This window comes from Streptomyces sp. SirexAA-E, from assembly GCF_000177195.2.
Classification (GTDB): Bacteria; Actinomycetota; Actinomycetes; order Streptomycetales; family Streptomycetaceae; genus Streptomyces; species Streptomyces flavovirens.
In genome coordinates this window covers 4,512,779-4,626,120 of sequence record NC_015953.1, presented here as the reverse complement: position 1 = coordinate 4,626,120, position 113,342 = coordinate 4,512,779, and the positions used below count along the sequence as shown (strand labels likewise).

Annotated in this window: 106 protein-coding genes (2 of these 106 running past the window's edge); 49 read left to right on the top strand and 57 right to left on the bottom strand. The window is 72.1% G+C overall.

What is annotated here, in order from left to right:
- Together SACTE_RS20785 and SACTE_RS20780 are read right to left on the bottom strand one after the other, a co-directional pair.
- Positions 1-641: the 5' portion of a DeoR/GlpR family DNA-binding transcription regulator gene (locus SACTE_RS20785; RefSeq protein ID WP_078492649.1), read on the bottom strand. It extends 322 nt beyond the left edge of the window; 641 of the gene's 963 nt are visible here — the first part of the coding sequence; it begins with the start codon at positions 639-641; its stop codon lies off the left edge, out of view.
- 144 nt (positions 642-785) lie between these two features.
- A complete protein-coding gene (locus tag SACTE_RS20780; protein ID WP_014047977.1) occupies positions 786-2,225 on the bottom strand; it encodes an NAD(P)H-quinone dehydrogenase in 1,440 nt (479 codons plus the stop codon).
- A 250-nt stretch (positions 2,226-2,475) separates the two neighbouring features.
- On the opposite strand from SACTE_RS20780, the gene SACTE_RS20775 reads away from it, so the two are divergent.
- The 3 genes from SACTE_RS20775 to SACTE_RS20765 all read left to right on the top strand — a co-directional run bounded on the left by SACTE_RS20775 (position 2,476) and on the right by SACTE_RS20765 (position 5,811).
- Positions 2,476-2,913 (top strand): gamma-glutamylcyclotransferase, encoded by a 438-nt coding sequence (locus SACTE_RS20775; protein WP_026359197.1) that lies wholly within the window; start codon positions 2,476-2,478, stop codon positions 2,911-2,913.
- A 114-nt stretch (positions 2,914-3,027) separates the two neighbouring features.
- The gene (locus tag SACTE_RS20770; protein ID WP_014047975.1) at positions 3,028-3,852 is read left to right on the top strand and encodes a purine-nucleoside phosphorylase; all 825 of its coding nucleotides are present in this window, start codon (positions 3,028-3,030) and stop codon (positions 3,850-3,852) included.
- 318 nt (positions 3,853-4,170) lie between these two features.
- Entirely contained in the window at positions 4,171-5,811 is a 1,641-nt protein-coding gene (locus tag SACTE_RS20765) for a phospho-sugar mutase (RefSeq protein WP_014047974.1), read from the top strand.
- Between the two features lie 118 nt (positions 5,812-5,929).
- Here the strand turns inward: SACTE_RS20765 and SACTE_RS20760 are convergent, their stop codons facing one another.
- Positions 5,930-6,565 (bottom strand): PH domain-containing protein, encoded by a 636-nt coding sequence (locus SACTE_RS20760; protein ID WP_014047973.1) that lies wholly within the window; start codon positions 6,563-6,565, stop codon positions 5,930-5,932.
- A gap of 124 nt (positions 6,566-6,689) precedes the next feature.
- Here SACTE_RS20760 and deoC point away from each other — a divergent pair, with 124 nt between their 5' ends.
- The 3 genes from deoC to SACTE_RS20745 are packed head-to-tail and all read left to right on the top strand — an operon-like array spanning position 6,690 to position 10,013.
- Positions 6,690-7,676, top strand: a complete 987-nt coding sequence (deoC, locus tag SACTE_RS20755) for a deoxyribose-phosphate aldolase (RefSeq protein WP_014047972.1) — start codon at positions 6,690-6,692, stop codon at positions 7,674-7,676.
- Between the two features lie 5 nt (positions 7,677-7,681).
- Positions 7,682-9,118, top strand: a complete 1,437-nt coding sequence (locus tag SACTE_RS20750; RefSeq protein WP_014047971.1) for an aldehyde dehydrogenase family protein — start codon at positions 7,682-7,684, stop codon at positions 9,116-9,118.
- Complete coding sequence (locus SACTE_RS20745; RefSeq protein WP_014047970.1) at positions 9,111-10,013, top strand: aldehyde dehydrogenase family protein; 903 nt, start codon at positions 9,111-9,113, stop codon at positions 10,011-10,013. The genes SACTE_RS20750 and SACTE_RS20745 overlap by 8 nt, the downstream gene beginning before the upstream one ends.
- Positions 10,014-10,098: 85 nt before the next feature.
- On the opposite strand, the gene SACTE_RS20740 is transcribed toward SACTE_RS20745, so the two are convergent.
- The gene (locus tag SACTE_RS20740) at positions 10,099-10,527 is read right to left on the bottom strand and encodes a hypothetical protein (protein WP_014047969.1); all 429 of its coding nucleotides are present in this window, start codon (positions 10,525-10,527) and stop codon (positions 10,099-10,101) included.
- A 64-nt stretch (positions 10,528-10,591) separates the two neighbouring features.
- On the opposite strand from SACTE_RS20740, the gene SACTE_RS20735 reads away from it, so the two are divergent.
- On the top strand, positions 10,592-11,332 hold the full coding sequence (locus tag SACTE_RS20735; protein WP_014047968.1) for a uridine kinase: 741 nt from the start codon (positions 10,592-10,594) through the stop codon (positions 11,330-11,332).
- A 270-nt stretch (positions 11,333-11,602) separates the two neighbouring features.
- On the opposite strand, the gene SACTE_RS20730 is transcribed toward SACTE_RS20735, so the two are convergent.
- On the bottom strand, positions 11,603-12,373 hold the full coding sequence (locus tag SACTE_RS20730; protein WP_014047967.1) for a SigE family RNA polymerase sigma factor: 771 nt from the start codon (positions 12,371-12,373) through the stop codon (positions 11,603-11,605).
- 201 nt (positions 12,374-12,574) lie between these two features.
- Between SACTE_RS20730 and afsQ1 the strand changes: the two genes are divergently transcribed.
- The 4 genes from afsQ1 (at position 12,575) to SACTE_RS20710 (ending at position 16,281) form a co-directional block, all read left to right on the top strand.
- Positions 12,575-13,252: a two-component system response regulator AfsQ1 gene (gene afsQ1 / locus SACTE_RS20725; RefSeq protein ID WP_176724363.1), complete on the top strand. Its 678-nt coding sequence runs from the start codon at positions 12,575-12,577 to the stop codon at positions 13,250-13,252.
- The gene (locus SACTE_RS20720; RefSeq protein WP_014047965.1) at positions 13,249-14,835 is read left to right on the top strand and encodes a HAMP domain-containing sensor histidine kinase; all 1,587 of its coding nucleotides are present in this window, start codon (positions 13,249-13,251) and stop codon (positions 14,833-14,835) included. The genes afsQ1 and SACTE_RS20720 overlap by 4 nt, the downstream gene beginning before the upstream one ends.
- Positions 14,832-15,494 (top strand): hypothetical protein, encoded by a 663-nt coding sequence (locus tag SACTE_RS20715; protein WP_014047964.1) that lies wholly within the window; start codon positions 14,832-14,834, stop codon positions 15,492-15,494. The genes SACTE_RS20720 and SACTE_RS20715 overlap by 4 nt, the downstream gene beginning before the upstream one ends.
- Positions 15,495-15,645: 151 nt before the next feature.
- Positions 15,646-16,281, top strand: a complete 636-nt coding sequence (locus tag SACTE_RS20710; protein ID WP_026359196.1) for an SMI1/KNR4 family protein — start codon at positions 15,646-15,648, stop codon at positions 16,279-16,281.
- A gap of 193 nt (positions 16,282-16,474) precedes the next feature.
- Here the strand turns inward: SACTE_RS20710 and SACTE_RS20705 are convergent, their stop codons facing one another.
- On the bottom strand, positions 16,475-17,596 hold the full coding sequence (locus tag SACTE_RS20705; protein WP_226995238.1) for an MFS transporter: 1,122 nt from the start codon (positions 17,594-17,596) through the stop codon (positions 16,475-16,477).
- Between the two features lie 175 nt (positions 17,597-17,771).
- Between SACTE_RS20705 and SACTE_RS20700 the strand changes: the two genes are divergently transcribed.
- The 3 genes from SACTE_RS20700 (at position 17,772) to SACTE_RS20690 (ending at position 19,565) form a co-directional block, all read left to right on the top strand.
- On the top strand, positions 17,772-18,380 hold the full coding sequence (locus SACTE_RS20700; protein ID WP_014047961.1) for a TetR/AcrR family transcriptional regulator: 609 nt from the start codon (positions 17,772-17,774) through the stop codon (positions 18,378-18,380).
- A 314-nt stretch (positions 18,381-18,694) separates the two neighbouring features.
- Complete coding sequence (locus SACTE_RS20695) at positions 18,695-19,270, top strand: VanZ family protein (RefSeq protein WP_014047960.1); 576 nt, start codon at positions 18,695-18,697, stop codon at positions 19,268-19,270.
- Between the two features lie 91 nt (positions 19,271-19,361).
- Positions 19,362-19,565 (top strand): PspC domain-containing protein, encoded by a 204-nt coding sequence (locus SACTE_RS20690; RefSeq protein ID WP_014047959.1) that lies wholly within the window; start codon positions 19,362-19,364, stop codon positions 19,563-19,565.
- A 111-nt stretch (positions 19,566-19,676) separates the two neighbouring features.
- On the opposite strand, the gene SACTE_RS20685 is transcribed toward SACTE_RS20690, so the two are convergent.
- Together SACTE_RS20685 and SACTE_RS20680 are read right to left on the bottom strand one after the other, a co-directional pair.
- Positions 19,677-20,012, bottom strand: coding sequence for a hypothetical protein (locus SACTE_RS20685; protein ID WP_014047958.1), 336 nt, complete (start codon positions 20,010-20,012; stop codon positions 19,677-19,679).
- Positions 20,013-20,144: 132 nt separating this feature from the next.
- Positions 20,145-21,299, bottom strand: coding sequence for an adenosine deaminase (locus SACTE_RS20680; protein WP_019993574.1), 1,155 nt, complete (start codon positions 21,297-21,299; stop codon positions 20,145-20,147).
- A gap of 102 nt (positions 21,300-21,401) precedes the next feature.
- Here SACTE_RS20680 and SACTE_RS20675 point away from each other — a divergent pair, with 102 nt between their 5' ends.
- Positions 21,402-22,172, top strand: a complete 771-nt coding sequence (locus SACTE_RS20675) for an alpha/beta fold hydrolase (protein WP_078492648.1) — start codon at positions 21,402-21,404, stop codon at positions 22,170-22,172.
- Positions 22,173-22,194: 22 nt separating this feature from the next.
- On the opposite strand, the gene SACTE_RS20670 is transcribed toward SACTE_RS20675, so the two are convergent.
- On the bottom strand, positions 22,195-23,148 hold the full coding sequence (locus SACTE_RS20670; RefSeq protein ID WP_019993573.1) for a LysR family transcriptional regulator: 954 nt from the start codon (positions 23,146-23,148) through the stop codon (positions 22,195-22,197).
- Between the two features lie 62 nt (positions 23,149-23,210).
- Here SACTE_RS20670 and SACTE_RS20665 point away from each other — a divergent pair, with 62 nt between their 5' ends.
- The 3 genes from SACTE_RS20665 to SACTE_RS20655 all read left to right on the top strand — a co-directional run bounded on the left by SACTE_RS20665 (position 23,211) and on the right by SACTE_RS20655 (position 26,436).
- On the top strand, positions 23,211-24,539 hold the full coding sequence (locus SACTE_RS20665; protein ID WP_014047954.1) for an MFS transporter: 1,329 nt from the start codon (positions 23,211-23,213) through the stop codon (positions 24,537-24,539).
- An 87-nt stretch (positions 24,540-24,626) separates the two neighbouring features.
- Positions 24,627-25,343, top strand: coding sequence for a L,D-transpeptidase family protein (locus SACTE_RS20660; protein WP_014047953.1), 717 nt, complete (start codon positions 24,627-24,629; stop codon positions 25,341-25,343).
- Between the two features lie 97 nt (positions 25,344-25,440).
- Entirely contained in the window at positions 25,441-26,436 is a 996-nt protein-coding gene (locus SACTE_RS20655; RefSeq protein ID WP_014047952.1) for a sigma-70 family RNA polymerase sigma factor, read from the top strand.
- Positions 26,437-26,488: 52 nt separating this feature from the next.
- Here SACTE_RS20655 and SACTE_RS20650 read toward each other — a convergent pair whose 3' ends face one another.
- The 10 genes from SACTE_RS20650 to SACTE_RS20610 all read right to left on the bottom strand — a co-directional run bounded on the left by SACTE_RS20650 (position 26,489) and on the right by SACTE_RS20610 (position 36,560).
- Positions 26,489-26,815: an STAS domain-containing protein gene (locus tag SACTE_RS20650; RefSeq protein ID WP_019993572.1), complete on the bottom strand. Its 327-nt coding sequence runs from the start codon at positions 26,813-26,815 to the stop codon at positions 26,489-26,491.
- A gap of 53 nt (positions 26,816-26,868) precedes the next feature.
- On the bottom strand, positions 26,869-27,006 hold the full coding sequence (locus SACTE_RS34645; protein WP_014047950.1) for a hypothetical protein: 138 nt from the start codon (positions 27,004-27,006) through the stop codon (positions 26,869-26,871).
- A 197-nt stretch (positions 27,007-27,203) separates the two neighbouring features.
- A complete protein-coding gene (locus SACTE_RS20645) occupies positions 27,204-28,481 on the bottom strand; it encodes a thymidine phosphorylase (protein WP_014047949.1) in 1,278 nt (425 codons plus the stop codon).
- Between the two features lie 146 nt (positions 28,482-28,627).
- A complete protein-coding gene (locus tag SACTE_RS20640) occupies positions 28,628-29,029 on the bottom strand; it encodes a cytidine deaminase (RefSeq protein ID WP_014047948.1) in 402 nt (133 codons plus the stop codon).
- The gene (locus SACTE_RS20635) at positions 29,026-30,291 is read right to left on the bottom strand and encodes an ABC transporter permease (protein WP_014047947.1); all 1,266 of its coding nucleotides are present in this window, start codon (positions 30,289-30,291) and stop codon (positions 29,026-29,028) included. Before SACTE_RS20635 ends, SACTE_RS20640 begins: the two co-directional genes overlap by 4 nt.
- Entirely contained in the window at positions 30,288-31,406 is a 1,119-nt protein-coding gene (locus SACTE_RS20630) for an ABC transporter permease (RefSeq protein ID WP_014047946.1), read from the bottom strand. Before SACTE_RS20630 ends, SACTE_RS20635 begins: the two co-directional genes overlap by 4 nt.
- Positions 31,403-32,989 carry an ABC transporter ATP-binding protein gene (locus SACTE_RS20625; RefSeq protein WP_050986415.1) on the bottom strand — a complete coding sequence of 529 codons (1,587 nt, stop codon included), beginning with the start codon at positions 32,987-32,989 and terminating at the stop codon, positions 31,403-31,405. Before SACTE_RS20625 ends, SACTE_RS20630 begins: the two co-directional genes overlap by 4 nt.
- 310 nt (positions 32,990-33,299) lie before the next feature.
- Positions 33,300-34,358, bottom strand: a complete 1,059-nt coding sequence (locus tag SACTE_RS20620; protein ID WP_014047944.1) for a BMP family ABC transporter substrate-binding protein — start codon at positions 34,356-34,358, stop codon at positions 33,300-33,302.
- 141 nt (positions 34,359-34,499) lie between these two features.
- Positions 34,500-35,711 carry an amidohydrolase gene (locus SACTE_RS20615; protein WP_019993569.1) on the bottom strand — a complete coding sequence of 404 codons (1,212 nt, stop codon included), beginning with the start codon at positions 35,709-35,711 and terminating at the stop codon, positions 34,500-34,502.
- A gap of 246 nt (positions 35,712-35,957) precedes the next feature.
- A complete protein-coding gene (locus SACTE_RS20610; RefSeq protein WP_014047942.1) occupies positions 35,958-36,560 on the bottom strand; it encodes a TetR family transcriptional regulator in 603 nt (200 codons plus the stop codon).
- 113 nt (positions 36,561-36,673) lie between these two features.
- Here SACTE_RS20610 and SACTE_RS20605 point away from each other — a divergent pair, with 113 nt between their 5' ends.
- Entirely contained in the window at positions 36,674-37,474 is an 801-nt protein-coding gene (locus SACTE_RS20605) for an SDR family NAD(P)-dependent oxidoreductase (protein WP_014047941.1), read from the top strand.
- A gap of 206 nt (positions 37,475-37,680) precedes the next feature.
- Here the strand turns inward: SACTE_RS20605 and SACTE_RS20600 are convergent, their stop codons facing one another.
- Positions 37,681-38,592 carry a hypothetical protein gene (locus SACTE_RS20600; protein ID WP_014047940.1) on the bottom strand — a complete coding sequence of 304 codons (912 nt, stop codon included), beginning with the start codon at positions 38,590-38,592 and terminating at the stop codon, positions 37,681-37,683.
- Positions 38,593-38,731: 139 nt separating this feature from the next.
- Here SACTE_RS20600 and SACTE_RS20595 point away from each other — a divergent pair, with 139 nt between their 5' ends.
- Positions 38,732-40,432 (top strand): serine/threonine-protein kinase, encoded by a 1,701-nt coding sequence (locus SACTE_RS20595; RefSeq protein WP_014047939.1) that lies wholly within the window; start codon positions 38,732-38,734, stop codon positions 40,430-40,432.
- 299 nt (positions 40,433-40,731) lie between these two features.
- Here the strand turns inward: SACTE_RS20595 and SACTE_RS20590 are convergent, their stop codons facing one another.
- The 5 genes from SACTE_RS20590 to SACTE_RS20570 all read right to left on the bottom strand — a co-directional run bounded on the left by SACTE_RS20590 (position 40,732) and on the right by SACTE_RS20570 (position 45,862).
- Positions 40,732-41,106 (bottom strand): VOC family protein, encoded by a 375-nt coding sequence (locus SACTE_RS20590; RefSeq protein WP_026359194.1) that lies wholly within the window; start codon positions 41,104-41,106, stop codon positions 40,732-40,734.
- 84 nt (positions 41,107-41,190) lie between these two features.
- A complete protein-coding gene (locus SACTE_RS20585; protein ID WP_014047937.1) occupies positions 41,191-42,234 on the bottom strand; it encodes a hypothetical protein in 1,044 nt (347 codons plus the stop codon).
- Positions 42,235-42,245: 11 nt separating this feature from the next.
- Positions 42,246-43,181: an N-acetylneuraminate synthase family protein gene (locus SACTE_RS20580; RefSeq protein ID WP_014047936.1), complete on the bottom strand. Its 936-nt coding sequence runs from the start codon at positions 43,179-43,181 to the stop codon at positions 42,246-42,248.
- A 12-nt stretch (positions 43,182-43,193) separates the two neighbouring features.
- Complete coding sequence (locus tag SACTE_RS20575) at positions 43,194-44,450, bottom strand: acylneuraminate cytidylyltransferase (RefSeq protein ID WP_014047935.1); 1,257 nt, start codon at positions 44,448-44,450, stop codon at positions 43,194-43,196.
- 20 nt (positions 44,451-44,470) lie between these two features.
- On the bottom strand, positions 44,471-45,862 hold the full coding sequence (locus tag SACTE_RS20570; protein ID WP_014047934.1) for a DUF6716 putative glycosyltransferase: 1,392 nt from the start codon (positions 45,860-45,862) through the stop codon (positions 44,471-44,473).
- Positions 45,863-46,070: 208 nt separating this feature from the next.
- Between SACTE_RS20570 and SACTE_RS20565 the strand changes: the two genes are divergently transcribed.
- Together SACTE_RS20565 and SACTE_RS20560 are read left to right on the top strand one after the other, a co-directional pair.
- Positions 46,071-47,054: a glycosyltransferase family 2 protein gene (locus SACTE_RS20565; protein WP_014047933.1), complete on the top strand. Its 984-nt coding sequence runs from the start codon at positions 46,071-46,073 to the stop codon at positions 47,052-47,054.
- A complete protein-coding gene (locus SACTE_RS20560; protein ID WP_014047932.1) occupies positions 47,051-48,388 on the top strand; it encodes a polysialyltransferase family glycosyltransferase in 1,338 nt (445 codons plus the stop codon). The genes SACTE_RS20565 and SACTE_RS20560 overlap by 4 nt, the downstream gene beginning before the upstream one ends.
- A 23-nt stretch (positions 48,389-48,411) precedes the next feature.
- Here SACTE_RS20560 and SACTE_RS20555 read toward each other — a convergent pair whose 3' ends face one another.
- The 6 genes from SACTE_RS20555 to SACTE_RS20530 all read right to left on the bottom strand — a co-directional run bounded on the left by SACTE_RS20555 (position 48,412) and on the right by SACTE_RS20530 (position 56,406).
- The gene (locus SACTE_RS20555) at positions 48,412-49,497 is read right to left on the bottom strand and encodes an acyltransferase (protein WP_026359193.1); all 1,086 of its coding nucleotides are present in this window, start codon (positions 49,495-49,497) and stop codon (positions 48,412-48,414) included.
- A 12-nt stretch (positions 49,498-49,509) separates the two neighbouring features.
- The gene (locus SACTE_RS20550; RefSeq protein WP_014047930.1) at positions 49,510-51,939 is read right to left on the bottom strand and encodes a polysaccharide pyruvyl transferase family protein; all 2,430 of its coding nucleotides are present in this window, start codon (positions 51,937-51,939) and stop codon (positions 49,510-49,512) included.
- Positions 51,936-53,240: a hypothetical protein gene (locus SACTE_RS20545; protein ID WP_014047929.1), complete on the bottom strand. Its 1,305-nt coding sequence runs from the start codon at positions 53,238-53,240 to the stop codon at positions 51,936-51,938. Before SACTE_RS20545 ends, SACTE_RS20550 begins: the two co-directional genes overlap by 4 nt.
- Positions 53,241-53,299: 59 nt before the next feature.
- On the bottom strand, positions 53,300-54,646 hold the full coding sequence (locus tag SACTE_RS20540) for a polysialyltransferase family glycosyltransferase (RefSeq protein WP_014047928.1): 1,347 nt from the start codon (positions 54,644-54,646) through the stop codon (positions 53,300-53,302).
- A gap of 3 nt (positions 54,647-54,649) precedes the next feature.
- Positions 54,650-55,615: a glycosyltransferase family 2 protein gene (locus tag SACTE_RS20535; protein WP_026359192.1), complete on the bottom strand. Its 966-nt coding sequence runs from the start codon at positions 55,613-55,615 to the stop codon at positions 54,650-54,652.
- 146 nt (positions 55,616-55,761) lie between these two features.
- Positions 55,762-56,406, bottom strand: a complete 645-nt coding sequence (locus tag SACTE_RS20530; RefSeq protein WP_014047926.1) for a TetR/AcrR family transcriptional regulator C-terminal domain-containing protein — start codon at positions 56,404-56,406, stop codon at positions 55,762-55,764.
- Between the two features lie 38 nt (positions 56,407-56,444).
- Between SACTE_RS20530 and SACTE_RS20525 the strand changes: the two genes are divergently transcribed.
- Together SACTE_RS20525 and SACTE_RS20520 are read left to right on the top strand one after the other, a co-directional pair.
- Positions 56,445-57,869 (top strand): FAD-dependent monooxygenase, encoded by a 1,425-nt coding sequence (locus tag SACTE_RS20525; protein WP_014047925.1) that lies wholly within the window; start codon positions 56,445-56,447, stop codon positions 57,867-57,869.
- An 18-nt stretch (positions 57,870-57,887) separates the two neighbouring features.
- A complete protein-coding gene (locus SACTE_RS20520) occupies positions 57,888-58,346 on the top strand; it encodes a MarR family winged helix-turn-helix transcriptional regulator (RefSeq protein ID WP_014047924.1) in 459 nt (152 codons plus the stop codon).
- Between the two features lie 22 nt (positions 58,347-58,368).
- On the opposite strand, the gene leuE is transcribed toward SACTE_RS20520, so the two are convergent.
- Both leuE and SACTE_RS20510 read right to left on the bottom strand, forming a co-directional pair.
- A complete protein-coding gene (gene leuE / locus SACTE_RS20515; protein ID WP_014047923.1) occupies positions 58,369-59,046 on the bottom strand; it encodes a leucine efflux protein LeuE in 678 nt (225 codons plus the stop codon).
- A gap of 189 nt (positions 59,047-59,235) precedes the next feature.
- Positions 59,236-60,816, bottom strand: a complete 1,581-nt coding sequence (locus tag SACTE_RS20510) for a methylmalonyl-CoA mutase family protein (RefSeq protein WP_014047922.1) — start codon at positions 60,814-60,816, stop codon at positions 59,236-59,238.
- A gap of 297 nt (positions 60,817-61,113) precedes the next feature.
- Between SACTE_RS20510 and SACTE_RS20505 the strand changes: the two genes are divergently transcribed.
- Positions 61,114-62,049 carry a L,D-transpeptidase family protein gene (locus SACTE_RS20505; RefSeq protein ID WP_014047921.1) on the top strand — a complete coding sequence of 312 codons (936 nt, stop codon included), beginning with the start codon at positions 61,114-61,116 and terminating at the stop codon, positions 62,047-62,049.
- A gap of 227 nt (positions 62,050-62,276) precedes the next feature.
- Here SACTE_RS20505 and SACTE_RS20500 read toward each other — a convergent pair whose 3' ends face one another.
- The 4 genes from SACTE_RS20500 to SACTE_RS20485 form a co-directional block, all read right to left on the bottom strand.
- Positions 62,277-63,356, bottom strand: coding sequence for a hypothetical protein (locus SACTE_RS20500; RefSeq protein ID WP_014047920.1), 1,080 nt, complete (start codon positions 63,354-63,356; stop codon positions 62,277-62,279).
- Positions 63,356-64,075 carry an RNA polymerase sigma factor gene (locus SACTE_RS20495; RefSeq protein WP_014047919.1) on the bottom strand — a complete coding sequence of 240 codons (720 nt, stop codon included), beginning with the start codon at positions 64,073-64,075 and terminating at the stop codon, positions 63,356-63,358. The genes SACTE_RS20500 and SACTE_RS20495 overlap by 1 nt, the downstream gene beginning before the upstream one ends.
- A gap of 385 nt (positions 64,076-64,460) precedes the next feature.
- Positions 64,461-65,645, bottom strand: coding sequence for a carboxylesterase family protein (locus SACTE_RS20490; protein ID WP_014047918.1), 1,185 nt, complete (start codon positions 65,643-65,645; stop codon positions 64,461-64,463).
- Between the two features lie 171 nt (positions 65,646-65,816).
- Entirely contained in the window at positions 65,817-67,160 is a 1,344-nt protein-coding gene (locus tag SACTE_RS20485) for an MFS transporter (protein ID WP_014047917.1), read from the bottom strand.
- Between the two features lie 333 nt (positions 67,161-67,493).
- Here SACTE_RS20485 and SACTE_RS20480 point away from each other — a divergent pair, with 333 nt between their 5' ends.
- The 8 genes from SACTE_RS20480 to SACTE_RS20445 are packed head-to-tail and all read left to right on the top strand — an operon-like array spanning position 67,494 to position 74,569.
- Complete coding sequence (locus SACTE_RS20480) at positions 67,494-68,969, top strand: 2-hydroxymuconic semialdehyde dehydrogenase (protein ID WP_014047916.1); 1,476 nt, start codon at positions 67,494-67,496, stop codon at positions 68,967-68,969.
- On the top strand, positions 68,966-69,829 hold the full coding sequence (locus SACTE_RS20475; RefSeq protein ID WP_014047915.1) for a fumarylacetoacetate hydrolase family protein: 864 nt from the start codon (positions 68,966-68,968) through the stop codon (positions 69,827-69,829). Before SACTE_RS20480 ends, SACTE_RS20475 begins: the two co-directional genes overlap by 4 nt.
- Complete coding sequence (locus SACTE_RS20470) at positions 69,826-70,782, top strand: acetaldehyde dehydrogenase (acetylating) (RefSeq protein ID WP_014047914.1); 957 nt, start codon at positions 69,826-69,828, stop codon at positions 70,780-70,782. The genes SACTE_RS20475 and SACTE_RS20470 overlap by 4 nt, the downstream gene beginning before the upstream one ends.
- A complete protein-coding gene (gene dmpG / locus SACTE_RS20465) occupies positions 70,779-71,810 on the top strand; it encodes a 4-hydroxy-2-oxovalerate aldolase (protein ID WP_014047913.1) in 1,032 nt (343 codons plus the stop codon). The genes SACTE_RS20470 and dmpG overlap by 4 nt, the downstream gene beginning before the upstream one ends.
- Positions 71,807-72,574: a 4-oxalocrotonate decarboxylase gene (locus SACTE_RS20460; RefSeq protein ID WP_014047912.1), complete on the top strand. Its 768-nt coding sequence runs from the start codon at positions 71,807-71,809 to the stop codon at positions 72,572-72,574. Before dmpG ends, SACTE_RS20460 begins: the two co-directional genes overlap by 4 nt.
- The gene (locus tag SACTE_RS20455; protein WP_014047911.1) at positions 72,571-73,035 is read left to right on the top strand and encodes a RidA family protein; all 465 of its coding nucleotides are present in this window, start codon (positions 72,571-72,573) and stop codon (positions 73,033-73,035) included. Before SACTE_RS20460 ends, SACTE_RS20455 begins: the two co-directional genes overlap by 4 nt.
- Positions 73,032-73,553: a 3-hydroxyanthranilate 3,4-dioxygenase gene (locus SACTE_RS20450; protein ID WP_014047910.1), complete on the top strand. Its 522-nt coding sequence runs from the start codon at positions 73,032-73,034 to the stop codon at positions 73,551-73,553. Before SACTE_RS20455 ends, SACTE_RS20450 begins: the two co-directional genes overlap by 4 nt.
- 2 nt (positions 73,554-73,555) lie before the next feature.
- The gene (locus SACTE_RS20445; RefSeq protein ID WP_026359189.1) at positions 73,556-74,569 is read left to right on the top strand and encodes an amidohydrolase family protein; all 1,014 of its coding nucleotides are present in this window, start codon (positions 73,556-73,558) and stop codon (positions 74,567-74,569) included.
- Here SACTE_RS20445 and SACTE_RS20440 read toward each other — a convergent pair.
- The 4 genes from SACTE_RS20440 to SACTE_RS20425 form a co-directional block, all read right to left on the bottom strand.
- On the bottom strand, positions 74,563-75,576 hold the full coding sequence (locus tag SACTE_RS20440) for a LysR substrate-binding domain-containing protein (protein WP_014047908.1): 1,014 nt from the start codon (positions 75,574-75,576) through the stop codon (positions 74,563-74,565). The genes SACTE_RS20445 and SACTE_RS20440 overlap by 7 nt on opposite strands.
- A 238-nt stretch (positions 75,577-75,814) precedes the next feature.
- Positions 75,815-76,384, bottom strand: coding sequence for a hypothetical protein (locus SACTE_RS20435; RefSeq protein ID WP_014047907.1), 570 nt, complete (start codon positions 76,382-76,384; stop codon positions 75,815-75,817).
- 196 nt (positions 76,385-76,580) lie between these two features.
- Positions 76,581-77,297 (bottom strand): DUF4328 domain-containing protein, encoded by a 717-nt coding sequence (locus tag SACTE_RS20430; RefSeq protein WP_019993564.1) that lies wholly within the window; start codon positions 77,295-77,297, stop codon positions 76,581-76,583.
- A 217-nt stretch (positions 77,298-77,514) separates the two neighbouring features.
- Positions 77,515-79,128, bottom strand: coding sequence for a family 20 glycosylhydrolase (locus SACTE_RS20425; RefSeq protein WP_014047905.1), 1,614 nt, complete (start codon positions 79,126-79,128; stop codon positions 77,515-77,517).
- A gap of 594 nt (positions 79,129-79,722) precedes the next feature.
- Between SACTE_RS20425 and SACTE_RS20420 the strand changes: the two genes are divergently transcribed.
- From SACTE_RS20420 to SACTE_RS20385, 8 genes are all read left to right on the top strand, one after another.
- Complete coding sequence (locus tag SACTE_RS20420) at positions 79,723-80,229, top strand: 2-oxo-4-hydroxy-4-carboxy-5-ureidoimidazoline decarboxylase (protein ID WP_019993562.1); 507 nt, start codon at positions 79,723-79,725, stop codon at positions 80,227-80,229.
- 191 nt (positions 80,230-80,420) lie between these two features.
- Positions 80,421-80,801, top strand: coding sequence for a succinate dehydrogenase, cytochrome b556 subunit (gene sdhC, locus SACTE_RS20415; protein ID WP_014047903.1), 381 nt, complete (start codon positions 80,421-80,423; stop codon positions 80,799-80,801).
- A 5-nt stretch (positions 80,802-80,806) separates the two neighbouring features.
- Positions 80,807-81,289, top strand: coding sequence for a succinate dehydrogenase hydrophobic membrane anchor subunit (locus SACTE_RS20410; RefSeq protein ID WP_014047902.1), 483 nt, complete (start codon positions 80,807-80,809; stop codon positions 81,287-81,289).
- A 29-nt stretch (positions 81,290-81,318) separates the two neighbouring features.
- On the top strand, positions 81,319-83,073 hold the full coding sequence (gene sdhA, locus SACTE_RS20405; RefSeq protein WP_014047901.1) for a succinate dehydrogenase flavoprotein subunit: 1,755 nt from the start codon (positions 81,319-81,321) through the stop codon (positions 83,071-83,073).
- The gene (locus tag SACTE_RS20400) at positions 83,073-83,840 is read left to right on the top strand and encodes a succinate dehydrogenase iron-sulfur subunit (RefSeq protein ID WP_014047900.1); all 768 of its coding nucleotides are present in this window, start codon (positions 83,073-83,075) and stop codon (positions 83,838-83,840) included. The genes sdhA and SACTE_RS20400 overlap by 1 nt, the downstream gene beginning before the upstream one ends.
- A 194-nt stretch (positions 83,841-84,034) precedes the next feature.
- On the top strand, positions 84,035-84,634 hold the full coding sequence (locus SACTE_RS20395; RefSeq protein ID WP_014047899.1) for a hypothetical protein: 600 nt from the start codon (positions 84,035-84,037) through the stop codon (positions 84,632-84,634).
- Between the two features lie 13 nt (positions 84,635-84,647).
- Positions 84,648-85,475, top strand: coding sequence for a hypothetical protein (locus SACTE_RS20390; protein ID WP_014047898.1), 828 nt, complete (start codon positions 84,648-84,650; stop codon positions 85,473-85,475).
- A gap of 10 nt (positions 85,476-85,485) precedes the next feature.
- Positions 85,486-86,199 carry a TetR family transcriptional regulator gene (locus tag SACTE_RS20385; protein ID WP_014047897.1) on the top strand — a complete coding sequence of 238 codons (714 nt, stop codon included), beginning with the start codon at positions 85,486-85,488 and terminating at the stop codon, positions 86,197-86,199.
- Here the strand turns inward: SACTE_RS20385 and SACTE_RS20380 are convergent.
- From SACTE_RS20380 to SACTE_RS35140, 3 genes are all read right to left on the bottom strand, one after another.
- Positions 86,186-87,739: an ABC transporter substrate-binding protein gene (locus SACTE_RS20380; RefSeq protein WP_014047896.1), complete on the bottom strand. Its 1,554-nt coding sequence runs from the start codon at positions 87,737-87,739 to the stop codon at positions 86,186-86,188. The genes SACTE_RS20385 and SACTE_RS20380 overlap by 14 nt on opposite strands.
- 256 nt (positions 87,740-87,995) lie before the next feature.
- Positions 87,996-89,408: a metallophosphoesterase gene (locus SACTE_RS20375; protein ID WP_014047895.1), complete on the bottom strand. Its 1,413-nt coding sequence runs from the start codon at positions 89,406-89,408 to the stop codon at positions 87,996-87,998.
- 47 nt (positions 89,409-89,455) lie between these two features.
- Positions 89,456-89,701, bottom strand: coding sequence for a hypothetical protein (locus SACTE_RS35140; RefSeq protein ID WP_014047894.1), 246 nt, complete (start codon positions 89,699-89,701; stop codon positions 89,456-89,458).
- A gap of 121 nt (positions 89,702-89,822) precedes the next feature.
- Between SACTE_RS35140 and SACTE_RS20365 the strand changes: the two genes are divergently transcribed.
- Positions 89,823-91,085 (top strand): D-alanyl-D-alanine carboxypeptidase, encoded by a 1,263-nt coding sequence (locus SACTE_RS20365; protein WP_037759280.1) that lies wholly within the window; start codon positions 89,823-89,825, stop codon positions 91,083-91,085.
- Here the strand turns inward: SACTE_RS20365 and SACTE_RS20360 are convergent.
- Positions 91,033-91,953 carry a YihY/virulence factor BrkB family protein gene (locus SACTE_RS20360; protein ID WP_014047892.1) on the bottom strand — a complete coding sequence of 307 codons (921 nt, stop codon included), beginning with the start codon at positions 91,951-91,953 and terminating at the stop codon, positions 91,033-91,035. The two genes, SACTE_RS20365 and SACTE_RS20360, sit on opposite strands and share 53 nt — an antisense overlap.
- Before the next feature lie 128 nt (positions 91,954-92,081).
- On the opposite strand from SACTE_RS20360, the gene SACTE_RS20355 reads away from it, so the two are divergent.
- A complete protein-coding gene (locus tag SACTE_RS20355) occupies positions 92,082-93,431 on the top strand; it encodes an FAD-binding oxidoreductase (protein ID WP_014047891.1) in 1,350 nt (449 codons plus the stop codon).
- Positions 93,432-93,471: 40 nt separating this feature from the next.
- Positions 93,472-94,230, top strand: a complete 759-nt coding sequence (locus SACTE_RS20350) for a decaprenylphospho-beta-D-erythro-pentofuranosid-2-ulose 2-reductase (protein WP_014047890.1) — start codon at positions 93,472-93,474, stop codon at positions 94,228-94,230.
- A gap of 16 nt (positions 94,231-94,246) precedes the next feature.
- On the opposite strand, the gene SACTE_RS20345 is transcribed toward SACTE_RS20350, so the two are convergent.
- A complete protein-coding gene (locus SACTE_RS20345; RefSeq protein WP_014047889.1) occupies positions 94,247-94,837 on the bottom strand; it encodes a 2'-5' RNA ligase family protein in 591 nt (196 codons plus the stop codon).
- Positions 94,838-94,961: 124 nt separating this feature from the next.
- Positions 94,962-95,975 (bottom strand): tryptophan--tRNA ligase, encoded by a 1,014-nt coding sequence (gene trpS, locus SACTE_RS20340; protein WP_014047888.1) that lies wholly within the window; start codon positions 95,973-95,975, stop codon positions 94,962-94,964.
- Between the two features lie 207 nt (positions 95,976-96,182).
- On the opposite strand from trpS, the gene rocD reads away from it, so the two are divergent.
- Positions 96,183-97,388, top strand: coding sequence for an ornithine--oxo-acid transaminase (gene rocD / locus SACTE_RS20335; RefSeq protein ID WP_014047887.1), 1,206 nt, complete (start codon positions 96,183-96,185; stop codon positions 97,386-97,388).
- Positions 97,389-97,437: 49 nt separating this feature from the next.
- Here rocD and SACTE_RS20330 read toward each other — a convergent pair whose 3' ends face one another.
- The 3 genes from SACTE_RS20330 to SACTE_RS20320 all read right to left on the bottom strand — a co-directional run bounded on the left by SACTE_RS20330 (position 97,438) and on the right by SACTE_RS20320 (position 100,431).
- Entirely contained in the window at positions 97,438-98,625 is a 1,188-nt protein-coding gene (locus tag SACTE_RS20330) for a glutathionylspermidine synthase family protein (protein WP_014047886.1), read from the bottom strand.
- A 5-nt stretch (positions 98,626-98,630) separates the two neighbouring features.
- Positions 98,631-98,906 carry a hypothetical protein gene (locus SACTE_RS20325; RefSeq protein ID WP_014047885.1) on the bottom strand — a complete coding sequence of 92 codons (276 nt, stop codon included), beginning with the start codon at positions 98,904-98,906 and terminating at the stop codon, positions 98,631-98,633.
- Between the two features lie 121 nt (positions 98,907-99,027).
- Complete coding sequence (locus SACTE_RS20320; RefSeq protein ID WP_014047884.1) at positions 99,028-100,431, bottom strand: PLP-dependent aminotransferase family protein; 1,404 nt, start codon at positions 100,429-100,431, stop codon at positions 99,028-99,030.
- 47 nt (positions 100,432-100,478) lie between these two features.
- On the opposite strand from SACTE_RS20320, the gene SACTE_RS20315 reads away from it, so the two are divergent.
- Positions 100,479-100,994 (top strand): carboxymuconolactone decarboxylase family protein, encoded by a 516-nt coding sequence (locus tag SACTE_RS20315; RefSeq protein WP_014047883.1) that lies wholly within the window; start codon positions 100,479-100,481, stop codon positions 100,992-100,994.
- Positions 100,995-101,106: 112 nt separating this feature from the next.
- Here SACTE_RS20315 and SACTE_RS20310 read toward each other — a convergent pair whose 3' ends face one another.
- From SACTE_RS20310 to SACTE_RS20300, 3 genes are all read right to left on the bottom strand, one after another.
- Positions 101,107-102,096: a malate dehydrogenase gene (locus SACTE_RS20310; protein WP_014047882.1), complete on the bottom strand. Its 990-nt coding sequence runs from the start codon at positions 102,094-102,096 to the stop codon at positions 101,107-101,109.
- Between the two features lie 603 nt (positions 102,097-102,699).
- The gene (locus SACTE_RS20305; protein WP_014047881.1) at positions 102,700-103,389 is read right to left on the bottom strand and encodes a DUF3017 domain-containing protein; all 690 of its coding nucleotides are present in this window, start codon (positions 103,387-103,389) and stop codon (positions 102,700-102,702) included.
- A 21-nt stretch (positions 103,390-103,410) separates the two neighbouring features.
- Complete coding sequence (locus SACTE_RS20300; protein WP_019993558.1) at positions 103,411-104,283, bottom strand: bifunctional methylenetetrahydrofolate dehydrogenase/methenyltetrahydrofolate cyclohydrolase; 873 nt, start codon at positions 104,281-104,283, stop codon at positions 103,411-103,413.
- 237 nt (positions 104,284-104,520) lie between these two features.
- On the opposite strand from SACTE_RS20300, the gene SACTE_RS20295 reads away from it, so the two are divergent.
- Positions 104,521-105,123: a hypothetical protein gene (locus SACTE_RS20295; protein WP_014047879.1), complete on the top strand. Its 603-nt coding sequence runs from the start codon at positions 104,521-104,523 to the stop codon at positions 105,121-105,123.
- Between the two features lie 65 nt (positions 105,124-105,188).
- On the opposite strand, the gene SACTE_RS20290 is transcribed toward SACTE_RS20295, so the two are convergent.
- From SACTE_RS20290 to purN, 3 genes are all read right to left on the bottom strand, one after another.
- Positions 105,189-106,679: a DUF2079 domain-containing protein gene (locus SACTE_RS20290; RefSeq protein ID WP_037759304.1), complete on the bottom strand. Its 1,491-nt coding sequence runs from the start codon at positions 106,677-106,679 to the stop codon at positions 105,189-105,191.
- Between the two features lie 179 nt (positions 106,680-106,858).
- Positions 106,859-108,412, bottom strand: a complete 1,554-nt coding sequence (gene purH / locus SACTE_RS20285; protein WP_014047877.1) for a bifunctional phosphoribosylaminoimidazolecarboxamide formyltransferase/IMP cyclohydrolase — start codon at positions 108,410-108,412, stop codon at positions 106,859-106,861.
- Positions 108,399-109,055 (bottom strand): phosphoribosylglycinamide formyltransferase, encoded by a 657-nt coding sequence (gene purN, locus SACTE_RS20280; protein ID WP_014047876.1) that lies wholly within the window; start codon positions 109,053-109,055, stop codon positions 108,399-108,401. The genes purH and purN overlap by 14 nt, the downstream gene beginning before the upstream one ends.
- Before the next feature lie 248 nt (positions 109,056-109,303).
- Between purN and SACTE_RS20275 the strand changes: the two genes are divergently transcribed.
- Complete coding sequence (locus SACTE_RS20275) at positions 109,304-110,197, top strand: hypothetical protein (RefSeq protein WP_014047875.1); 894 nt, start codon at positions 109,304-109,306, stop codon at positions 110,195-110,197.
- Between the two features lie 63 nt (positions 110,198-110,260).
- Here SACTE_RS20275 and SACTE_RS20270 read toward each other — a convergent pair whose 3' ends face one another.
- The gene (locus SACTE_RS20270; protein WP_014047874.1) at positions 110,261-112,066 is read right to left on the bottom strand and encodes a DUF6350 family protein; all 1,806 of its coding nucleotides are present in this window, start codon (positions 112,064-112,066) and stop codon (positions 110,261-110,263) included.
- Between the two features lie 108 nt (positions 112,067-112,174).
- On the opposite strand from SACTE_RS20270, the gene SACTE_RS20265 reads away from it, so the two are divergent.
- Positions 112,175-113,342, top strand: the 5' portion of a protein-coding gene (locus SACTE_RS20265) for a helix-turn-helix domain-containing protein (RefSeq protein ID WP_014047873.1). 227 nt of this gene lie beyond the right edge of the window; 1,168 of the gene's 1,395 nt are visible here — the first part of the coding sequence; it begins with the start codon at positions 112,175-112,177; its stop codon lies beyond the right edge, outside the window.

Below are 113,342 nucleotides of genomic sequence, written 5' to 3'. Positions count from 1 at the left end.
GAGCCGAGCTTGGTGTGGTCCGCCAGGACCACCACCTCCGCCGCGGCCTGCACCAGTGCCCGGTCCACACTCGCCGAGAGCATGTTGGACGTGGACAGTCCGCGTTCGGCGGTCAGCCCGCTCCCGGAGAGGAACGCCCTGGAGACCCGCAGCCCCTGGAGGGACTGCTCGGCCCCACTGCCCACGAGCGCGTAGTTGCTCCCGCGCAGGGTGCCGCCGGTCATCACCACTTCCACCCGGTTGGCATGGGCCAACGCCTGGGCGACCAGCAGCGAGTTGGTGACCACGGTCAGGCCGGGGACACGCGCGAGCCGGCGGGCCAGCTCCTGCGTGGTCGTACCGGCGCCGACCACGATGGCCTCGCCCTCACCGACCAGTCCGGCGGCCAGGTCGGCGATGGCCGTCTTCTCCGCGGTGGAGAGATGGGATTTCTGCGGAAAGCCGGACTCCCGCGTAAAACCGCCCGGCAAGACCGCACCGCCGTGCCGGCGGTCGAGGAGTCCTTCTGCCTCCAGTGCCCGCACGTCCCGCCGTACGGTCACTTCGGAGGTCTGGACGACGCGGGCGAGCTCACGGAGCGATACCGCCCCGTTGGCACGCACCATTTCGAGGATCAACTGACGACGTTCTGCAGCGAACACGGAACTGACAGTAACCTGGCCGTAGGTAGCTTTTCAGCAGTTTGCGCCGAATAACAGAAGTTGTACACAGACGGGGCCCCCTAGTGATATAGGGGGCCCCGCTGTGTTTCAGGCATCGTCCAGGAGCGGCCGGACGGCCTTGGCCTACGCCTCGCCGACACCCTTACGGGTGTGCAACTGCCGGGCCACTTCCGCGATCGACCCCGACAGGGACGGGTACACGGTGAAGGCGTTCGCGATCTGCTCCACCGTCAGGTTGTTGTCGACCGCGATCGAGATCGGGTGGATCAGCTCACTGGCCCGTGGCGCGACCACGCATCCGCCGACGACGATCTCGGTGCCCGGACGGCAGAGGATCTTGACGAAGCCGTCCCGGATGCCCTGCATCTTGGCGCGCGGGTTGCGCAGCAGCGGCAGCTTCACGACGCGGGCGTCGATCTTGCCGGAATCGACGTCGGCCTGGCTGTAGCCGACCGTGGCGATCTCCGGGTCGGTGAAGACGTTGGCGGAGACCGTCTTGAGGTTGAGCGGGGTCACCGCGTCGCCGAGGAAGTGGTACATCGCGATACGGCCCTGCATCGCCGCGACCGAGGCCAGGGCGAAGACCCCGGTGACGTCGCCGGCCGCGTAGACGCCGGGGGCGCTGGTGCGCGAGACCCGGTCGGTGCGGATGTGCCCGGAGTCCTTGAGCTGGACCCCGGCCTCCTCCAGCCCCATGCCCGCCGTGTTGGGGATCGCGCCGACCGCCATCAGGCAGTGCGTGCCGGAGATGACCCGGCCGTCGGCCAGCGTGACCTCGACGCGGTCGCCGACGCGCTTCGCGGCCTGGGCACGGGAGCGGGCCATGACGTTCATGCCGCGGCGCCGGAAGACGTCCTCCAGGACGGCCGCGGCGTCCGGGTCCTCGCCGGGCAGTACCCGGTCCCGGGAGGAGACGAGGGTCACCCGGGAGCCGAGCGCCTGGTAGGCGCCGGCGAACTCAGCGCCGGTCACACCGGAGCCGACCACGATGAGCTCCTCGGGGAGCTCGTCGAGGTCGTAGACCTGCGTCCAGTTCAGGATGCGCTCGCCGTCCGGCTGGGCGTCCGGGATCTCCCGGGGGTGGCCGCCGGTCGCGATCAGGACGGCGTCGGCGGTGAGCCGCTCCTCCGTCCCGTCGGCGGCGGTCACCACGACCTGGCGCGAGCCGTCGGCGGCCTGGAGCCCTTCGAGCCGGCCGCGGCCCCGCATGACCCGGGCCCCGGCGCGCGTCACGGAGGCGGTGATGTCGTGGGACTGGGCGAGCGCCAGGCGCTTGACCCTGCGGTTCACCTTGCCGAGGTCGACCCCGACCACGCGCGCCGCCTGCTCGACGTGCGGCGTGTCGTCGGCGACGATGATGCCCAGCTCCTCGTAGGAGGAGTCGAAGGTGGTCATCACCTCGGCCGTCGCGATCAGGGTCTTCGAGGGCACGCAGTCGGTGAGTACCGAAGCTCCGCCGAGGCCGTCGCAGTCGACGACGGTCACCTCCGCGCCGAGCTGGGCGCCCACCAGTGCCGCCTCGTAGCCGCCGGGGCCGCCGCCGATGATCACGATCCGGGTCACAAGAAGTCCGCCTCGCGTGGTGTCATCCCACGGCCGTCTGCCGCCCCGGCCGGGGGTCCGGGGGATCGCCCCGGGGAATGCAGTACGTAGTTCATTGTCCCGCACCCGCCGATCCGCCTCGCCCCGGGGCCCTCCATCCGGGAACGCGCCCGGTCCCGCCCCCTCGTTCCGCCCCGGCACGGCCCTCGGGCCCGTGACGCCGACCGGCGGAACCGGCATGTTTCCCGTCACCTCCCGTACCCTCGACCCCATGTCGCTCTACGCCGCGTACGCCGGCAACCTCGACGCGCGGCTGATGACGCGCCGCGCCCCGCATTCACCGCTGCGCGGCACCGGCTGGCTGAACGGCTGGCGGCTGACGTTCGGCGGCGAGCAGATGGGCTGGGAGGGCGCCCTGGCCACGGTCGTGGAGGCGCCCCGCTCCCAGGTCTTCGTCGCGCTGTACGACCTGGCACCGATGGACGAGGACTCCATGGACCGCTGGGAAGGCGTCGGCCTCGACATCTACCGCCGTATGCGGGTGCGCGTGCACACCCTGGACGGCGAGGAGCCGGCCTGGATGTACGTGCTGAACGGCTACGAGGGCGGCCTGCCCTCCGCCCGCTACCTGGGCGAGGTGGCGGACGCCGCCGAGTCGGCGGGCGCCCCGCACGACTATGTGATGAGCCTGCGCAAGCGCCCCTGCTGACCCGCCCGGAAGCCACCCGGCACACGGCTTCTGTACGAAAGCACGAACAGGTCCGGCCAGGCTCTGGACCCGCACATCTACGCGCGTAGGGAATCAGCGGTTACCCTCATCCGCGTGAACGCATCTGTTATTCCGGACCACATCCAGGGCGACCCGCACGCGGCCGCCGCCGACGCCGCCGCCCGCCTGCGCGAGCTGACCGGCGCCGAGACCCATGACGTCGCCCTCGTGATGGGCTCCGGCTGGGCCCCCGCCGGCGATGCGCTCGGCACGCCGGAGGCCGAGTTCCCGGTGACCGCGCTCCCCGGGTTCCCCGCTCCCGCGGTGGAGGGGCACGGCGGGAAGATCCGCTCCTACCTGATCGGTGGGAAGCGCGCGCTCGTCTTCCTCGGCCGCACGCACTACTACGAGGGCCGGGGCGTCGCCGCCGTCGCCCACGGTGTCCGTACGGCGGTCGCCGCGGGCTGCCGGACCGTCGTCCTGACGAACGGCTGCGGCGGTCTCCGCGAGGGCATGCGCCCCGGGCAGCCGGTGCTGATCAACGACCACATCAACCTCACGGCGGCGTCCCCGATCGTCGGCGCCAACTTCGTCGATCTGACCGACCTGTACTCGCCGCGGCTGCGGGCCCTGTGCCAGGAGATCGACCCGACGCTCGAAGAGGGCGTCTACGTGCAGTTCCCCGGGCCGCACTACGAGACCCCGGCCGAGATCAACATGGTCCGCGTCCTGGGCGGCGACCTGGTCGGCATGTCCACCGTGCTGGAGGCCATCGCGGCCCGTGAGGCGGGCGCCGAGGTGCTGGGGATCTCCCTGGTCACCAACCTGGCCGCCGGCCTGAGCGGCGAACCCCTCAACCACGAGGAGGTCCTGCGGGCCGGCCTGGAGTCGGCGACCCGGATGGGCGCGCTGCTGGCCCAGGTCCTGGACCGGATCTGACCTGCGGCGGGCGCCCGCCCCTCCTGGCGCCCGGCCCCACCGGGCCCCGACCGGACCTGACCCGTCCGGCCGCCTCCAGCCTTTCCGGCCCCCTCCTGCCCCTCCGGTGTTCGAGGAGCGGGGCCCGGGGTGGAGCCCCGAAGATCAGCTCGTCCGGCGCTTGAAAACGCCGGAGGGCCCGGGGGCCCGGGAGCCGAGCCTCCGGTTTCGGGAAGGGACGGGAAGGGGACAAGCCCGCGCAGCGCCCACCCCTGCCCCGCCCCACCACCGCACCACATCCCCGCACCCACCCACCCGCACCCCCGAGAGGCGGACCCCGTGCAGCAGGACCTCATCGCCCGGGCCAGGACCTGGCTGGCCGAGGACCCGGACCCGGAGACCCGCGAGGAGCTCGAGGCCCTCCTCGACGCCGAGGACCACGACGCCCTCGCCGAACGTTTCGCCGGCACCCTCCAGTTCGGCACGGCCGGGCTGCGGGGCGAGATCGGCGCGGGCCCGATGCGGATGAACCGTTCCGTCGTCATCCGGGCCGCCGCCGGCCTCGCCGCGTACCTGAAGGCGAACGGCGACGGGGGCGGTCTGGTCGTCATCGGCTACGACGCCCGGTACAAGTCCGCCGACTTCGCCCGCGACACCGCGGCCGTGATGACCGGTGCCGGTCTGCGCGCCGCCGTGCTCCCCCGCCCGCTGCCCACCCCGGTCCTCGCGTACGCCATACGGCACCTGGGGGCCGTGGCGGGCGTCGAGGTCACCGCCAGCCACAATCCGCCGCGCGACAACGGCTACAAGGTCTACCTGGGCGACGGCTCGCAGATCGTGCCCCCGGCCGACGCGGAGATCGCCGCCGCCATCGACGCGGTCGGCCCGCTCGACGGCGTACCGCGCCCGGAGAACGGCTGGGAGGTCCTCGGCGACGAGGTCCTGGACGCCTACCTCGCCCGTACCGACGCCGTCCTCGCCGCCGGGTCGCCCCGCACCGCGCGGACCGTCTACACGGCGATGCACGGCGTCGGCACCTCCGTCCTCACGGCCGCCTTCGCCCGGGCCGGTTTCCCCGAGCCGGTGCTCGTCGCCGAGCAGGCCGACCCGGACCCGGCGTTCCCGACCGTGGCGTTCCCCAACCCGGAGGAGCCGGGCGCGATGGACCTCGCCTTCGCGACCGCGCGCCGGGCGGAACCGGACCTGATCATCGCCAACGACCCGGACGCCGACCGCTGTGCCGTCGCCGTCCCCGACCCGTCGGCCGAGGGCGGCTGGCGGATGCTGCGCGGTGACGAGGTCGGCGCGCTGCTCGCCGCCCACCTGGTGGACCGGGGCGTCTCCGGGGTGCTGGCCGAGTCGATCGTGTCCTCGTCCCTCCTCGGCCGGATCGCCGAGAAGGCGGGCCTGGGTTACGAGGAGACGCTGACGGGCTTCAAGTGGATCGCCCGGGTGGACGGTCTGCGGTACGGCTACGAGGAGGCGCTGGGCTACTGCGTCGACCCGGAGGGCGTACGCGACAAGGACGGCATCACCGCGGCCCTGCTGGTCGCCGAGCTGGCCTCCGTGCTGAAGGAGCGGGGCCGCACCCTGCTCGACCTGCTGGACGACCTCGCCCTGGACCACGGGCTGCACGCGACCGACCAGCTGTCGGTGCGCGTCGAGGACCTGACGGTCATCGCGGACGCCATGCGCCGGCTGCGGGAGAACCCCCCGGCCGCCCTGGCGGGCCTGCCCGTCACCTCGGCCGAGGACCTGGCCCGCGGCACGGACCGGCTGCCGCCCACCGACGGCCTGCGCTACCAGCTGACCGGGGCACGGGTGATCGTCCGCCCGAGCGGCACCGAGCCGAAGCTCAAGTGCTATCTGGAGGTCGTGGTCCCGGTCTCCGGCAGGGACGGGCTCCCGGCGGCCAGGGCACGGGCCGCGGAACTCCTGACCGGCATCAAGCGCGACCTCGCGGCAGCCGCGGGCATCTGACGGGCCCGCTTCACGCCCACCACCTCCGCGGTGGGCGTGAGGCACCCTTCCTCCGCCGCGGACAGCCCCGGCCGCCCGCCTCGGGGCCGGTCCGTACTCCCCGTACGGGCCCGGCCGTTCAGCCGATCGCCAGCAGCACCACGAGCAGCACCACGCCGACACCGACCGGCGCGAGCACCTCGTACGACCAGCGCACCGAGGCACTGGTCGCGCGCTGCCCGGGGTCCGCCCCGCGCTCCTTCAGTTCGCGCAGCTCGTTCACCGTCCGGTCGGCGGCCGCCACGCGGGCCTGCGTGTCGCGGATGTCGGCGTGCACGGAGGTCCGGCCGAACGGGTCGTCCAGCGATGCCCTGCTCGCCTTCCTGGCGGCCTTCTTGCGCTCGCGCAGCGACACCGGGACCGCCCACAGCTGGTACTTCGTGCCGTCCTGGGCGAACAGCTCGCTGGTGTACGAGGCGCGGACGTCGGCGACGTCGGTCCAGGGCAGCTCGATGGTCCGGAACGGGTTGCGGACGCGGATGCGCTCCTCGTTGGCGTACACCGCGGGTCGCAGCGTGAAGGCGACGATCAGCGGGATCACGGTCAGCAGTGCGGCCAGTGCCATCCAGGGGACCCATCCCTCGCCGCGGACCGCCGCGTCCACGCCGACCCAGCCGACCAGCAGGATCAGCAGCGCGCCGGTGACCAGCCCGCCTCCGGAGCGGTAGGTCCGGTCGGCGTAGGAGGGCTCGGCGGGGGGCGTGGGGCTCGTCATGGTCCGATTCTGCCTGACGGGCCCGGACGGGTGGCCCGGTGCCCGCCCCGGGGCGTGCGGGGGCGCGGAGAAGGAGGGGGACTGTACATGTCGCTACGCGCGTAGATATGCTCCTCTGGTGACCATGCCCACGACTGCACCGCCCCCCAAGCCGTCAGCCGCGTCCGAGCGGGGAGGCAGCCCCTTCGCCGACGCGACCGCGTCCGACAGCGCGCTGCGCCGCTTCCTGCACGGGCTGCCCGGTGTCGACACCGTCGGTCTCGAAGCGCGCGCCGCCTCCCTCGGTACCCGGTCGGTCAAGACGACCGCCAAGGCGTACGCCATCGATCTGGCCATCTCGATGATCGACCTGACGACGCTGGAAGGCGCGGACACCCCCGGCAAGGTCCGGGCGCTGGCCGCCAAGGCCGTCAACCCCGATCCGCTCGACCGTACGACCCCGCGCACCGCCGCGGTCTGCGTCTACCCCGACATGGCACGGACCGCCGTCGCCGCGCTGTCCGGGTCCGGAGTGAAGGTGGCGTCCGTGGCGACGGCCTTCCCCGCCGGGCGGGCCGCGCTGGACGTCAAGCTCGCGGACGTCCGCGACGCGGTGGCGGCCGGTGCCGACGAGATCGACATGGTGATCGACCGGGGCGCCTTCCTGTCCGGCCGCTACCTGAAGGTGTACGAGGAGATCGTCGCCGTGAAGGCGGAGTGCGGCTCGGCGCGCCTGAAGGTGATCTTCGAGACGGGCGAGCTGTCCACGTACGACAACATCCGGCGGGCCTCCTGGCTCGGGATGCTGGCGGGCGCGGACTTCGTCAAGACCTCGACCGGCAAGGTCGCGACGAACGCCACCCCGGCGAACACCCTGCTGATGCTGGAGGCCGTGCGCGACTTCCGCGAGCAGACCGGCGTCCAGGTCGGGGTGAAGCCCGCGGGCGGCATCCGCACCACCAAGGACGCGATCAAGTTCCTCGTCCTGGTGAACGAGACCGCCGGTGAGGACTGGCTGGACAACCACTGGTTCCGCTTCGGCGCCTCCAGCCTGCTGAACGACCTGCTGATGCAGCGCCAGAAGCTCAGCACCGGCCGTTACTCCGGCCCCGATTACGTGACGGTGGACTGATAGCCATGGCATCCGCATTCGACTACGCACCGGCTCCGGAGTCCCGCTCCGTCGTCGACATCGCACCCTCCTACGGGCTGTTCATCGACGGCGAGTTCACCGAGGCCGCCGACGGCAGGGTCTTCAAGACCGTCAGCCCGTCCACCGAGGAGGTGCTCTCCGAGGTCGCCCGCGCGGGCGCCGAGGACGTGGACCGCGCCGTGAAGGCCGCCCGCAAGGCGTTCGAGAAGTGGTCGGCGCTGCCCGGCTCGGAGCGCGCCAAGTACCTCTTCCGGATCGCCCGGATCATCCAGGAGCGCTCCCGCGAGCTGGCCGTCCTGGAGACCCTGGACAACGGCAAGCCGATCAGGGAGACCCGTGACGCGGACCTCCCGCTGGTCGCCGCGCACTTCTTCTACTACGCGGGCTGGGCCGACAAGCTCGACCACGCCGGCTACGGGGCGAACCCGCGCCCGCTGGGCGTGGCCGGACAGATCATCCCGTGGAACTTCCCGCTGCTGATGCTCGCGTGGAAGATCGCCCCGGCGCTCGCCACCGGCAACACCGTGGTCCTCAAGCCCGCCGAGACGACACCGCTGTCCGCGCTGTTCTTCGCGGACATCTGCCGCCAGGCGGGACTGCCCAGGGGTGTCGTCAACATCCTGCCCGGGTACGGCGACGCGGGCTCCGCGCTCGTCGAGCACCCGGACGTGAACAAGGTCGCCTTCACCGGGTCGACCGCCGTCGGCAAGGCCATCGCCCGGCAGATCGCGGGCACGGACAAGCGCGCGACGCTCGAACTGGGCGGCAAGGGCGCCAACATCGTCTTCGACGACGCGCCGATCGACCAGGCCGTCGAGGGCATCGTGACCGGCATCTTCTTCAACCAGGGCCAGGTCTGCTGCGCGGGCTCCCGGCTCCTCGTCCAGGAGTCGGTGCACGACGAGGTGCTGCACGCCCTCAAGCGCCGGCTGTCCACGCTGCGCCTCGGCGACCCGCTGGACAAGAACACCGACATCGGCGCGATCAACTCCGCCGAACAGCTCGCCCGGATCAGCGCGCTGGTGGAGACCGGCGAGGCGGAGGGCGCCGAACGCTGGTCGGCCCCCTGCGAGCTCCCGTCCACGGGCTACTGGTTCGCCCCGACGCTCTTCACCGGAGTCACCCAGGCGCACACGGTCGCCCGGGACGAGATCTTCGGCCCGGTGCTGTCGGTGCTCACCTTCCGTACGCCGGACGAGGCCGTCGCCAAGGCCAACAACAGCCAGTACGGCCTGTCGGCCGGCATCTGGACGGAGAAGGGCTCCCGCATCCTCGCGGTGGCGAACAGGCTCCGCGCCGGTGTGGTGTGGGCCAACACGTTCAACAAGTTCGACCCGACCTCGCCGTTCGGCGGATACAAGGAGTCGGGCTACGGCCGCGAGGGCGGCCGTCACGGTCTGGAGGCCTACCTCGATGTCTGACGGGCGACTCAGCGTCTTCAAGACCTACAAGCTGTACGTCGGGGGCAAGTTCCCCCGCTCCGAGAGCGGCCGGGTGTACGAGGTGACGGACTCCAAGGGCAAGTGGCTGGCCAACGTCCCGCAGTCCTCCCGCAAGGACGCCAGGGACGCCGTGGTGGCCGCGCGGAAGGCGTTCGGCGGCTGGTCCGGCGCGACCGCGTACAACCGCGGCCAGATCCTCTACCGCGTCGCGGAGATGCTGGAGGGCCGCCGGGAGCAGTTCGTCCGGGAGGTGGCGGAGGCCGAGGGGCTGTCGAAGTCCAAGGCGGCGTCCGTCGTCGACGCGGCGATCGACCGCTGGGTCTGGTACGCGGGCTGGACCGACAAGATCGGCCAGGTCGTGGGCGGGGCCAACCCGGTCGCGGGGCCGTATCTCAACCTCTCCACGCCCGAACCCACCGGTGTGGTCACGGTGCTGGCCCCGCAGGAGTCGTCCCTCCTGGGCCTGGTCTCCGTCGTCGCACCGGTGATCGCCGCCGGCAACACGGCGGTCGTCGTCGCCTCGGCCGACCGGCCGCTGCCCGCGCTCTCGCTGGGCGAGGTGCTGGCCACGTCGGACCTGCCGGGTGGTGTGGTGAACATCCTGTCGGGCCGTACGGCGGAGCTGGCGGCGCCGCTCGCCTCGCACCAGGACGTCAACGGCATCGACCTCACGGGAGCCGCGGACGACGCGGACCTGGCGAAGGAGTTGGAGGCGGCCGCCGCGGACAACCTGAAGCGCGTCCGCCGTCCACAGCCTGTGGACGGCACCGACTGGTCGGCCGACCCCGGTACGCACCGGCTGACGGCCTTCCTGGAGACCAAGACGGTCTGGCACCCGACGGGCGCCCTGGGGGCCTCCGGCTCCTCGTACTGACCGGCGCACGCGCCCGTGGGGCCCGCCTCCGCTTCACGGGGGCGGGCCCCGCGGGGCTCTGGGCGGGCCGGTCCGGACCGCCGGGTCAGCCGGTGATCAGGCCGGTGACCTTGCCCACCAGGGGCAGGTCGGCGAGCGCGCCACCGCTGGTCAGCGGGTCGGTGACGATCGCCGTGGTCACCGGCTTGAAGTCGGCGATCTGGGCGCCCACCGCGTTGTCCAGCGGGTCCGCGCCCGTCCCGGCGAGCGGGTCCAGCTGCAGGTCGGTGACGGGCGCGACCGCGCCCGCCAGCCCGTAGCCGAGCGCGCTGTTCAGCGCGGGCCCCGCCGCGTCGCCGACCGCTCCCAGCGTGCCGTCCGCGGTGTCCGACCCGGTGGCCGGGACGGCGGGCAGGGGTGCCGCCTGGGCCGCCGCCGCGCCTCCCGCGCCGAGGGCCGCGCCCAGCGCGGTGAGGGTCAGACCGGCGCGCAGCAGAGCGCGACGCCGGGGCTTGGACAGTGCATGACGTGCCATGTTTTTCCCACCTGATCGAGCCTGATCGAGTAATCGCTTGCGTGCGCAGAGTAGTTGGCGTGTGATGCTCGATACCAACAGCACCTCCCGGGGATCCCCTGCGCGGGTCGATGCCTCACACTTCTGTCCTGTGAGTTCCCAACCGATCCCCACTCGCGTCGTGCTGCTCGCCGGTCCCTCCGGATCCGGCAAGTCGTCCCTCGCCGCCCGCACCGGGCTTCCGGTGCTTCGCCTGGACGACTTCTACAAGGAGGGCAACGACCCGACCCTGCCGGTGGTCACCGGTAGCACCGACATCGACTGGGACTCGGTGCTGTCGTGGGACGCCGACGCGGCGGTCGCCGCCGTCGCGGAGCTGTGCCGGACCGGCCGTACGCACGTGCCGGTGTACGACATCGCGACGAGCTCGCGGAGCGGTGTGGAGGCGCTCGACATCGCCCGTACGCCGCTGTTCGTGGCCGAGGGCATCTTCGCGGCGGACATCGTGGACCGCTGCCAGGAGCTCGGCCTGCTCGCCGACGCGCTGTGCCTGCGGGGCCGCCCTTCGACGACGTTCCGGCGGCGGCTGGTACGGGACCTGCGGGAGGGCCGCAAGTCGGTGCCGTTCCTGCTCCGGCGCGGCTGGCGGCTGATGCGGGCCGAGCGGCGCATCGTCGCCCGGCAGACGGCTCTGGGCGCGTATCCCTGCGGCAAGGCCGAGGCTCTGGGCCGGCTGGCCGCCGCGGCGGCGGGCCGCTGCCGCCGCGCCCCGGTGGAGGGACGGCTCACGGAACAGGGCGCCGCTCCGGGTCTCGCGGGCGACTGAGGGCGCGGGGCCCGCGGGGCCGACCGGGGACCCTGCGGGCCGACCGAGGGGCTTACGGGACCGGGCGAGGGGCCACAGACCGGCCCCGGGCCCCGTGAACGGCTTGCGGGCCGTACCGGCGTCCCGCGCGGCCGCCGGAGCGGCCACGGAGCCGGACACGGCGAAGCGGGGCCCGACGAGACCCCCCGGCCCGTCCGACCCCGCCTGTACCGCCCCCGTACCGCCGCCTCCCCCGAAGCGGCGGCCTGTCTCCCCCGTCCCCCGTACCCCTCAGGCCACCAGCTCGCCGAAGGACTCCTCCTCGTCACGGCCGAAGCTGAGGACCTCGTCCTCGCGGAGCCGGCGGAGCGACCGCCAGATGCTCGACTTCACCGTGCCGACACTGATGCCGAGTATCGACGCGATCTCCGGGTCCGTGCGGCCCTCGTAGTAGCGCAGGACCAGCATGGTGCGCTGGAGTTCCGGCAGCCGTGCGAGCGCCTGCCACAGCACCGCCCGCAGTTCCGTGCCGCGCATCGCGTCCGTGTCGCCGACCGTCTCCGGCAGCTCCTCGGTCGGGTATTCGTTCAGCTTGCGCCTGCGCCAGGCGCTGATGTGCAGGTTCGTCATGGTGCGGCGGAGGTATCCGCCGACCGCCGCCTTGTCACTGATCCGGTCCCACGCCCGGTACGTCGAGAAGAGGGCGCTCTGCAGCAGGTCCTCGGCCTCGAACCGGTCGCCGGTCAGGTGGTAGGCGGTCGCGTACAGGGAGGCGCGCCGCTCCTGGACGTAGGCCGTGAACGCCGCTTCGGCGTCCTCGGCCCCCGCCAGGGGCTTCCGCTCCCCCGAGCCCTCCCCGTACGCGTGTCCCCCGTTTCCCCCCGCGTGGCCCCCGTTTCCCCCCGTGGGCGCGTCAACCATCGTCAGATGCGACGAGTGCTGACGCCCGGCACCGCGGAAGCACCCCCGCCCTCCCCCGGTGCCGGACTTCTCGGTGCTCCGACCGGTGTCGTGGAGGCGCGTGACAACTGCGCTTGAGGTGGTGCTGTGCAGTGCGTTCATCTCGCGCCCCCCATCGGTGGAGTTCGTCTGTCCTTGTGCCAACGAGCTTGCCGGGGCGATTTCATGGCCCTGTCCTGCGACTGTCACAGGCCTGTCACAAGCCAGGTCAGGGCTCCGCGCGGGTGTCGGCACGCCTCGGGGAAGGGCTCAAGTGGGGAGCGCTGTCGAACTGTGACACCCCCATGGGCCACAATGACCTCCGTGCCTTTCCTGTTGCTGATCGAGGACGACGACGCCATCCGCACGGCCCTCGAACTCTCGCTGTCTCGCCAGGGTCACCGTGTGGCCACCGCGGCGACGGGAGAGGACGGCCTGGAGCTGCTTCGCGAGCAGCGGCCCGACCTGGTCGTGCTGGACGTGATGCTGCCCGGGATCGACGGTTTCGAGGTCTGCCGCCGCATCCGGCGCACCGACCAGTTGCCGATCATCCTGCTGACGGCCCGCAGCGACGACATCGACGTCGTGGTGGGTCTGGAGTCGGGGGCGGACGACTACGTGGTGAAGCCCGTGCAGGGCCGGGTGCTCGACGCCCGGATCCGCGCGGTGCTGCGCCGTGGTGAGCGGGAGTCCACCGACTCGGCGACCTTCGGCAGTGTGGTCATCGACCGTTCGGCGATGACCGTCACCAAGAACGGCGAGGACCTGCAGCTCACGCCGACCGAGCTGCGCCTCCTGCTGGAGCTGAGCCGCAGGCCCGGTCAGGCGCTGTCGCGGCAGCAGTTGCTGCGGCTGGTGTGGGAGCACGACTACCTCGGTGACTCACGGCTCGTGGACGCGTGTGTCCAGCGGCTGCGGGCGAAGGTGGAGGACGTGCCGTCCTCGCCGACCCTGATCCGTACCGTGCGCGGTGTCGGCTACCGGCTGGACACGCCTCAGTGAGCGGTGCCGCGAAGCGTTCCTTCCTCGCGGGTCTTCGCTGGACCAGCCTGCGGCTGCGGCTGCTGATCGTGTTCGCCCTGGTGGCCCTGGTGGCCGCGGTGTCCGCGTCGGGCATCGCCTACTGGCTCAACCGCGAGGCCGTCCTGACCCGTACGCAGGACGCGGCGCTCGGTGACTTCCGCCGGCAGATGCAGAACCGGGCGGCCTCGCTGCCGACGCGGCTGACGGCGGCCGAACTGCGCGACGCGGCCGAGCAGATGGCGAGCAGCAGCCCCGGGTACCACGTGCTGCTGGTCGGATCCCACGACGGCAAGCCGATCGTGGGCTCCTCGAACCTCGACGCGTTCACCAAGCGGGACGTGCCCGAGTCGCTGCAGAAGCAGGTGAACAGGAAGCAGCCGCTCAAGAACGGCGACTCCTTCGAGTACCACCTGTTCTGGCAGCGTACGACCATCGGCAACACGCCCTATCTGGTGGCCGGTACGAAGATCATCGGCGGGGGCCCGACCGGGTACATGCTCAAGTCCCTCGACCAGGAGCGCCAGGACCTCAACTCGCTGGCCTGGTCCCTGGGCGTGGCGACCGCGCTGGCGCTGATCGGTTCGGCGTTGCTCGCGCAGGCCGCCGCGACGACCGTGCTGCGGCCGGTGCAGCGGCTGGGGGACGCCGCGCGGAAGCTCGGCGAAGGCAAGCTCGACACCCGTCTCGTGGTCTCCGGCACGGACGAACTGGCCGATCTCTCCCGCACGTTCAACAGGGCGGCGAGCTCGCTGGAGAAGACGGTCGCGGACATGAGCGCCCGGGAGGAGTCGAGCCGCCGGTTCGTCGCCGACATGTCGCACGAGCTGCGTACCCCGCTGACGGCGATCACCGCGGTCGCGGAGGTGCTGGAGGACGAGGCGGACAGCCTGGACCCGATGATCGCGCCCGCCGTGCACCTGGTGGTCAGTGAGACCCGGCGGCTGAACGACCTGGTCGAGAACCTCATGGAGGTCACCCGCTTCGACGCGGGCACGGCCCGGCTGGTCCTGGACACGGTGGACGTGGCCGACCAGGTCACCGCCTGCATCGACGCACGGGCGTGGCTGGACGCGGTCGATCTGGACGCCGAGCGGGGCCTGATGGCACGGCTGGATCCGCGCCGACTGGACGTCATCCTGGCGAACCTCATCGGCAACGCGCTGAAGCACGGCGGTTCGCCGGTCCGGGTGGCGGTGCGGGCGGACGACGACGAGCTGACCATCGAGGTACGCGACCACGGTCCGGGCGTGCCCGAAGAGGTCCTGCCGCACGTGTTCGACCGTTTCTACAAGGCGAGCGCCTCCCGACCGCGCTCGGAGGGCAGCGGGCTGGGGCTGTCGATCGCCATGGAGAACGCCCACATCCACGGGGGCGACATCACGGCCTTCAACTCGCCGGACGGCGACGGCGCGGTGTTCCTCCTGCGGCTGCCGCGCGACGCCGGCCGGCTGGCGGGCGACCCCGCGGACGAGGACCAGGACACGGACACGGACCGGCCCCGGGACATCGGCCGTCCCGGGGAGCGGGGCCGGGGTGCGAACGGGAAGGACGGCGCGACGTGATGCGCAGCGAGCGTTCGTACGGCGCGGGCCGGGGTGCCCGGCCGGGCGGCGGTCCGGCCGCCGGGGCGCGGGCCGGCCGGGCCGCCGCCGCGCTCGGTGCCGCCGTGGCCTGTGTGGCGCTGGCCGCCGGGTGCGGGATCCGGAGCACGTCGGTGCCGGTGGACGCCGGGGCGGCGCCGTCCCGGGTGCCGTGCCGGACGTCCGGGACGGACACCGGCAACCGGCCGCCGGACAGCCTGACGGTCCAGGTCTATCTCGTGTGCGCCTCACAGCTGGCGCCGGTGGAACGCACGGTCGAGGTCGACGGGTCGGGGTCGGACCGGCTGCGGGTCGCACGGACGCTGCTGGCCCAGTTGCGGCAGAAGCCGTCCGACGAGGAGCAGCGGGCGGGCTTCTCCACGCTGGTACCGGCGGACCTGCGGGTCGGCGGTGCCCGCGCGGGCGATCCGCAGGGCACCCTGCGTCTCAGCGAGCAGCCCGAGGACCTGCCGGCGGAGGCGCTGGCGCAGCTGGTGTGCTCGTACGCGGAGAGCGACGCGGGGGGATCCGGGGGCTCGGCGCTGCTCGGCGGGCCCGGCGCCTACGAGCCGCGGGACTATCTGTGCACGTCGGAGACGAAGAGCCGGCCGACGGAGGCCCCGACGCCGAAGGCCTCCTAAGGGCTTGCCGATCGTTGACACGGTGTCTTGATCTGCACGCTCTTGGGTTCTGCCGTCGAATCCCACGCCCGCATCGGAGGCAGCGACCACGGGCCGGCCCTCGCGGGCGGTACGGTCGGCGACCATCGCATTGTCAGAGCCGCCTGGCACCATGATCGGCGTGACTGAAGCAACTGAGCCTGAAGCGGATGAAGTTACCGGTGTTCTTAACACGCCGGAGGAATGGCGTGTCTTTCTGGAGCGATACGGCGAGCTGTACGTGAAGGTCCGTGCCGACGAAGAAGAGTTGGTCGACCTGCTGGACGACGATCAGCTGGAGGTTCTGGATCGAGGGGGACGGGTTGAGCAGTGGCTGGGTGCAGCTCCCGCCGCAGAGGAAGCCCTGGTTCGATCCGAGGAGCGGCTCGGGGTGCGGTTCCCACCCAGCCTGCGGGGATTCTTCCTGGCGAGCGACGGGTGGACGCGTCTGGACGACTACGTGGACGGCGTCCACCCGTGCGGCCGCGTCGTGTGGATGCGGGACAGTGCCGCCGGCGGACGCGTGATCGACATCTATGCCTCGATACCCGACAACGAGGAAATAGTCGAGTTGTTCCGCCGTTCCGTCGAGATCGCCCGGGGAGAGGACTTCTGGCTGCTCGATCCGACCGACGTCGGACCGGACGGCGAGTGGGCCGCCTACGCGTTCGCACCGAAGTACGGCGACCCGACGAAGTACCCCAGCTTCTCCGCCCTGTTTCAATCCGGGTACGCGGACATGGAGGAGGACGAGGAGGACATGGACTGAGTCGGCTCGCCGACCTTCACGCCCACGTCAGGACCGATCCGTCCCAGGTCAGGTGAGGCTCTGTTCGGTCAGCGTGGAGAAGGTCCGCCGCCTGCAGCCGAGCAGCGCCCCCGACTCACCGATCCGCCGCTGGACCGCGTACCCGTCCAAGGCGGCATGCCGAGCCACGGGGTGTGGTCCGGTCAGTTCTCGATCAACGCCCTGCGGGGAACGCCGCGCGCCGGCCGAAGCCGACCATGACGAGTGCCACGAGTGTGAGAGCGATCATCCCGGCTGGAAGAACCGGTGCGCCCACGCCGTCGACGATCACAGCACCCACGGCACCACCCGCGAAGATCGCCATGTTGAAGGATGTCGTCAGCATCGCGTTCGCCGCATCGGCGTTCTCGCCCGCGGCCTCCCCCATGGCCGTCTGCAACTGCGTCGCCGAGCCGCCGAACGCGAGGCCCCACAGGATGATCGCGAGGAGCACGAGCACAGTGGACTGCTGCGCGGCGGCAAGAAGCGCCGCGGCGACCACGAACAGGGTCACGCTCGCCAGGGTGAGCCTGCGAAGTGCGCGGTCGATGAACACGCCGGTGATCCAGATGCCTCCGAGCGCGGCGACACCGAAGACGAGAAGCGTGACGTCGGGCCTGAGCGCGAGACGCATCTGCTGCAGATAGGAAGCGATGTAGGTGTAGAGCAGGTTGTGCGCGAGCATCCAGACGCATACGACGGCGAGGACGGTCGCCACGCCGGGAATGCCCAGTACCCGGCGGAGCGGAGCGCGTGTCCGTGTCGACTGCCCCGGGGCGTCGGGCACGAGGGACTTCGCGAAGATCATGACGATGACGCTGAGAAGCGACATCACGGCGAAGGACCAGCGCCACCCGACCGTCGAGCCCAGCCAGGCGCCAAGCGGTGTTCCGACGCCGAGGGCGACCGGGGTTCCGGTCATGGCGACGGCGAGGGCACGCCCGGCGTGCTCAGGTGCGGCGATACGCCGGGCGTATCCGGCGAGCATGCCCCACAGCAGACCGGAGAAGGCTCCCCCGACGAACCGGGCGACGAGAGCGACGGTGAACGACGGCGACACCGCGGTGACGGCGTTCGCCACCAGGAACCCGAGCAGGCCCGCGAGGAGGAGCGGCTTGCGCCGCACCCCGCGCGTCAGCGTGATCGCGGGTATCGCCGAGAGGACCGTTCCGATCGCGTAGGCGCTCACGAGCTGTCCGGCGCCGCCTTCGGAGACGTGGAGTCCGACGGCGAGCTGCGGAAGCAGTCCCGCCGGCAGCGTCTCAGTCATGATCACGATGAATCCGGTACACGCCATCACCACCAGCGCCGCGACGGGGAGTGACTCGTGCGCTCGCTCGGGAACCGGCGCGGGACACGTTGTGGTCATCGAGGCGGACCTCCACTAGTTATGGATCGATCGATCCGATATTGACAGGGGGCACCGCGCGCGTCAAACTGGATCAATCGGTCCGTTATGGAGGAGGTTCGTCGTGCCCCCCGCCGGTCGCCCCCGCGCCTTCGACATGGAGGCGGTCCTGGAGGCCGCGATGCTGCTGTTCTGGGAACAGGGCTACGAAGCGACATCGCTGGCCCAGCTCCGCGAGGCCACAGGGCTGTCCTCCGCGAGCCTGTACGGCGCCTTCGACTCGAAGGAGGGATTGTTCGAGAAGGCCGTCGAGCACTACATCGCCGGGCCGGGCAGCGTCACCGACGTCGTGGCCGACGAGGTGGCGAGCCCCCGGGAGGCCATCTCCCTGCTCCTCCACGGCTCGATCAGCATGCAGACCGATACGTCCCACCCTCGCGGATGCCTCGTCGCCCTCTCGGGGACGGTGCGGGCGCCGGGGGCGGGCGAGGCCGGAGCGCGAAAGGTCGTGGCAGCACGTCGCGCTTCGGACCGAGCACGCATCAGGGCGTGCGTCGTGCGCGGTATCGACTCAGGGGAACTCGCCGAGGACACCGACGTGGACGGCGTCACGTCGATGATCCACGGCTTCTTGCTCGGCATCTCGACACAGGTGTGTGACGGCACACCGGCAGGGCACCTTCACACCGCGGCCGACGCCGTGCTCGCGAACTGGGACGCGCAGGGAGGCTGACGCCCACGCGCACCGTACGTCGGCGTCGACCCACGCACAGCTCCTGGAACCGCACGACCGCGGTGAAACGAGTCGCGCCCAGCCGACGGCCCACCTGGCCGCCCCGGCCTGCCGACCACCGTACTGTCGGCAGCCCGTCGATCACCCGAACGACGATGCGAGCCGAGCCAGCGGTCGATGGGGAGGGCGCCCATGGGTCCCCGCGGGGACGGCGAGTACCGGGCCCGGGCAGCGGGGGGGGGCAGGGGCGTGCCGGTCGTCACAGTCCCTTGGCGCGTCCGGGCGGAACCGATCCTGCCGGTCGTGGCGTCTTGGTGCTCGTGCGTCACAGTTCGGACGGCCGGTCCGTCATCCGCTTCCGCGCGGCGGGGGTAGTCCTCCTCCTCGCGCATCTGCTGTTCGTCTGCTGGCTGACCTTGCGCCCGCTGGACGTCCCCTGGGTGACCGCCGCGAACCTGCGGCCCTTCGACGGGATCAGAGCGGACCTGTCCCTCGGTCCGGCCGAGGCGGCGCGCCGGATCGGTGAGGGGCTGGGCGTGCTGGCCCCGCTGGGCGTGCTGCTGCCGATGGCCGGCGGGCGGCTGCTGGTCTCCCCGTGGGCCTCGCTGGCCCGGACGGTCGCGGCCGGGGCCCTGATCTCGTCGGCCATCGAGCTGGGGCAGACGGGGGTGCCAGGACAGGTCGTGGACGTCGACTCGATCCTGCTGAACACGGCCGGGGTGGCGCTCGCCCATCTGCTGGTCGTCCCGGTGTGCCGGGTGCGGCTGCGCCGGGGGAACCGGGCGGGGGCCGGGGATCTCTCGCGGTTCCGGCACGAGTCCCGGGCGCTGCGGAGTGAAGCCCCTCAGGGGGCGACCCCGACGATTTCCAGGGTCGGTATCGCCCCGTAGAGCGATGCTTTGTCCTCCTTCACGCGGGCACCATGGAGATATCGGGAGCACGACGGAGCTGCTCCCGCCACGGTTCACGAAGGAGTTCACCATGGCCGCACTTGTCCGCCCGACCGAAGGCCGCATGATCGGTGGAGTGTGCGCGGGGCTGGCACGCCGCTTCGGCACCTCCGCCGGGACGATGCGCGTGATCTTCCTGGTCTCCTGCCTGCTGCCCGGCCCGCAGTTCCTGCTCTACCTGGCGCTGTGGGTGCTGCTGCCGTCGGAGAAGCGTTCCTCCGCGACGGCCTGGTGACGGCGGGGTCCAGGGGGGAACGGCACGTACGGGGAGAACGGCAGGAGGGCGCGCACCCTGACCGGGTGCGCGCCCTCTGTGCGTGCCGGGGCACGCGAGGCGTGTGAGACCTCAGCGGCCGAGCGGCAGGCCGCTGGTCAGACCGCCGGTGGGCAGGGCGCCGGTCAGGCCGCCGGCGGGCAGGCCGCCGAGCAGGTTGGTGCCCTTCGTCTTCAGGGCGCCGCCACCCTTCTGGTTGCCGCCCTTCTGCTGGTCGAGCAGGCCGCCCGCGGCCTTCTGCACGGTCGGCACCGCGTCGGTCACGGAGTCGAGCGCGACGTTGGCGGGCAGCACGTCGGCCACGGAGTCGACGGGCAGAGCGACGGCGGAGGCGCTTCCCGCACCGGCGGCGGCGAAAGCGGCACCGATTGCGGCGACACCGAGGGTCCTGACAGCAGACTGCTTCATGACATTCATCCTTGGGGAAGGGGATGTGAGCGGCTCTGCAACGTAGTCAGCCCCGCACCCCTCCCGCAAACATCCCCGGACACGGAAAACGGCCGGAATTCCGCGGTCCCGGCCGCTTCCCCGCGCACTCGCTCAGGCGGAGGAACCCGAAGAACCGCTGGTGGTGGACGTCTGACGGAAGAGCCACTCCGACTTCAGCTCGGCGTAACCGGGCTTCACGACGTCGTTGATCATGGCCAGACGTTCATCGAAAGGAATGAACGCTGATTTCATCGCATTGACTGTGAACCACTGCATGTCGTCGAGCGTGTATCCGAATGTCTCGGTCAGCTTCTCGAATTCGCGGCTCATGCTGGTGCCGCTCATCAGCCGGTTGTCCGTGTTCACGGTGGCGCGGAAATGCAGCTTCCGCAGCAGCCCGATGGGGTGCTCCGCGTACGAGGCGGCGGCGCCCGTCTGGAGGTTGGAGGACGGGCAGAGCTCCAGCGGGATGCGCTTGTCCCGGACGTAGGAGGCGAGGCGGCCGAGCTTCACGCCGCCGTCGTCGGCGACCTCGATGTCGTCGATGATGCGGACGCCGTGGCCGAGCCGGTCGGCGCCGCACCACTGGAGGGCCTGCCAGATGGACGGCAGGCCGAAGGCCTCGCCCGCGTGGATGGTGAAGTGGTTGTTCTCCCGCTTGAGGTACTCGAACGCGTCGAGGTGGCGGGTGGGAGGGTAGCCCGCCTCGGCACCGGCGATGTCGAAGCCGACGACACCCAGATCGCGGTAGCGGTTGGCGAGTTCGGCGATCTCCAGGGCGCGGGCGGCGTGCCGCATCGCCGTGAGGAGGGCGCCGACCCTGATCCGGTGCCCGTTGGCGCGGGCCCGGCGCTCGCCCTCACGGAAACCGTCGTTGACCGCCTCGACGACCTCTTCGAGGGTCAGCCCGTCGGTGAGGTGCTGCTCGGGGGCGTACCGCACCTCGGCGTAGACGACACCGTCCTCGGCGAGGTCCTCGGCGCACTCGGCCGCCACCCGGAACAGCGCGTCGCGGGTCTGCATGACGGCGCAGGTGTGGGCGAAGGTCTCCAGGTACCGCTCCAGCGAACCGGAGTCCGCCGCCTCACGGAACCAGACGCCGAGCTTGTCCGCCTCCGTCTCGGGCAGGGCCTCGTACCCCTGGGCCGCGGCCAGCTCGACGATGGTTCCGGGGCGCAGGCCCCCGTCGAGGTGGTCGTGCAGCAACACCTTGGGGGCGCGGCGGATCTGGTCGGGACCGGGGACGTTCGGGGTCTGGCTCATCATCTGGGCACTGTAGCGCCTACGCGCGTAGATCGCTGCCCCCGATGCGTAACAGTGACTGCGAAGTCGGATGGAATACACCTGGCCTTCTGACACTGTTCTGTCATGGCACAGCGCGCACTTCCCCAGCCCTGCGCGAGGCTGGGACGGGCCGTCCACACGGCCGGGACACTATCCGAGGTCAGCGGCGTGGTCCTGCTGCTCCCGGACGGCGAGACCGACTCGCGTCGCCGTCCCTCCCCCTTGTCGTACGCCGCCCAGCTGCCGTTCGCCCGGACCCTGGCCCGGGCCGGCGTGGAGGACGGGCTCGCCGTGCACGTGGTCCGCTACCGCTGCCGCGGCTGGAACCCCGGGGCCGACCCGGTGGCCGACGCCGACTGGGCCGCCGACGAGGTCCAGCGGCGGTACGGCGACGTGCCGGTCTGCCTCGTGGGCCACGGGATGGGCGGCCGGGCGGCCCTGCGGGCGGCCGGGCACACGGCCGTCACATCGGTGCTGGCGATGGCGCCCTGGCTGCCCGAGGCCACCGCGCCGGAGCCCCGCCCCGAACCGGAGCCGGTCAAGCATCTGGCGGGGCGCCGGGTGCTGATCGTGCACGGCACGAACGACGCGCGCACGAATCCGGAGCTCTCCTACCGGCTGGCCGAACGCGCCAAGAAGACCAACCGCGACACCTGCCGGTTCGAGGTGCACTCCGACGGGCACGCGCTGCGCCAGCACCGCTCCGAAGTGGTCGCGCTGGCGGTGGACTTCGTGCGGGGCTCGCTCTTCGCCCGCTCGTACGCCCGCCCGGTCGTGGACGCGTTCGCCGCACCACCGCCGCTCGGGCTGCGGATGCCGCTGGCGGCCGGTTTCGGGCAGTCGCTGCGGCACTGACGGGCCCCCGGAGGTACGCCGCTCAGTCCGGCAGCAGGTGCCCCCGCCGCGACAGCAGGAAGCGCTTGAAGGCCGCCACCGGCGGGGTGTCGGGGTGGCCGTCCAGCCAGGCGACCCCGATCTCGCGGACGGCGCGCGGTGCGGTGACGGTCAGCTCGACCACACCCGGCCTCGCCACCGCGGGCGGCGGCAGCAGCGCCACCCCGAGCCCGGCGGCGACCAGGCCGCGCAGGGTCTCGGCCTCCTCGCCCTCGAAGGCGACGCGCGGGGTGAACCCGGCCTCCGTGCAGAGGTCGTCGGTGATCCGCCGCAGGCCGTACCCCGGCTCCAGGGTGACGAACGCCTCCTCGGCGGCCTCCGCGAGGCGCACGCGCCGGCGGCCGGCCAGCCGGTGGTCGTCGGGCACCACGAGGCGCAGCCGCTGCTCGTCGAGCCGGCGGGCCACCAGGTCCGGCGCGTCGGGCACGGGCGAGGTGAGGCAGAGGTCGAGGCCGCCGGCCCGCAGCCGCTCGATCATCGCCTCGCCGTAGTTCTGGACGAGCTGGAAGCGGACCCGGGGGTGGTCGGCCCGGAAGGCGCGGATGAGGGAGGGCACGGTCTCGGAGCCCATCGTGTGCAGGAAGCCGAAGGCGACCTTGCCCGCCGTGGGGTCGGCGTCGGCCCGGACCGAGTCGGCGGCCTTCTCCACCTCGGCCAGGGCGCGTTCGACCGAGCCGAGGAAGGTGCGTCCGGCGGGGGTGAGCGAGACCGTGCGGCCCCGGCGGGCGAACAGGGCGACGCCCAGGTCCTGTTCGAGCCTGACCATGGCGCGCGACAGCGTCGACTGCGGGACGCCGAGCTCGTGGGCGGCACGGGTGACGTGCTCGTGCCGGGCCACCGCCTCGAAGTACGCGAGGCGGGGAGCGAGGACGGCACGGATGTCTTCTTCGTAACTACTCGGTGACAGCCGGGCCTGTGAGCTGGATTGATGCGCCATGGGAACGATTATGGCGACTTCATGCATTGGACGCATCAAAACTCCCGGCCTACGTTCACTGTATGCCTCCTGCCAGTACCGGGGCGTCCACCATCACGCTGGGCGCCTCTGCTTCGTCATCCGCCGCCGTCACCCCGGGCGCGCCCGCGACCCCCGCACCGGCCACCGCCGACCGCCTCGAGCCGGGCCGCCCCGGCTACCGCCGGATGAGCTTCGCGCTCTTCGCGTCCGGTGTCGCGACCTTCGCCCTCCTCTACTCCACCCAGGCCCTGCTGCCCGCCGTCTCCGCCTCCTTCGGCGCGACGGCCGGACAGGCGAGCTGGACGGTCTCCGCGGCGACCGGGGCACTGGCCCTGTGTGTCCTGCCGCTGAGCGCGCTCTCCGAGCGCTTCGGGCGACGGCAGATGATGACGGCGTCCCTGACGGTCGCCGTACTGGTCGGGCTCCTCGTGCCGTTCGCCCCGTCCCTCGGCTGGCTGATCGCGCTGCGCGCCGTCCAGGGCGCGGCCCTGGCCGGACTGCCGGCCTCGGCGATGGCGTATCTCGCCGAGGAGGTGCGGCCCAAGGCCCTGGTGGCCGCGATCGGTCTCTTCGTGGCGGGCAACAGCATCGGCGGCATGAGCGGCCGCATCCTCACCGGCTGGGTCGCCCAGCTGTGGGGCTGGCGCATGGCGCTCGGCGCGGTCGGGCTGCTGGCCGTCGGCTGCGCGGTCGTCTTCCACCTGATGATCCCGAGGGCACGGCACTTCACGCCCGGTTCACTCAACCCGAAGGCCCTGGCGAAGACCGTCGGCACGCATCTCGCCGACCCGCTGCTGCGCCGGCTCTACGCGATCGGCGCCCTGTTCATGACGGTGTTCGGCGCCGTCTACACCGTGATCGGCTACCGGCTGGTCGAGGCGCCGTTCGACCTGCCGCAGGGCATCGTCGGTTCGATCTTCCTGGTCTACCTGGTGGGTACGGTCTCCTCCGCCGCGGCCGGCCGGCTCGTCGCGCGGCTGGGCCGCCGGGGCGCGCTGTACCTCGCCGTCTCCACGACGGCCGCCGGTCTGCTGCTCTCGCTGGCCGACCGACTGGTGGCGGTCCTGCTCGGCCTGGTGCTGATCACGGCCGGTTTCTTCGCCGGGCACGCGGTCGCCTCGTCCTCGGTGAGCCGTACGGCGACGACGGGCCGTGCCCAGGCGTCGGCGCTCTACCAGTCGGCGTACTACCTGGGTTCCAGCGCGGGCGGCACGCTCGGTGCCGTCGCCTTCCACGCCGGGGGCTGGGGCGGCACGGTCGTCCTGGGCCTCCTCGCGGTGCTCGGCGTCGTGACGATCACCCTCTTCGGCACCCGGGCCGCCCGCACCGAGCGCCGGAGCGCCCCGCTGTCGGCCGCCGCGCACAACTGAGGGCCTTCCCCGCACAACCGCCGCTCCCCCGCGCGCGTCCAACAAGCGGAGTCACCACCGCAGCGAGCGCGAAGGGGAGCCACGCGTATGCGCATCTCGGGGAAGACACACGGCGTACGGGCACCGCGCGGGGCCGTGCTGTCCGTCGCCGGCCTGCTGGCCGCACCGGCCCTGGTCCTGGGCACCGGGACGTCCGCGCAGGCGGCGTCCTGCACGGCGTCGAAGGGGCCGTACCAGAAGCAGGTCGAGAAGTACCTGAAGCGGCCGGTGGACGGTAGGCAGTCCACCGCCGACTGCAAGGCGATCCGGACCTTCCAGGCGTCCAAAGGGATCACCCCGGCCGCCGGGTACGCCGGCCCGGTCACCTGGCGCACCATGAAGACGATCACCGCCCAGAAGGCGGCCGGGAAGAACCCGAACAAGGCGAAGAAGTGCCCCACGAACAAGGGGCGCATCGCGTGCGTGGACCTCACCCGGCAGCTGAGCTGGATCCAGGACGGCGCGAAGCTGAGGTTCGGGCCCGTGCCGGTGCGCACCGGCCGCGACGGCGCCGAGACCCGGACCGGGGCCAAGAAGATCTACTGGCGCAACATCGACCACTGGTCGACGCTCTACGACGTCCGCATGCCGTACGCCCAGTTCTTCGACGGCGGCCAGGCGTTCCACTCTGTCACCAAGTCCATGTACGACAACCCCGGTTCGGCGGGATGCGTGAACATGCGTCCGGCGGACGCGAAGTCATACTGGAATCTGCTGAAGAACGGCGACGACGTCTTCGTCTACGGACGCAAGCCCGGTACCTGACCTGCGGTTTGCTCGCTTCCCACCCCGGTTGTCAGTGGTCTGGGGTAGCTTCCCCAGTGCCGGGTGAGCGGCGTCACAGCGCAAGCAGGGGTGAGCGATGAGTGATCGGACGGCAACGGCCTCGGCCGGCATCGACAGTCGTCTGGAGGGACACCGGGTCGAGCTGACGGGTTACTGCTACCGGATGCTCGGCTCGGCCTTCGAGGCGGAGGACGCGGTCCAGGACACGCTGGTGCGCGCCTGGCGCAACTTCGACAAGTTCGAGGGCCGTTCCTCGCTGCGCTCCTGGCTCTACCGGATCGCGACCAACGTCTGCCTGGACATGCTCAAAGCGGGCAACAAGCGGGCCAGGCCGGTGGATCTCACCGGCCCGACCCCGCTGGCCCAGGCGGCGCTCAACCCGCTCCCGGAGAACACCTGGCTGGAGCCGATGCCGGACGGCCGCATCCTGCCGTCCCTCGACGATCCGGCGGAGGCCGCCGTCGCCCGGGAGTCGGTGCGCCTGGCGTTCGTCGCGGCGCTCCAGCACCTGCCGCCCAAGCAGCGCGCGGTGCTGATCCTGCGGGAGGTGCTGGCGTGGAGGGCGAGCGAGGTCGCCGAGCTGCTCGACACCTCGGTCGCCTCGGTCAACAGCGCCCTGCAGAGGGCCAGGGCGACCCTCGCGGACACGGACCGCTCGGCGCCGGACACGGCGAACCCGCTGGACGAGGAGCAGCGCAAGCTCCTGGACCGCTATGTGGCGGCCTTCGAGGGGTACGACATGGCGGCGCTGACCGCGCTTCTCCACGAGGACGCCGTGATGACCATGCCGCCGTTCGACCTCTGGCTCCGGGGGCACGACGACATCACGGGGTTCATGCTCAGCATCGGCGCGAGTTGTGCGGGTTCGAAGCTGGTGGCGACCGAGGCCAACGGCACCCCGGCCTTCGCGCACTACAAGCCGAATCCGGACGGCCCGGGTTTCGTGCCGTGGGCGGTGCAGGTCATCGATGTGTCGGGCGGGGTCATCACCGGCATGCACTGCTTCCTGGACACCCCGCGCTGGTTCCCGCTGTTCGGCCTCCCGGACCATCTGGACGGGGACGCGGCTTGAGGCCACCCAAGGGCTGTCCCGTACACGCAAGGCCCGGAGACCGGTGCCGGGGCTACGGACCGGCACCGGGCCACTCCTCGACCGCCGCCGTCTCCGCTCCCACCACGCGTGACAGCCCCACCAGGCCGAGCAGGGTGTGGAGTTCGTCGGACACGTTGCGCACCCGCAGCCGGCGCCCGGCCCGGCGCGCGACGAGCCCCAGCCGGGCCAGTGCCTCGACCAAGACCAGGTCCGCGCACACCACGGCCCCGACGTCACAGTCCACCGCGGCCGTACCGGGGGCGCTCAGCAGCGCCTCCAGCTCGGCGCAGAGCCCCGGCACGTCGGCCCGGGTGACCCGGCCGGTGACGACGAAGGCGAGGGGGGTGTCGGCATCCACATGGAAAAAGACCGCCACCGCCCCGGAAACTCATCGGGCCGGGGCGGCCTGGCTCACCCGGCCGGGAGAACCCCCGTGTCCGGATCCAGGCCGAACGGCTTCGGCGGCGTCAGCGTCCCGCCGTACTCGACCGCTTCCAGGACCCGGTAGGTGCCGTCGTTCGCGGTGACGATCGCCTCGATGATCTCCACCTTGCAGCCCTCGGGCGCGTCCGTCTCCTCTCAGATCCGGACGAGGGCGTCCCAGTCCTGGCCGCAGCCCGACACGGGATCGACGGTGAGTGCGCTCGTGGCCGTCTCCTCTTGTCGCTGCGTCACCGATAACAGCATGCCGAACGGGACCGGTGCAGGTCCACCGGTCCCGTTCACCCGAGAGAAGAAACCGCAAGTCAGGCGATACGTTCCCGCACCACTGGCGTGGCGGTGAAGGGCGTGCCGGCGGGGGCGATGTCGTACGAGCCGGGCAGGGTCTCCAGGGCGTACGCGAACTTCTCGGGGGTGTCCGTGTGCAGGGTCAGCAGCGGCTGGCCCTCGGTCACGGTGTCGCCCGGCTTCGCGTGCAGCTCGACGCCCGCGCCCGCCTGCACCGGGTCCTCCTTGCGGGCCCGGCCGGCGCCGAGGCGCCAGGCGGCGACGCCGATGTCGTAGGCGTCCAGGCGGGTCAGCACCCCGGAGGAGGGGGCGGTGATCACGTGCTGCTCGCGGGCCACGGGGAGCGCGGCGTCCGGGTCGCCGCCCTGGGCGGAGATCATGCGGCGCCACACGTCCATGGCGGAGCCGTCGGCGAGGGCCTTCTCCGGGTCGGCGTCCTTGAGCCCGGCGGCGTCCAGCATCTCGCGGGCGAGCGCCAGGGTCAGGTCGATCACGTCCTGCGGGCCGCCGCCGGCGAGGACCTCGACGGACTCGCGTACCTCCAGGGCGTTGCCCGCGGTCAGGCCGAGCGGGGTCGACATGTCGGTGAGCAGCGCGACCGTCCGGACACCGCTGTCGGTGCCGAGCGCGACCATGGTGGAGGCCAGTTCGCGGGCGTCCTCGATGGTCTTCATGAAGGCGCCGGAGCCGACCTTGACGTCCAGGACGAGCGCCCCGGTGCCCTCGGCGATCTTCTTGGACATGATCGAGCTGGCGATGAGCGGGATCGCCTCGACGGTCCCGGTGACGTCGCGGAGCGCGTAGAGCTTCTTGTCGGCGGGGGCGAGCCCGTCGCCGGCCGCGCAGATGACGGCGCCGGTGGTGTCCAGGACGTCCAGCATCTCGGCGTTGGACAGGAGCGCGCGCCAGCCGGGGATCGACTCCAGCTTGTCCAGGGTGCCGCCGGTGTGGCCGAGGCCCCGGCCGCTGAGCTGCGGGACGGCGGCACCGCAGGCGGCGACCAGCGGGGCGAGCGGCAGCGTGATCTTGTCGCCGACGCCGCCGGTGGAGTGCTTGTCGGTCGTGGGACGGGACAGCGCGCCGAAGCTCATCCGCTCGCCGGAGGCGATCATCGCGGCGGTCCAGCGGGCGATCTCGGTGCGGTTCATGCCGTTCAGCAGGATCGCCATGGCCAGCGCGGACATCTGCTCGTCGGCGACCTCGCCGCGGGTGTAGGCGTCGATCACCCAGTCGATCTGCTCGGGGCTGAGTTCGCCTCGGTCCCGCTTGGTGCGGATGACGGAGATGGCGTCCATGTCCTGGGAGTCCTTCCGGCCGGGTGCGTACGCGAGAGTCGTCTCTGACTCTACGCGCATAGAGATAGGGGGATCACCGGGTGGCCCGACCGGGCCGGCCCGGTCGCCCGGGGCCGCCGGATGATCCGACGGCCCCGGGCGGGGGGTCAGCGCAGGTGCTGCGGCCCGAAGGCCTGCGGCAGCATCTCGTCGAGCGTGCGGAAACCGTCCGGGGTCTCCAGGACGAGCTCCGGCCCGCCGAACTCGTACAGCAGCTGGCGGCAGCGGCCGCACGGCACGAGGGGCGCTCCCTCGCCGTCCACGCAGACGAAGTGGGTCAGCCGGCCGCCGCCCGTGGCGGCCAGCTGGGAGACCAGTCCGCACTCGGCGCACAGGCCCACGCCGTAACTGGCGTTCTCCACGTTGCAGCCGACGAGGGTGCGGCCGTCGTCGGCCAGGGCGGCGACACCGACCTTGTAGCCGGAGTACGGGGCGTACGCCCGGGACATGGCGTCCCGGGCGGCCGTCCGCAGGGCCTCCCAGTCGACCGGCGCCTCGGCCCCGGTCACTTGCCCTCGCCCTTGCGGTACGGCACACCGTCCGCCTTGGGCATCCGGAGCCGTTGCGCCGACAGGGCCAGGACCAGCAGCGTCGTGACGTACGGGGCCGCGTCCACGAACTGGCTCGGGACCTGGTCGGTGAGCGCGTACCAGGTGAACAGCAGCGCCGAGACGGCCGCCGAGATCACCGCGGCGACGTACTTCTTCCGGTACAGCTGCCAGAAGACGACGATCACCAGCAGGATCGCCAGGAGCAGCAGCATCGCGTGGACGTTGTCGGCACCGCCGCGCAGCTTGAGGCTGTCGGTGAAGCCGAAGAGGCCCGCGCCCAGGGCCATGCCGCCGGGCATCCAGTTGCCGAAGATCATCGCGGCGAGGCCGATGTATCCGCGGCCGCCGGTCTGGCCCTCCTGGTAGATCCCGGTCGCCACGATCGCGAGGAAGGCACCGCCGAGTCCGGCCAGACCGCCCGAGACGGTCACGGCGATGTACTTGTACTTGTAGACGTTCACGCCGAGGGTCTCGGCGGCCACCGGGCTCTCGCCGCAGGAGCGCAGCCGCAGACCGAACGCGGTACGCCACAGCACCCACCAGGTCACGGGGATGAGCAGCAGGGCGACGACGGTCAGCAGGGACAGCCCGGTGAAGACGCCGCCGATGATGCCGGCCAGGTCGGAGACGAAGAACCAGTGCCGTTGTTGCAGGTCCTGCATCCAGTCCGACAACCCTGGAATGGTGATCTTGTCGATCGGGTCGATGCGCGGGGACTGCTTGGAGGAGCCGCCCTCCGCGTCGGCGAAGGTGAAGTTGGAGAGGTAGCGGGTGACGCCGACGGCGAGGATGTTGATGGCCACACCGGAGACGATGTGGTTCACGCCGAAGGTGACGGTGATGACCGCGTGCAGCAGACCGCCGAGCGCGCCACCGAGGATGCCGAACAGCACGCCCACCCACGGGCCCCACTGGAAACCGGCCCAGGCACCGAACCAGGTACCGAGGACCATCATGCCCTCGAGCCCGATGTTGACGACGCCGGCCCGCTCGGCCCACAGTCCGCCGAGTCCGGCCAGGCCGATCGGTACGGCCAGCTCCAGGGCGCCGTGCACCTGGCCCACCGAGGTCACGTCGTTGGCGCCGCTGATGAGCCGGACCAGCGACACCAGGGCCAGTGCGCCGGCGATGATCAGCAGGACGACGGGCAGGGAGAGCTTTCGGCGGCCACCGCCCTTCGGCGGGGCGACGCGAGCGGCGGAGACTTTGCTGGTGCTCACAGGGCCGCCTCCTTCTCGGTGGTGAGGGCGTGACCGGCGGCGAGTTCCTCGCCGACCTTCTGCTGCTGGCGGCGGGTCGCGTAGCGCCGGACCAGTTCGTAGCTGACGACCACGGAGATCACGATGAGGCCCTGCATGATCGTGGCGATCTCCTTCTCGTACCCGAACTGGTCGAGTGCGGAGGAGGCCTTGTCGAGGAAGGCGATCAGCAGGGCGCTGAGGGCGATGCCGAGCGGGTTGTTCCGGCCCAGCAGGGCGATCGTGATGCCGGTGAAGCCGATGCCGGTGGGGAAGTCGAGGCTGTAGGTGTGCGTGTCACCCAGCAGCGTCGGGAGGCCGGCCAGGCCGGCGACCGCGCCGGAGATCAGCATCGAGGTGAGGACCATCTTCTTGGCCGACACACCGGACGCCTGTGCGGCGCTCTCGCTGGCGCCCGTGGCGCGCAGGTCGAAGCCGAACCGGGTGCGGTTCAGCACGAACCAGTAGACGAGGCCGCAGGCCGCGGCGACGAAGGTGAAGCCGTAGATCTCGCCGGCCTCGACGCCCATGGACAGCCCCGGGAACCAGCCCGACTCGGGGATCTTGCCCGTGGTCAGGTTGTTGGAACCGGCGGCCTGGTCACCGAAGTTCTTCGGCAGGATCAGCCAGGCGATCAGCGCGGTCGCGATGGAGTTGAGCATGATCGTCGCGACGACCTCGCTCACCCCGCGGGTGGTCTTGAGGAAGCCCGCGATCCCGGCCCAGAAGGCTCCGACCAGCATCGCGACGACGACGATGAGCAGGATCTGCAGCGGTCCGGGGAGATCCACACTGGCGCCGACCAGGGCGGCCATCATCGCGGCGAGGCGGTACTGGCCGTCGACCCCGATGTTGAAGAGGTTCATCCGGAAGCCGACCGCGACCGCGAGGGCGGCGAGGTAGTACGTCCCGGCCTGGTTGATGATCAGCACCTGGACGTCGGAGTACGACGCCTGCTCGAACATCAGCCGGTACGGCTCGACCGGGTTGGTCCCGGAGGCGAGCAGTACCAGGGTCGTGAGCACGAACGCGACGACCAGGGCGAGCACCGGGCCGGCGAAGCCCAGGATCAGCCGGTCCTTGTCGAATTTCTTCATCGGGCCTCGTCCTCCGGTGCTGCTTCGAGGTGACCGGCGGCGGCGCCGGTCATGGCCGAGCCCAGTTCCTCGGGGGTGATGGTGGCGGGGTCTGCGTCGGCGACGAGCTTGCCCCGGTACATGACGCGCAGGGTGTCGGAGAGCCCGATGAGCTCGTCCAGGTCCGCGGAGATGAGCAGGACGGCGAGGCCCTCGCGGCGGGCCTCGCGGATCTGGTCCCAGATCTGGGCCTGCGCGCCGACGTCCACACCGCGGGTGGGGTGGGCGGCGATCAGGAGCTTGGGGTTGTGGCTCATCTCGCGGCCGACGATCAGCTTCTGCTGGTTGCCGCCGGACAGCGAGGCCGCGGTGACCTCGATGCCGGGGGTGCGCACGTCGTACTCGCGCACGATCCGCTCGGTGTCGGCGCGGGCCGCCTTCGGGTCCAGCAGGAAGCCGCGGCTGTTGGGCTTCTCCGTGACGTGGCCGAGGATGCGGTTCTCCCACAGCGGGGCGTCCAGCAGGACGCCGTGGCGGTGGCGGTCCTCGGGGATGTACCCGATGCCGTCCTCGCGCCGCTTGCGGGTGGGGGCGTGCGAGATGTCGTCGCCGTCCAGCGTGATGACGCCGTCGTCCGGGTCCCGCATCCCGACGAGCGTCTCGATCAGCTCGGTCTGGCCGTTGCCCTCGACGCCCGCGATACCGAGGACCTCGCCCTTGTGGATGGTGAAGCCGACATCGGAGAGCACGTCGCGCACGACACCGTCCGGGTCGGTGGCACCGAGGGAGAGCCCCTCGACGCGCAGCATCGGCACGTCCGTCACCGTGGACTCACGGGTCTCGGGCGAGGGCAGCTCGCTGCCGACCATCAGCTCGGCGAGCTGTTTGGTGGTGGTGTGCGCGGGGTCGGCGGTGCCCACCGTCGTACCGCGGCGGATCACCGTGATCTCGTCGGCGACGGACAGCACCTCGCCGAGCTTGTGCGAGATGAAGATGACGGTGAGGCCCTCGGCCTTGAGCTCCCGGAGGTTCGCGAAGAGCGCGTCGACCTCCTGGGGGACCAGGACGGCGGTCGGCTCGTCCAGGATCAGGATGCGGGCGCCGCGGTAGAGGACCTTGAGGATCTCCACGCGCTGGCGGTCGGCGACCCCGAGGTCCTCGACGAGCGCGTCGGGGCGCACCCCGAGGCCGTAAGCGTCGGAGATCTCCTTGATCTTCTTGCGCGCCGCGGAGCCGATGCCGTGCAGCTTCTCGCCGCCGAGGACGACGTTCTCCAGGACGGTGAAGTTGTCGGCGAGCATGAAGTGCTGGTGCACCATGCCGATGCCGCGCGCGATGGCGTCTCCCGGGTTGCCGAACGAGACCTGCTCGCCGTCCACCGCGATGGTGCCCTCGTCCGGCTTCTGCATGCCGTAGAGGATCTTCATCAGGGTGGACTTGCCGGCACCGTTCTCGCCGACCAGGGCGTGGACCGTGCCCTTGCGGACGGTGATCCCGATGTCGTGATTGGCGACGACTCCGGGGAAACGCTTGGTGATGCCGTGCAGTTCTACGGCGGGGGGACTGCTGGACGCGTTGATGACGCACTCTCCTTGGCCGGACAGGAGCGGGAGCACAGGGGCAGAGGGGCGGGGTGAAGTTATCGCGCCCGAGGGCTGTCTACACGCGTAGCGCTGCCGAATCGTGAAGCTCAGGGCCACGACCGCGGTCCGGACACGGTCCGGGCCGGTACGAGCAGGGCACCGCTTGGGGCACAACTTCTTCGGTACTGCTTGGTACTGCTCGACCGCCCGTGACGTTCCGGTACCTCTCGGTACCGCTTCGGTACGTCTTCGACGAGCACCCCACGGGCCCGGAGCGGCGACGGGTGCGCACTCCGGGCCCACGGGAAACCAGCCGATCGGACCTGAGTCGTTACGGGGTGGTCTTGACGGTGATCGTGCCGTCGACGATGCCCTTCTTCGCCTTGTCCACGGCGGCGATGACCTCGGTCATCTTGGTGAAGGCCGGGTTGGACACGGACAGGCCGACGCCGTCCTTGTCGAGGCCGTAACGGACCTCGCCGGACTGCGGCTTGCCGTCCTTGATGGACTTGATCAGGTTGAGGACGGAGTCCTCGACGTCCTTGGTGACCGAGGTGAGGATCGACTCCTTGTAGGCCTTGAGGCCTTCCTGCTTGTACTGGTCGGAGTCGACGCCGATGTTCCACTTGCCGGCCTTGGAGACGGCCTCTATGGCACCGGTACCGGCCAGACCGGCGGCCGAGTAGACGACGTCGGCGCCCTTGTCGAGCTGGCCCTGGGCGGCGGCCTTGCCGAGGTCGGGCTTGGCGAAGCCGGTGAAGTCCGGCGGCTGGGTCAGGTACTGCGGGAGTACGTTGACCGAGGCGTCGGTGTCCTTGACACCCTGCTCGAACCCGGCCTGGAACTTCTTGATCAGCGGGGTCTCGACACCGCCGATGAAGCCGACCTTCTTGGTCTTGGTGACCTTGGCGGCGGCGACGCCGGCGAGGTAGGAGCCCTGCTCCTCGTTGAAGACGATGTTGGCGATGTTGTCGCCGGTCACCGAGGAGTCGTCGATGATGCCGAAGGTGGTCTTCGGGAACTTCGCCGCGACCTTCTCGATGGCGGGTGCGTAGGCGAAGCCGACGCCGATCACCGGGTTGTTGCCGGCGCGGGCCAGCGAGGTGAGGCGCTGCACCTTGTCGGCGTCCGACTCGCCCTCCGAAGGCTCGGCCTCGGTGCCTTTGACGCCGAGGTCCTTCTCGGCCCGGTGCAGGCCCGCGTAGGCGGCGTCGTTGAACGACTGGTCCCCGCGTCCGCCGATGTCGTAGGCGATGGCCGTCTTGCCGCCCTTGGAGTCGGACGAGGTGTCCGACGAGGACGAGGACGACGATTCGCCACACGCGGTGACACTGAGCGCGAGTGCCGCGGACATGACGCCCACGGTGGCAATCCTGGTGATCCGGCGCAAGGGAAGGCTCCTTCAAACCTGACCGAAGCGCCTCTTCCGGCGCTGGTTTCGCCGCGATCGTAACGCGCGTAGATGTCAGATAAACACCTGTACGGAAGCCGTTATCGGATCGTCGCGAACAGAAGGTGTCGTGGCGGGTTCCTATCGGTTGCCGTCGAGCAGCGCGGAGGCGGTGAACAGTTCCACACCCACCGTGATGGCCTCCTCGTCGACGTCGAAGTTGCCCCGGTGCAGGTCCAGGCCGCGGGTGTCTCCCGGCGTCCGGACGCCGAGCCGGGCCATGGCCCCGGGGACCTTCTCCAGGTACCAGGAGAAGTCCTCGCCGCCGAGGCTCTGCTCGGTGTCCTCGATCGCATACGATCCGCGCCGGATCGTCATCGCGGCGTCCAGGAGGCCGATCGTCTCCGCCTCGTTCACCACGGGCGGGACGCCCCGGACGTAGTTGATCTCCGTCTTGGCCCGGTACATTCCGGCCACCTCGTCGATGGCCGCGTGGACCATGTCGGGCGCCTGCCGCCAGCTCTCCAGATCCAGGCAGCGCACCGTGCCGGAGAGCTCGGCGTGCTGCGGGATGACGTTGGGAGCGTGCCCGGTCTGCAGCCGCCCCCAGGTGACGGCGAGTCCGGCCCGCGCGTCGACGCGGCGGGCGAGGAGCGCGGGCACGTCGGTGGCCACCCGGGCCGCGGCGGTGACCAGGTCGGTGGTGAGGTGGGGCCGGGCGGTGTGCCCGCCGGGTCCGTCCAGGGAGATCTCCACCCGGTCGCAGGCGGAGGTGATCGGACCGATCCTGAGCCCGATCTTCCCGACGTCCACCTTGGGATCGCAGTGCACCCCGATGATCCGGCCGACGCCGTCCAGCACCCCGGCCGCGACCGCGTCGGCGGCTCCGCCGGGCAGCACCTCCTCGGCGGGCTGGAAGAGCAGCCGCACCGGGTACGGCAGCAGCCCCTGCCGGTCCAGCTCGCTGAGGACCAGCCCGGCCCCCAGGACGCAGGTGGTGTGGACGTCGTGCCCGCAGGCGTGCGCACGGTCGGGCACGGTGGACCGGTAGGAGACGCCGGCCTTGGTGTCCGGGATCGGCAGGGCGTCGATGTCCGCCCGCAACGCCAGCATCGGCGTCACCCCGTCCCACTCCCCCACGTCACAGATCAGCCCCGTGCCCCCGGGCAGCACCTTCGGCACCAGACCGGCCTTCTCCAGCCGCGACTTGATGGCCGCGGTGGTACGGAACTCCTGGTTACCCAGCTCGGGGTGCATGTGCATGTCGCGCCGGAACGCGATGAGCTCGGCACGCAGGTCGTCGGGGAGTGTGCCGGGCATGGCGGCCTCGGCGTGGGGTGCGCGGGACTTCAACTGGTTCACCCAGTGAAGGGTAGGCCCCTTGGCCCCCCAACTGGCCACAGATCAACAAAAGTTCAGCCGCACAGGCGAACAAAAGATGGTGTCCAGGCGTGTGACGGCCGATCCGGGTGGGTACACTCACGCGTTTTCGCGCCGCCCGCTCGGCGCCGGGGGTCACCGCGGTTCCGAGCCTGTCGGCGACGCGGGAAGCATGCGCACCGGGGCCTGGCCGCCCGACCGCGGGCCACTCGACGGGCTTCAGGCGGCGGCCCCCTCGCCCTCCGAGATCAGCTGCTGGATCGCGTCCCCGTACCGGGCCACGACGGCCTGCGGGTCGGCGGCGAGCAGCACCGGGTCCTGGACCACGTGCATGCTGGTGAGCAGCCCGCCGAGCTGGGCGGCCACCAGATGGGCCCGCACCTCGGCGTCACCGCCGGTCAACCGCCGTACGAGCGGCCGGGCGAACACCTCGTCGATCGTCGACCGGAGGTTGCGCCGCACCTCGTCGCGGTCCGAGGCGCGGAACAGCGCGGCCAGGGCCGTCACCGCCAGGGCTCCCGTCCTCGTCGACGGCAGGCAGACGACGTGCTCCACGATCGCCCGGCCCATGCCGTCCAGCGGACCCTCCATGACCCGGACGGCCGGCAGGTCGACCGTCATGGTCTCCAGGAACAGCTGCTCCTTGGATCCGAAATGACGGATGACCAGGGCGGCGTCCACGCCCGCGCGGGCGGCCACGGCGCGGATGCCGACGGCGTCGAAGCCGGACTCCCCGAACAGCTCGCGGGCGGCGTCGAAGATCGTGCTCCGGGTCACCGCCGCCGGCTGCCGGGGCCTGGCGGCCCGGGGTCGCGTACTCATGGCGAACAGCGCTCCTCCGTCGTCCGATCCGTTAAGTCATCATAGATGACTTACGCTTGTCATCAATGTTGACCATCCTCGCGGCCATCGCGGGGCGATCGGAGGAAGAGCTGATGAACCGCTTGAAGGACAAGGTGGCGATCATCACGGGCGCGGGCAGCGGCATCGGCCGGTCCGCGGCGGAGCTCATGGGCGCGCAGGGTGCCCGCGTGGTGGTCGCGGACCACGACGCGTCCTCGGCCGAGGACACCGCCCGCGCCGTCGAGGAGGCGGGCGGCCAGGCGCTCCCGTACACGGTCGACGTCATGGACGACACGTCCGTGGGCGACATGGTCGAGGCGGCGGTCCGGGCCTTCGGCCGGCTGGACGTCCTCTGCAACCACGTCGGCGGCACGAACCCGCGCAAGGACCTGGACCTGCTGCGCCTGGACATGGACGAGTTCGGCCGGGCCGTGGACCTGAACGTGCGCTCCACCCTGACGGGCTCCCGGCACGCCGTCCCGCACATGATCCGGGCGGGCGGCGGCTCGATCATCAACACGGCGTCGGTGGCCGGCCTGGTCGGAGACGTCCTCCAGATCTCCTACGGGGCGGTCAAGGCGGCGGTCGTCAACATCACCAAGTCCATCGCCGTCCAGTACGGCCCCCGGGGCATCCGCTGCAACGCGGTGGCCCCGGGGACGATCATGACCCCGGCCCTGCTGAACAACCTCCCGGCCGAGGTGATCGAGGCTCTGAAGGGGTACAACTCGCTGCCCTACCTGGGCGCTCCGGAGGACATCGGCCACACCATGGTCTTCCTCGCCTCCGACGAGTCCCGTTACCTCACGGGGCAGCTGCTGGTGGTGGACGGGGGGATGACGAGCCAGTCGCCCGCCGTTCCGGGCCGGCGGGCGATGCTTCCGTCGGAGTAGTCAGGCCCTGACAGCAGGCGGAGCATCCCGCATTCGGCGCACTCGACCGTCGGGCGGCGCCGGGGCGCTCCCGGCACTTCGGCAGGCGCCCAGGGCAGCAGAGGGCAGGCGCCCGGGGGCCGCTTCGGGCCCGGGACCCGGGGCCGGGGAACTTCCCGGCCGGCCCGGGGCCTCGGCCCGGCTGCCGTTCCGCTCGCGCCAGAGGGTCAGGAAGCGTCCCGCTCGGACATCAGAGCCCGCAAGGGCGGGGACAGTTCACGCACGGGCTCCCCGGCGTCCTGGGCCGCCCGCACCTCGGCGAGGTAGGCCAGGGCCGCGGCCCGGAGGCGGGACGACCGCGCACCGCGGCGGGCTCCGGCCACCCATACGGCGACAGCGGCGGGGACGGCCAGGACGAGAGCGGCGTAGCCGAGCGGCTGGTCGGAGACGTGGGCCCAGAGGGCGCCCCCGGCCCCGGCCGCGAGTAGCAGCGCGCCGCCTTCGAGGTGCCCGCCCCCGGTGCCGTCCGCCTGCTCGCGCTCCCAGGCGACGACCTCGGCCGGTTTGCGGGGTACGGCCTGAGCGGTACCGGCAGCGGGCGCGGAGGCGCTCTCCGCTCGGACCCGGGCGGGGAGGTCGGGCAGCGGCGTCCGCTCAGGCCCTTCCGGGCCGGTTCTGCCCACCAGCCAGTCCGGTACGTACACCAGCGCCAGGCCGTGCGCCCGCGCCAGGGCGAGGACCTCCCGGTAGGCCGCGAAGACCGGGTCGCGCCGGGCCCGTGCCCCCAGGACGACTCCCCGGGCGATCACGACGCCCGCCAGGACGGCGACCGCGCCCGCGGCGAGGAGGAGTGCCTTCCGGTGCTCCGTGAGCCCGGGGGAGATCTGGTCGGCCACCGCGAGACCGGCGGCCACGATCAACAGCAGGACGCCGAGGCAGCTCCCGCCCGGCGCACCCCCCGAAAGCACCGCGCGCCCGCGACCGAGCAGCGCGCGGACCTGGAGGTCATCGGTGAAGTCGACGCCGACACGTTCACCGACATCCCGCACGGCTCGGTGAAGAGCCGGATCCCCACACAGGTCGGCCCCCCTGACCGGCAGCGGATCCTCCGGGGCGTCGGCATCGTGGCTCGCTGTCATGGCCACAGCGTATCTAGGCGGTACGGGGGGGGCGGAGCTCGTGATGTGCCGGCCACGAGCATCGTGCGGCGAGCCGCGCTCAGGCTCCACTTAGGCTGCTGCCATTGGCCAACGCATCACTGTGGGGGGTACAGGGCTGATGAGCCATGCGACGGAAGACTTCCAGCCGCTCCAGGCCGACGATCCGCCCGTGGTCGCGGGCTATCGGCTCGCGGCGCGACTGGGCGCCGGGGGGATGGGCCGGGTTTATCTGTCGCACACGCCGGGCGGCCGTCCCGTGGCGGTCAAAGTCGTGCGGCCCGAACTCGCCGACGATCCGGGCTTCCGGCGAAGATTCGGCCGGGAGATCAAGGCGGCCCGGCGGGTGCGGGGCGCGTACACCGCCGAGTTGGTCGACGCCGACGCGGACGGCGTACCACCGTGGCTGGCCACGCTGTACGTGCCGGGGCCCTCACTGACGGAGGCGGTGGCCCGGCGCGGGCCGTTGCCCGTGCCCGCGGTGCTGTGGCTGATGGCAGGGGTGGCCGAGGCGTTGCAGGCGATCCACGCCGAGGGCATTGTGCACCGGGACCTGAAGCCGTCGAACGTGCTCCTAGCCGCCGACGGCCCACGGGTGATCGACTTCGGTATCGCACTCGCCGCCGACGGGACCTCGTACACGGCCACGGGGGGTTCCATCGGCACGCCTTCCTTCATGTCCCCGGAGCAGGCGTCCGGCAGCGAGATCACGGCGGCGACCGACGTCTTCGCGCTCGGCCAGACGGCGGCGTTCGCGGCGCTCGGCAAGCCGCTCTACGGCGATGGTTCGGCCGTCAACATGCTGTACCGGATCGTCCACTCCGAACCCGACCTGTCGCTACTGCCCGAGACGCTGCGTCCGCTGTTCGCCCGGTGCCTGGCCACCGATCCCGCCGAGCGGATCACACCCGTGGAGGTCGTGGAGTGGTGCCGCCGACAGCTGGGGGCGGAGGCGGGTGCGGGGCCCGCCGTGTGGAGGGACATCACCGGACCGGAGGCCGAGCTGCCGGAGCCGGTACCGGTACCCGCGCCGACACTGGCCTACCAGCAGTCACAGGTGCCCACCTCCGCCTATCCGCAGCCGCAGCCGCAGCCCGGCCGGCCTCGGCAGCCGTTCGGATGGCCGCAGCCGACGCCGGAGCAGCGCAGGGCCCGCAAGCGGCGCACCGCCCTGATCGCGGCCGCCGGTGTGACGGGGGGCGCGCTGCTCGTGGTGGCACTCGCCTGGTCCGTCATGGAAGCGAAGAACCGGCTCGACGACCGGGTCACGGCCGGATCGAGGCACACCGCACCGCCCTCGGCGTCCGGACCTGGGTTCCCCTCGGGCTCTTCGTCGGATGCCTCGGACTCGTCGGACACGTCGGCAGCCGACGCCACCGGCGATCACACGTCCGGGGACGACACCTCGTCGGCGAACTCCTCCGGGGAGCCTCAGCCTGAGCCGTTCCCACTGGTGTCGCTGGACGCGAAGAGTTCACTGAGCCTCGAAAGACTGGACCCGGTGCTTCCGAACCGAAAGGGCGACATCCGCTTCGGTTGCGCGTCGGTCGGCTGTGAACTGGACAGCGAAGACACCGTGTTCATCCAGATGGCCGGAGCACACGGCACCACCCTGGACGATTGCCGCTTCATGCTCAAGAGCGCCAAGAAGCTTGGATACAACAGCCTGCCGCTGGCCGCGGCAGCGGCCGGCACCGAGATCTGCATGCAGGACACCGAAGGCGACATCGGTCTGTACGTGATCCAGACGAAGTCGACCGCCATACCGGAACTCGCCTTCCTGCAAGGAGACCTGACCATCTGGCGGGATGCGGCCCGGTAGGGCTCCCGGCTCGCCCGCGATGTGTGCCTCGGTGGACACCTGGTCGAGCCGGCCCATCCGCGATGCGCTTTCGTGTCTTGCGGCGCACCGGTGCTCAGGGGACGGGGGGCGGCTCCTCCAGCCCGGTCGGTTGCACGGTGTACGGACCGCCGCGCTCGGCCTTCACACCGGTCACCGCGAGCTGGGGACCCGATGACAGGTGTACTCCTCCTCCCCCTGCGGGCGCAGGAGTCGTGGATGCCCACCCGACCCGACCGGGCTCATCGCTGCGAGCGTCCGCTTGCCCCTCGGTGCCCCCGTCAGTCTCGGACGAGACAGAACGGGTGCCCTGCCGGGTCGGCGAAGACGCGCCAACTCCGTTTCCCGTCGCCCTCGTCGAGCAGTGTGGCGCCCTGGGCGAGAACGTCTTCCTGGGCTCGTTCCAGGTCGTCGACCCCCAGGTCGAGATGGAACTGCTGGGGCCGGGCGGGGTCCGGCCACCGTGGTGGCCGGTGGTCTTCCACCCGCTGGAAGGCGAGCACGAGTCCGTCGGTGTGGAGCGTCGCCCAGCCGTCACCGACCGACCACCGCGGATCCGGCTGGTTCACCACGCCGCCGAGAAGCGCCTGGTAGAACCGGGACAGCTCGGCGACATCGGCACAGTCCAACACCACACACTGCAGTTCGGCGATCACGAAGGGCAGCGTCTCACGACGCCCGGTCACGGTCTACAGCCGGAGTACCGGGGCAAGGCGTCCCCGGGCGGGGACCCCAGGCCCTCACCCCTCCGTCACGGCCGTCACCCGCCAGGGCGCCAGCCGCTGCACGTCCCGGGCGGTCTCCGTGACGCCGCGCAGGAATCCCTGGGCGCGCGGGGAGGCCGTGTCGCGGAGCCACTCCGGGGCTATGTCGCACACCGCGACCTTCACGCCCGTGCCCGCCAGGGCCAGCGGAAGGGTATGGACCACGGTGGACGGGAAGCTCAGGACCGTGTGGCCGATCGGCCCCCGGCGGGCGATGAGTTCCAGCGGGAGGTCGGGGCGCACGATCTCCAGGCCGGTGGCGGCCTCCAGCGCGTGGAGCTTGTCCGCGGACTCGCGCCGGTGTGCGAAGTAGCGGGTCGCCCCGTGCGTGCGGGCCAGGGTGGCCACCGCCTCCTGGTACGGGACCGGGTCGACCACGCCCGTCTCCACCAGCGACGTGCCGACCAGGTCGGCGCCCTTGGTGAGGGAGGGCGGGCCGAAGCGGGCACGGGTCCAGGCGAAGGTGTTGGCCGTGACCACGACGCCCTCGGGCGCCCCGACCGGCATCGCCGTGAACACCTCGACCGTACGGGTCGCCGACGGCACGAAGCTGCGGCGGGCCGCGGTGGTGACCGGGGCGAGCAGCAGCTCGCGCGGGCCCCGGCCGCCGCGCCGGTGCCAGCGCACCAGGCGTTCGCCCCGGACCAGCTGGGCGACGAACTCCATGGTGGCCGTGCCGTCGTCCACCACCGTGACCCGGCGGGTGCGGACCAGGGAGAGCAGCAGTTGCACGTACCGGGAGAAGGGGTCCCCGATGACGACGCGGTCGGCCTTGCGGATCAGTCCGGTCAGCGCGCGCAGGGCCTTGAGAGGCGCGCCGGTCTCCCCGCGCGCCTCCTGCCAGCGGACCGCGGTGCCCTCGTCGCGGGCCAGCTCCGCCATCCTGCGCAGCTGTCCGCGCGACATCGGGTCGACCGGGGGGAGGACGACGACGACCGTGCTGTCGTGTTCTCCCCGGCTGTGGGTCCACTCCAGGACGTTCAGGAGCTGGACCGGGCTCTCGACGAAGGCGAGGTTCACCGGTCGGCCCGTCAGACCGCGACCGGCTCGGCGGCCGGCGCGTTCTCGGTCTCGGCGACGACGCCCGCGACCCGGCGGAGCTTCTTCATCGGGCCGAGCTCCGACTCGTAGACCTTCTTGACGCCGTCACCGAGGGAGGCCTCGATGGTGCGGATGTCGCGGACGAGGCGCGTCAGGCCCTGCGGCTCGACGGAGGCGGCCTGGTCGGAGCCCCACATGGCGCGGTCCAGGGTGATGTGGCGCTCCACGAAGGTGGCGCCGAGGGCGACGGCGGCCAGCGTGGTCTGGAGGCCGGTCTCGTGGCCGCTGTAGCCGATCGGGACGTTCGGGTACTCCTGCTGGAGGGTGTTGATGACGCGCAGGTTGAGCTCCTCGGCCTTGGCCGGGTACGTCGACGTGGCGTGGCACAGCAGGATGTTGTCGCTGCCCAGCACCTCGACCGCGTGCCGGATCTGACGGGGCGTCGACATGCCGGTGGAGAGGATGACCGTACGGCCGGTGGCGCGCAGCGCGCGCAGCAGCTCGTCGTCGGTCAGCGAGGCGGAGGCGACCTTGTGGGCGGGGACGTCGAACTTCTCCAGGAAGGCGACGGCCTCGGTGTCCCACGGGGAGGCGAACCAGTCGATGCCGCGCTCGGCGCAGTGCTCGGAGATCGCGGTGTACTCGGCCTCGCCGAACTCCACGCGGTGGCGGTAGTCGATGTACGTCATCCGGCCCCAGGGGGTGTCGCGCTCGATGTCCCACTGGTCGCGCGGGGTGCAGATCTCCGGGGTGCGCTTCTGGAACTTGACGGCGTCGCAGCCGGCTTCGGCGGCCACGTCGATCAGCGCGAGGGCGTTGTCGAGGTCGCCGTTGTGGTTGATGCCGATCTCACCCGTGACGTAGACGGGGTGGCCGGGACCGGCGGTGCGGGTGCCGAAGGTGCGCAGGCGGGAGGTGTTGCTCATGGTGGTGCTTCCTTACTGGGTGGGGGTGGTGGTGGCAGGGGTCGGTTCGGAGTCGGTGAGGGTGGGGCCCAGCAGCCAGGCCGCGATCTCGCGGATGGCGCCGGAGCCGCCGGGTGTGGTGGTGACGGCGCGGGCCGCGGCACGTACCGAGTCGTGGGCGCCGGCGACGGCGACGGGCCAGCCCGCCAGGCCGAAGCAGGGCAGGTCGTTGACGTCGTTGCCGACGTAGAGCACCCGGCCGGGGTCGACGGACTGCTCCTCGCACCACTGCTTGAGCGCCAGGTCCTTGCGGTCGATGCCGTGCAGAACGGGGACGCGGAGCTTGTGGGCGCGGGCGGCGACGACCGGGTTCTGTTCGGTGGAGAGGATCAGCAGCGGCAGGCCGGCCTTGCGCAGGGCGGCGATGCCGAGGCCGTCCCCGCGGTGCACGGCGACGGTCTCGCGGCCGTCGGAGTCGATGAGGACGCGGTCGTCGGTCTGCGTGCCGTCGAAGTCGAGCACGACGGCGTCGACGTCCGCGCGGGTCGGCAGCGGGGAGGGGTCCAGGAGCGGGGCCAGGGCGCGGGCGCGGGCCAGGTCGTGCGGGTCGTCGATCTCCAGCGCCCGTGCCGGGTCGGTCGCCACGAGCGCGGTGTGGCCGAAGAAGCGGTGGCGGTGGGTGCGGAAGCCGGTGACGTCCATGGCGTACGCGGCGCCGGTCTCCAGGAAGTCCTGCGGGCGGTCCTGGCGCCGGGGGCGTACGGCCTTGTCGTGGTTGACGCCGTAGGTGTCGTCCTCGACCGCGCTGCCGTCGCGCCACACGAAGCCGTGGAAGGGGGCGACGGTGACGGCGCTGTCGGCGCCCTCGCGGGCGACGGCCCGGGCGACGCCGTCGACGTCCTCGCGACTGACGAAGGGGCTGGTGCACTGGACGAGGAGGACCACACCGGCGGTGCGGCCGTGCGCCATCGCCTCGTAGGCGTCCAGGGCGTGCAGGACCGCCGCCTCACTGGTCGCGGTGTCACCCGCGATGGCGGCGGGGCGGGCCACGCAGTGCAGCCGTGCCGACTCCCCCAGGGCACCGGCCGCGGCGCGGGCCGCGTCCGCGATCGCCGGGTCGTCGGTGGTGACGACGACGTCGGTGACCTCGGCGGAGGAGAGGCAGGCGCGGACCGCGCGGGCCACCAGGGGGACGCCGCCGACCTGGGCGAGGTTCTTGGCGGGTACGCCCTTGGATCCGCCGCGTGCGGGGATCACGGCGAGCACGGTGGGGGTCGGTGGCGGGGTCATGGTTGCTCCTGAGGTGGTGGTCACAGCTCCCCCATCCGGCGGATCACCGGGGCGACGCGCTGGACGCCGTGCCGGTAGGCGCCGCGTGCGGCGTTGCGGACGGTCTCGCGGACCGCTCCCCTGACCCGGCCGGGCTCCTTGGGCGCCACGGCGCCGGGCAGCGGGTGGCCGTCGGGGGCCAGGTGGTGGCGGGCGAGGATGCCGGGCAGGTATCCGGGGGCCGAGGCGGGCGTGTAGTACGGCGCGACGGCGGGGAGGGCGCCGGCCGCGAGCAGTGCGCCGACCCGGGCGCGTGCGGTGTCGTAGGCGGTGGCGTACGCGCCGTCGGCGGCGACGCCCTGGCCGGACAGCCACTCCTCGTCGGGGTGCGGGCGGTGCCCGTCGTCGAGCCGGTCCCAGGAGGTGATCAGGCCCGATCCGACGAAGTGGTGGTTGCCGAGGGCTTCGCGTACGCCGAGGTCGGAGAGGACCGCCGTCGGGATGCGGCGGTGCAGGGACTCCAGGGCGGCCGTCGAGGAGACCGTGACCAGCAGGTCGGTGCGGTCCAAGACCTCGCCCATGTGCCCGTACACGAGGCGGAAGTTGGGCGGCAGGCCGCCCGGGAGGCGCTCGGCGAGGCGCTGGTAGGGCAGTTCCTCGATGTGGGTGGTGTGCTCGCCCGGCTTGGAGCGCAGCTTGAGCAGCACCTCGCGGTCCGGGTGGAGCCGGGCGTGCTCGACGAGCCTGCGCAGCAGGTAGGTGCGGTCGGCGCGGGATGCCGGCACGGACGGCTGGGCGGCGAAGACGACCGTGTCGCGGCCTTCCTCGGGGCGGTACGGCTCGCCGCCGAGGAACGGCAGGGCGGCCTCGGTGACGGCCGACGCGTCGGCGCCGACACCCTCGTACACCGCGCGGAAACGTTCCGCGTCGTGGCGGGAGTTGGCGAGGACGACGTCCGCGCCGTGCCGCAGGAGCAGCCCGTCGGCGAGCTTCTCGTAGACGACGCCGACGTAACCGGTGACGAGGACGGGCCTGCGGGGCAGGCGGAGCGCGGCCAGGCCGTGCAGCATCGCCTGGACGGCGCCGCCGACGAGGGCGAGGACGACGACGTCGTACCCCTCGTCCCGTACGGCGTGCAGGAACTCGACGGCGGTCACCTCGCGCACCCGGCCGGCGTCCACACCGACCTCGCCGACCTCGGCGAGCTGCCGGGGGGTGGGGGTGGCCCGGCCCCGCAGCAGCAGTCCGCTGACCTCGACCGGGCGGGCGCCGTCCTCGCCGGACCCGGCGCCCGGGGCGGTCAGGCGGCGCGCGGTGAGCGCGCCCCACTTCCACCGGGTGTCGGAGTCGGCGAGGACGGCGACCCGCAGGGCGCTCGGGGGCGAGGCGGGGACGGGGGCCTGATCGGCCGCATTGCTGGTACGTGGGGGCACGTCCTAGAAGTTAGGAAGCCATTTCGATGCGCGGCCCAACGCGACGGCAACAAATGGTTAACAGCCAGCCGACGGACGGGGAATCGGTCGGCGTGCCGCCGTGAAAGGCCCGCCGTGCGCACCGATTCACCCGCCCGCTCCCCACCGTTCACCTGCCGTACCCGTTCAGGAAAAGGAAAGGGCCGGGCGCGCGCCTAGCGTGAGGTGCGTGGTCAAGCTCTCCGTCATCGTGCCGTTCTACAACGTGCGGGCCTATGCGTCCGACACCCTGAGAAGCCTGCGGGCCAATGCCCGGGAGGATTTCGAATTCATCCTCGTCGACGACTGTTCGACCGACGGGACGGCCCGACTGCTGCGCCGGGCCGAGGACGAGCTCCCCGGGGCGGTGCTGCGCCGGCACGAGACCAACGGCGGTCTGGCGACCGCGCGCAACACGGGTCTGGACGCCGCACGCGGCCGGTACATCGCCTTCCTGGACGGCGACGACTGGGTCGCCCCCGGGCACTACGCCCGGCTGCTGGCCCTGACCGAGGCGCTGGGCTGCGACTTCGTCCGCACGGACCATGTCCGGGCGAACGGCAGGGCGCGGACGGTCCGGCGGGTTCCGCACGGTCCGCGCGGGGTCGTGGGCGACCCCCGGGACGCCATCCTGCCGGCCACGCGCACCACCTCGGTGGACTACGCGTTCGCCTGGGCGGGGCTGTACCACCGCCGCCTCCTGGACCGGGGGCTGCTGCACTTCACCGACGGGCTGCGCACCGCCGAGGACCGGCCGTGGATCTGGCGGCTGCACCGTGAGGCGGAGTCCTTCGCCGTGCTGGGGCTGCTGAGCCACTTCTACCGGCGGGGGGTGGCCACCTCGCTCACCCAGATCGGCGATGTGCGCCGGCTCGACTTCCTCCGGGCGTACGACCAGGTCGTCACGGACACGGCCGCGGACCGCGACGCGGACCTGCTGCTGCCCAAGGCCGTACGCACCTACTGCGCCGTCATCGCCCATCACCTGGGCGCCGTCGACGCGTTCGAACCGGCCGTGGCACGCGAGCTGCGGTCCCGCGGCGCGGCGGCCCTGGGACGCCTGCCCCAGCGGCTGCTGGACGAGGCCCTCGACTCCATGGACGTACAGCGGGCGAGCCGGGTGCGCGGGCTGCGCCGCCGAGCCGTCCTCACGAAGAGGACGGCCGCCGCGTGACCACCCGGATCCTTCTCGCGTCCTCCCTCGCCGGGACGGTGACGCTCGCCGCCGCACTCGACGCCGGCTGCCTGCCCCGCGCGGACCGTACCGTCCTGCTGCTCTGCGACGGCGCCCCCGCCCCGGAGGCCGTGCCGGGCACGGCGGAGAGCTCCGGCTTCGAGCGGCTGCGGACCCGCTTCGACGAGGTGTTCTCGTGGAACGACGCCGTCGCCCCCTTCCATCCCTCCGGGTGGCAGCCCCGTGCCGACGACGTCCCGCTCTGGGAGCGCCACTTCCGGCGGGCCTGGGGCCTCGGGGACGACGGCGTGGAGCTGGTGCTGGAGTCCCCGCACGCGGGCCCGTCCCAGGCGCTCGCCCAGGTCTTCACCGGCGTCCCGGTCGATGTGTACGCCGACGGGCCGGGCTGCTACGGGCCGACCAACGGCAAGGTGCCCCCGCTGACCGGCACCCGGGTTCGCCGGCTGTTCCATCCGGACCTGGTGCCCGGTCTGCGGCCGCTGCTGCTGGCCGAGTACGGGGTGGAGCCGCGGGCCGTGCCGGACGAGGCGATCGGCGCTGTGGTCGCGGAGCTGGCCGGTGCGCCCCTCGATCTGCCGGACGTCGAGGCGCCCGCGCTGCTGCTCGGGCAGGCCCTCGCCGCGTCCGGACTCCTCTCCCCGGCAGAGGAACGGGAGCTGCGCCTGGAGATGGTGCGCGGTGCGGCGGCACTGGGCCACACCCGGCTGGTGTTCGCGCCGCACCCCTGGGACCCGGCGGGGAACGGTGCGGCACTGACCGCCGAGGCGGCCCGGCTGGGCGTCGGCCTCACGGTGCTGGACGCCTCGGTGCCCGTCGCGGCCGAGGTCCTCTTCCGGCGGCTGCGGCCCGCCCTGGTCGTCGGCTGCTCCTCGGCGGCGCTGCTGAGCGCAGCCGCGTTCCACCGCCTGCCCGTGGCGACGGCCGGGACCGGGACGCTCCTGGAGCGCCTCACCCCGTACGAGCACGAGGAGCGGATACCGGTCACGCTCGTCGACGCCCTGCTGCCCCGGCTGGACGACGCCTCGGCGGTCGCCGGCCGGACGGGGCGCGCGGCGACGGAGCTGAGCGGGCTGGTGTCGGCCGTCGGTTTCGCGATGCGGCCGAAGACCGGCCGGGACCTGCGGCCTGCGGCCGAGCGCTATCTCGCCGCGCACCTGGACGGCCACACCTGGCGTTACTTCAAGCGCCGCCGTCTGGCCTCGCTCGCCCTTCCCGGGGTGGTGCCCGCCAGGCTCGCCTTTCTCCGCCGCAACACGGCCGTACGCCGGGTGGCCCGCCGCGCGCGTGCGCTCAGGGACCGCGCCCGCCGTTGATACCGCGCCGCGAGGGCCCGCCGTCAGCCGAGGAACCGCCCCGCCCCGGCCCGGCGCCAGAGCAGGGCGGCGCCGAAGGACAGCAGCGTCGTGGCCGTCGCCACCCCGACGACGAGGGCGGCGGCGGCCGCGCGGCCCAGGTCGGCCGAGACGAGGGCGTCCGTGAGGACGCCGAGGACCAGCACGTGCACCAGGTACGCCCCGAACGACGCGTCGGCCAGCCGCGTCAGGGCGGGGCGCAGGCGCTCCGGGACCCGCAGCCCGTGCAGGGCGGCCAGGACGCCGAAGCTGAACAGCGCCACGAGCACGTGGGCGTAGGGGATCGCGTAGTGCACCTCGTGCTGGTGGACGACCACCGCCGCCAGGCCCGCCGCGGCGAGCAGCACCCACGGCGGACGCCTCCGCCCGAACGTACCGGCCGGCGCGGCGAGGAGCAGCGCCCCGAGCACCGCGTAGATCAGCTGGTACGGACCGAAGGTCCAGCCGAAGCGCGGGAGTTCACGGCCGGTGACGTCGGCCAGGTCGCCGAGGAGCGACGGGGCCGCCGCCAGGACCAGCAGGACCGCGCCCACGCCCCAGGGGCGTCTGCCCGCCCTGACCAGCACGACGAAGGCCAGGAGCATGATCACGGGGACGTAGGCGTAGAGGTACCAGAGGTGGTAGGCGGGCCGGACCGAGGCGAACACGGCGTCGAGGGCCAGCTCGCCGGCCGGGCCGTCGTCGGTGCCGCGCAGGCGGCCCCACACCAGGTAGGCCGCCGTCCACACCGCGAGCGGCACGACGATCCGCACGACGCGCTGCCGCAGCCGGGCGCCGTCCTTGGGCGGGGCGCCGACCAGGACCACCCAGCCCGCGATGGCGAAGAAGAGCGGGACGGCGAAGCGGCCCGCCGAGTCGGCCACCAGACCGGCCCAGTAGACAGCCGGGCCGTCCGCCGGGGTGCGGTTCGCCGTGTTCACGAACGCCGAGCCCGTGTGGCAGAGGATCACGCCGACGGAGCAGAGCAGCCGGATCAGGTCGATGTCGTACCGGTGTTCCCGCCGGGGCGGGGCCGGGGCGAGGGGCTCGGCGGACGCGGCGGCGGGGGCGGGCGAGGCGGAGGAAGGCATGGTCATCGCAGGCTACGAACGCTCCGACGGCCGGTGAACTCCCTGCGGATGAACACTCGGTTCACCGGGGCGCCCGGACGGTGAAGATCCCGTGCCGCCGGTCCGGGGGCCGGGGATCCGGGTCCCGGGAAGCGGCAGGCCGAAGACCGGGCGCAGCTCGGCGAGGTTGGCCCGGGTGACCTCCCACAGCAGGTCCTGCCGTCCGCGCACGTCGGCCACCGCCGCCGCGTGGTCGTCCAGCACCGCCGCGGCCCGCTCGGTGAGCCGTGCGCCGAGCGCCCGGTCGTGGACGGACACCCCCCAGTCGGGGCGGTCCAGATCGGCGAGGAAGTAGGCGAGTTTGGGGTGCGAGACCAGGCTGATGACCGGGGTGCCGCAGCCGAAGGGAATCATCCCGGCGTGCCCCCGCATCCCGATCACCAGCCGGGTGCGCCGGTAGAGGTCGCGGATCTCGTCGTTGGTCCGGAGGTGGAGCGGTTCCACCGGCAGCGAGGTGCCGTGCTCGCGGCGCAGGTCGTGGACGAAGCGTTCGTCCGCCGGCATGTGGGCGGCGTACCGGACCTCGGCCCGTTCGCCCAGGACGCGCAGGGCGGTGTCCATCTCCGCGAGGAAGTGGCCGTAGTCGTGTCCGAAGCGCAGATTGGCCCGGTCGTAGGCGCAGTTGACCAGCACGGTGTCCTCGCGTGTCACCGGGTCCGTCCAGTCCGCGTCGAGGTGGCGGGCGACAGTGGTGGGGCAGGGCTGGTAGCGGACCCGGTCGCGCAGGGCGGCGGGCAGGAGCTCCCTGACCCGGGCGACGGACCCCTGGTTGCGCAGCCCGAAGAAGGCGGACCGTTCGACCAGCACGCGCAGGCTCCGCGCGAATCTCTCCCGGCGGTAGCGCTGCCCGTCGAAGACGTTGTAGCCGACGGCGAACACCGCCAGCGGGACGGTGATCCCGCGCAGCAGCTCGTCCGGGATGTTCCACTGCCAGCCGCTGTTGCCGTTGGGGGCGGTGTCCGGCAGGAACAGCCCGCCGCCGCCGACGACCACGCCCCGTCGGGCGTTCAGCTCGGCCAGGCCGTCCTCGTCCACCAGCCGGTGCACCGAGCGCGTGTGCCAGAGGTCCGGTCCGGTGCCGGTGGCGAAGCACATCCGTACGGCCTCGGGGAGCACCTTGTCGCCCGCGTTCTCCTGGCCGTCGGCGAACAGCGCGACGTGGGCGAGCTGGTCGCCCGGCTCGGGCCCGGTGGTCTGCCGGGCCGCCGCCGCCACGGGCCTGGTACGCACGTACCAGGCGTGGCAGTTGGTGTCGGACGGGTCCGCGTCCAGGCCGTCGCGCGCGTACCGGTGCGCGTCCTCGGTACGGCCGAGCAGCCAGGCCAGCCGGGCGAGTTGGCCGTAGGCGCGGGCGGCGAAGTCCGGCGACACGGTGGCCAGCAGCAGGTGCGCCTCGGCCTCCTCGTAGCGGGACAGGGCCATCAGGCAGATGCCCAGCGTCTCGTGGCAGCGGGGCAGATCGGGCCGGTCCGCGACGGCGGCGGTCAGCAGGGTGACGGCCTCCTCGTGGCGGCCCTGGGTGCGGTGGACCTCGGCCACCTGACGCACCAGGTCCACCGAGGCGCGGTGGGCGTCGAGCAGCGGGAGGGCGCAGTGCAGGAGCAGTTCCGGGTGCTTGGCGCCGGGCAGGGCGCAGTACGCGGTACGGAACTCCTCGTCGTCCAGCGCGTAACGGTCCCGGGCCTCGTACGCCGGGGCGTGGCCGGCCCTGCCGGTTTCCGCGCCGGTGTCCGTGAAGTGCAGGACGACGGTGGAGGCGGGCACCGGGGTGTCGTCGTACAGCCGGGAGACGAGGAAGTCGTACCGGGAGTCGAGCGGGACGAGCAGGTCCGGCCCCAGGTGCCGGGCCCATCCGTCACCGGCGGTGCCCGGGGCGCCGAGGGGGGTGTCCCGGACATCCTGGCGCTGGATCACCAGCAGCCCGTCGTCGCGCACAAAGCGCCGGCCGTCGGGGCCGGGCTGCGGCACGGCCGCCACCCCGGTGCGCAGCCGGAGCAGCGGTCCCAGCGGGCCGAGTACGACCATGCCGGGATCGAGCACGATCACCGTGTCGTAGTCCTTCGCCGACAGCGCCCACCGGGCCCCGAGGGGGCCCGTGGCTTCGCGCGGGAGCAGCCGGGGATGCAGCCGCCGGGCCGCGTCGAACGCGGTGTCGGGCAGCCCGGGGTGCAGGACGAGGAAGTCCTCGCAGACCTCGGGGTTGGTCAGGGCGAGGCTGCGCAGCAGGACCGGCAGACCGGGCAGCGTACCGGCGTCGACCCGGGTGGCGAAGGCGATCCGCCGCCGGCCGGTGACCGCGCGCCGGTCGTCGCTGTTCGCGGTGCCGCCCGGGCCGGCGGGGTGCGGGGCGGGGGTGCCGACCGGTCCGACGGGGTCCGGGGCGGGGCTGTCGGCGGCGTTCAACGCAGTTCGGTCCTCAGCTCGGTGGCGTCCTCGTGGGCCGTGTGGGCCGTGACCCAGGCCTGTTCCCGGGGCGGCAGCCGGCCCGGCGGCGTGAAGCCGATGAGGTCCAGGCGGTCGGCGGCGTCCAGGAAGTGCAGCAGCCGCAGCACGGTGAAGGCGGTGGTGGTGCGGCCGCCCCAGCCGTCCTCACCGAGCAGCGCGGGGTCGGTCAGCGGACGGCGCAGCGAGGCGTCGCCGATGTGGTCCTGGGCGCCCGGCACGAGCCGCGTACGCAGGGCGCGGCGCCAGTCGGCGAGCGGGTCGCCGAAGACCAGGCGGACGCCCGCGCGCCGCCCCCAGGCGGGCCCGGTCCACGGTGGGTCCCCGCGCAGCGTGACGGCGTGCAGATCGGTGCGCGGGCCCGTGCCGCCGTGCGGGCCGTCGCAGCGCACCACCAGGTCGTAGCCGTCGATGCGCCGGGCGAGCGCGCTGCCGGGCGCCCTTTCCTCCTCGGCGATCCGCGGCGCGCCGGCCACCACGCAGACCGAGCGGCCCTGGATCAGCCGGCGCAGGCCCGGCGCCCCGACCGGCCCGGCGCCGGCCGGCAGCGGGTCGGCCATCCGGTCCCGGTCCAGCAGCCGGCGGAAGGCGGCGTACGAGGCGGTCAGCCTCCGCACCTCGGGGTCGGCCAGTCCCACGCCGCCCGCGGCGGTCCGGCGCCGTACGACGTCGGCGAAGCCGGCCCGCGCCCGGTCGGCCGGTGCGTCGTGCAGGGCCCGCAGCCGGGCGGCGTCCTCGGCTTCGGGCACGAGTGCGGCGGCGCCGTCCAGCAGGGCGCCCAGTTCCCGCAGGGTCTCGATCCGGCGGGTGATCTCGCGTGCCGCCGCCTCGTCCTGCTGGAGCGTCAGGTGGCGCTCGTACATGCGCACGGCCTCGTCCCTGCGGCCGAGCGCGTCCAGTGCCTGCCCGCGCAGCCGCCACGCGCCCTTGGACCGCTCGCGCATCCCGGTCGCCTCCACGGCGAGGGCGAGTGCGAAGCGGGCCCGGTCCTCCCCGCCGGCTTCCAGGGCGTCCCGGCCGGCCCGCAGCACCGCGTCGAACAGCCCCTCCGCACCGGGAGCGCACGCCGTGGTCAGCGTGCCGAGGGAGGCGACCAGGCGGGTGGTCCCGGTGTCCTCGATCGGACCGGCCGCGGCGAGGGCCGCCAGGTGGTCGCCGCACAGCCGCAGCAGGGCGGGCGCGGCCGGCGCCTGTCCCGTGCCGCCCGCCGAAGTGGCTCTGGTCCGTACAGCCTTGAGCAGGCCCGTGAAGGTCTGGCCCATGGTCGATTCCGCCGTTCCGTGATCGGGGACCGTCCGGGGCCCGCGCCCCGGGTCCGGGGTCAGAGTCCGAGGCTGCTGCGCGTACGCCGCACGGTGCGGCGCAGGCGTACGGCCGCTCCGCGTGGTCCGGCGCCGGGAAGCAGGAGCTTCTGGAGGCGGCGGCGCTTGAAGTAGTGCTGGGTGGAGGCGTCCAGGTGGGCGCGCAGCCATGCCTCGGCCTGCGGGCGCAGCCCCGGGTTGAGCCCGGACTGCATGCAGTAGCCGACCGTCCCCACCAGCGGCGCGAGGGTGCCGGGCGCGGTGCCGGGCAGCGCCGGGACGGGCCCGTCGCCCTGCTGGTCCAGGTCGGGCACGAGGTGGTCGACGATGGTGAGCGGGACGCGGTTGCTGTTCTCGTACGGGGTGATGCGGTCCAGCACGAGGCGGGTCCCGACCCGGGCGACGGGGATGCCGTAGTACACGGCGGCGGTGAACATCGCGGTCGAGAAGCAGCCGACGACCAGGGTGGGCGCACACCGCTCGTACAGCGTCTCGGCGAGCAGCGGGCTGTCCAGCGTGGTCAGCCGGACCCCGGCCTCGGCGGCGGCGTCGTCCAGTGCCCGGGAGTAGCGCGCCGGTGCGGTGGGGTGCGGCTTGAAGAGGAGGGAGGTGTGGCCGGCCCGCGCGGCGCCGCGCAGCATGCGCACGTGCAGGTCCTCCTCCTCCTCGGCGGTGAGGATGTCCAGCGCCGCGAGGTACTGCCCGAGCAGGACGGCCGTGGGGGCCTCTTCCTCGGCCTCGGCGAGCCGGGGGTCGCCGTCGGCGGCCCGGGCGATCTCGCCGAGGACCTTGCGGAAGGCGTCGTCCGGGACGAGTTCGGGTGCGACCCCGGCCTCGGCGAGGAGCAGCGGCTTCAGCCCCGGCACGAGGTCCAGGTGCAGCACCCGCTGGATGCGGCAGGCGATCGAGGCGGGGACCTTGTTGCGGGTGGGGCCGTAGCTCATCAGGCCGTCGGCGTAGACGTGCAGGGCGCTCTCCGAGAAGATCGCGGCCAGTGCGCGGGCCGGGTTGACCTGGATGGACTCCACGGCCAGGTCGACCGGGGAGTCGGGGCCGATGCCCCAGGCCAGCCGGAAGGCGCGCTGCCACAGCACGGTCTCCTCGGCGCGCGGGCCCCAGCCGCTGGGGTGGTGCGGGCTGATCGCCTCGTTCCAGTCGACGACCGCGTCGAAGCGGGCGGCGATTCCGCCGTATCCGCGCATCTCCTCCATGCGGAGGGCGGTCTCGGGCACTTCGGCGTTGTTGGAGACGAGCAGGATGCGGTGGCTGTCCCGGCCGGGCCCGAAGTGGCCCGCGTCCAGCGCGGCGGCGACGGTGGCCGCCCCGTACAGGGTGGAGACCTGGAAGATCTGGGTGCGCAGCGTCATGGGTCAGGCGGCCTTCTGCTTGTCGTGCAGGCGCCGGAGCAGGGTGCCGCGCTTGCTGTCCATCATGGTCAGGGTCTTCTCCAGCACCGGTTGCGGCATGCGGTGCAGAGCGGTGGCCGACTCGTGGCGCAGCCGCTTGGCGGTGGCCGGTTCGTAGACGTCGGCCTTCTCGTTGTGGAACGCGATCATCGCGCAGTACGTACGGACCGCCTTGGGCAGCAGGAGTTCCGCGTCCCGGTCCTGTCCGATCTCCTCCAGCAGCGTGTCGTAGGCGGGGAAGAAGTCCAGCTGCCGCGCGTCCTTGATCTGGGTGAGGGAGGTGGCCACCCCACGCCGGTAGAAGACCCCGTGCAGGTTGAGGGCCGCGTAGGTGCGGGCGTGCAGGTGCATCCGCCAGACGAACAGCCGGTCCTCGGCGGTGCGCAGGTCGGTGGCGAAGCGCAGCGCGCCGTCCTCGAAGAGGCGCCGGTGGTAGATCCCCGCCCAGACGAACGGGTAGTCGACCATGGTCTCCCGCTCGGGGACCGCTATCCCCGCGCGGGGATCGAGCACCGTGTTCCGCAGCGGCGCGGGGGCCTGGCGCACCACGCGGCTGGTGCCGGTGGACTGGACGTGGTCGGTGCGGGCGAAGTCGCAGTCCAGTTCCCGCGCGGCGTGCAGCAGCCGGGCCAGATGGCCGGGGGCGTACCAGTCGTCGCCGTCGAGGAAGGTGACGTAGTCGCCGCGGGCCGCGTCGATCCCGCTGTTGCGGGCGGCGGCGATGCCCACGTTGGTGGTGTGCCGGATGACCTCGGCCTGCGGGAGCCGGTCGGCCCAGTGGTCGACGACGGACGGCGTCTCGTCCGTGGAGCAGTCGTCGACCAGCAGGAACTCCACGTCGGGGCCCGCGTTGCGGGCCAGGCTGCCGAGCGCGGTGCCGGCGAAGGCCGCGACATTGTGGAACGGTACGACGACGGACAGTTGGGGCACGCGGGACTCACCTTCGCTCTCGGTCCGCACACGCTAGTGAGTCCCCCCGGGGCGCGGGTGTCCTTGGGCCCGCCGCCCGGTGAACTCTGGGCGTCCACCGGGTGACCGGGCCCGGGGCCCCCGCCGTCCCCGTCACGGGTGCGGGCTCACGCCACCCCGTACCGCGCCTCGATGCCCGCGACGAGGATCCACAGGCCGTCCTCGAAGCGCTCGTCGTATCCGCTGAAGATCTCCGGCCCGGCCGCCGCGACCAGCGGATAGCGCTCCATGCGCGCGGCCCGCTCGGCGATGTCGTACCCCTCGCGCCGCTCGTCCGGCATCGGCCGGACGCCCTGCTCCTCGGTGACGAAGCCCATCGTGTACGCGTTCGCCGTGGTGCCCGCGCGCACGGCCTGCCGCAGGTCGAACCCCGCGTCGATCATCGTGCGCAGATGGGCTTCCAGGCCGGGGGCGTGATCGGTCCCGGTGAAGCGCGCCCCGCTGTAGACCTTCGCCCCGTCGCGGTAGCGCAGCAGCGTGCGGCGCAGCACGCACTGGTAGGAGACGAGCTGGTCCTGCCAGCGGGCGGGGACGGGGGCGGGCGGCTCCTCGTCGAGCATCCGGCGGTACATCACCGTCGCCATCTCGTCGAGCAGTTCCTGCTTGTCCTTGAAGTGCCAGTACAGGGCGGGCGCCTTGACGTCCAGCTCCCTGGCGATGGCGCGCAGGGTCAGCCCGTCGAGGCCCACCTCGTTCAGCAGCCGGAGGGCGGTGTCGGCGACGCGCGCCCGGTCGATCTTCGTCGTTCCCACCTTGACAATTTAACAGCGTTAAGCACACACTCGCCGCCATGGAACTTAACAACGTTAAGGAAACCGGGGTGCTGATCGTCGGCGCGGGCCCCAGCGGCCTGGCGCTCGCCTGCGACCTGGCCCGCCGCGGGGTCCCCGCACAGGTCGTCGAACAGGCACCCGCGCTCTTCCCGGGCTCACGCGGCAAGGGCATCCAGCCGCGCACCCGGGAGGTCCTGGACGACCTGGGGGTGGGCGACGCGGTGCGGGCGTACGGCGGCCCCGCGCCCATCGGCATGACCTGGGAGGACGGCGAGCGCAAAGGCACCTACGACATGTTCCGGCGGGCCGCGCCGACGGAGGCCGAGCCGTACGGCGAACCCTGGCTGATGCCCCAGTGGCGGACCCAGGAGATCCTCTTCGCCCGGCTGCGCGAGCTGGGCGGCGACGTCCTCTTCTCGGCCGCCCTGACGGACCTGGCCCAGGACACCGACGGGGTCACCGCGCAGCTGACGACCGGACCGGTCAGGGCGTCGTACCTGGTCGCGGCCGACGGCGGGCGCTCCACGGTCCGCCGCGCGCTCGGCATCCCGATGGAAGGGGAGACCGTCGACCCCGCCCCCGTGCTGGTCGCCGACGTCCGGATCACCGAGTCCGCACTGGACCGGCTGAACTGGCACTTCTTCATGGGCGACGCCGGCTTCACCACGCTGTGCCCGCTGCCCGGCACGGCGGACTTCCAGCTGGTCGCCCAGTTCAAGGACGGCGCGCCCGACACCACACCCGAGGGCGTACGGGAGCTGGTCGGCGCCCGCACCCATCTGGCCGCCCAGGACGTCACCGAGGTGCGCTGGTCCTCCGACTTCCGGCCGCGCGCCGCACTGGCCGACCGCTTCCGCGCGGGCCGGGTCCTGCTCACGGGCGACGCCGCGCACGTCCACTCCCCGGCCGGCGGCCAGGGCCTCAACACCAGCGTCCAGGACGCGTACAACCTGGGCTGGAAGCTCGGCCAGGTACTGCTGCACGAAGCGCCCGGCACCCTGCTGGACAGCTACGAGCAGGAACGGCGCCCCGTGGCCGCCGCCATGCTCGGCCTGTCGACCCGGATCCACCGGGGCGAACAGGAACGCGGCGCCGCCACCCAGCAGTTGGGCCTCGGCTACCGCGAAGGCCCTCTGTCGCACGGCCGGGCGGGCCTGCTGCACGCCGGCGACCGGGCCCCCGACGGCCCGGCGGGCGACGGCCTCCGCCTCTTCGACGTCTTCCGGGGCCCCCACTTCACCCTGCTCGCCGTCGGACCGCGGACCGCCCTCCCCTACGCGGACCACGCCATGCTGCGCACCCACCGGGCGGACGGCTGCGCGGCCTACGGCACCGGCCTGTTCCTCGTCCGGCCGGACGGCTACATCGGCTGGGCGGGCCCCGACGCCCACGGCCTCGACGCGTACGCCGCCACTATGGGCCTTGACCTCAAGTCCACTTGAGCTCCTACGGTCCGGGGCATGGACTACTCACATGACGACGCCGGACTCGCCCGCCAGCCCATCGGCTACTGGAGCTGGGCCGCCCACGTGGCGACCGTGGGCCACATCCGCGCCGCCCTCGCCGAACACGGACTGACCCAGCCGCCCTGGTGGGTGCTCAACCAACTGGTCGAGGCGGGCGATGCGGGCCGCCCGCGCGCCGAGGTGGTCGCGACGCTCCGCGGCTACCTGGACGTCGGGGACACGCTGGAACCGGAGATCGACACCCTGATCGCCCAGGGGCACGTCACCCAGGACCCCGCCGGCCGCCTGCGGCTGACCGCCGAGGGCCACACCCTGCGCACCGAGGCGTACGAGCGGGTGGGCCGGGCGACCGCGGAGATCCACACGGGCATCCGCGACGAGGAGTTCGTCGCCGCCCTCAAGGTCCTCCAGCGGATGATCCACAACGTGGGCGGCAAGGCCTGGCACCACTGAGAGCCGGGCCCTGCCGTCCCGCTCAGACGCTGCTGAACGTCAGCTTCGCCGCGAACCCGAGGAACAGCACGCCCGCCGCCGACGTGGCCCCCGCCGACAGCCGCTTGCGGCGGCGGAAGGCGGTGGCCAGGCGGGTGCCGCCGAAGATGAGCGTCGAGAGGTACAGGAAGCTGCCGATCTGCAGCAGCGTGCCCAGCAGCAGGAAGGAGAGCGCCGGATAGGCGTATCCGGGGTCGACGAACTGCACGAAGAAGGAGATCAGGAAGAGGATGGCCTTCGGGTTGAACAGGCTGACCACCAGGGCCCGACGGTAGGGGCGCTCCCGCTCCCCCGGTGCCGCCCCCGGTACGGCCCCCGCCCCGTCGCCCTCCGTCAGCTCGGCCACCCGCCGGTGGCGCTCACGCCACATCGTCACGGCGGCCCGCAGCATCCCGACGGCCAGCCAGGTCAGGTAGCCCGCACCGGCGTACTTGACCACGGCGAACAGCAACGGCGTGGTCTGGAGCAGCGAGGCGGCCCCCAGCGCGGACAGTGTCATCAGCACCGTGTCCCCGGTCCACACCCCGGCCGCGGCCACATAACCGGTACGCACTCCGCGCCGGGCGGCGACGGACAGCACGTACAGCGAGTTGGGCCCCGGCAGCAGAATGATGAGCACCAGGCCGGCGAGATAGGTCGGAAGATCGGTGACACCCAGCATGGGGGGAGTGTGGCACGCGGGCGACGCCCGCCGTCCGGGAGGTCCAGGATGTGGCGGATCAGTCCTCGTCGCCGTCCGGCAGCCGGTCCACGACCTCCACGCGATGCCCGGACGGAGAACCGCTGTTCACGAGCCTGCCCGAGGGCGCGGGTGATCGGCGGGGGATCACCCGCGCGGGTGGCCGGTGGCTCAGAACGCGTCCGTCGGGACGTACGTCCCCCAGACCTCCCGCAGCGCGTTGCAGACCTCGCCCACCGTGGCCCGGGCCCTGAGCGCGTCCTTCATCGGATAGAGCACGTTGTCCGTGCCCTCGGCCGCCTTCCGCAGCTGGTCCAGCGCCGCGTCCACCGCGCCCTGGTCGCGTTCGGCGCGCAGCTTCGCCAGCCGGGCCGCCTGCTGGGCCTCGATCGCCGGGTCGACGCGCAGGGGCTCGTACGGCTCCTCCTCGTCGAGGCGGAAGCGGTTGACACCGACGACGACGCGCTCGCCGCTGTCCGTCTCCTGCGCGATGCGGTAGGCGCTGCGCTCGATCTCGCTCTTCTGGAAGCCGCGCTCGATCGCGTTGACCGCGCCGCCCATCTCCTCGACCTTGAGCATCAGTTCCAGGGTCGCGGCCTCGACGTCGTCGGTCATCTTCTCGACCACGTACGAACCCGCGAAGGGGTCCACCGTCGCCGTCACGTCCGTCTCGTACGCCAGGACCTGCTGGGTGCGCAGGGCCAGGCGGGCCGACTTGTCGGTGGGCAGCGCGATGGCCTCGTCGAAGGAGTTGGTGTGCAGCGACTGGGTGCCGCCGAGGACCGCGCCCAGGCCCTGGACCGCGACCCGGACCAGGTTGACCTCGGGCTGCTGGGCGGTGAGCTGGACGCCCGCGGTCTGGGTGTGGAAGCGCAGCATCAGCGACTTGGGGTTCTTCGCGCCGAACTCCTCGCGCATCACCTTCGCCCAGATCCGGCGCGCGGCACGGAACTTGGCGACCTCCTCCAGGATCGTCGTACGGGCGACGAAGAAGAAGGAGAGCCGGGGCGCGAAGTCGTCCACGTCCATGCCGGCGGCGACGGCGGTACGGACGTACTCGATGCCGTCGGCGAGGGTGAAGGCGATCTCCTGCGCGGGCGAGGCCCCGGCCTCCGCCATGTGGTAGCCGGAGATCGAGATCGTGTTCCACTTCGGGATCTCGGCCTTGCAGTACTTGAAGATGTCGGCGATCAGCCGCAGCGAGGGCTTCGGCGGGAAGATGTAGGTGCCGCGGGCGATGTACTCCTTGAGCACGTCGTTCTGGATGGTGCCGGTCAGCCGGTCCGCCGGAACGCCCTGCTCCTCGCCGACGAGTTGGTAGAGCAGCAGGAGAAGGGAGGCGGGCGCGTTGATGGTCATCGAGGTGGAGACCTTGTCCAGCGGGATCCCGCCGAACAGGACGCGCATGTCGTCGATCGAGTCGATCGCGACCCCGACCTTGCCGACCTCGCCACTGGCGATCGGCGCGTCCGAGTCGTGCCCCATCTGGGTCGGCAGGTCGAACGCGACCGAGAGCCCCGCCGTACCGTTGGCGATCAGCTGCTTGTAGCGGGCGTTGGACTCGGTGGCGGTGCCGAAACCGGCGTACTGCCGCATCGTCCACGGCCGGCCCGTGTACATCGTGGGGTAGACACCGCGCGTGAAGGGGTACGCACCCGGCTCGCCCAGCTTCTCCTCGGCCTGCCAGCCGTCGAGCGCGTCCGGCCCGTACACCGGCTCGATGGGCAGTCCCGACTCGGACTCACGCGTCATGTGCTGTGCCTCCCGTTTCACCTACTAGGCGGTAACAACTCTGTTCTGGGACTCTAAGGGCTGTCCCGTGATGCCTGACGCCGCGCGCCCGCCAGGTAACACGGGACAGCGCTTAGCGACGGACTCTAGCGGCGGGCGCCCCACCGGGGAGGGCCGTCCGCTGGGACCTTGCTCACAGCATGAACCACCGCGACGGCCCGGCCGGACTCATCACATCGGGGATTCGGCAACCACGCGGGGTGGGAATCCCGTCTCATGGGAGAGCACGGTGGGACAGCCGAACCAGGGGGCCTGGGCATGGGACCGATTCGTACGAGCAGCCGCGGCGGCCGGACGCGTGCGGCGGCGGCCGCGGCCGTCGGCGTGCTCGCGCTCGCGGCACTGACCGCGGGCTGCCGGGTGGAGCCCGCGGGGGCGGCGGGCACCCCGGCCCCGGTGGAGCCGCCCGCCGCGTCGGCGCGCCCCGCCGACGACGCGAAGCCGGGCGGCGAGCCCACGAGCGCGGCACCGTCGCGGTCCGCCTCCCCGTCGGCGCCCGCCTCCCCTTCCACGCCGCCCGCGACGCCCACGAAGGCGCCGGAGGCTCCCGCCGCACCGGAGCCCGAGGCGCTGATGAAGACCGGCGACAGCAGCGACCGGGTGCGCGAACTCCAGGCCCGGCTGCGCCAGATCGGCCACTTCGACCGCAGCCCCACCGGGTACTACGGGACCACCACGGAGGCGTCCGTACGCTCCTTCCAGGGCAAGCGCGGCCTGCCCCGTACGGGCAGGACCGACACCGTGACCTGGCAGCGGCTGCTGGACATGACCCGCGAGCCGACGGCCGACGAGCTGCGGCCGCCGACCGAGCGCGCGGTGGCGAAGCCGGACCCGCGCTGCATGACGGGCCGGGTGCTGTGCATCAGCAAGAACAGCCGCACCCTGGCGTGGATGATCGACGGCAAGGTCGTCTCGTCGATGGACGTCCGCTTCGGATCGGAGTACACACCCACCCGTGAGGGCGTCTTCGAGGTGTACTGGAAGTCCCGCCACCACGTCTCGACGCTCTACGACTCGCCCATGCCGTACGCCATGTTCTTCAGCGGCGGCCAAGCGGTGCACTACTCCTCGGACTTCGCGGCCCGCGGCTACACCGGCGCCTCGCGCGGCTGCGTCAACGTCCGGGACGAGGCGAAGATCGCGTCGCTCTACGCCCAGGTGAAGGACGGCGACAAGGTCGTCGTCTACCGGTAGGTGCTCCGGATCCACCGGCAGGTGATCCGGGGCGGCCGCCGTTCCGACCGAGGAAAGGGGCGCGGACGGGACCGGGGGAACGTGTCCCGCCCGCGCCGGGTGCGCTGAGCCGAAGGTACGGGGGGAACCCCGGCTCGTCGCGCGGCCGATGACCAGTCGGCACTCTGTACTGCGCCGGGGCACCGAAAAACGTTACCTCCACCACCCCTGGCGGGCGTCTCCCCAGGTCAGCGCGTTTCTACCGCGGGTGCCGAAGGCGTGGGCGCGAGGGAGGACGGCTCCTGGTCCGGTGCGGGGCCCACGGGGTGGAAGACGACCGAGGGGAGCGGCCCGTGGTCGCCGTCCCTCGTGCCCCCGTCGCCGTCCCCGGTGTCCGTACCGCCCTTGCCCCCGCCGTCGTGGTCCAGGAGCCGGTCGCAGAAGCGCTCCATGTTCCGTTCACCGCGGGCCAGTTCGACGAGCCGGCGCCGGTCCTCGCCGCTCAGGGAGTCCTCGCGGTACTTCCGGCAGACCCGGAGCGACTTCTCGTACGCCTCGGCGGCGGAGTCGCCGGGGGTGCCGGAGGAGGGATCCGTGGTCCCGGCGGAGCCGTCGGCCTCGCCCCGCCCGTCCGAGCCGTCCGTGCCGTCCGAAGGGCCGCGCCCGGGCGCCGTGTCGCTCCGGCCGTGGTCGCCGCCACCGCCACCGCCCGCCGGGTCGCCGCCGGTCTCCTCGCCCCCGCTTTCGTGGTCCGCCTCGTCCGGGTCCTGCGGGGTGGCGGTCGGGGTGTCCGCGCCGGACGGGTCCGACGGCCGGAGCGACGGATCGGCGTCGGGCAGATCGGCACCCAGCTCCCTCGGCGAGGCGGGCGTCGAGACGGACGAGGCGGGGACGGGGGCGACATGGCCGCCGAAGGGCGCGGACAGCATGCCCGTACCTCCCGCGACCGCCACCCCGCCGAGCGCGCACCCGGCGAGCGAGACGGCCAGGCCGTAGCGCACCGGGCGGGTCCAGCGCAGACGCCGGGAGGGAGCCGTGCGCGCCGGGCCGATCCGCACGGTGTGCAGGGTGTCCTTCCGTCCGGCGGGCCCGGTGGCACGCGCGGCGCCGTCCCGCTTCCTGGCCGACGCCTCCCGGAACGCTGCCAGCACGGCTTCCTCACCGGGGAGTTCGCCGGTGGACGGGCCGGGGGTGCGCACCGCGCGCAGCGCGGCGTCCAGCCGCCGGGCCCCCGTCCGGTCGTGAGCGCCGTCGGGTTCGGCCCGGTCGCCGCGGAGCAGAGCCTCCGCCGCGTCCGCGTCAAGCCACTCGTCCTGCTCGTCGGCCATCACATGTCCTTCTGCGTCCACGCACGCGAATGCGTCACACCGGCGGACGCCGCCGCGCCGCCTCGCGCGAGGCGCTGCGCGGGTACGGCACCGAGGCCCGCGCCTCCCGCCACGATCCCTTCGTCCGGACCGTTGTCCGTGCCGTTGTCCGGGCCGTTGTCCGTGCCGTTGTCCGGGCCCACCAGCTCCGCCAGCCGCTTCAGCCCACGGTGCGCGGCCGTGCGGACCGCGCCGGGGCGCTTGCCCAGGGTGCGGGCCGCGCTCTTCGCGTCGAGCCCCACGACCACCCGCAGCACGACGGCCTCCGCCTGGTCCTGCGGAAGCTGGGCTATGAGGTCCAGGGTGCGGCCGGTGGCCAGCGCCTCCAGCGCCTCGCCCGCCGTGTCGGACTCGGCCGGCCGGCCCGTCAGCTCGCTCTCGTCCCCGCCGATCGCGGGGCGCCTGCCGCGCATCCGTATGTGGTCGAGCGAGCGGTTGCGTGCGATGCGGGCGGCCCAGCCGCGGAACCGGTCGGCGTCCCCGCTGAACCGGCCCAGGTCACGCGCGATCTGGAGCCACGACTCGGAGGCCACGTCCTCGGCGTCCGGTTCGCCCACCAGCGTCCGTATGTACCCCAACAGCCGTGGGTGCACAGCGCGGTACACAGTACGGAAGGCGTCCTCGTCCCCGTCCTGTGCCGCGAGCACCGCGGCGGTCAGCTCCGCGTCGTCCCCCAGCACTCCCTCAACCCGCCCTGCTGATCCGTAACGCAGCTGGTCATCACTGCCACGCCACTCTGCGTGACTCAGCACGCTACGTGCTCGGACGGTGCCCCGTCCATGACTTGTACAACATGCAACTGTCTCCTGACACAGAGCGGTGTGACAGAAAACGCACCGACGGCGCTGAGTTGAGTACGGGGTCGCGGCGCGACCTCGTGGAAGACGGCCGGGGCCTCTCCTGTGGGGGGTGGCGGCCCCGGTCGTCGTCCCCGTCCACCGCTCGACGGGACATACGCACCCGCGAGGCCGGCGGACGCCTGTCCCGGTCCTCCCCGGTCCTCCCCGGTCCGGACGGTGAGCGGAGCCGCGCCCGCGTCGGCCGGGTGAACCACTGGGCAGCGGGTCAGTGTCCCTGGCGCAGGTGGAGTGGGGCGGCCGTGGGGCCGGGCGTGCCCGTGCGGGCGAAGCCGGACCAGGCGGTGCGCAGGGTGCGGCCGAGCGTATCGACGTCCTGCCACGCGGCGTCCCCGAGCATCGGCGAACCGCGCCACGCGTTCCGGGTGCCCAGGAGCAGCGGCAGTTCGACGCAGTGGGTGGCGCCGAAGGCCGATCCGGCGGGGCGCCAGTCGAGACGGTAGGTGTGCACCCGCGCCCCGGCCCGCGTCAGCTGTGTGCCGAGCTCGCCGAGCGGTTCCTCGTACGTCCGGCGGGTCAGCTCCTCGGCGTCGTCGCCCTCACCGGGGAACGCGGTCATGTCGTCGGCGTTCCAGCCGTACATGACGTCCAGGCCACGGACGTCTCCGTCGAACGGGCCGGGTTCGCCGACCGGGTTGAACGGTGGTTCCAAGGTGCTGCCGGTCCGTTCCTGGTGGGCCACCGCCGTCTTCCGCTGCGCCTCCAGGATCGCGGGCAGCCCGGCGGTGTGCGGGTCCTCCGCGAGGAAACCGGCGAACGCCCGGCCGAGGGCGAGGGCTTCCGGACGAGGGCGGGCCGTGATCGCGAGCGGGGCGCTCTGGAGGATGGCGCGGTGGAAGAGGCCCCGGGCCTCGGGCACCTCCATCAGCATCCGGATGGACAGACCGCCGGCGGACTGCCCGAAGACCGTGACGTTGCCGGGGTCGCCCCCGTACTCAGCGATGTGCGTGCCCACCCAGCGGAGCGCTTCGAGCTGGTCGTACAGGCCGAGGTTGCCTTCACTGACTCCGTCGAGGCAGAGGTATCCGAGCGCTCCGAGGCGGTAGTTGACGGCGACAACCACCACGTCGCCCTGGGCGGCGAGCGCTCCGCCGTCGTACCAGTCCCTGATGCCGGCGCCACTGCTGAACCCGCCGCCGTGGAACCACACCATGACCGGCCGGGCCCCGGCGTCCCGGGCCGGTGTGACGACCGACAGGTTCAGGCAGTCCTCGCCCTGGGGGCGGCTGTCGAGGGGCGGGCCCATCACCGCGTCGAGCCGCGAGGGAAGCTGCGGGCAGATCTCGCCGCTCGACGGGCGCGTGTCCTGGGCCGCCACCGGGCGGGGGCGCGCGAAGCGCTCCGCGGTGGCGTAGCGGATCGGGCCGGTCCGGACCATCGCCGAGCCGTTCATGCGTTACCTCCGTAATCGGCCGGTCCGCCCCTCGTGGAAGGAGCGGGCCGGCGCGCCGCGCGGGGTCCCGGGGCGAACCGTACGCGTGGGACGTACGGGGACGGCGGCCGGGCGCCGGGGCCCCCGCCGTCGTGCGAGCGGTGTTCCGGCGTGTCGTCCGGCCGCACCGGGTCAGACCGGGGAGACGGCCTCGGCGGGGGGCTCGGCCAGGTCGGCAGGCCCGTCGGGCACCACGCGGAACAGTGCGATCGCCCCGCCGAGGCTGATGGCGCACATCACGACGAGGTACCACGTCACACCGGCCGAGGAACCGCCGTCGCCCAGCAGCACGGTGGAGATCATCGGGGCGAGGCCGCCACCGAGGATGGCGCCGGTCTGGAGGATCAGCGAGGAGCCCGAATACCGCACGTGGGCAGGGAAGGTGTCGGCGATGATCCCACCCTGGACACAGTGCGTCACCGGAATGATCAGGCCCATTCCGGCGAGTGCCACGACGGCGAGGACGTTGTTGCCGGTGTCGTACAGCGGGAAGAAGACGGCGCACCACACCAGGATCGCGGCGGAACCGCCGATGAACATCACCCGGCGGCCGTGCCGGTCGGCGAATTTCGTCCACACCGGAATGGTCACGAACCACAGCACGGCGGACGCGGTCACGCCGATGATGAGGAACTGCCGGTCGTAGCCGAGGTTCTTGGTGCCGTAGGACAGGGCGAACACCATGAACACATAGGCGACGGCGGAATTCGCGACGACCGCGAGCAGCGTCAGGCCGAGGCGCTGGAATCCGACCTTGAACGATTCCGCGAGCGGGAACGTGACCACCTCGTCCTGTTCGAGAACCCGGTTGAAGGAGGGGGACTCGGTGACGCGGAGCCGGATCACCAGGCCCACCGCGACGAGGACGAAGCTCAGCAGGAAGGGTATGCGCCAGCCCCATGAGGTGAACGTGTGGTCGCCCATGAGCACGTTGGTGACGAGGAAGATGATGTTGGCCAGCACCAGCCCCGCGGGGGTCCCCATCTGCGGGAACCCGGCGTAGAGGTTCCTCTTGCCCTCCGGGGCGTGCTCCATCGACATCAGCGTCGCGCCCGCGCCCTCACCGCCGAGGCCGATGCCCTGGACGATGCGCAGGAGAACCAGCAGGACCGGCGCCCAGAAACCGATCGAGTCGTAGTTCGGAATGGCGCCGATGAGGGTGGACCCGATTCCCATCATGACGAGGGAGACCACCAGCGTCGCTTTTCGCCCGATGCGGTCCCCGAAATGACCGAAGACCAGACCTCCGAGCGGCCGGGCGACGAAACCGACGGCAAGTGTGCTGAACGCCGCCAGCGTTCCCGCCGTCGGGCTCAGCGAAGGAAAGAACTGTTTGTCGAAGATGAGGGCGGCGGCTGTGCCGTAGAGGAAGAAGTCGTACCACTCCAGTGTGGTGCCGGCCAGCGTCGCGACTGCCGTTCTTCCCGGAGCGGGTGCGGCACCGCCCGCTTTTTCTTCTTGAGACGGATTACTCATGGGGATGACCTATCGCTTGGGCGGCTCGCGGTCTTTCGTCCGGCGAAGCCACTACGGCGGCTGGCGTACATCACGCGTCAACGGTGGATACTCACCCCGTGAGACATGACGCACAAATACCCAATCGCGAATCTGCCATGCCCTGACGGGTATACCGTGCCACCCTTCGGCGGCGGCCGGTCCGGTCCCACGCGCCGTCCGGCCGCATGACGGCGGCCCGCCCGCCGCCGCCGGGCACCCGCCCGCCGAGCAGCGCGCGGCATAGCAATCCTGGTATGCCACCTCACGAGAAGTTCATTTGTTCGACATAGCCGCACCTCTCAGAGTGGGGGCATGACGGCAGACAATGGGCGGTGGATCCGCAATTTCGTCGACGGAAAGTTCGTCGAGCCCGACGAGCACCGCGGCTTCGGCAAGGTGGACCCGGCCACCGGGGCGGTTCACGCTCGCGTCCACGAGGCCGACAGGCCCCTCGTGGACCGCGCCGTGGCGGCGGCCCGGCGGGCTCTGGACGACGGCTGGGCGAGTACGGCGGTACGCGAGAGGGCCGCACTGCTGCGCCGCGCCGCGGACCGTATCGAGGAACGTTTCGAGGAGTTCGTCGCCGCGGAGATCGCCGACACCGGAAAGCCGGTCACGCAGGCGCGGGAACTCGATGTGGCACGGGCCGTCTCCAACTTCCGCACCTTCGCGGACGTGGTCGCCGCCGCGGGGCAGGAGTCGTTCCTCACCGACCTCGCGGGCGGCAGGCAGGCCCTCAACTACGCGGTCCGCAAGCCGCTCGGCGTCGTCGCGGTCATCGTGCCGTGGAATCTGCCGCTCCTCCTGCTGACCTGGAAGATCGCACCCGCCCTCGCCTGCGGCAACGCCGTGGTCGTGAAGCCCAGCGAGGAGACGCCCGGTACAGCCACCCTGCTGGCGGAGGTCCTCGCCGAAGTCGGCCTGCCGGCAGGCGTGTACAACGTCCTCCACGGATTCGGCGCCGACTCCGCCGGCGAGTACGTGACGTCCCACCCCGGGATCGACGGCGTGACCTTCACCGGATCCTCGGCGACCGGCTCGCACGTCATGAAGACGGTCGCGCCCCGGGTCCGCCCGGTGTCGTTCGAACTCGGCGGCAAGAACGCCGCCATCGTCTTCGACGACGTCGACATCGACGAGGCGCTGACCGGACTCACCAGGTCGGTGTTCTCCAACACCGGCCAGGTCTGCCTGTGCACCGAGCGGGTCTACGTGCAGCGGTCCGTGTTCGACGAGATCGCGGGCGGACTCGTGGAGCGGGCCCGGGGCCTGCGGCTGGGGCGTCCGCTGGACGAGGCGACCACCACGGGTCCGCTGATATCCCAGACCCACCGGGACAAGGTCCTCCGCTACTTCGAACTGGCCGAACAGGCCGGCGCCGAGGTGCTCACCGGCGGCGGGGTCCCCCGGCTGGGCGAGGACCTGGACGGCGGTTCGTGGATCGAACCGACGCTGTGGACCGGGCTGACCAACGCCGACCGGGTCGTACGCGAGGAGATCTTCGGGCCGGTGGCCGCGCTCGTCCCCTTCGACACCGAGGCCGAGGCGATCGCCCTGGCCAACGACACCGACTACGGCCTCGCGGCGTCGGTGTGGACCAACGACCTGCGCCGCGGTCACCGTGTGGCGCAGTCGATGGACGTGGGCATGGCCTGGGTCAACACCTGGTTCCTGCGCGACCTCCGCTCGCCCTTCGGCGGCGCCGGGCTCTCCGGTATCGGGCGCGAGGGCGGCGAATCCTCCCTGCACTTCTACACCGAGCCGACGAATGTGTGCGTACAGCTGTGACTCCACTCCCGGACACCGACGAGAACACCGACACCGACGAGAACACCGGCACCGACGAGAACACCGGCCCCGACGGGCGGATCGACGCCGCCGCCGCACTGCTCACCGCCGCGGCGGCGACCCGCACCCCGTGCGCACCGGTCCGGCGGTACCTGGGCGAGGGGGACATCGACGCCGCCTACGAGGTCCAGCGCCGCGTCGCCGCTGCCAGGGCCGCGTCCGGAGCCCGCCGGGTGGGCGCCAAGATCGGGCTCACCGCCCCCGTCGTGCAGCAGCAGTTCGCAGTGTTCCAGCCGGACTTCGGCGTGCTCTTCGACGACATGATGTACGCCCACGGCGAGCCGCTGCCGCTCGGCCGGTTCATCCAGCCCCGGGCGGAGGGCGAGATCGCCTTCGTGCTCGGCCGCGACCTCGACCGGCCGGGCGCCGGTGTCGCGGACGTCCTGCGGGCCACCGAGTTCGTGCTCCCCGCCGTCGAGATCGTCGACTCGCGGATCACGGACTGGGACCTGGCCATCACCGACACCGTCGCGGACAACGCCTCCAGCGGCGCGGTCGTCCTCGGGACCACCCCGCACACGCTCGACGCCCGGGACCTCTCCCGGGTCGGTATGACACTCCACCGGGACGGCGAGCCGGTCTCCTTCGGCGCGGGCCACGCCTGCCTCGGTTCGCCGGTCGTCGCCGTGGCCTGGCTGGCGCGCGAGATGGTCCGGCGCGAACAGCCGCTGCGGGCCGGTGACGTCGTGATGTCCGGTGCGCTCGGGCCGATGGTCCCGGTCGGCGGACCTGGGCGGTTCCGGCTGGAGCTGGACGGGCTCGGCGAGGTCGACGCAGTCATCGAGGAGGGAACCAAGTGAGCACACCGGCCACGGACGCGGTTCCGGTCGCCGTCATCGGGTCCGGCAACATCGGGACCGACCTCATGATCAAGGTCATGCGGCTGTCGAAGACGCTCCGCATGGGCGCCATGGTGGGCATCGACCCGGCCTCCGACGGGCTCGCCCGTGCCGGGCGGCTGGGGGTGGCCACCACCCACCAGGGCGTCGAGGGTCTCGTCGGGATGCCCGGGTTCGCGGACATCAAGGTGATCTTCGACGCCACCTCCGCCAAGGCGCACGGGCGCAACGCGGAGATCGCCCGTCAGCACGGGAAGCTGATGGTCGACCTGACGCCGGCGGCCCTCGGTCCGTTCGTGGTGCCGTCGGTCAATCTGGACGACCACCTGGACGCGCCGGACGTCAACATGGTGACCTGCGGAGGCCAGGCGACCATCCCCGTCGTCGCCGCGGTCTCCCGGATCGCCCCGGTCGCGTACGGCGAGATCGTCGCGTCCATCTCCTCCAGGTCGGCCGGGCCGGGGACCCGGGCCAACATCGACGAGTTCACCGAGACGACCGGCGAGGCCATCCGCGTCGTCGGCGGCGCCTCGGTGGGCAAGGCGATCATCGTGCTCAACCCGGCCGAACCGCCCATCGTCATGCGCGACACCGTGTACTGCCTCGTCGAGGGGGCGGTGGACGCCGGTACGCGGGAACGGATCGTCGCCTCCGTACGGCAGATGGCCGAAACCGTCCAGGAGTACGTGCCGGGCTACCGGCTCAAGCAGGACGTGCAGTTCGACGCGGTCGAGGACGCCGTGGTCCCGGCTCTCGGCCGGCGGGTCACCGGGGTCAGGGTCTCGGTGTTCCTGGAGGTGCTGGGCGCGGGCCACTACCTGCCCGACTACGCCGGGAACCTCGACATCATGACCTCCGCCGCGGTCCGGACCGCCGAGAAGATCACCGCACTCCGAGGACGGGTGGACGCATGAAGCTGTACGTACAGGACGTGACCCTGCGGGACGGCATGCACGCCATGGGGCACATGTACACCGTCGGCCAGGTGCGTGACATCGTCTCCGCTCTGGACAGGGCGGGCGTCGCGGCCATCGAGGTCGCGCACGGCGACGGTCTCGGCGGGTCGAGTGCCAACTACGGCTTCGGCGCCCACTCCGACGAGGAGTGGATCGAGGCCGCCGCCGACGTGGTCGAGCACGCGAAGCTGACGACGCTGCTGCTGCCCGGCATCGGCACCGTCGAGCACCTGCGACGGGCGTACGACCTGGGCGTGCGCAGCGTCCGGGTCGCCACCCACTGCACCGAGGCGGACGTCGGCGCCCAGCACATCGGCTGGGCCCGTGAGCACGGCATGGACGTGTCGGGCTTCCTGATGATGAGCCACCTCAACTCCCCCGAGGGCCTGGCCCGGCAGGCGGCCCTCATGGAGTCCTACGGCGCCCACTGCGTGTACGTGACCGACTCCGGCGGACGCCTGACCATGCGGGACGTCGCAGAACGGATCGACGCCTACCGCCGGGTGCTGGACGAGGGCACCGAGATCGGCATCCACGCCCACGAGAACCTCTCGCTGTCGGTGGCCAACAGCGTGACGGCCGTCGAGCACGGCGCGTACCGCGTCGACGTGGCTCTGGCGGGTCAGGGCGCCGGGGCGGGCAACTGCCCGGCCGAACCGTTCGTCGCCGTCGCGGACCTGATGGGCTGGGAGCACGGCTGCGACCTGTTCGCGCTCCAGGACGCCGCCGACGACATCGTCCGGCCGATGCGTCAGCGACCGGTACAGGTGGACCGCGAGACGCTGACCCTCGGGTACGCCGGTGTCTACTCCAGCTTCCTGCTGCACGCCGAACGGGCCTCGCTGCGCTACGGGGTCGACACCAGGGACATTCTGCTGGAGGCCGGACGACGTCAGATGGTCGGCGGTCAGGAGGACATGATCGTGGACATCGCACTGGACCTGGCCGCGCGGCGCGGGGCCCTCACCGACGGAGGCGCCGCATGATTCCGGCACGCACCATCGACACCCTGGCCGAGCGCCTCGACACCGCGCAGACGTCCCGGACCGAGACCCCGAGCCTCGCCGACACCCACGCGTTCGGCATCGACGACGCGTACGCGATCCAGGCCGCGCTGCTGGCCCGGCGCGCGGCACGCGGCGAGCGGCTGACCGGCGTCAAGCTGGGCTTCACCAGCAAGGCGAAGATGGCGCAGATGGGGGTCTCCGACGTGATCGTCGGACGGCTCACCGACGCCATGCGGGTCCCGGACGGCGGTGACCTGGACCTGTCCCGTTTCATCCACCCGAAGGTGGAGCCCGAGGTCGCCTACCGGCTCTGCCGCGACGTGGACCTGGACGACCCGGCGACGGACATCGAGTCCTGTGTCGACGCGGTCGCCCCGGCCCTGGAGATCATCGACTCGCGGTACGAGGACTTCCGCTTCACCTACGGCGACGTCGTCGCCGACAACACGTCGGCCGCCGCCTACGTGATCGGTCCCTGGCGCCCGGTCGAGAGCGTGTCCAACCGGGCGGTGCGGCTGCTCGTCGGCACGACGGTGGTGACCGGTTCGACCGCCGCCGTCCTCGGCGACCCGGTGCGCGCGCTGCACGCCCTGCTGGACATGTGCCGGCGCCGGAGCATCCCGTTGCGGGCCGGACAGGCGGTGCTCGCCGGTGCGGCGACCGCGGCCGTGCCGCTGACGACGGGCGTCACCAGCTGCGACGTCGCGGGCATCGGCGCCGTTTCGGTGCGGGGGGTCCGATGAGCGGGGCACGCGTCATGGAGGGGCGGGCCACCCCGCGCGGGCGCTTCCCGCACGTGAAGGTCGTCGGCGACCTGGTCTTCGTCTCTGGGACCAGTTCGCGCCGGCCCGACAACACCTTCGTGGGTGTCGAGGTCGACGCGATGGGCACGACGGACCTGGACATCCGGGCGCAGACGCGGGCGGTGATCGAGAACATCCGCGGCATGCTCGCCGAGCTGGGCGCGGACCTCTCCGACATCGCCCAGGTCACCGCGTACCTCGTGTCCATGAACGACTTCGGCGGATACAACGAGGTCTACGGCGAGTTCTTCGACGAGCGGGGCCCCACGCGGACGACCGTGGCGGTCCACCAACTGCCGCACCCCCACCTGCTGATCGAGATCCAGGCCATCGCCCATCTGCCGCGGAACAGGCGCGGCGACCAGTCCCACACATCGCACAGCACGGAGGTGGTCTCATGACCGACATCCCGCAGGTCATCGATTTCCAGGGGTGGATCACCGAGCACGAGCACCTGCTCAAGCCGCCGGTGAACAACCGGACCATGTCCCTGGGCAAGGACTTCATCGTCCAGATCGTCGGCGGCCCGAACCAGCGGACGGACTACCACCTCGACCCGTACGAGGAGTGGTTCTACCAGGTCAGGGGCGACATGCACGTCAACGTCATGACCGAGGACGGGCCGCGGACCGTGCACATCAAGGAGGGGCAGGCGTGGTTGCTCCCCGGCAACCTCCCGCACTCCCCGCAGCGGCCCGACCCCGAGTCGATCGGGCTGGTCATCGAGCGGGTCCGTGAGGAGGGCACCCTGGAGCGGTTCCAGTGGTACTGCCTCGACTGCTCGCGGCTGATCCACGAGACGGAGCTCCAGGTGCGGGACATCGTCGAGGATCTGCCGCCGGTCTTCAGCGAGTTCTACGCGGACGAGAAGGCCCGGGTCTGCCCCAGGTGCGGTGCGCTGCACCCCGGGAAGGGCTGACCGTGGACGGAATGATCGACATCCACACCCATTACGTCCCCCGGGGCTGGCCGGACCTGACATCCGAGATCGGGCCGGAGGCGCCGTGGCTGCGGATCGAGTCCGAGGCCGACGCGATGATCATGATGGGTACGAAGGAGTTCCGCCGGATCCGGGCGGACTGCTGGGACGCGGAGACCCGCCTGCGCGACATGGACGCGGACGGCGTCCGCACCCAGGTGGTCTCCCCGACACCGGCCTTCTTCAGCTACGGGACCGGGGGGCGGGAGGCGGCGAAGGTCGCCCGCGTCTTCAACGACCTGGCTCTCGAGATCGTCGCCCCGGCACCGGACCGGCTCATCCCGTTCTGCCAGGTGCCGCTGCAGGATCCGGATGCCGCCTGCCGCGAGCTGGAACGCAGCGTCGCCAACGGTCACCGGGGGGTCGAGATAGGCAACCACGTGGGTGACCTCGACCTCGACAGCGAGGGCGTCGTCACCTTCCTCCAGCACTGCGCGTCTCTGGACGTACCGGTGTTCGTGCACCCGTGGGACATGGCCAGCTCCCCACGGCTCGACCGGTGGATGGCCCAGTGGCTGACCGCGATGCCCGCGGAGACACATCTGTCGATCCTCGCCCTGATCCTGGGAGGGGTGTTCGACCGTGTCGACGACAGCCTGAAGATCTGCTTCGCCCACGGCGGCGGCTCGTTCGCGTTCTGGCTCGGCCGGATGGAGAACGCGTGGCACGGACGCAACGACGTCATCGGCACGTCGGAGTTCCCCCCTTCGCACTACCTCGGCCGCTTCCACGTCGACTCGGTCGTCTTCGACGACCGCGCGCTGCGACTGCTGGTCGACACGCTCGGCGCGGACCGGGTGATGGTGGGCAGCGACTACCCGTACCCGCTGGGAGAGCGCCCGGTCGGTGAGGTCGTCCGCAGGAGCGGTTTCCTCGACGACGCGAGCCGACGGCTGATCACCCGGGGCAACGCCGAACGCTTCCTCGGCCTCCGGGGCCAGGCCGTCGGCTACTGATCCGCGCGGTACCCGGGGGTGTGTCCGGGGACGTCTTCCGACGTCTCCCCGGGCGCACCCCCGTCGTGCTCTCCGCGGGCGCCCCGGGGCGCCATGTCCCCGGCGATGTCCTCCAGGCTCTTGATCAGAGCCTGGGCGGAAGGGCTCAGCGTACGGGCGGCCGACATCGTCAGTCCGACGCTGTGCCCGATCGGGTCCAGCGGTACGCGCAGCCCCACGAGCCGGGTGTCGTCCCGGATGATCAGGCTGGGCAGCACGGCGACGACGTCCGTCTCCAGCAGAAGCTGTCGGACCGTCAGGAACGAGGTGGTCTCGACCCGGTTCGGCGGCAGGGCGAGGCCGTGGCGGCTGAAGAACTCCTCGATCTCCCGGCGCAGCACGGTCGCCGCGCCCGGCAGGATCCACGGCAGGTCCACCAGCTCCGCCAGCTCGACGTGCTGCTGCCCGACGAGGGGGTGCCCGGCCCGGACGACCAGTTCGACCGACTCGTCGTAGAGCTTGCGGCGCACCATCCGCTCGTCGGACGGAGCGGTCAGCCGGCCCACGACGAAATCGACGCGCCCTGCCTCCAGCTCCAGCAGCAGCGCCTCCGGCGACGCCTCCCGCACGACCACCGTCAGATACGGGCGCTTCCTCTTGATCCCCGCGATGGCCCGTGGCAGGAGCACGTTCGATCCGGCCAGGTGTGTGCCGACGACCACTGTCCCCCGGTCGGCGTCGGCGAGCTCCGTCACATGGCGACCGGCCTGTGTCAGTTGGGCGAGCACGGCCCGCGCGTGCTGGGTGAACGCCTCGCCGAAGATCGTGGCGGTGACGCCCCGGGGCCTGCGCTCGAACAGCGGAACCCCGAGGATGTCCTCCAGCTCGTGCAGGCTCCGGGTGGCCGCGGGCTGTGTCACGTGCAGCTCCGCCGCGGCGCCGACCACGGTCCCCTGGCGCGAGAGGGCGTCGACGAGGATCAGGTGCCGGAACTTCAGCCGACCGTCGAGCAGGCGGGGGATCTCCACCCCATGACTCTATCCGGGGCGGGCAAAGGCCCGAAGCGTGCGGTGGCCACCCGAAGTGGGCCTCCCTGTCGGTGCGGCTCTCGTCGGCGCGGGTCTCCCTGTCGCCGTGGGTCCCTCTGTCGGCGCGGGTCGAGCCGGGGCGCGTCCGGGCTCGTACTCCGGCCGGACGGTGGACAGCCGCACGCCCGTCCGGCCTTCACGCGTGCAACCGCACCGGTCACCACCGACCGGTGGGAGCTTACAAAGATCCACTTCGGCCGCGGGCGCGGCGGGACATCACCGCGCGCAGCACCCGCTGCCCCTCGGTCGACACGTCGAGCGCCCGGCGCAGGCCCGCTCCGCCGCCGGCCGTGCCCGTGGTCTCCGCGAGAAGCTCCAGGATCGCCGTCTGGCGCAGGAGTTCGCCCAGGAGGAGCGGGCCCGCGCCCGCCGTCTCCCCCGAGCGGCAGCGGGCGGGCAGTTCGCCCGCGTCCGGCGTCGGCGGGTCGAACGCGCGGTGGACCTCCAGCGCGAGCAGCGAGCAGGCGTCGGCCCAGGCGCGCAGGGGACCTTCGGTGAACTCCCGGGGCGCCGTCCCGATCAGCGCCCGGACCCGCTCCGCTCCCGGGACAGCGCTTCCCAGGGCCTCTTCCGCCGCCTTGAGCCGGGTGCCCCAGTCGTGTCCGGTTCCGCAGCTCGCCCAGAGCGGGCGCAGCGGCTCCGGGGCGGTTCCGTCGCCGGACGGTGGCAGGCACCGTTCAAGGCAGGCGAGCCCGCTCGCCGCCAGGCTCCGCTCGTCGGCGCGGGTGATCAGCTCCAGCAGGCTCATCGACGTCTCCCCCTCGGTCCTCGGGTGGCTCGATCCACTTACCGCGTACTGCGCCGAATGGCTCAAAAGCGTCACTGTGCCGAGAAGAACGCGCTTACCGGCCCCGGTCATCGGCCTGTCGGCACGGCGAACGCCCCCGCACCCACGGAGGGCACGGGGGCGTCACGGCCGAAAACCGCCGGTGCGGGGTGGCCGGTCAGGCCGGTACGGTCCCGGGCTCCGGGCGCGGGTCCACGTAGAGGCACGCGCGCTCCCGCTGCATCGCGGTCAGCCTCCGCACGAAGAGCAGGGCGAGGACCGCCGCCAGGACGTCGAGCGCGTCCGAGACGATCAGGAGCCTGAGCCCGTCCATGACGTCGTCGAACACCACCGCCTTGTCGTAGCGGCGCTCGGCGTAACGGGCGAAGAGCAGCGTGCAGATCCAGGCGCCCCACCAGAGGTTCAGGAGCGCCTGCGAGCCCGAGCGGCCGCCCTGCCCGGTACCCGGCACGGCGCTGGCCGACCAGATCCCGCCGGCGATCCGGCGCGGCAGCCAGAGGTTGCCGACCGGCACGAACCAGGCGCCGATCGCCCAGCCGCGCCGCATGGGCTGCGTGCCCGCGTCGAACACCTCGGCATTGCCCCGCACCCGTCGGAACCAGAGCAGGAAGAGCACCGCCGTGGCCAGATACGCGAGGAACTGGAGGCCCACGGCGAGCGCGGACAGGCTCTCGGCCCGCCTCAGCCGTTCCAGAGCGACGAAGGTGAAACCGTCGGCACCGGCGTACGTACGCCAGAGATGCACCTCGGCGGCCATGGCGAGGGCGTCGGTCGCGATGACCGCGCCGAACAGGGCGACCACGGCCTTCGACAGCCCCTCGGGCGAGCGCAGCAGGCGCGGCCCCTCCGCCGCCGGGGCCGGGCCGCCCGGCATCAGCCCGTGCGGCGGAGGGGGGTACAGCGCCGTGCAGCGGACGCACCGGCCCGTCGCGGATGCCGCCGGTCTCTGACGGCAGGTCGTGCACAGCATGGAAGGCCCCCCGGGGATCGTTCGTCGCACGCAGGAGCCGCGCGCCCCTCCCCGGGACGCGCGGCAAGCGGAACCTAGCCTGCGGTGGCGGCGGTGTCCATGGAGTTGTGGCCGGACGGGATCAGCTCTTCCCGGCGACCTCGTCGGCGAGCTTCTGGAACTGCGCCCAGCTCAGCGACGGTTTGCGCGGGTCCCACAGCTTCTGGGAAAGGGCGTTGAGCGGCATCCGGATGCCCTCGGCCACCTGCGCCTGGGTCTGCGCGTCGGGGAAGTCGCCCCATACCGCGAACCGGCCGCCCAGGATCTGCTTCGAGTAGCGCTCGGGCACCGGCTCGGTGCCGCGCAGCACCAGCGGGGTCCACTGCTCGTAGATCCGCTTGCCCGTCGGGTAGACGAAGTCGTTGGGCTCGCCGAGCACGTAGTAGAGGAACTCGTCGTTGAGGTTGACCACCTTGCGGCCCTCGGCGAGGTAGTCCTGGGGCGGCCGTGCGCCGATCTCCTTGCCGGTCCAGTACTCGACCTCGACGCCCTTCTCCGCGGTGACCGTGCCGCCGCTGAAGAAGCCGTCGTTCCACGCCTTGGGGATCTTCTCCGCCTTCCGCACGACGGCCGCCCGGTCGTTCAGCCAGCCCTCGGTCAGGTCCTGGACGGTGGCGCCGTCGCCGTACTTCTCGCGGGCGGCCGTGGCGAGCTGCGGGTAGGAGGACGCCGGGTCGCTGACGGTGAGCGCCTGGTACTCGTCGGCGCCGACGTGGAACCACTGGCCGGGGAACAGCTCGGCGTACTCACGCAGCAGGTCGTCGACGATCTCGGCCGCCTCGGGCTTGGAGATGTCGATGGCTCCCTGGCGGGCCGTGCCCTGGGTGTTGCGCAGTTGCAGGTCGGGGTGGGCCTTGAGGACCGCTCCCAGGTGTCCGGGTGAATCGATCTCGGCGACGACGGTGATGTGGAGGCTCTGGGCGAGCTTCAGTATCCGGCGGACCTCGGCCTTGGTCAGGTGCTCCTCGGAGACCACCTCCGGGTGCGACTCGGACTCGATGCGGAAGGCCTGGTCGTCGGAGAAGTGCAGGCCGAGCTGGTTGAGCTTGAGGTCGGCCATCTCGCGGAGCCGGTCCTCGATCCAGTCGGCGCTGTAGTGCTTGCGCGCGATGTCGAGGTTGAGTCCGCGCTGCGGCCGGTCGGGGGTGTCGCGGACCACGCCCTCGGGGACGGAGCTGTCGGCGGCGAGCGACTGCAGGAGCGTGCGGGTGCCGTAGAAGACGCCGGCCTCGCCGGGCCCGCTGATGGTGACCCGGTCGTCGGCCGTCTTCAGCGTGTACGACTCCGCGTCGCCCTTGCCGGCGGTGCCGAGCGCCAGCTCCACGTCACCGGCCCGGGCCGCGGTCTCCCCGCGGTAGCGGATCTTCAGCTCCTTGGCGAGCAGCTGCGCCTCGTCGGCCAGCTCGTGGTCGGCGGCGACGACCGTGCTGTTCTTCCCGGGTTTCCAGCCGGGCCCGCGGGCGGGGGTGTGCGCGCGGACCGCGGGTACGGTCCGCGGCGTCTCGGAGAGCGGGTAGCTGCGCGTGGGGGACGGCGAGGGCGTGGTGGGCGAGGAGGCGGCGCCGTTCTGCGGTCCGGAGCCGGAGCTGTCGGGCCAGAGGACGACGGTGAGGGTGACGGCGGCTGCTGCCGTGACGGCCGCGCCGGCCACCAGGGCTCCGCGCGAGCGTGGCGTGGCTCGGTGCGAGGGCGACATCGGTCAGATTCCTCCGGATCGTGGGGGAAGTCGAGAGGGAAGCGCGGGGACCGTCCCCGGGGGGACGAACCATGGCAGGAAGATCGTGGGGGACGGACCCGGGAAAAGGTGAATCCTGGGGCGGAGCGCGGAACCAGGACGGTGACCGGCCGGAACCTAGAAGGGCGGAAAGCGGTCTTTCTCCCCGAAAGCGCGTCCATCAGGCGTTCCGAAACTCTCCCGTCCGGGTGAATTTCGTGCAGGCTTCGGGTGCTCGTTGCCCGGCCTCGCTACCGTTGCGACACATTCATCTCAGCCTTCACTCTCTCCCCCCGCGCAACCTCGTCGTTCTCCGGCCCCTCTCCAGGGTCACAGATGTCTTTCGTCCGAGGAGTTTTGCTGTCCAGGTCCAGCGAGTCCCCCGCAGGCCTGCCGGAGCGAGGGCGCCGGGCGGGGCGGACCGCCGTCCCGCTGCAGAGTCAGGGCCCCCTCCCGGGCCATGACACTCTCCGGAGCCACGACTCCGTCCAGAGCCACGGCCCCGCCCAGGCCCCGCAGGGGGCCGGGCCGCCGGTGCGGGCCCCCGCCCGCCTGCCGGTTCCTCCCCCAGTCTCGGTGAGCACCCGCACGGGTGCCCACTCGAACGGACTCGCCCGCTTCAACGACTGGCCACGCGAGCTCGCCGAAGCGGCCCTGCTGGAGTGCTGCGGCAGCCGCCGCTGGGCCCATCGGATGGCCGCCCACCGCCCCTATCCGGACCTCGCCTCGCTGCTGGCGGCCTCCGACGAGGCGGGGTACGACCTGACCCCCACCGACCTCGCCGAGGCGCTCGCCGCCGAGTCCGCTCCCTGCCTGCACCACGCGGCGCCCCGTGCGGCCCACCTGGCACTCCGGGCGGCGCACGCCGCCTACGAGCACAGTTTCGGACACGTGTTCGTCATCTGCATGGACGGCGTACCGCCCTCCCAGCACGTGGACCAGGTGCTCGCCGCCATCCGCGCCCGGCTGGCGAACGACTCCGACGAGGAGCGTTCACTCACCGCCGAGGAGATGCGGCGACTCGCCCGAGGACGCATCGTCGAGCTCGTCACGGAGGCGGGGCGACCGGACCCCCTGCCGTGACCTGCGGGGACGCGGTATCCGGTAGTCCGTCCGTGGCTGTTTGATTGCCACTTTGATCACACCAGAGGCCCCGCCGCCATGGAACCGACAAACCGTCGCTACGATGGCCGGGGCCGGTGGACCGTACCCGGCCGGGTCAGACCGACAGTCAAGCCGGCCGACCCCAATCCCCGCTCCCGGAGGGTTCTTCCGTGCCGGCTGGAACGCTGTACCGCGGCCGGGAAGGCATGTGGTCCTGGGTGGCTCATCGAGTCACCGGTGTCCTCATTTTCTTCTTCCTGTTCGTACACGTCCTGGACACCGCTCTCGTGCGTGTCTCCCCCGAGGCGTACGACGAGGTCGTGGCCACCTACAAGACCCCGCTCGTAGCCCTGCTCGAGTACGGCCTGGTGGCCGCCATCCTCTTCCACGCGCTGAACGGTCTGCGGATCGTCGCCGTGGACTTCTGGGCCAAGGGCCCGCGCCACCAGAAGACGATGCTCTGGACCGTCCTGGGCATCTGGATCGTGCTGATGGTCGGGGCCCTGTACCCCGTCCTCGGACACGCCGTACGCGAAGTCTTCGGGAGCTGAGGCCCATGTCCGCCGAGACCTCTTCCTCGTCCGCCATCGGGGACGTCGAGGGCGTGAGCCTCTTCGACGTCGACCACCCGGCGCCGGTGATCGAGCCCCCGCGCAAGCGCACGGACAAGACCCCCAAGGGTTCCCGTACCAACTTCGAGATGTACGCCTGGCTCTTCATGCGCCTGTCGGGCATCGTGCTGGTCGTCCTCGTCATCGGGCACCTGCTGATCCAGCTGGTGCTGGACGGCGGCGTCTCCAAGATCGGCTTCGCCTTCGTGGCCGGCCGCTGGGCCTCGCCGTTCTGGCAGGTCTGGGACCTGGCGATGTTGTGGCTCGCCATGCTGCACGGCGCCAACGGCCTCCGTACGGTCATCAACGACTACGCAGAACGGGACAACACCCGCTTCTGGCTGAAGATGCTCCTGTACACCGCCACGGTGTTCACCGTCCTGCTGGGCACGCTGGTGATCTTCACCTTCGACCCGAACATCCGCTAGGCGCCGGGACAGAGGGACCAGAGGAAACCATGCAGATCCACAAGTACGACACCGTCATCGTCGGCGCCGGCGGCGCCGGTATGCGCGCGGCCATCGAGTCGACCAAGCGCAGCCGCACCGCCGTGCTGACGAAGCTCTACCCCACCCGCTCCCACACGGGCGCCGCGCAGGGCGGCATGGCCGCCGCGCTGGCCAACGTGGAGGAGGACAACTGGGAGTGGCACACCTTCGACACGATCAAGGGCGGCGACTACCTGGTCGACCAGGACGCCGCCGAGATCCTCGCGAAGGAGGCCATCGACGCCGTCCTCGACCTGGAGAAGATGGGCCTGCCGTTCGGCCGTACGCCCGAGGGCAAGATCGACCAGCGCCGCTTCGGCGGCCACTCCCGCAACCACGGTGAGGCCCCGGTCCGTCGCGCCTGCTACTCGGGCGACCGCACCGGCCACATGATCCTCCAGACGCTGTACCAGAACTGCGTCAAGGAGGGCGTGGAGTTCTTCAACGAGTTCTACGTCCTGGACCAGCTGGTCGTCGAGGTGGACGGCGTCAAGAAGTCCGCCGGCGTCGTCGCCTACGAGCTGGCCACCGGCGAGATCCACGTCTTCCAGGCGAAGTCGGTCATCTACGCCTCGGGCGGCACCGGCAAGTTCTTCAAGGTGACGTCGAACGCGCACACCCTGACCGGTGACGGCCAGGCCGCCTGCTACCGCCGGGGCCTGCCGCTGGAGGACATGGAGTTCTTCCAGTTCCACCCGACGGGCATCTGGCGCATGGGCATCCTGCTGACGGAGGGCGCCCGTGGTGAGGGCGGCATCCTCCGCAACAAGGACGGCGAGCGCTTCATGGAGAAGTACGCGCCGGTCATGAAGGACCTCGCCTCCCGTGACGTCGTGTCCCGCTCCATCTACACGGAGATCCGTGAGGGCCGCGGCTGCGGTCCCGAGGGCGACCACGTCTACCTCGACCTCACGCACCTCCCGCCGGAGCAGCTGGACGCGAAGCTCCCGGACATCACCGAGTTCGCGCGCACCTACCTCGGCATCGAGCCCTACACGGACCCGATCCCGATCCAGCCGACCGCGCACTACGCCATGGGCGGCATCCCGACCAACGTCGAGGGCGAGGTGCTGGCCGACAACACCACCGTCGTCCCGGGCCTGTACGCCGCCGGCGAGGTCGCCTGTGTCTCCGTGCACGGCGCCAACCGCCTCGGCACCAACTCGCTGCTCGACATCAACGTCTTCGGACGCCGTTCGGGCATCGCCGCCGCCGAGTACTCCGCGAAGAACGACTTCGTCGAGCTTCCCGAGAACCCGGCGCAGCTGGTGCAGGACCAGGTCGAGCGGCTGCGCAACTCCACGGGCACCGAGCGGGTCCACACGCTCCGCACGGAGCTGCAGGAGTGCATGGACGCCAACGTGATGGTGTTCCGCACCGAGCAGACCATCAAGACGGCGGTCGACAAGATCGCCGAGCTGCGCAGGCGCTACCTCGACGTGTCCATCCAGGACAAGGGCAAGCGGTTCAACACCGACCTGCTGGAGGCCATCGAGCTGGGCAACCTGCTCGACCTGGCCGAGGTCATGGCGACCTCCGCGCTGGCCCGCAAGGAGTCCCGCGGCGGTCACTACCGCGAGGACTACCCCAACCGCGACGACGTCAATTTCATGCGCCACACCATGGCGTACCGCGAGGTCGCGGACGACGGCACCGAGTCGATCCGGCTCGACTACAAGCCGGTCGTCACGACCCGCTACCAGCCGATGGAGCGTAAGTACTGATGGCTACCCCGACCCTGGAGAAGACCGGCAACGCCGAGGCCGGCTTCGCCGACACCCCGTACATCACGGCCACGTTCCGGATCCGCCGCTTCAACCCGGAGGTCTCGGACGAGGCCCAGTGGCAGGACTTCCAGATCTCGATCGACCCGAAGGAGCGTGTCCTCGACGCCCTTCACAAGATCAAGTGGGAGCTGGACGGCACCCTGACCTTCCGCCGCTCCTGCGCCCACGGGATCTGCGGCTCCGACGCGATGCGGATCAACGGCAAGAACAGGCTCGCCTGCAAGACGCTGATCAAGGACATCAACCCGGAGAAGCCGATCCTGGTCGAGGCCATCAAGGGCCTCACGGTCCTGAAGGACCTCGTGGTCGACATGGACCCGTTCTTCCAGGCCTACCGCGACGTCATGCCCTTCCTCGTCACCAAGGGCAACGAGCCGACCCGGGAGCGTCTGCAGTCCCCCGAGGACCGCGAGCGCTTCGACGACACCACCAAGTGCATCCTGTGCGCCGCGTGCACGTCCTCGTGCCCGGTGTTCTGGAACGACGGGCAGTACTTCGGCCCGGCGGCCATCGTCAACGCGCACCGGTTCATCTTCGACTCGCGTGACGAGGGCGGCGAGCAGCGCCTGGAGATCCTCAACGACCGTGACGGTGTGTGGCGTTGCCGCACGACGTTCAACTGCACGGACGCCTGCCCCCGTGGCATCGAGGTCACCAAGGCGATCCAGGAGGTCAAGCGCGCGCTGATCACGCGTCGCTTCTGACCCACCGGCCCGTCAGGGCCCGCCTGTTGCACCGAAGAGGCCCCGCTCCCCGCACCGTCCGTGCGGGAAGCGGGGCCTCTTGGTGCACCGGGGGGCCGGGGAACGGTACGGTCGTGCGGGGCCGGTGACCGGCTCGCGGCTCCCGGTGCGGCACGGCACGGGGGCGGATGGCTTGATGGAGAACGGGGAACGTCGTGAGCGATCCGAATCCGTACGCGGACGACTCATACAAGTGGGGCCCGCCCCAGCAGCCGGGCAACCCGCCGACGATGCCGGACGGCCAGGGCTACGGCTACCCGGCGCCGGGCGCCACGCCGGCGTACGGCTACCCGCAGCCGCTGCCCGAGTCGGCCGCTCAGCCCGGCCCTGGGTACGGCTACCCGGGGCCCGGCGGGCAGCCGACGCATCCCGGCTTCCCCCCGCAGGCGCAGCACGGGCAGCCCGGTGGCGGGGTGCCGATGCTGTCGCTCGGTGACATCACCGTCATGAACGACGGCATCGTGACGCCGGCCGGCACGCTGCCGCTCAAGGGCGCGGTGTGGACGGCGACGGACATGTCGCGCACGGAGGAGAAGATCCCGACCGTGGGGATCGTGCTCGCCATCGTGTTCGCGCTGTTCTGCCTGATCGGTCTGCTCTTCCTCCTGATGAAGGAGAAGAGGACGACGGGCTTCATCCAGATCACGGTGACCAGCGGCGGCCGCCACCACGCGACGATGATCCCGGCGAACGGGCCCGAGACCTTCCCCTGGGTCATGGCCCAGCTCAACACCGCCCGTTCCCTCAGCGCCTGAGCCCACCGCCGCCATGGCCCGCTTCCACCACACCGTCACGGTCACGGCCCTCGACCGCGCCTGGTTCGAGGACTGCGCGGCGCTCCTCCTGGACGTCGTGGAGTCGACCCGGACGGGAGCGGGCGGGGCGCTGCTGGAGGACGGGGAGCCCGTCCCGGGCGTGCGGCTCGTGAAGGGCCGTCACCTGCGCGCGGGGGCCCGTTACACGTTCGCCTCGGATCCGGCCCCCTCCCGGCCTCGTGAGGCGCCCGAGGGCCCTCCTGAGGCCATGACGGTCCGCATACAGGAGTGGCGGCGCTCGACCGCGATCGTCGTGGAGCAGCGCCTCGCCTCCGCGGACCTCGCGGGCCGGGCGACCTGGCGGCTCCGTACGCCCGAGCGGCCGTCCGCGCTGGCGGCCGACCTCACCCTGCGCCGTCCCGGCGGCGGCTTCCTCCAGCGGGTCTCCGGCCGCGCGCGGGCCGACCTGGGCGCCTGGTGGGCGGCTGCCGCGGCCCCCGTGGGCGCTCTTCCCCCGGCCCGTGCTCCGCTGACCGCACGCGCCCGGCACCCGCTCGGACGGGCGGCCGTGTCGCTGGCCGCGCGCCCGGCCGGCGACGGGGCGTGGCGGGTCGGTGTCACCCTGACGGTGAGCGGGCGCGCGCTGGTGCGCCCGCCCGCGGCGCTGGTGCTGCTGCTGTTCCGGATCCCGCTGGGGCGTGCGTTCCGCTCCGGGGTGGACGGGGCGGCCGCGCGGTGGAACGAGACGCTCGGCGGGGGCCTTCCGTCCCCCGAGGCGCTGCGGGCGGAGTTCACCGAGGCCATGGCGGCACGGAATCCGCCGGACGGGGCTCCCGGATAGCCTGGGGAGCGTGGCGAAGGAAGAGAAGTCGGCGAAGGCCCCGAAGAGCGAGCAGACCCGCACCGTGATCCTGGAGACGGCCCTCAGGCTCTTCGAGGAACGCGGGTACGACAGGACGACGATGCGGGCCGTCGCCCAGGAGGCCGGGGTCTCCGTGGGCAACGCGTACTACTACTTCGCCTCGAAGGAACACCTGGTCCAGGGTTTCTACGACCGGATCGCCACCGAACACGCGGCGGCGGTGCGGCCGGTGCTGGACGGCGACGCGGACCTCGCCGCGCGCATCCGCGGCCTGCTGCTGGGCTGGCTGGACGTGGCCCAGCCCTACCACCGCTTCGCCGCCCAGTTCTTCAGGAACGCCGCCGACCCGGACAGCCCGCTCTCGCCGTTCTCCGAGGACTCGGCCGAAGCCCGGGACGCGGTGATCGCCCTCCACGAGCGCTGCCTGACCGGTTCCAGCACCCGGTACGACGCGGAACTGGGGCCGATACTGCCGCAGTTGATGTGGCTGATGCAGATGGGCCTGGTGCTGTTCTGGGTCTACGACCGGAGCGAGGGCGCCGCACGCAGCCGGCGCCTGGTGGAGCGCACCGCACCGCTGGCCGCACGGGCGATCGCGCTCTCCCGTTTCCGGGTGCTGCGACCGCTCGTGCGGCAACTCCACGACGTGCTGGTGGAGTTCATGCCCGGGGCCGGTAAGGCCGAGGGCGTCAGATCCAGCTGAGTTCCCACAGGCGCCAGATCCCGGTGCCGTCGGAGAGGTACTGGGAGCCGGAGACCTCGCTCTTGGCGACGACGTAGTCCTTCTTCTGCCACAGCGGGATCAGCGGGACGTCCTCGCCGACCAGTCGCTGCAGCTCCTTGAAGTCGTTCGAGGTGCGGCTGCGGTCGCTGTACTGCTGGGTGGCGGCGATGAGCGCGTCGATCTTCTTGCTCTCGTAGCCGTTGTTGAGGCTGTTGCCCTTGCCGACCAGCGGCTGGCTGAAGTTGTCGGAGTCCGGGAAGTCGGGGAACCATCCGACGGTGTACGCGTCGTACTCGCCGGCCGCGTACCCCTTCTGGAAGGCCGTCCACTCCACGGCCTTCTCGGTGACCTTGAACAGTCCGGACTTCTCCAGCTGGCGGACCAGCTCGGTGCTCTCCTTCTTGTTCGCGTCGTCGTCGCGGTGCGCGAAGGTGATCGGCATCGGGATCTCGACGCCGGCCTCCTGCATCAGCTTCTTCGCCTCGTCCTTGTCGGGGTGCGGGTAGGCGTCGAAGAAGGGGGTGCTGTGCCCGATGTAGCCCTGGGGGATCAGGGAGTACAGGGGCTCGACCGTGCTGTGGTAGACGTCGCCGACTAGCGGTCCGCGGTCGATGATCCACGCGACGGCCTGCCGGACCCGCTTGTCGGAGAACGCCGAACCGTCGCGGACGTTGAAGATGAGGTTGCGGATCTCGGCGCTGCCCGCCTCGGTGATGCGCTGCTCGGTCGCGCCGGGGTTGAGCTCCGCCAGTGTCTCGGCGGGGAGCTGGCGGTGCGTGACGTCGACGCTGCCGGCGTCCCAGGCCGTCTGGAGCTGGCCGGACCCCTCGAAGTAGCGGATCTGGACCGGCCCGCCGGGCTTCTTCACCGCGCCCTTGTAGGCCGGGTTGGGCGTCAGCTCCGCCTGCACTCCGGGCTCGTAGGACTTCAGCGTGAACGGGCCCGATCCGTCGGCCTGGTTCCCGGTGCGGAGCTTGTCCTTGGGGTACTCGGCGGGGTCGACGATGGAGCCGGCGCCGGTGGCGAGCTTCAGCGGGAAGGTCGCGTCACGCGCGGAGAGGTTGAAGGTGATGGTGCGCCCGTCGGCCACGATCGTGTCGAGGCTGGGGAAGAGCGGCGCCGGACCGGAGTCCGCGTTGATCTTCAGGATCCGGTCGAAGGAGTACTTGACGTCCTCCGTGGTGACCTTGTGCCCGTTGGAGAAGGTCAGGTCGTCACGCAGCTTGCACTGGTAGGTCTGGTACTTCTGACCGATGAAGGTGCAGCTCTCGGCCGCGTCCGGCTCCGGCACGATCGCACCGGCCTTGAAGGTCATCAGGGACTGGTAGACGTTGCTGTAGAGCGCCCAGGAGCCGGCGTCGTAGGCGCCCGCCGGGTCGAGGGAGCTCACCACGTCCGACGTGCCGACCTTGATGGGATCGTCGTTCGCCTCGTCCGAGGGGAGCAGTTGCCAGGCGCCGACGCCTACGATGATCAGTACCGCGAGAATCGCGAGAATCCGTATCCGGATCGACCGCATGTGCCGTGCTCTCCCTTACCAGCCCACCTCGGCCCATGTGCCGAGTTGGCGCACATTGCCGCATGTTCGGACTCAGCCAATCACACGATTTTCACATCTGGAAGAGCAAATGGGGCACTCACAGGGTCTTGTTCGCCGAAAGTCTGGATTTGGCTTCGAAATGGGGGGCACACCACCCTCTACCAGCAACTTTCGTTGCTGGGCGTGAGTATGGTGTGCCGTTTGCGTGTTCACGACGGTGTGCGCCGGGAGTTGCTCAGGACTGTTTCGAGGCGAGTTCCACGACGGTGATGTCCGAGGGCGCGCCGACCCGTACCGGAGGGCCCCAGGCTCCCGCCCCGCGCGACACGTAGAGCTGGGTGTCGCCGTAGCGTTCGAGCCCGGCGACGGTGGGGTTGGCCAGCTCGGCCAGGAGGTTGCCGGGCCAGAGCTGACCGCCGTGGGTGTGGCCGGAGAGCTGGAGGTCGACGCCGTGCGCGACGGCGTCGTCGATGACGATCGGCTGGTGTGCGAGGAGGACCGAGGCCCGGCTGCGGTCCCGGTCACCGAGCGCGGCGCCGAAGTCCGGTCCCTGGCCCTCGCTTTCGCCCGCGACGTCGTTGACACCGGCGAGGTCGAACCCGGCGATCTCGACCCGGGCGTTCTCCAGCGGATGCAGCCCGAGCTCCCGTACGTGGGAGACCCACTCGGCGGCGCCGGAGAAGTACTCGTGGTTGCCGGTGACGAAGTAGCTGCCGTGCCGTGATTCGAGTTTGGCCAGTGGTTCGGCGGCGGTGCCGAGGTCGGCGACCGAGCCGTCCACGAGGTCCCCGACCACGGCGACCAGATCGGGCGAGGTCGCGTTGATCGTGTCGACGATGCGCCGGGTGTGGGCGCGGCCGAGGATCGGGCCGAGGTGGATGTCGCTGACGACCGCGATCCGGAAGCCGTGCGCGGAGCGCGGGAGCCGGGCGAGCGGCACGGTGATCCGCTTGACCCGGGGGCCGCGCAGCACCCCGTAGGTGCCGTAGCCGACCGTGCCGAGCCCGGCGAGGGCGGCCGCGCCGCCGACCGCCCGTGCGACGAACAGCCGCCGGGAGGGGCCGGCTGCGGCGGGCTGTGCCGGTCCCGGCACGGTTTGCGGTTCCGGTTCGGATTCCGGTTCCGGCTCGGATTCCGGTTCTGGCTCGGGTCCCGGGGCCGACGGGGCCGATGCGGGGGTGCCGGTGTCCGTGGCGGTCTTCGTGGGGGCGGCCGCGGCGTGCGAGGCGGTACCGGTCGCAGCGACCGGTTCGGGGGCCGTGCCGCCCGGGTCCGCCGTGGCCTCCTCCGCGGCGCCCCGGGCGGCGCGCGGGGCTCCTTCGGGGGCCCGGCGGGCGAGCACCCGCCGCAGCAGCGGCCGTACCGCCTCGCCCACCAGCAGCGCCAGCGTCAGGTAGAGCAGCGCGGCCAGCCACAGGTAGCCCGGCCAGGCCAGCACCTGCTGGAGGGGGAACGGGAAGCCGGCCCGGCCCCCGGCGAAGGCGCCCACGGTCGTCAGGGGCAACACCCACACCGCGACCGTGCCGGCCCGGCGCGCGAGGGAGCCCTCGGCCGTCGTGTCACCGATCAGGCGTCGCCAGACATAGCGGTGCACCCCGGCCAGCAGCGCGAGAACCGCGACCGCCACCAGGACGAAGACGACTACCACTTACGTTCCCCCGCTCCCCCGCCGGACCGAACCCGTCCGGACCTCGTTCATGTGCGTGTGTGCCGAAGCGCCCTGACACCACGGAACCCGATGACCCCGACGGCCGTCCCCAGAAGAAAGGACGTGATGGCGAGCAGCAGATGGACCCAGAAGTACGCGGTCGGGTCACCCGCGTCGTCGAACGCGAGCCCGCTGCCGTCCTTCCAGAGGTTCTTGACGAAAGTGATCCAGATGAACCAGCTCCACACCCCGAAGACGAGCAGGAACCAGGAGACGGGGCGGCTGAGCTTCATGGAATCAGTATCGCCACCGCGCTCGGCGGCTCTCGTCCGGGGTGGGCTGTCCCGGCGGTCCGCACGGCGGGTCAGGCCATCCGGATCCCGATCCATGGCAACGCCATGTACGTTTCCGACCGTGCCTGCTCTGAAAAAGACTGTAATGACGGTCCTCTCTGCCGCTTTGCTGTCCGTTTGCGTCCTCAGTCCGGCCTCGGCGGCCGACAAGGACAAGAAGGACGACAAACAGCCGAAGCCGACGGGTCCCATGTCCACCGTGGGAGGGGAGCGGCTGGGCGCGGTGGGCACCCAGGTCGACCTGGGGCCGGGCGCGCCGGTGCTGCCGAAGGACCTCACCGGCCGGTCCTGGATCGTCGCGGACGCGGAGAGCGGCGACGTGCTGGCGGCGCACAACTCCCACTGGCGGCTGCCGCCCGCCTCGACCCTGAAGATGCTCTTCGCCGACACGGTCCTGCCGGCCCTCCAGCCGACCACGTCCTATCTGGTGAAGGAGCAGGACCTCGCCGGGGTCGGCGAGGGCAGCAGCCTGGTGGGGGTCAAGGAGGACCACAGCTACACGGTCCACGACCTCTGGCTCGGTGTCTTCCTCCAGTCGGGCAACGACGCGGTGCACGTCCTGGCCTCGATGTACGGCGGTGTGGACGCGACGGTCGCGGCGATGCAGCGGCACGCGTACGAGCTCCAGGCCCTCGACACCCGGGTCGTCTCGCCGGACGGTTACGACGCCCAGAACCAGGTCTCCAGCGCGTACGACCTGACGCTGTTCGCCCGCAGCGGGCTCCAGAAGGCGGACTTCCGCGAGTACGCCGCGACGGCCTCCGCGCAGTTCCCCGGGGAGCAGGAGAAGGGCAAGAAGCGGCAGTCCTTCGGGATCCAGAACACCAACCGGCTGCTCACCGGCGCCGACGGTGTGGAGCAGTACCAGGGCATCGCGGGCGTCAAGAACGGCTACACCACCCACGCGGGCAACACCTTCACCGGGGTCGCCGAGCGCAACGGGCGGGTGCTCCTGGTCACCGTCATGCACCCGGACTCCGAGGTGAGCCACGCCGTCTACAAGGAGGCCGCGAGCCTGCTGGACTGGGGATTCTCGGCGAGCGGCAAGGTGAAGCCGGTCGGCACCCTGGTCCCTCCGAAGTCCGCCCTCACCGCGGCCGGTGAGGGCACCGAGCCGGCCGCCGGGGCGAACAAGACACCGGGCGCCGGCAAGGAGAACCAGGCGGCCGTGGGGACCAGCGTGGCCGCCGCCCCCGCCGGCTCCGGGGTCTGGATCGCGCTGTCGGTCGTCGCCGGGGTGCTGGTGGTGCTGACCGCAGGGGTCTTCCTCGTCAACCGGCGCTGGCCGCTGCCCGACCTGGTGCGCCGCCTCCCTCGTCGCTGACGGGGGCGTCCTCGGCGTCCCGCTCGGGCGTCGCCGTCCAGGCGGCGCAGACCAGCAGGAGCTTCGCGCTGAAGTTGATCCACAGCAGCAGCGCGATCGGGACCCCGAAGGCGCCGTACATGCTCTTCGAGGCGACGCCCTTCATATAGCTGCCGAGCAGCAGCTTGAGCAGTTCGAAGCCGACCGCTCCGACGAGCCCGGCGACGAAGAGCCGGTGCCGGGGCGGCTCGACCCCCGGCAGCAGGGTCAGCAGGTAGAGCAGCAGCAGGAAGTCCGCGCCGACCGCCACCACCAGGGCGGCCACCCGGAGCAGCACACCGCCGGCGCCGTCCTCGGGGATGCCGAGCTGGTCGGCGGTCCAGCCGATGGCCGTCGAGCCGATGGTGCTGACGGCGACCGTGGCCAGCGCGGCGCCGCCGAGGCCGATCAGCAGACCGGCGTCCTTGAGCTTGCGGACGACCGGGTTGCCCTGGTCGGCGTCGTCCTTCTCCCAGACGGCGCGCAGGCACTCCCGCATCGAGCCGATCCAGCCGACGCCGGTGAAGAGCAGCAGCAGACCGGCGACCAGCCCGACCGTGCCCGCGTGGGCCACCAGGTTGTCGATGCCCAGCTGGTCGGAGATGCCCGGGACCTGCTCGGCCAGCTGCTTCTCGATCTTGTTCAGCTGCTTGTCCGTCAGGAGCGCCGCGCCGACCGCCGCCCCGACCGCGATCAGCGGGAAGAGCGCCAGGAAGCTGAGAAAGGTGATCGCCGCGGCGAGCCGGGCCCAGTGGACCCGGACCAGCGTCTCGTACGAGCGCCAGGCGTGGGTCTCCGTGAGCCGGCCGACGAGCGGGCCGACGACGGGAAGTTTCTTCAGCCAGTCCATGACCTACGCGTACCCTGCCGGGCGCGGAAAACCGGCAGGCGGGGCCACCCGAGGAACCAATCACCCATTTCGGTGAGTGCTGTAACAAATCCCTCAAAAGGGTTTCCCTTGGCGATACGGTCACCTCCATGTCCGTCGACACGGTGTCCATGACCGGCTGGGGCCGCACCGCCCCGACGACCGCACTCCGGTTCCGCCCCCGTACGTACGAGGAGGCGGCGGTCGCCGTGACGGGCCGCGGGCCGCGCGGGGTCGTCGCCCGGGGGCTGGGCCGGTCCCACGGGGACGCGGCGCAGAACGCGGGCGGTTCGGTGGTCGACATGACCGGGCTGGACCGCGTCCACACGATCGACACCGCCACCGGCACGGTCGTCTGCGACGCCGGGGTGAGCCTGCACCGCCTGATGGAGGTGCTGCTGCCGCTGGGCTGGTTCCTCCCGGTGACGCCGTCGACCCGCTACGTCACGGTGGGCGGCGCGATCGGCTCCGACGTGCACGGACGCAACCACCTGACCGCGGGCTCCTTCACCCGGCACGTGCGCTCCATGGAACTGCTGACCGCCGACGGCGCCGTCCGCACGGTGCTGCCGGGCACCACGCTCTTCGACGCGACGGCGGGAGGTCTGGGTCTGACCGGGGTCGTCCTCTCCGCGACCCTCTCGCTCCGGCCGGTCGCCACCTCCCTGATGACGGTGGTGACCGAGCGGGCGGCCGACCTGGACGAGGCGCTGGCCCGGCTCTCCGCGACCGCCGGCCACCTCCCGTACGCGGCGGCGCGGATCGACCTCATGGCGCGCGGGAAGGCCACCGGGCGCGCCGTCCTGGCCCGGGGGGATCACGCGCCCCTGGACGCCCTCCCGCCGCGCGCCCGGCACACGCCCCTGGTGTTCCGTCCGGCCCAGCTGCCCGCCGCCCCTGCGTACGTACCCGAGGGCCTGCTCGGCCGCACCTCGGCCGCGCTCCTGGCCGAGCTGCGCTTCCGGGGCGCGGGCGCCGTGCGCGCCGGGCGGCTGCAGCGCGTCTCGTCCTTCCTCCACCCCCTGGACGCCCTCCCCGGGTGGAACCGCCTCTACGGCCGGGGTGGCTTCGTGCACTACCGGTTCGCCGTGGGCGAGGGACAGGAGCAGACCCTGCACCGTGTCGTCCGGCGGCTCTCGCTGCGGCGCTGCCCGGCCTTCCACGCCGTGCTCCAGCGGCTGGGGACGGGCGGGCCCGGGTGGCTCTCCTTCCCGGCGCCCGGCTGGTCGCTCTCCTTCGGCCTGCCCGCGGGGCTGCCCGGTCTGGCGCGGCTGCTCGACCGCCTCGACGACGAGGTGGCGGAGGCCGGCGGCCGGGTCTGCCTGGCCCAGGACGCCCGGATGCGCCCGGAGACGCTGGCCGCGATGTACCCGCGGCTGGCGGACTTCCGGGCGCTGCGCGCGGAGCTCGACCCGGACGGCGCCTTCCGCTCGGACCTGTCCCGCCGGCTCTCCCTCTGACCCGCCCGCCGTCACGCCCCCGTCGCTAGGAGATCCCCCCGTGAAGGACGCCTTCGGTGCTCCGCAGTCCCTGCTCGTCCTCGGCGGCACCTCGGAGATCGGCCTGGCCACCGCCCGCCGGCTGATCGCCCGCCGCACCCGTACGGTCCGGCTGGCCGGGCGCCCCTCCCCCGCCCTGGAACGGGCCGCCGACGAGCTGCGCGAGCTGGGTGCCGACGTGCGGACCGTCGCCTTCGACGCGCTGGACTCCGGCTCGCACGAGGAGGTGCTCGGCAAGGTCTTCAGCGACGGCGACATCGACATGGTGCTGCTGGCCTTCGGCATCCTCGGCGACCAGGCGCGCGACGAGGAGGAACCGCTCTCCGCGGTCCAGGTGGCGCAGACCAACTACACCGGCGCGGTCTCCGCCGGACTGGTGTGCGCCGGCGCGCTCCAGGCGCAGGGTCACGGCTCGCTGGTGGTGCTGTCCTCGGTGGCGGGCGAACGGGCCCGCCGCGCCGACTTCATCTACGGCTCCAGCAAGGCGGGCCTGGACGCGTTCGCCCAGGGCCTGGGGGACGCACTGCACGGCACGGGCGTGCACGTGATGGTCGTACGCCCCGGCTTCGTCCGGACCCGCATGACGGCGGGGCGTGAGGAGACACCGCTCGCGACGACGCCGGGCGCCGTCGCGGACGCGATCGTGACGGGGCTGCGGCGGCGCTCGGAGACGGTGTGGGTGCCCGGGGCCCTGCGGGTGGTGATGTCGGCCCTGCGGCACGTGCCGCGCCCGCTGTTCCGGCGGCTGCCCGTGCGGTAGGCGGCCCGGCGCGGGGTCAGGGCCGGAGCGAGGGCTGGTCCACGGACCAGCCGCCCTGGGCCGGTACGGCGGGCGCCGCGCCGCCGCCCCCGAACGGGAACTCCTGGATCTTGCGCCAGACGGCGTCCGTGCCCTGCTCGTACAGCGCGAAAGAACCGCAGGTCCAGGCCGCCTCGTAGGAGGAGAGCTCCTCGTACGCGCGGTCCATGGCCTCCTCGGCGATGCCGTGCGCCACGGTCACGTGCGGGTGGTACGGGAACTGGAGCTCGCGCACCAGCGGCCCCGAGGACTCGCGGACCCGCTTCTGCAGCCAGGAGCAGGCGGAGGCGCCCTCGACGACCTGGACGAAGACGACCGGCGACAGTGGCCGGAAGGTGCCGGTGCCGGAGAGCCGCATCGGGAACGGCCGGCCCGCCGTGGCGATCTGGGCGAGGTGCGCCTCGATCGCCGGCAGGTCGGCCGCCTCCGCCTCGGTCGGCGGGAGGAGGGTGACGTGGGTGGGAATGCCGTACGCGGCAGGGTCCCCGAAGCTCGCGCGCCGCTCCTGGAGCAGGCTGCCGTAGGGCTCCGGGACCGCGATCGAAACGCCAAGCGTTACGGTCCCCACATCGTTCTCCTCTGTTGTCGATGGCCGGTTCTCGACCCTGCCGAGTGCCACTCCGGAGTCGTACGCCACTCGTGCCGACGCCAGTGTGGCCCCTTCGGCAGTGATCTCGCCAGGGTCCTTGGACTCAGTGCTTCGCGGGCAGAAGTCCCATGCGGTCGTACGTCTGCGCCAGCGTCTCCGCCGCGACGGTCCTGGCCTTCTCGGCGCCCTTGGCCAGGATCGAGTCCAGCGTCTCGGGGTCGTCCAGATATTCCTGGGTGCGGGTCCGGAACGGGGTGACGAACTCCACCATGACCTCGGCGAGGTCGGTCTTGAGCGCGCCGTAGCCCTTGCCCTCGTACTTCTGCTCCAGGTCCGTGACGGCGGTGCCGGTGAGGGTGGAGTAGATCGACAGGAGGTTGCTGACGCCGGGCTTCTTCTCGGCGTCGAAGCGGATCACCGTGTCCGTGTCGGTGACGGCGCTCCTGACCTTCTTGGCGGTGGCCTTCGGCTCGTCCAGCAGGTTGATCAGGCCCTTGGGCGTGGACGCCGACTTGCTCATCTTGACCGCCGGGTCCTGGAGGTCGTAGATCTTCGCCGTCTCCTTGAGGATGTACGGCGACGGCACGGTGAACGTCTCGCCGAACCGGCCGTTGAAGCGTTCGGCCAGGTCGCGGGTGAGCTCGATGTGCTGGCGCTGGTCCTCGCCGACCGGTACCTCGTTGGCCTGGTAGAGCAGGATGTCCGCGACCTGGAGCACCGGGTAGGTGAAGAGGCCCACGGTCGCCCGGTCGGCGCCCTGCTTGGCGGACTTGTCCTTGAACTGCGTCATGCGCGAGGCCTCGCCGAAGCCGGTGAGGCAGTTCATGATCCAGCCGAGCTGGGCGTGCTCGGGCACATGGCTCTGGACGAACAGCGTGCAGCGCTCGGGGTCGAGGCCGGCCGCCAGCAGCTGGGCGGCGGCGAGCCGGGTGTTGGAGCGCAGCTCGACCGGGTCCTGCGGAACGGTGATCGCGTGCAGGTCCACCACCATGTAGAAGGCGTCATGGGATTCCTGCAGCGCCACCCACTGGCGGACCGCACCGAGGTAGTTGCCGAGGTGGAACGAGCCTGCGGTGGGCTGGATTCCGGAGAGCACGCGGGGACGATCAGAGGCCATGGCCCCATTGTCTCAGGTGCGCGGGCGATCTCCGGCAGCCGGTGCGGGAAAGGCACGAGCGCGCGCGGCGCGTGGCGGGGGCGTGCGCGCGGGCCCGCACGAGGGCCCCCGGGGCACGCCGGGCCGTGGAGGTTTCCCGGTCCGGGATCCGACCGACGATACAAAGTGGGCACACCCCGCCCGCCCCGCACGACGAACGGAGACCCCGTGTCGACCACGGAGAACGCCCTCGCCTCCGCCGAGGCGCACAGCGCGCACACCTACCACCCGTTGCCGGTCGTCGTGGCGACCGCGGACGGTGCCTGGATGACCGACGTGGAGGGCCGGCGGTACCTCGACCTGCTGGCCGGTTACTCGGCGCTCAACTTCGGCCACGGCAACCGACGTCTGCTCGACGCGGCCCGTGCCCAGCTGGAGCGGGTGACCCTGACCTCGCGCGCCTTCCAGCACGACCGGTTCGCCGACTTCTGTACGCAGTTGGCCGAGCTGTGCGGCATGGAGATGGTGCTGCCCATGAACACCGGGGCGGAGGCAGTGGAGACGGCGGTGAAGACCGCCCGCAAGTGGGGCTACCGCGTCAAGGGCGTCCCGGACGGCATGGCGAAGATCGTCGTGGCCGCCGACAACTTCCACGGCCGCACGACCACCGTCATCAGCTTCTCCACGGACCCGGAGGCGCGTGCCGACTACGGCCCGTACACCCCGGGGTTCGAGATCGTGCCGTACGGGGACCTGACCGCGCTCGCCGACGCGATGACCGAGAACACGGTCGCCGTGCTGCTGGAGCCCATCCAGGGGGAGGCCGGGGTCCTGGTGCCGCCGTCCGGCTACCTGGCCGGGGTGCGGGAGCTGACCCGGGAGCGGAACGTGCTCTTCGTCGCGGACGAGATCCAGTCGGGGCTCGGGCGCACCGGCCGGACCTTCGCCCTGGAACACGAGGGAGTCGTCCCCGACATGTACCTCCTGGGGAAGGCGCTGGGCGGCGGTGTCGTGCCGGTGTCGGCCGTCGTCTCGTCGGCCGCCGTGCTCGGGGTCTTCCGCCCCGGTGAGCACGGGTCGACGTTCGGCGGCAATCCGCTGGCCTGCGCGGTCGCGCTGGAGGTGATCGCGATGCTGCGCACCGGGGAGTACCAGGAGCGGGCGGCGGAGCTGGGCGACCATCTGCACCGCGAGCTGGGGCTGCTGGCCGGCGGCGACGCGGTGACGGCGGTCCGGGGGCGCGGACTGTGGGCGGGGGTCGACATCGACCCGGGGCTCGGGACGGGCCGGGAGATCTCGGAGAAGCTGATGGACCGCGGGGTCCTGGTCAAGGACACCCACGGCTCCACCATCCGGATCGCCCCGCCGCTGGTCATCGGCAAGGAGGACCTGGACTGGGGCCTGGACCAGCTCCGCGCCGTCCTGGGCGGCTGACCGGGCGGGGGACGAGCGAGCTCTCGGCGGCCGGTCCGGCCCGGCGGACTCAGAGGATGACGTGGGGCAGGAAGCGGGCGTACCCGTCCGTGACCGGCCCCGCCGACTCCCTGATCCCGAGTCCGGCGGCCTCGTCCTCCACCACCCAGGCGCCGAGGACCACGCGGTTGCCGTCGAAGTCGGGCAGCGGGGCGAGCCGCTGGTGGCAGCAGGCGTCCTCGCGCGGTGCCGGAGCGCTGCCCGGCTCGTGCAGGGTGACCCCGGCCCCCTCGCGGCCGAGCAGCGGTTTGGCGGCCCACCCCGCTCCCTGGGGACCGGCGAGTTCGCGGGGGCCGTCGAGGTAGGACGGGAGCAGGTTGGGGTGCCCCGGATACAGCTCCCAGAGGACGGCCAGCAGCGCCTTGTTGGAGAGCAGCATCTTCCAGGCGGGTTCGATCCAGCAGGTGGTGCCGGTGCCGCCCCCGTTGTCGAGGGTGTCCAGCACGTGCGGGCCGAAGCGGTCGGTGACCAGCCACTCCCAGGGGTAGAGCTTGAAGCAGCTGCGGATGAAGCGGAGCCGGTCGTCGACGAAGCGGCCGGTCAGCCGGTCCCAGCCGATGCGTTCGACGGAGAGCGCCTCGGTCTCGACACCGGCCTGCTCGGCGGTCTCCCGCAGATAGGCGACCGTCATCAGGTCCTCGCCGATCTCGTCACCGTCGGAGTGGGCGAAGTGCAGGGGCCCCGGCGGGAGCAGGGCCGCCTGCCGCTTCCAGGCGTCGACGAGGCGCTCGTGCAGCGAGTTCCACTGGTCGGCCCGGGGGAAGCGGTCCTCCATCCAGAACCACTGGGGGCTCGCGGCCTCCACCAGCGAGGTGGGGGTGTCGGCGTTGTACTCCAGCATCTTCGCCGGGCCCCGGCCGTCGTAGTGGAGGTCGAACCTCCCGTACAGGGAGGGCAGTTCGGCGCGGCGACGCCAGGACTCGGCGACCAGACCGGCCAGCCGGGGGTCGGTGATGCCCAGCTCGGCGAAACGATCCTGCTCCACGATGTGCGCGGCGGCGGCCAGGCACATGGCGTGCAGCTCCTCGACGACCTCTTCGAGTGCCTCGATCTCGGGCAGCGAGAAGACGTAGTACGCGCTCTCGTCCCAGTAGGGCCGCAGCGATCCGTCCGGGTGGCGGGTCAGCGGGTACACGAGCCCCTGCTCCTCGACGGTCGCCTGCCAGCCCGGGCGCGGTGCGATGGTGCGGCGTTCCACGGCGCTCAGCCACCGCCCGTGCCGGAGCAGCCGAAACCGCCGCGGTCCACCGCGGACTTGTCGAAACTGCCGCCGGAGTAGGAGCCGTTCTTGCTGCTGCCGCCGTAGTAGTACGAGCCGCTGCCGTTCCTGTCGCTGCACTCGTAGCTGGGAAGCTTCTCCCGGGTCACCGGGTCCACGCACCGCCGGTCCGGTTCCGATCCGCACGAGGTGATCGTCACCGCGAGCATCCCCATGCCGCCGAGCACCACGGTGCTCGACCTCAGCCTGCGCTTGGCCATGTTCCGTTCTCCCCCGTCGTACGCGTGAAGTGGCCCCCCCGGCCCCTGCCCGTCTCAGACTAGATCTCCCGGCCTGTCGACTGAACCCGTCGTCGCCGGTCTCCGGGATGCCGACGGGGCTTCAGGGCAGCACCCGGCACAGGGCGTCGAGCGCGCCCGCCCAGGCGCTGTCGGCCGGCGACCCGTAACCGATGACCAGCCCGTCGCGGCCGGACTCCACATCCGGGTGCCGGAAGCGTGCCAGCCCCTCCAGCGCCAGCCCCTGCCAGGCGCCCGCCTGCACCACCGACCGCTCGGTGCCCGCCGGGAGTTCCAGGACGGCGTGCAGCCCGGCCGCGATGCCGCTCACCCGGACGTCCGGCGCCCGTTCGGCGAGCGCGGCCACGAGCGCGTCACGGCGGCGCCGGTAGCGCAGCCGCATGGACCGCACGTGCCGGTCGTACGCCCCGGACGCGATGAACTCCGCGAGCGTCAGCTGGTCCGGCGAGGCCGACATCCACTCGGCGCCGCCCTTCTCCTCGCAGACCTCGCCCACCAGGCTCCGCGGCAGCACCATCCATCCCAGGCGCAGCCCCGGCGCGAGCGACTTGCTGGCGGTCCCGAGGTAGACGACCCGTTCCGGGTCGAGGCCCTGGAGCGCGCCGACCGACTGCCGGTCGTAGCGGAACTCCCCGTCGTAGTCGTCCTCCAGGATCAGCCCGGCCCGGGACCGCGCCCAGTCGACCGCCGCGGCCCGCCGGTCGGCGTGCAGCGGGACCCCCGTCGGGAACTGGTGCGCCGGGGTCATCAGGACCGCGCCGACCCCCCGCATCGCGGCGAGCTCCCCCGTCCTGGCCCCGAGTCCGTCCACCGGCAGGCACGGGGTGCGCAGCCCCGCCCCGGTCAGCAGGTCACGGTGGATGTCCAGCCCGTACGACTCGACGGCCGCCTCCCGCACCCCGCGCCGCCGCAGCACCTTCCCCAGCAGCGACAGCCCGTGGACGAACCCGGCGCAGACGACGATGCGTTCCGGGGCCGCGTAGACCCCGCGGGCCCGTGCCAGGTACTCCGCCAGCACGGTGCGCAGCTCGATGCGGCCCTGGGGGTCGGAGTACCCGAAGGCCTCGTGGGGGGCGGCGGTCAGGGCGCGGCGGGCGGCCTTCAGCCACTCGGCGCGCGGGAAGGCCGAGAGGTCGGGCGACCCGGGCAGCAGGCTGTGGACCGGCCGCCGCCGTACGTTCGGGGACCGGGACGCCCCCGTTCCGGACCGGCGTGCGGCCGGGGCCCGTTGGGCGACCCTCGTCCCCGAACCCTGCCGTGCCGTGAGCCAGCCCTCGGCGACCAGGTCCGCGTAGGCGTCGGCGACGGTGTTGCGGGCCATCCCCAGATCGACGGCGAGCGTCCGGGAGGAGGGCAGCCGGGTGCCGGGGGTCAGCCGTCCCGAGCGGACGGCGTCCCGCAGCGCGGTCGTCAGCCCGCTGCGGAGCCCGGGCCCGACCGGTTCGATGTGCAGGTCGGCACCGAAAGCGGCCCAGGAATCCGTCATGGAAATGGACCATACCGGTGCGCCACCGGAGCCGTAGCGTCGTATCCATGACGACGAACGAGCACCACCACCCCGCGCCCGGCGCGTACGCCCCCGAGCACCCGGCCCGCCTCTCCTGGGCGACGCTCGCGCCCGAGGTGTACAAGGCCATGGTCCGGCTGGACGCGGCGTCCCGTAAGGGCCTGGACCCGAAGCTGCTGGAGCTGGTGAAGGTCCGCGCCTCGCAGATCAACCGCTGCGCCCTCTGCCTGGACATGCACTCCAAGGACGCCCTCGCGGCGGGCGAGTCCGTGGAGCGGCTCGTCCAGCTCAGCGCCTGGGAGGAGTCGCAGCACTTCTACACGGAGAAGGAGCTGGCGGCGATCGAGCTGACCGAGGCCGTGACGGTCCTGACCGACGGCTTCGTGCCGGACGAGGTGTACGCCAAGGCGGCCGAGCACTTCGAGGAGGCCGAACTCGCCCAGCTGATCGCCGCGATCACCGTCATCAACGCCTGGAACCGCTTCGGGGTGTCGACCCGCCAGGTACCGGGCCACTACACGCCCGGAGACATCAAGCACTGACCCGGAGGCCACGGTGCAGGCGCCAAGCACGGACGAAGGGGCGCCCCCGGCAGCGTGTGCCGGGGGCGCCCCTTCGTACGGTCCGGGTGTCCGGCCGGGGCCGGAGGCCGGGTCAGATCAGGCCGAGCTCGCGGACCGCGTCGCGCTCCTCGGTGAGCTCCTGCACCGACGCGTCGATGCGCGCGCGGGAGAACTCGTTGATGTCCAGGCCCTGGACGATCTCGTACTTCCCGTCCTTCGTGGTGACCGGGAAGGAGGAGATGATGCCCTCGGGGACGCCGTAGGAGCCGTCCGACGGGATACCCATCGAGGTCCAGTCGCCCTCGGCGGTGCCGTTGACCCAGGTGTGCACGTGGTCGATGGCGGCGTTGGCGGCCGAGGCGGCGGAGGACGCGCCCCGGGCCTCGATGATCGCCGCGCCGCGCTTGGCGACGGTCGGGATGAAGGTGTCGGCCAGCCACGCCTCGTCGGCGACGACCTCGGCGGCGTTCTTGCCGGCGATCTCCGCGTGGAAGATGTCCGGGTACTGGGTCGCCGAGTGGTTGCCCCAGATCGTCAGCTTCTTGATGTCGGAGACGGCGGCACCGGTCTTGGCGGCCAGCTGCGAGATCGCCCGGTTGTGGTCCAGACGCGTCATCGCGGTGAAGCGCTCGGCCGGTACGTCCGGGGCGGCGGCCTGGGCGATGAGGGCGTTGGTGTTGGCCGGGTTGCCGACGACGAGGACCTTGATGTCGTCCGCGGCGTTGTCGTTGATGGCCTTGCCCTGCGGCTTGAAGATGCCGCCGTTGGCGGAGAGCAGGTCGCCCCGCTCCATGCCCTTCGTACGCGGGCGTGCCCCGACGAGGAGGGCGACGTTCGCACCGGCGAAGCCGACGTTCGGGTCGTCCGTGATCTCGATGCCGCGCAGCAGCGGGAAGGCGCAGTCGTCGAGCTCCATGGCGGTGCCCTCGGCGGCCTTGAGGCCCTGCGGGATCTCGAGGAGTCGCAGGTTGACCGGCACGTCCGGGCCGAGCAGGTGGCCGGAGGCGATGCGGAAGAGCAGCGCGTAGCCGATCTGGCCGGCTGCGCCGGTCACGGTGACATTCACGGGAGTGCGGGTCATGGCGGTCTCCGTTAGACAGCTGGCGGTAGGGGGCACTGCCCCTGGTGCTGGACGTCTCTGAATCTTGATGTGAAGAGAATCCAGCGGTCAGGCTATCGGACCCGCCCCTCCACGGCCGCCCGCCCCCCTGTGTCACCGCGCACAGCCGGTCACGTTGCGCATCCGCCCGGCGCCTCACCCGGGTGTCCGCGGCCGGTCCTCGCGGTGGTGAGGGTCGTGAGGGGCCGGGGCCGGCGTGGACGGACCGGCCGCGGACGCCCTCGGGGCACGGGGCGGTCTACCGGACGAAGGGGCGCACGGGGCATCGGGCGCCACCCGGAACACCGTCACATGCCGCCGGACGCGCCGCGTCGGGACCAGGGCTCGTGACAGCTCGTTGCGGGACGGGCACACGGTGGCGGAATGGTCACTTCCGTGCCACAGGCCCCAGCCACCTCTTGAAGCGAGCACCTCATGTCCACGACGCTGGAGGCAGGACGGGGCAAGGCCGCTCAAGTCACCGCTTTCCGGCGCATCTTGCAACGGCGCTCCCCGTCCGGGTGTCCGTCCCTTCTCGGGGGAGGGGACGGACACCACCCTTGTGCGGGACGGCCGGTGAGATCCCTAACGGATCGTGAAGTGGACGACGTTCTGGAGGAACGGGACGTCCAGCCACGGCTTGGGCTGTGCCATCAGCGCGAGCAGCACGATCAGGCCGCCCATCAGGCCGTACGTGACGAGGTCGGTGAACCGGGACCGCACGGCGAGCATGCCGACGGACGGCACCACCCAGCGCAGCACCGCACCCGCCAGGAGGGCGGCGCCGATCAGCATCGCGCCGATCCTGAAGGCCTCGGCGAAGGGGTCGAGCGCCACGATCAGCAGCCCGGCACCGGCGGTGCAGAGCACCGTCAGCAGGGGCCACTGCCGGGCCGGGGCGGGCGCGTCACCCGACGCGGCCCGGCCGCCGCCCTCGGGGCGCGCGGTGTCACGGGTCAGGGAGAACCGCCGCGACGGCGCCCGGGTCGAGCCGCCGCCCTCACCGGCCGTGGCCGGTTCGTCCGCCGTGGAGCCGTCCGGTCCGGCCGCCTCGTCCGGCCCCGCCTCGGCCGACGCCCCACCGTCCGGCGCCGCCTCGTCGGGTACGGGGCCGTCCGGCCCCGCCGCCTCCCGGGGTCCGGGACCGTCCGCCGTGACCGGCGCCCCGGTCTCTCCCGGCTTCCCGGTCACGGTCGTCCCGGCGGATTCGGCCGGCTCGTCGGCGTGTGTGCCGTCCGACCGTGTGCCGTCCGCCGGACTCGTACCAGCACCCATGGCGTTCCTTCCGGGCCGGGGTCAGCCGGCCGAGACGGCGGAAGCGGCGGCGCGCTCGGCCGCCTCGACCACGTTGACCAGCAGTTGGGCGCGGGTCATGGGACCGACACCGCCCGGGTTGGGGGCGACCCAGGCGGCCACCTCGCGGACGCCGGGGTGCACGTCCCCGACGATCTTGCCGTTCTCGTCCCGGCTGACGCCGACGTCGAGGACGGCCGCGCCCGGCTTGACGTCCTCGGGCTTGACGAGGTGCGGGACCCCGGCGGCGGCCACGATGATGTCGGCCTCGCGCAGGTGCGACGAAAGGTCACGGGTGCCCGTGTGGCACTGGGTGACGGTGGCGTTCTCCGACTTGCGGGTCAGCAGCAGCGGCAGCGGGCGGCCGATGGTGACGCCCCGTCCGACGACCACCACGTGGGCGCCGTTGATCTCCACACCGTGCCGGCGGAGCAGGGTGACGACGCCCTGCGGGGTGCAGGGCAGCGGCGCGGCCTCGTTCAGGACGAGCCTGCCCAGGTTGGTGGGGTGCAGCCCGTCCGCGTCCTTCGCCGGGTCCATCAGCTCCAGGACGCGGTTGGTGTCGATCCCCTTGGGCAGGGGGAGCTGCACGATGTAACCCGTGCACCCGGGGTCGGCGTTGAGCTCCCGTACGACCTCCTCGATCTCCTCCTGGGTCGCGGTGCCGGGGAGTTCGCGCTGGATGGATCCCATGCCGACCTCGGCACAGTCACGGTGCTTGCCGTTCACGTACCACCGGCTGCCCGGATCGTCGCCGACCAGCAGGGTCCCCAGGCCCGGGGTGACGCCCTGCTCCTTGAGGGCCGCCACACGGACGGTCAGGTCGGCTTTGATCGCAGCTGCGGTGGCCTTGCCATCGAGAATCTGGGCAGTCATGGCGCCCATCTTTGCGGATGACCCGCCCTGCATACCAATTACAGGTGGCCGAAATGGACACGAGGTTGCACTTGCACAACGCATCCGGCAATCGACTGGACAGAACGGCGATGTCACGACGACGATAAGTCGCGCAGTACCGCGGACGGTGTCGGGGGGACCAACCGTACAAATTGCGCAGCATTCCTCCAGCCGGACCGCGTCGTCCCCGCAGAACCGCAACGGAGGAATCTCGCCATGAGCTTCGGCGACCCGAACAATCCCTACGGCCAGCAGCAAGGCGGGCAGCCGGGAGGGCAGCCGGGCTACGGCTATCCCCAGCAGGCCCCGCAGGGCGTTCCCCAGCAGGGTTACGGCTACCCGCAGGCTCCCCCGGTCCAGGGCGGCTACGGCTACCCGGGCGGCCCCACGGAGATGCCCGGCGGTGTGAAGGCCGCCCGCGTCATGCTCTACGTGATCGCCGGCCTCCAGGTCATCGGCGCGATCATCTTCGCGATCGCCGCGGCGGCCGTGAACGCGGCCAAGAACGACGCGACGCTCAAGGACGACGTCCAGTTCCAGCAGCTCGCCGACTACTCGGGCGGCGCGCTGTGGGGCTTCGTCGTCTTCGCGGTGCTGTGGGGTGTCTTCGCCGTCGTCCTCGCCGTCAAGTTCGGCAACGGGGGCAACGGCGTGCGCATCACGACCATCGTCTTCGGCGTGATCACCGCGATCCTGGGCATCTACCCCTTCATCCTGGTCGGCCTCGTCCACACGGTCCTCGCCATCCTGGTCACCGTGTTCGTGGCGAAGTCCGACGGCGGCGCCTGGTTCAACCGGCAGCAGCAGCCGCAGCACTGACCTGCGTCACACCGCTTCCAGCGCGCGAAGGCCGCGGCGCCCGCCCACCGGCGGGGGTGCGGCCTTCAGCCATTTCCCGGCACCTGGACGTCCTCGGGGACCGGGGTGGTCCGCTCCATGACCACGAAGGGGCCGGCCTGCCGGGTGATCCGGTAGCGCCCCTCGGGGTGGAGCTGCTGGGCGTACGCCACAGGGTCGTCGATCGGCTGCGACCAGCCGAAGTCCCGGTTGATCGCCACGACGTCGGGGGCGGTGCCCGGGGCCCCGCCGATCCAGTAGACCGTGCGGTCCGAGGTCAGGTGCGACATCAGCGTGATGTCGGTCTCCACCCGCGCGCCCACGGGGATCGCCTCCAGGGCCCGCTCGGCCTCCTCGGCTCGCGCCTCCGTGGCGTACGTCTCCGGGCGCAGCAGATCGCGCAGCGGTAGGTGCTGGGTGAGCGTCACGGCGATCGCGGTGGCGACGGGCACGGCCACCTTCGCGTAACTGACGAGCCAGGGCCGCGTCGAGGCGCGGCTGCGGCGGACGCCGTCGGCCATGGCCAGGAAGACCACCGGCATGAGGATCGCGCTGTAGTGCCAGACCATGCCCCAGTGGTTGGAGTCCTGGGACAGCAGACGCCAGCCGAGCGTGGGCAGGACGAGCAGGACCAGGGGCGAGCGCAGGGCCATGAAGGCGGTGATGCCGACGAGGAAGACGAGCATCTCGATCTTCACGGACGAGTTCAGCACGCCGAGTACGGAGTCGAACAGGGAGACCTCCTGCTCGCCGTTCTTCTCGATCTTCGTCCAGTAGTCGTAGGTCCCGGCGCTGCTGGCCGCCGGTATGAGGACGAGGACGGTCAGCGCGAACGCGCAGATCCCGAACACCGCCAGCAGCAGGCCCTGGAGCCGGCGGCCGAGGAGGATCAGGACCAGCCCGACGGCCGCCACGGTCACCCCGAGGTCCTCCTTGACCAGGACCAGGGGCAGCGCCCACAGGACGGCGGCCCGCCACCGCTCCAGGACCAGCGCCCGGCAGACGAGGGCGACCAGCGGGACGGCGAGGGCGATCTCGTGGAACTCCGCCTTGACCGCCTCCTGGAGCCCCCAGGACAGCCCGTACGCCACCGTCACGCACAGCCCCGAGCGTCCGCCCAGGATCTGCTGGGCGGTACGTCCGACGACGACGGCGGAGGCGGCGAACAGGGCGGCCTGCGCGAAGAGCAGGGCGAGGGCGGACGGCCAGATCCAGTAGAGCGGGACCAGCAGGGCCACGACGGGGCTGAAGTGGTCGCCGAGTATGAGGTAGCCGGGGCCCTTGATGTCGACGACGGGGGCGCGGAAGCCGGCGTACGCCCGTACTTCCTGCTCGAAGATCCCGAGGTCCCAGGAGGGCGAGTGGAAGTGGCTGTACCGGAGGTAGGCGTACAGGAAGTACACCGCGCACAGCACGGCGGCGGTGACGAGGTAGGGCAGCGGGGGTGCGGGGTGCGGGGGGCGGGCGGCGGCCTCGGGGGCCGGATCCGGCTCCTTCTCCCCCGGCACGTCCGTCCCGTTCTGGTTCAGGTCAAGCACGTCGCCCCCGCTGGCCAAATCCCACACTGGTCGCCTGCCGGACGCGCGCGTGCCGACAGGGGCCGGTCCGGCAGGGCCACTCATTAGAACAGAGGGTCGAACCTTCTCCGCATCCCGGGAGTCCGGGTGCGCGTACGGGCCGCACCCGGGGCGGGTGCGGCCCGTACGGGAGGCGGGGGTCAGTGGAAGAAGTGGCGGGTGCCCGTGAAGTACATGGTCACGCCCGCCTTCTCCGCGGCCTCGACGACCTGCTCGTCGCGGACCGAACCGCCCGGCTGGGCCACGGCCTTGACGCCGGCGGCCGTCAGGATCTCCAGCCCGTCCGGGAAGGGGAAGAAGGCGTCTGAGGCGGCGTAGGAGCCCTTCGCGCGCTCCTCGCCGGCCCGCTCGACGGCGAGCTTCGCGGAGTCGACGCGATTGACCTGGCCCATGCCGACGCCGACCGAGGCGCCGTCCTTGGCGAGCAGGATGGCGTTGGACTTGACGGCCCGGCTCGCCTTCCACGCGAAGGACAGTTCCTCCAGCTCGTCCGCGCTGAGGGCCTCGCCGGCCGCCAGGGTCCAGTTGGCCGGGTCGTCGCCGTCGGCCTGGAGCCGGTCGGTGACCTGGAGCAGGGCGCCGCCGTCGATCGGCTTGACCTCGACGGGCGCGGTCGGGGCGTCGGGGCAGCGCAGGACGCGGATGTTCTTCTTGCGGGCGAGGACCTCGACGGCGCCGTCCTCGTACGACGGGGCGACGATGACCTCGGTGAAGATCTCGGCGACCTGCTCGGCCAGCTCGACGGTCACCGGGCGGTTGACGGCGATGACGCCGCCGTAGGCGGAGAGCGGGTCGCAGGCGTGGGCCTTGCGGTGCGCCTCGGCGATGTCGTCGGCGATCGCGATGCCGCACGGGTTGGCGTGCTTGATGATCGCGACGCACGGCTCGGCGTGGTCGTAGGCGGCGCGGCGGGCGGCGTCGGTGTCCGTGAAGTTGTTGTAGGACATCTCCTTGCCGTGCAGCTGCTCGGCCTCGGCGAGGCCGCCCTCGCCCGAGGTGTAGAGCGCGGCGGGCTGGTGCGGGTTCTCGCCGTAGCGCAGGACGTTCTTGCGCGCGTAGGTCGCACCGGTGAAGTCCGGGAAGCCGGAGTCGTCGGCGGCGGCGTAGCCGTCGGCGAACCAGGAGGCGACGGCCACGTCGTACGCGGCGGTGTGCTGGAAGGCCTCGGCGGCGAGCCGCTTGCGGGCGGTCAGGTCGAAACCGCCCGCCTTGACCGCCGCGAGGACGTCGGCGTAACGCTCGGGGCTCGTCACGACGGCCACGGACGGGTGATTCTTGGCGGCGGCGCGGACCATCGAGGGGCCGCCGATGTCGATCTGCTCCACGCACTCGTCGTCGGACGCGCCGGAGGCGACGGTCGCCTTGAAGGGGTAGAGGTTGACGACCACGAGGTCGAACGGCTCCACGCCGAGCTCGGCGAGCTGCTCGCGGTGGGCGTCCAGACGCAGGTCGGCGAGGATGCCGGCGTGCACCCGGGGGTGGAGCGTCTTCACACGGCCGTCGAGGCACTCGGGGAAGCCGGTGAGCTCCTCGACCTTGGTGACCGGGACTCCGGCGGCGGCGATCTTTCCGGCGGTGGAGCCGGTGGAGACCAGCTCGACGCCCGCCTCGTGCAGACCGCGGGCGAGGTCTTCGAGCCCCGTCTTGTCGTAGACACTGACCAGGGCGCGGCGGATGGGCTTATTCACCGACATGACCGAGATGAACCTTTCGTCCCTCAATGCGATAGCCGTCGCGGGCGAGCCGCCCTACGGCCTCGACGAGCAGCGAGCGCTCGACGTCCTTGATGCGTTCATGGAGGGCGGCTTCGCCCTCCGCGGTGTCCTCTTCGGTCACCTCGACCACGCCCTGCGCGATGATCGGGCCGGTGTCGACGCCGTCGTCGACGAAGTGGACGGTGCACCCGGTGACCTTCACGCCGTGCGCGAGCGCGTCGCGCACCCCGTGGGCACCGGGAAAGCTGGGCAGCAGGGCGGGGTGGGTGTTGACGATGCGGCCGCCGAACCCGGCGAGGAACGCCTTGCCCACGATCTTCATGAACCCGGCGGAGACGACGAGGTCCGGGCGGTGCTCCGCCACGGCGGCGGTCAGCGCGGCGTCCCACTCCTCCCGGCTCGCGTACTCGCCGAGCTTGCACACGAAGGTGGGGATCCCGGCCCGCTCGGCCCGCTCGGCGCCCAGGGTGCCGTAGCGGTCCGCGCCCACCGCGACGATCCGGGCACCGTAGCCCTGCGGATCGTCACCGATGGCGTCGATCAGGGCCTGGAGGTTCGTTCCCGAACCGGAGACGAGGACGACCAGACGGGCCGGGGCGGCGGAGGGGGGCGGGGAGGCCACGACGGGGCCCTTTCTCGCGGGTCAGGCAGATGCGGTGTACCGGGATGTGCACGCGGCCGCGTTTGTATGGTCGTACGAAAGAATCTCGCCCCTTGATACGGGGAACTCTACGAACGGGCCGACCGTCAGCAACGATACCGGCACACCCGACGGCCCCCACGGGACGGGGGCGTGACCGGGAGGTAGCGTCAGGGGACAGGGAACCGTCCTCCGGGCGGACATGACGAGATGGGGAAGACGTTCACCACATGCCGGACCGCCTCCGCACCGCCCATGGCCACCCGCTGCCCGAGCGGGCATCCACGCTGATGCGGGAACGCCAGTCCTCTCCGCAGGACCCGTCGACGCCGTCGGGTCCCTCTTCGGCATCGGGCTCCTCGTCTTCGGGCACCGGCTCCGGGTCCGCCCCGGCGCCCTCGGACGACAATCCGTTCGCGGCTCCGCCCGAGGGCCGCCCCGACCAGCCGTGGCAGCCGCGCCACCCCTCCCACGGAGGGGAGGACGGGAACGACCGCGACGGCACGGGCTCCTCGGACGACCGCCCGGCCTGGGGCAGTCAGTGGAGCGACCGGCAGCCGGGCCGGCAGGACGGCGGCTTCGGCAGCCGCTCCGGCGGCCCCGGCGGGCCCCGCGGACAGGGCGGCCCCGAGGGCAACCCCGGCGGGCTGCGCTGGGACCCGACCGACCCGGCCCAGCGGCGCGCCCGCTACGCGGTGCTGGGCGGCATGTGGGCGTTCTTCTTCGCCCTCTTCGACTTCCCCGAGATCGCCCTGCTGCTCGGCGCGCTCGCCGCGTACTGGGCGATCAGCGCCCTGCGCACCGGGCCGCGCAAGGCCCCGCCGTCCGGGGCCGTGACCACGGGTACGCCCGACGGCGGCCCGGACCGGGCGACCGTCCCCGCACAGCCGGACGCGGCACAGGCCGCCCCGTCCAACGGCGGCCGTCAGCTGACCACGGCGGCCGTCAGCGGTCTGGTGACCGCCCTGCTGGCGCTGTCGATCGTCGCCACGACCTACACGGTCCAGCTGGTCTATCGCGACTACTACACCTGCGTGAACGACGCGCTCACGAAGACCGGCGCGCTGGCGTGCAACGAGAAGCTGCCCGACCCGCTGGAGCCGTTCTTCGGTGTGAAGGAGTAGCTGCCCCCGGACGTCCTCTCGTCCCGGCGCCTCCTCCGGACGTCCCGGCGCCTTCTCCCGGCGTCACGGTGCGTCCCCCCGGCCGGATTCCCGGTGCTCCTGAGCATCCGGGATCCGGCCGTTCGCCGCTCCGGTGCCTTCACCGCCGAGGTCGCTCCCGCCGTGTCGGCCGCCGGGCGCGCCGGGCTGCTCCGTCCCGGCCTCGCCCGTCCCGCTGCCGCCCGTCCCGCTCCCGGACCCGTCCGTGTCCGGGAGGCCGCTGTCGACGGCCCTCTTCGGGGCCGCCAGGAGCGGGTCCGGCTCCACAGCGGGAGGCGGGCCCTGGGGGGCGGCGTCCCGTGGGACCGCGGCCCGGTCGGCCGGTGGCACGGTCTTCTCGGCCGGGAAGTCCGCCATCAGGCCGCCCGACCCCTTCCTGAGCGACGCCCAGCGGGCCTTCCGCGCCCGCTCTCCGTGCCAGGAGTCCGCCGACAGGAACTCGTACTCCTCCGCGAGGGGGTCCACCGCTTCCGGCTTCGCCGCCGTGCCGGGCTCCGGCTGCCTCCCGGGGGTGCCTGCGGCGACCTCTCGCCGCCATCCCCAGCCGTTCTCCCGCAGCCGCCAGGCCCGCATGAGCAGCGCCGCCGGTACACCGAGCACCGCCGTCCAGACCAGCGCCGCCGGACCCACCAGCCACCAGACGGGGCCGAACTCCGCCAGCGCCCCGGTCCCCAGCGGACCGCCCGACGCGGCGGCCAGCAGTGCCGCCCCGGCCCCGCACCCTACGGCCGCCAGCCCCGCCGCCGCCGCCGTACCGCCGGGGCCCCACGCCTGACCCCGTACACCGGCTTGGGGGACGGCGGCCCGGGCGGTGAACCGGGCCAGGACCAGACCGGCGGCGAGCGGCACCGCGACGGCCGCCCAGTTCGCCACCGTCCCGGGGCCCTGGTCGGGCACGGCGGCCAGCAGCGGGAAGTCGGGCAGCGCGGGGCGGCCGCCGAAGGTGAGCGGGGTGGCCGTGGACGCCGTACCGAGGGCGAAGCCCGGCCCCAGACCGTAGGAGGCGCCCCACATCGCGGCGTTCGGCACAAGGGTCACGGCCAGCAGCAGGACGCAGATCCGGCCCGCCCAGGTGTCCGCCAGCGTCAGGAACGACCGCTCGGCCTCCCCCACGTGCCACACCAGGGCCACGGCCACCAGCAGGGCCCCACCGCCGAGCAGCACCGCCACACCGGCCGCCGCCGACCGCGCCGCCGCCTTCGCCCCGGCCCGGAACCGCGCGCGGGCCGCGGCCTCCTGGAGCCTCAGCGGCGCCCAGGCCAGCACCGGTCCCCACGGCCGTCCGCGCGCCACCCAGACCCCCGCCCCGGCCGCGCCCACCACGACGACGGCGAGCGGGAAGCCGAGCGAGGCACGCTCCGCGGGCATCCCGCCGTCCTGTGCGTACGCGGCGGCCCCCAGCGCCACCAGCAGGTAGCCGGCGGCCACCGCGCAGCAGACACCCACCGCCGAATGCGAGGCGGTCTCCTCGCCGCCACCGGACTCCGTGGAGTCGCGGCCCGCCCGGTACGCCAGCCACACCGGCCCCACGGTGAGCAGCAGGGGGACGGTCGCCACGGGGGCCGGGTGGCCGCTCGGGGTGCCGGTCCTGACCAGCTCCGCTCCGTGCGCCAGCAGCCACAGACCGGTCGCGACGTGCAGGGCCCCGTTCGGGCCGCTGTCGGGGGAGGAGGAGCTGATCCACAGCACCATGACGAGGACCGTGATCGCGGCCAGCCCCAGCCCCGCGGCGAACGTGCCGCGTACGAAGGCGGAGGCCAGCACGGCGGACCTGCTCCGCTCGGCCGACAACATCGGGCTGCGCTCGGTCACTTGGGTCACCCGGGCCATGCTGCCAACGACACGCGCTTATTTCGTGTAACGGGCGAAAGGCCGCTGTGTCGCCCAATATATGTTTATGTACTTTTTCACCCATTGCAGTGTTGGTGGAGGACGGACATGACGCGCAAGACCACCGGTCCCGCCGCCGCGCCCCCGTTGCCCTCGCCCAAGGAGCGCCGCAGGCTGCGCGAGGCAAGGGAACTGAGTGAGGAACAGGTCGCGACGGCCGTGGGGGTCACCCCGGCCACCGTCCGCGCCTGGGAGTCGGGACGGACCGAACCCCGGGGCCGCCGACGGGTGGCGTACGCCAGGATCATCAGCTCCGAGGACCCGCGTGCGTCGGCGGGCAGGGTGGCGGCCAAGGGCCCGGTCACCGGGCCGAAGGCCGCGGACGCGCCGGAGACCACGAGCACGCCCAAGGTCGCGGACACGCCGGAAACGGCGGACGTGCCGGAGGCCACGAGCACGCCGGAGGCCGATGACGCGTGGGAGTCTCCGGGAGCCCCTGATCCTCTGGATCCCCCGGGACCCGAGGCGGACCCGGGAGGGCTGACGCCGCCTCAGCCCCCGGCCGGTCCCCCGGGCCCCGAGCTCCGCAAGGCGCCCGTCGCGTCACCGCCCGCCGCGCCCGCGAAGGTCCCCGCACCGGCACGGGACGCGGCACCCGACGACCGCACCGCCTCTGCGGCCGGCCTCACCGCCGCGGAGGCGTTCGACGCCCTCTACACCCACACCGCGCCCGGACTCGTCCGCCAGGCTTACGTGCTGACCGGGCGCCGGCAGCTCTCCAGGGAGGCCGTCGAGCGCGCCTTCCACCTCGCCTGGCACCGCTGGCCCGAGGTCGCCAGGGACCGCGACCCGGCCGGGTGGGTGCGGGCCGCGGTGTACGAGTACGCCATGTCGCCGTGGAACCGGGTGCGGCGGGCCCATCGCCGTCCCGACGCGCTGCCCGAGGACCCGGCACGCCGGGCCCTGCTCCGCGCCCTGCTGGACATGCCGGCCTCCTACCGGCGCACCCTGCTCCTCCACGACGGTGTGGGACTGGGCCTCGCCGAGACGGCGGCCGAGACCGAGGCCAGCACGCCCGCCACGGCGGGCCGGCTGGTGAACGCACGGGCCGCCGTCGCCGAACGGCTGCCGGAACTGGCCCGGCAGCCGTCCCCCGGTGGACAGTCGGCGCTGCTCCGCGAACGGCTGGGGGCCCTCGCCCTCGCCGAGCGGGTGCCCTCGCCGCCCCCCGCCCAGGCGGTACGCACGGGAGGTGAACGCCGGGCGCGGCAGTGGA

Coding starts and splice junctions, on each gene's coding strand:
- SACTE_RS20760 (WP_014047973.1), bottom strand. CDS start 6,565: ATGACGAGCCCCACGCCCCCCGCCGAGCCCTCCTACGCCGACCGGACC.
- SACTE_RS20630 (WP_014047946.1), bottom strand. CDS start 31,406: ATGAAGAAATTCGACAAGGACCGGCTGATCCTGGGCTTCGCCGGCCCG.
- SACTE_RS20595 (WP_014047939.1), top strand. CDS start 38,732: ATGAGCCATGCGACGGAAGACTTCCAGCCGCTCCAGGCCGACGATCCG.
- SACTE_RS20775 (WP_026359197.1), top strand. CDS start 2,476: ATGTCGCTCTACGCCGCGTACGCCGGCAACCTCGACGCGCGGCTGATG.
- SACTE_RS20305 (WP_014047881.1), bottom strand. CDS start 103,389: ATGGGTGCTGGTACGAGTCCGGCGGACGGCACACGGTCGGACGGCACA.
- SACTE_RS20425 (WP_014047905.1), bottom strand. CDS start 79,128: ATGTCGCCCTCGCACCGAGCCACGCCACGCTCGCGCGGAGCCCTGGTG.
- SACTE_RS20355 (WP_014047891.1), top strand. CDS start 92,082: ATGTCCGTCGACACGGTGTCCATGACCGGCTGGGGCCGCACCGCCCCG.
- SACTE_RS20540 (WP_014047928.1), bottom strand. CDS start 54,646: ATGACGCTGCGCACCCAGATCTTCCAGGTCTCCACCCTGTACGGGGCG.
- SACTE_RS20485 (WP_014047917.1), bottom strand. CDS start 67,160: ATGAGTAATCCGTCTCAAGAAGAAAAAGCGGGCGGTGCCGCACCCGCT.
- SACTE_RS20545 (WP_014047929.1), bottom strand. CDS start 53,240: ATGGGCCAGACCTTCACGGGCCTGCTCAAGGCTGTACGGACCAGAGCC.
- dmpG (WP_014047913.1), top strand. CDS start 70,779: ATGAAGCTGTACGTACAGGACGTGACCCTGCGGGACGGCATGCACGCC.
- SACTE_RS20645 (WP_014047949.1), bottom strand. CDS start 28,481: ATGGACGCCATCTCCGTCATCCGCACCAAGCGGGACCGAGGCGAACTC.
- SACTE_RS20600 (WP_014047940.1), bottom strand. CDS start 38,592: ATGACAGCGAGCCACGATGCCGACGCCCCGGAGGATCCGCTGCCGGTC.
- SACTE_RS20710 (WP_026359196.1), top strand. CDS start 15,646: ATGATCGGCGTGACTGAAGCAACTGAGCCTGAAGCGGATGAAGTTACC.
- SACTE_RS20325 (WP_014047885.1), bottom strand. CDS start 98,906: ATGGCCAAGCGCAGGCTGAGGTCGAGCACCGTGGTGCTCGGCGGCATG.
- SACTE_RS20275 (WP_014047875.1), top strand. CDS start 109,304: ATGCCGGACCGCCTCCGCACCGCCCATGGCCACCCGCTGCCCGAGCGG.
- SACTE_RS20455 (WP_014047911.1), top strand. CDS start 72,571: ATGAGCGGGGCACGCGTCATGGAGGGGCGGGCCACCCCGCGCGGGCGC.
- SACTE_RS20670 (WP_019993573.1), bottom strand. CDS start 23,148: ATGGCGCATCAATCCAGCTCACAGGCCCGGCTGTCACCGAGTAGTTAC.
- SACTE_RS20675 (WP_078492648.1), top strand. CDS start 21,402: ATGGCACAGCGCGCACTTCCCCAGCCCTGCGCGAGGCTGGGACGGGCC.
- SACTE_RS20575 (WP_014047935.1), bottom strand. CDS start 44,450: ATGACCCCGCCACCGACCCCCACCGTGCTCGCCGTGATCCCCGCACGC.
- SACTE_RS20430 (WP_019993564.1), bottom strand. CDS start 77,297: ATGCCGGGCGGCCCGGCCCCGGCGGCGGAGGGGCCGCGCCTGCTGCGC.
- SACTE_RS20460 (WP_014047912.1), top strand. CDS start 71,807: ATGATTCCGGCACGCACCATCGACACCCTGGCCGAGCGCCTCGACACC.
- trpS (WP_014047888.1), bottom strand. CDS start 95,975: ATGGCCTCTGATCGTCCCCGCGTGCTCTCCGGAATCCAGCCCACCGCA.
- SACTE_RS20605 (WP_014047941.1), top strand. CDS start 36,674: ATGAACCGCTTGAAGGACAAGGTGGCGATCATCACGGGCGCGGGCAGC.
- SACTE_RS20500 (WP_014047920.1), bottom strand. CDS start 63,356: ATGGCCGACGAGCAGGACGAGTGGCTTGACGCGGACGCGGCGGAGGCT.
- SACTE_RS20745 (WP_014047970.1), top strand. CDS start 9,111: ATGTCTGACGGGCGACTCAGCGTCTTCAAGACCTACAAGCTGTACGTC.
- deoC (WP_014047972.1), top strand. CDS start 6,690: ATGCCCACGACTGCACCGCCCCCCAAGCCGTCAGCCGCGTCCGAGCGG.
- SACTE_RS20450 (WP_014047910.1), top strand. CDS start 73,032: ATGACCGACATCCCGCAGGTCATCGATTTCCAGGGGTGGATCACCGAG.
- SACTE_RS20730 (WP_014047967.1), bottom strand. CDS start 12,373: ATGAACGCACTGCACAGCACCACCTCAAGCGCAGTTGTCACGCGCCTC.
- SACTE_RS20270 (WP_014047874.1), bottom strand. CDS start 112,066: ATGGCCCGGGTGACCCAAGTGACCGAGCGCAGCCCGATGTTGTCGGCC.
- SACTE_RS20750 (WP_014047971.1), top strand. CDS start 7,682: ATGGCATCCGCATTCGACTACGCACCGGCTCCGGAGTCCCGCTCCGTC.
- SACTE_RS20480 (WP_014047916.1), top strand. CDS start 67,494: ATGACGGCAGACAATGGGCGGTGGATCCGCAATTTCGTCGACGGAAAG.
- SACTE_RS20690 (WP_014047959.1), top strand. CDS start 19,362: ATGGCCGCACTTGTCCGCCCGACCGAAGGCCGCATGATCGGTGGAGTG.
- SACTE_RS20660 (WP_014047953.1), top strand. CDS start 24,627: ATGCGCATCTCGGGGAAGACACACGGCGTACGGGCACCGCGCGGGGCC.
- SACTE_RS20520 (WP_014047924.1), top strand. CDS start 57,888: ATGGACTACTCACATGACGACGCCGGACTCGCCCGCCAGCCCATCGGC.
- purH (WP_014047877.1), bottom strand. CDS start 108,412: ATGTCGGTGAATAAGCCCATCCGCCGCGCCCTGGTCAGTGTCTACGAC.
- SACTE_RS20320 (WP_014047884.1), bottom strand. CDS start 100,431: ATGACGGATTCCTGGGCCGCTTTCGGTGCCGACCTGCACATCGAACCG.
- SACTE_RS20610 (WP_014047942.1), bottom strand. CDS start 36,560: ATGAGTACGCGACCCCGGGCCGCCAGGCCCCGGCAGCCGGCGGCGGTG.
- SACTE_RS20505 (WP_014047921.1), top strand. CDS start 61,114: ATGGGACCGATTCGTACGAGCAGCCGCGGCGGCCGGACGCGTGCGGCG.
- sdhA (WP_014047901.1), top strand. CDS start 81,319: ATGCAGATCCACAAGTACGACACCGTCATCGTCGGCGCCGGCGGCGCC.
- SACTE_RS20555 (WP_026359193.1), bottom strand. CDS start 49,497: ATGCCTTCCTCCGCCTCGCCCGCCCCCGCCGCCGCGTCCGCCGAGCCC.
- SACTE_RS20525 (WP_014047925.1), top strand. CDS start 56,445: ATGGAACTTAACAACGTTAAGGAAACCGGGGTGCTGATCGTCGGCGCG.
- SACTE_RS20490 (WP_014047918.1), bottom strand. CDS start 65,645: ATGAACGGCTCGGCGATGGTCCGGACCGGCCCGATCCGCTACGCCACC.
- SACTE_RS20360 (WP_014047892.1), bottom strand. CDS start 91,953: ATGGACTGGCTGAAGAAACTTCCCGTCGTCGGCCCGCTCGTCGGCCGG.
- SACTE_RS20295 (WP_014047879.1), top strand. CDS start 104,521: ATGAGCTTCGGCGACCCGAACAATCCCTACGGCCAGCAGCAAGGCGGG.
- SACTE_RS20510 (WP_014047922.1), bottom strand. CDS start 60,816: ATGACGCGTGAGTCCGAGTCGGGACTGCCCATCGAGCCGGTGTACGGG.
- SACTE_RS20315 (WP_014047883.1), top strand. CDS start 100,479: ATGACGACGAACGAGCACCACCACCCCGCGCCCGGCGCGTACGCCCCC.
- SACTE_RS20380 (WP_014047896.1), bottom strand. CDS start 87,739: ATGCGGTCGATCCGGATACGGATTCTCGCGATTCTCGCGGTACTGATC.
- SACTE_RS20665 (WP_014047954.1), top strand. CDS start 23,211: ATGCCTCCTGCCAGTACCGGGGCGTCCACCATCACGCTGGGCGCCTCT.
- SACTE_RS35140 (WP_014047894.1), bottom strand. CDS start 89,701: ATGAAGCTCAGCCGCCCCGTCTCCTGGTTCCTGCTCGTCTTCGGGGTG.
- SACTE_RS20400 (WP_014047900.1), top strand. CDS start 83,073: ATGGCTACCCCGACCCTGGAGAAGACCGGCAACGCCGAGGCCGGCTTC.
- SACTE_RS20410 (WP_014047902.1), top strand. CDS start 80,807: ATGTCCGCCGAGACCTCTTCCTCGTCCGCCATCGGGGACGTCGAGGGC.
- SACTE_RS20685 (WP_014047958.1), bottom strand. CDS start 20,012: ATGAAGCAGTCTGCTGTCAGGACCCTCGGTGTCGCCGCAATCGGTGCC.
- SACTE_RS20580 (WP_014047936.1), bottom strand. CDS start 43,181: ATGAGCAACACCTCCCGCCTGCGCACCTTCGGCACCCGCACCGCCGGT.
- leuE (WP_014047923.1), bottom strand. CDS start 59,046: ATGCTGGGTGTCACCGATCTTCCGACCTATCTCGCCGGCCTGGTGCTC.
- SACTE_RS20680 (WP_019993574.1), bottom strand. CDS start 21,299: ATGATGAGCCAGACCCCGAACGTCCCCGGTCCCGACCAGATCCGCCGC.
- SACTE_RS20390 (WP_014047898.1), top strand. CDS start 84,648: ATGGCCCGCTTCCACCACACCGTCACGGTCACGGCCCTCGACCGCGCC.
- SACTE_RS20435 (WP_014047907.1), bottom strand. CDS start 76,384: ATGAGCCTGCTGGAGCTGATCACCCGCGCCGACGAGCGGAGCCTGGCG.
- SACTE_RS20705 (WP_226995238.1), bottom strand. CDS start 17,596: ATGGCGTGTACCGGATTCATCGTGATCATGACTGAGACGCTGCCGGCG.
- SACTE_RS20310 (WP_014047882.1), bottom strand. CDS start 102,096: ATGACCCGCACTCCCGTGAATGTCACCGTGACCGGCGCAGCCGGCCAG.
- SACTE_RS20300 (WP_019993558.1), bottom strand. CDS start 104,283: ATGACTGCCCAGATTCTCGATGGCAAGGCCACCGCAGCTGCGATCAAA.
- SACTE_RS20740 (WP_014047969.1), bottom strand. CDS start 10,527: ATGGCACGTCATGCACTGTCCAAGCCCCGGCGTCGCGCTCTGCTGCGC.
- SACTE_RS20735 (WP_014047968.1), top strand. CDS start 10,592: ATGCTCGATACCAACAGCACCTCCCGGGGATCCCCTGCGCGGGTCGAT.
- SACTE_RS20655 (WP_014047952.1), top strand. CDS start 25,441: ATGAGTGATCGGACGGCAACGGCCTCGGCCGGCATCGACAGTCGTCTG.